The following is a 115,343-nucleotide window of genomic DNA, read 5'->3' on the forward strand; positions in this document are numbered from 1 at the left end:
TGCAAATGAGCTCCTGGACAGAACCCCGCGGGGTTGGCGAGGTCCCGGGACTCGTCGATGCCCTAACCGCGCTCTTTTTGCCAGCAAGCTTCGACGGTGTGACGGCAGCGACGCCGCTGGACCTGTTCCGACAAAACGCGGGCATGCTCTTTGATGATCTAATGATGTCAAAAACGGAGCTTGCAGGTCCCCTCGCGGGAGTTGGGTGGGATATCGTCAATCTCGCCTTCCTCGCCGGCGGTATCTGGCTGCTTCGCCAGCGTATTTTTACCTGGCATGCACCTGTGGGCATGCTGAGTGCACTCACTATTTGCGCCCTGTTGGGCTTTGATGAGGGTAGCTCTACCGGTGGGGGCTCTGTCCTATTCCATCTGTTCAGTGGCGCTACAATGTTCGGCGCGTTCTTCATTATCACGGATCCTGTCAGTTCAGCCGTCTCGAATCGAGGTCGACTCATATTTGGCGCAGGTGTGGGTGTATTGGTCTATCTCATACGCGTAAATGGCAATTACCCCGATGCTGTCGCATTTGGCGTGCTGTTGCTGAACTTTGCCGCACCGTTTATCGATCAATACACACAGCCCCGGGTATATGGCACCAAAAAAATTGAGGTCGACGAGTGAGAACGGTTATTTCGAGCCTGATTGGTGCCGCGCTTCTCGCTGCTTTTGCCGCAGTCGGGTCGGGATTAATCAGCGGCGTCTACGAGCAGACCAAAGCACCCATTGCCGCGGCAGAGCGCGCCGCAGAAGCGCGACAATTGCTGGAGATTTTTCCCGCCCTTACTCACGATAATCAATTGATCGACGATACTTTTAATCTCGACGCCGATGGACCTTTGCTAGCGCTGCGCGAGCAAACATCAGGGTATCGAGCTCGCAAGAACGGTGAGGTCGCAGGTGTGATTCTTCCTGTCACCGCACGCGACGGTTACAGTGGTGACATACGGTTACTGGTCGGTGTCTACCGGTCAGGGATGGTTGCTGGCGTTCGTGTACTGAGCCACCGGGAAACGCCAGGACTTGGTGATAAAGTTGAGCTTAAAAAGTCACCTTGGATTTTGTCCTTCGACAGCAAAACCTTGGTAAAGCCCTCGCTAGAGCGATGGGCTGTCGTAAAGGATGGCGGTGAGTTCGACGCGTTTACAGGAGCGACCGTCACGCCTCGCGCTGTCGTCTCCGCCGTCAAAAGTGCCTTGGAATATGCGCAAACGCATAAACAAGACCTATTCGAGCTCGTCGAAGAGGATGCATCATGAGCACCCAAAGCTATCGCCAGATCACCCACAATGGACTGTGGAAAAACAATCCAGCGTTGGTGCAGTTATTAGGACTCTGCCCTCTACTTGCCGTCACTGCGAGTGTGGTCAACGCATTGGGGCTTGCAGCGGCGACGCTGTTCGTCTTGGTCACTTCCAACTTGTGCGTATCACTCATTAGAAACGTCGTCACAGAGTCGATTCGTCTTCCGGCTTTTGTGCTTATTATCGCTGCCGCGGTGACCGGCACAGAATTGCTGATGCAAGCCTACGCGTATGAGCTTTATCAAATTTTGGGTATTTTCTTGCCGCTTATTACAACCAACTGCGTCATCCTGGGTCGCGCGGATGCCTTTGCCGCTAAAAACCCTGTCGCACCGGCTGTCGCTGACGGATTCATGATGGGCATGGGTTTCGGCTTGGTACTGGTAGTACTGGGGGCGATTCGAGAATTACTTGGCACGGGCGCCGTATTTGCCAATATGGATTTACTTCTCGGGTCTATGGCCGCCGACTGGACCTTGGTTGTAGCGGAGGACTACACAGGTCTTTTATTAGCGATTTTGCCACCAGGGGCCTTTATTATTACAGGCCTCTTGATCGCCGCGAAAAATGTTATCGATACACGAATAGAGAACATGCGGCGCTCTGAGACCACTGTCGAAGTAGGCAGTAAGCGGGTCCGTGTTACGGGAGAGATCGCCTAGTTCTGTTGGGAATCTCCAACGACCAAGGTCCCTAGAAGCTCATCGACCGATGCATCATCAAGCCCTGCGTCGTCTTTATGGCAAACGTAGGTCACGAAGAGCAGTAAGCTCTCTGAACCCAAATACCATTCTCGAACGGCTGCGCCATCCTCAGTGTAGTGCCCATTTACACCCGAAAAAGCGCCGATATTAACCGCTGTCCAATGAGGAACCTCGGGCGATTCAATGCTTGCCATGTCCTGAATCTCTTCAGGCATTACCTTTCCCGATTGCTTGTGCAACGTGGTTATCTCAATTTCACCGACCTCGTCCTGATCCGTAATTCGTACGATGTCGTCTTCAGTCTCAGCCTGCCACTCAGCTGGCAACATCAAACACCAATGGTCCGTCTCTAAAATATTCACTGATTCTTTACCTCTTAATCGAATCGTGACGCATCACAAGCGCGTCCTCTCGCCCCTGTGATGTCGCGTAGTAACCTTCTCGGCGGCCAATGGTGGCAAATCCAGCATGCTCATACAAAGTAATTGCTGCCACATTTGAGTCTCGCACCTCCAAGAAAACCGATTTGACGCCAGACACATTCAGGGTCCTCAATGTCTCCCCCAATAAAAAACGGCCAACGCCTTGCTGTCTTACAGATGTGTCTACGCGAAAGTCGATGATTTCGGCTTCATCCCCAAGAACATTAAGCCAAATAACCGCAATTAGCCGGTTAGATGAGACGACACACCACGCCGCACCCGAAGGCTTGCGCGTCAGTTCCTGCAGGAACGTGAGCGATGGTCCGTCGGTCTGCTGATAGATAAGCGAGAGTTGCGCTGAATCAGATGGCGCTAGGCGTCGGCAAGTAAGATCTGTAAACGTCGAGACCAATACTAATCGAGCTCAATGACCCTGAGGGGTTTTAGCGCCTGCCAGGCCTCGCGCTTTAATGAGGCGTTGCTCAGCATCGCTAGGGTGGAGGGAATGACCACCGCCGACTGAGCAATACGGTCTGACAAAAATGGACACGTCCCCATAACCACTACGCGTTTTGCATTTACCTCGCGGGCCATACGTTGAATAAGTCCCTGGAGCGCTTGCTTGGCTGACTCCGCATCGGACGCCACAGCCGATCCCCCACGCATGGGCCAATCAAACTGTTGCTGCCTAATGGACGCTTGAGGGCTGATAGCCCGCGCCATCGCGTTAATCAACGCCAACTGATCTTGGCGAATAAGGCCATCCGACAATTGCTCAATCCATAAAAAAGGACCTGCCGATGCCAAGAGCATGGAAAACCTCACCGCCTCGGAACGTTCACGCACGGCGGCTGACGTAACCGGGGTTGGCGCTGCTGTCTTGCTGCGTCGAGAAGCCGTCTCAGCCGCGACTGCACCCGTTTCACTCGAATGATCCGACACTAATGAGGGGCTGCTAGACTCGACCTTTTGGCGCACTGCGGGCGCCGCACCGGGTAAATCGAACCGCGAGACATACACGTCGATCCCCATTGCCTCTAGGGCTTTTCGACGCGCCATCTCGGCGGCAACAACCGATGGGGCAGCGGGCACGATGTCGGACACTTCACTCATCAGTAGAGTGTCTCACGAGCCGATGTTGAGTTGTATCGATTTTGGGGACTTCACGACCATGGAGCGATTAACTAAACCCATTTTCAACGCGGACTGCACTATCCAGACAGCCCCTTAGCGCGCTGCTTTTCACACGACATCGTCGGATAAGGGAAAGATGGCCAGAGACGAGACCACTACCGAGACGCACTTTTAGCAGACTCGGTTTTTACCTTGCGCTATCCTTGCGACTCTGGGTTTAGAAAAATAACAGGTAATAAACATGTCGCTTATTCCGGCGGAGCAGCACTTCGCTGTATTCACGGCTATTTTGGTGCTGTCAGCCATGGCCTTTGCCTCTGAACGCACTGTCATTGGACAGAAAATCACAGGCACTGTGGTTGTTATTCTGTTGGCGATCACGGCCGCTAATCTTGGAGTCATCCCTCACGCTGCGCCCGCATACAGCTTCATCTTTAGCTACATTGTACCCATGCTTATTCCACTGTTCCTGTTTCAGGCAGATGTGCGCAGATTAGCAAGAGAGGCCTCTCGAACGACTGCAGCCTTTCTCGTCGCAACGCTCGGCACGGTAGCCGGTGTTGTGGTTGCCGCCCTGGTGCTTGATCTTGGGCAATTGGGTAGCGCATCCGATTTGGCGGCCGAGCGACGGGAAGCAGGCGTGGTCGGACTCTTCGCATCCACGTACATCGGGGGCTCCGTCAACTACGCGGCGCTGGGTGAAATTACGGGCTTGAGTAAAGACGCGTCATTCTTCTCAGCCGCCACAGCGGCCGACAATCTTTTCTCGGCTGTTTTTCTGAGCATTATCGCGCTGATCCCCGGAGCACTTTGGGTGACTCGCCATTTTGTGCCACACACCCCGAGCACTGACATTGCTATTGAAAAGACTGAGGTCACACCTGCAAGTATCGTGTACTCGCTTGCCGCAGCCGGCAGCATTGTCGCCCTCACTGATTTTCTATGTTGGTGGTTGGATCTGCCAAGTTGGCGATACGCCATCATGACCGTTATTACCGTCGGTATTGCGACGGGCTTCCCACAGATAAGGCTCTGGTTTGCGGGTGCGTTTGAGATCGGCGTAGCGTTGTCATTTACCTTTTTTGCTGCGATTGCGGCTGGCGCCAATATTCAAGCCATGATTAGCGTTGCCCCATTGCTCATTGTGCTGGTGATGATTCTGCTGAGCGTACACCTCCTTGTGCTACTTACACTGGGTCGCAAATTAGGCCTCACTATTCCTGAATTACTAACCGCCAGTAACGCAGCCATACTCGGTGCAACCACAGCACCGGCTATGGCGGCGGCAAAAGGGTGGCACGATCAGGTAACGCCGGGCGTATTAGTCGGGGTGATCGGTTACGCGCTTGGTACATTTATTGGCACCGCGCTATTCCAGCTCTGGTAGGGATAAGGGCAGACGATACAGACGGACCCAATTTGACGAAAAAGACGGGTCATCGAAGTTTCATAAATCAAACGTAAGATTTTATTAATCTTTGAGACAGCACAAGACGTAACACTAAGGATAAAAACTGGGTAAGCACACATGGCTATCACCAATACCACCGCCATAAACGATCCTCGATTCTTGCCAGAAGTGGATCCAATGTTCGAGTACTACATCGTGGAAAAGCCACGACTGACGTACGAGTCGCCAGAGGATGGCCCATTGACCCGTGCCCTCGTACGGGTGCTTGAAGGCTTTTTAGGGCGTCACGAAATGGAGGCACATTATCAGCGCCTCAAAGCCATGGATATTGATTCAAAAACGTTTTTTCGCGAGGCCTTTAAACTCACCAACATCACGCTTGATGGTGACACAAGCGCGCTGGGCAACATCCCAAAAGACCGTCCCGTTTTATTCATTGCCAATCATCCGTTTGGTGTTATCGACGGTCTTATCATGTGCAATATGGCACTCGACTTGGCCGACGATTTTCAGGTCGTAATCAACTCACTGCTCTGTCAGGATAGGGACTTAGTACCGCATTTTCTCCCCATTGACTTCACGGAAACCAAAGACGCGACGAAGCGCAATGTGCGGTCCAAGCAATTAGCAGGGAAAGCGCTGTCAAACGGTACTCCCTTGATATTATTTCCTTCAGGCCATGTCTCAACCGCTGACGCACCGGGTTTCGGCGATGTCATTGATGCCCCCTGGACCACCTTCATCGCCAAGCTCGTCATGCAATATCAACCCACAGTCGTTCCTGTGTTCTTCCATGGACAAAACACCCGACTGTTCCATGTTGCTTCGAATATCGCAGAGCCGTTTCGCATGGCGATGCACATGCGCGAAGCACTCAAACGTTTTGGGACCACGGTCTCGCTAGATGTTGGTGTACACCACTCGCCCGAGGACTATGCGCATATTCGTAGCCGGCAAGAGATGACACAACATTTCTATGACATTGTTCAGGGGACTCGACGCCCCCGCTGAGCACTTTCTTGCACGCTTCGCTATGTGCCTACCCAAGTCCCGTGGTACTCAGACAAGGACAAAGAGTGCGAAAATACCTAGCCAAAGTAGGAAGCTACGATCAAGCAGTCTGAAAAGACCGCTTAGTCGCTCATAGACCGCTAACTCGTTCTTATCACCCTCTAACGCCGCGTCAACGGCATCCTCGAAAAACTCAGCGGTGCTTGGTTGAAGCGAGGGCCCCTTCTGAATGACATGGCCCAAGGTCTTATCAAAGTCGCCAAAGACGGCAAAACTCAGCGCCATAAGTCGCGAGGGCAGCCACTCGATAACACGCATAACAGACTCGCTGACAGGGAATGCTGTTCCTTGCGTTTCATGCGCCAATCGATAAGCGACAGCACCGGCTGGCCCCATCAAAAAGAAGTAAATAACGGGGCCGAACCATCGCTGCATCGCCATTTTGCTAAAAAATATGGATGCCTCACCACAGAACTCAGCGTCGTCATGAGCTTCGCCATCACTCTCAATCGCGTCAATCACACTCGCCGCACCGGCGCTATCGCCCGCTCTCGCCCGCGCTAAAACGCGTTGCGTGAGTGTTGGATAATCCTCTCGTCCAAACGAGTAAAAAAGTGCGGCGGTACCAAACAGCAGCATCGCAGCACCGCCAAACAGACCCTCGAAAATCATGAAGAGAACCGCAAATGCCGCCGTGGGGGCACCCACGAGCCAAAGCAATACACTATTTGCACGACTGGCGTCGTCTATCTGCGCTCTAAATGGACTCTGGACGTCGATGGCATGCAGCGGACCACCGGGGCCCATGAACCAATACAGCCCAGTTGCCACCATGAACGACAAAAACGCGAGGTAATCCAAGTTCACTCTCCCCTAAAACTTATTGGTACTAGATGCCTGGCAGTTCTCCGACGCCGAGGTCCTCACTCAAACGATGCCAATCAAACCCTGGCCCGGGATCGGTTTTTCGGCCCGGGGCAACATCACTGTGCCCGACAATCGCTGTGGGCTCAACGTCAGGGTGAGCCTGTCGGCAAGCTTTCACGAGCGCCTCGAGCGCCACGTACTGCGCGTCGCTGTAAACATGGGTATCGGTCCCCTCAAGTTCAATGCCAATACTGAAATCATTGCACTGAGAAAAACCGCGCCAACTCGATACGCCTGCGTGCCAGGCGTTCTCAGTCGTGGCCACAAATTGCACGACCTCACCATCGCGTCGAATGAGGAAGTGCGCCGATACATTTAGGTGGGCTATTTCTGCAAAGTACTCGTGTGCCTGAGAATCAAGCGTATTGGTAAACAAGGCTTCAATATGAGGGCCGCCAAACTCACCGGGCGGCAACGAAATATTGTGTACGACCAGGAGCCTTACTGACACCTCCGGCGGCCTTGGCGCGCAGTTGGGCGAAGGCACGTGTTTACACCCCTGAAGCCATCCACTCACAATTTGCCCGTATTTATTGCCGGTCACGTAAAAATCTTCGCCTGCCTTGTGTTTCAATACCACATGATATCAGGGCTCGCCAAAAGGACACTCCCGCGTGCTGACTCAAACCGACATTAACCCTATCGTAAAACTCGCACTCGACGAGGATATCGGCAGCGGTGACATCACTGCCGCCCTAGTTTCACGTGGAGATGCCGCTCATGCGACGGTGATTACACGCGAGGCTGGGGTCTTGTGCGGGACACAGTTTGTGGACGCGGTTTTTAACGCGGTAGACCCGGGCGTTAGTGTGAAATGGAACAAAGCCGACGGAGACAGGCTCACGCCGAACGACGTGCTGTTCACTTTGGCGGGCAATGCACGAAGCATTCTGACTGGTGAGCGTGCCGCGCTGAACTTTCTGCAGATGCTCTCGGGCACCGCAAGTTACAGTGCGTCGCTAGCGAGCATCGTTCAGGGAACCAAGGCTAAGTTACTGGATACGCGAAAGACTATTCCGGGATTTCGAAATGCCCAGAAATACGCGGTGACCTGTGGTGGCTGTTTCAATCACCGTATCGGCTTATTTGATGCCTTCCTCATCAAAGAAAATCACATCGCAGCCTGCGGCGGTATTCGGCAAGCAATCGAACAAGCGCGCCAGAGTGCGCCTGGAAAACCCATAGAAATCGAGGTTGAGAACCTTCAAGAACTCGAGCAAGCACTCACCGCCAAGGCGGATCGTGTGATGCTAGACAACTTCACGCTTGACGATATGCGTCGAGCCGTAGCGATGACGAAGGGAGAAGCCGAGCTTGAGGCGTCGGGTAATGTCACTGAGGCGACCTTAAGAGGTATTGCCGAGACAGGTGTAGATTTCATCTCCATAGGCGCCTTGACCAAAGTGGTGATGCCACTCGATCTATCGTTACGTCTCAGCTCCTCCTAAATGAGTCGACTCAGGTACCACCGGAAAACCAAGGCTCAGTCGCAGCACTTAGTGACTTGCCATTGAGAGGGCACAATTCAGCGCCTTTTTGCTACGTCTCAGTGAAGGGTCCATCGAGTACAAGGACGCCATTTTCGTCCGCCGCTAGATAATCGCCGTCTCTCACATCAACCCCCTCAAACGTAAGCGTGACGCCGCGCTCACCCACCCCGAGTTTTTCGGTCTTAATAGGCGAGACACCCAGGGCCTTTACACCAAAGTCAAAGGTATTGATGACTTCAACATCACGGGCGGAACCAATAATCACCATACCCACCCAACCATTATCCATGGCCTGCTTGGCAACCAAATCACCGGTCAACGCTTTGGCAAGCGAGCCACCGCCGTCAATTAATAAAACCCGTCCACAACCGGGCTCGCTCACGGCCTCTTTGACCTTCGAGTTATCCTCAAAACAACGGATGGTCGCAATTTGACCGCAGAACACCGAAGCACGACCGAAGGAACGAAACTGAAAGGGCAGCATTTGTGCGCGCGGATTGAGATCTGAAAGATCAGGCGTGCTTAACATGCGACACCCCCACTACGCGCGCCGGCAGAAGCCCGCGGGTCGAATGGCGTTAGGATCGTCCCGTAAACAGTTAGCACACGCCACGCAGTGAACTGCGCAAACGATCCAAGCAGCCTTTCAGTCATATCTCACAACCACTCAGTCGCGTAAGTGTCTAACTGGCTAAGCGGTGACAAGATAGCGTCTGCGTGCGCGCTTCCCCGCGGCAAGATTCGGTGTAGATAGAACTCAGTGGTGGCAATTTTGCGTTGGCAGAACAATGTTTTTTCATCGCGCGCTAACAGCTCGATCGCAACGAGCGAGCTCGCGGCAAGATGCCAACCCCCGAACAAATAGCCCGTCTGCATCATATAATCAAAAGACGCGGCCAACGCTGCATTTTTATCCGCTTTAAACATCTCCAAAATAGTTTGACTAGACATCACATGCGCCGCGAGTGCATCAGATAGGGCCGTGCCCATTGCAGCAAGCCGGTCATCACTTGAGCCCGCTAAAGCCTCAGCGACTGATCTAATTTGCTCTTGCATGGCCTCCATAGTCGCTCCGCCATCACGCGCTAACTTACGATTTACGAGGTCTGCAGCTTGTATACCGTTTGTCCCCTCATAAATCGGTGTGATGCGCACATCACGAAGGTATTGCGCGGCCCCTGTCTCTTCGACGTAGCCCATACCACCGTGAATTTGGACGCCGAGCGAGGTCACTTCCATGCCAATCTCAGTCATCCAGCCCTTTATCACCGGAATCATCAGATCGAGGCGCGCCTTCCACTGCCCACGATCTTCGGTAGGCGCTCCGTGGGATAGATCCATCGTGAGGGACTCAATGTAGGCGAGCGCTCGCATAGCCTCGTTCAGTGCACGCATTGTCATGAGCATTCGCTTAACATCCGCGTGCTCGATAATCGGCACACCACCCTGTACACGCTCCCGCGCGTAGGCCACGGCTTTTTGATAGGCCCCCTCAGACGCACCCAACCCTTGCAGACCCACTTTTAGTCGCGCCTCGTTCATCATGGTGAACATGCACGCAAGCCCGTTATTTTCCTCGCCCACGAGGTAACCAATGGCACCACCGTTATCACCGTAAGCCATCACACAGGTCGGACTTCCGTGAATGCCGAGTTTATGCTCAACGGAGACGGGGTAGGCATCATTACGCTCGCCCAAACTCCCATCATCATTGACCAAGAACTTCGGTACGACAAAAAGCGAAATGCCTCGACTGCCGGCCGGAGCATCGGGTAACCGAGCGAGTACCAGGTGAATGATATTTTCAGTAGCGTCGTGATCGCCCCATGTAATGTAAATTTTTTGACCAAAGATCTTGTAGTGGTCACCGTGACGTTCTGCACGTGTCTTCATGGGCCCGAGATCAGAACCGGCCCCTGACTCCGTGAGGTTCATGGTGCCTGACCAGATACCGGCATTGATGTTGGGCAGGTACTTATCTTTTAAATCTGGGCTCGCATGTGCCGAGATGGCAAGGGCTGCGCCCGAACTCAAAAAGGGCTCAAGTGCAAAGGCCATATCAGCAGAGTTCCACATCTCGCAGGCAGCAGTCCCATATAGCTCCGGCAGCCCTTGACCGCCGTGTGACGCCTCGGCCGCGATACCTACCCAACCGCCATCACCCAGTGCTCGAATCGCCTCACCGTAGCCAGGCGGGATAGTCACTGCACCGTTCGCACACCGAGAGGGCTGCATGTCACCCACGCGACGCAGCGGCGAGACAACGTCCGCCGCGAGCTTTCCGGCCTCCTCAAGCAGTGCCGTCGTAAGATCGGCGCCGACATCGAGCCCTTCAAAACGCGGCAAGCTGCCAAGACGGTCACCTGCCTTGCAAACGTCGTCGATCAAAAACTGCATGTCATCTAACGGTGCGGTGTACATAAAGCCTCCTAAGTTTGTCGCTATTGTAGCTGTTCACCCGTTCAGACCAAGAATTTCTACTTAGACGCGTAGAAGATGTATTATTCATAATATGAATAGTAGTTTACGCCGGAGAGTACACGCATGAGCCGACTAGGTCGCGTCGATTTGAACCTTCTTGTTTACCTTGATGCGCTGCTGCGTGAGCGAAACGTTACCCAGGCGGCGCACAGTCTAGGACTGTCCCAGCCTGCGATGAGTAATGGCTTAAAGCGACTTCGCGAGGTCTTCAACGACCCGTTGCTGATTCGCACATCCGACGGCATGACTCCCACGGCCAAAGCTGAGGAACTAGAGCCTCAGCTAAGAGAGATCCTCACCAATGTTGATCGAGCTCTGCAACCCACTGAGGAATTCATACCAGAGACAGAAAACCGCGTAGTGCGACTCATGGCCAGTGACTATGCCGAGTCGACGTTGCTTCCTGCCGTACTCAAAGAGCTTCGTGAAAAAGCGCCGGGCATCACGCTCGACATCATGAACCCTTCTGATGTGAGCTTTCTCGACGTAGAACGGGGGAAAGTCGACCTCGTAATCAACCGGTTTGTTCAGATGCCCCAGTCATTCCACCAGATTACGCTGTGGCAAGACACGTTTTCGTGTCTATTAAGCCCTGACAATCAAATTCTTGAAGACTTCAACCTCGACGCGTATCTCGCTGCGGACCACATCTGGGTGAGTAAAACGGGTATGGGTGTCGGAGTTGGCGTAAACCCAGACGATGTCCAACGCCTAGGATGGGTAGATGCGGCGCTTGATGGATTGGGTAAGAAACGCCGTATCAGGGTGTTTACCCGCCACTATCAAGCGGCGATGACGCTGGCAGAACAAAACGATTTGATCGTAACGCTGCCCACGCGCGCCACCGAATTGAAACGTGACAACCCTCGCGTGGTAGCGAGGCCCGTACCTTTCGAGATTCCGCCTCTGGAGCTTAAGATGGCGTGGAGTCCGTTATTACAACACAACCCGGGTCATCGCTGGATTCGTCAACTTATCACCCAGATTGCGCGGTCCATTTGACGGCCCTTTAAAGACATCGGCTAACCGTTATGAGTGAAACGATCCATCTTAAAGGCAGTTATGAGGCCACCGAAGCCTACTCGCTAGACCCACTCGTAGGGGTTCGGAATAACGTACTCTCCCCTATTGAATGCGCCTACTTGATCGAGCTCGCCAAACCGCATGTTAAACGTGCGGGCGTTGTATTGGATGAAGGCTACAAGGCAAGTGAGGGTCGGACAGGTTCCAACCACTGGCTGAAATACGACGAAGACGATGTCGTGCAATCGATCGGTAAGCGCATCGCGGACATCGTGGGCTTACCTTTGGCCAACGCAGAGTCAATGCAAATCATTCATTACGGACCCGAGCAGGAGTACCGTCCGCACTTCGATGCCTTTAACTTGTCACTTCCCCGGGGACAGCGTGCTGCAAAATGGGGGGGGCAACGCTTGGTAACTGCACTCGTCTATCTCAACAACGTTCAAGCCGGCGGTGCGACACAGTTTCCCAAGCTCGGTATTACCGTACCCGCGACACCGGGTCGTATGGTGATCTTCCACAATACAACACACGATATCAGTGGTCCTCACCCATTGAGCCTTCACGCTGGCATGCCGGTCGAGGCGGGGGAGAAATGGGCGTTTAACATGTGGTTCCGTTTGCAGGACACCACTGACGAATTTGTGCCAGGAGAGGTACTACCGACCGTCGCTATTGGTCAATCTGTCGATATACCTCATGGACCGCAGGTTTCCGACAATCCGTCTGCACCGGTGAAACCTGAGCGTCTTAATACCTCGAACACATCAAGCACATCGGGTGCGGCAGATACGGCCTCCGCCACGGGGGGCCTGACGGTTCGAGCGAATCGCGCCGATGCACTTTGGCAACGGGCGGTCTCGCGCACCCAAAACTCAGCACAAGACCTACCCGATCTCCACGTCAGCTACTGGGATACCTACGGCAATAAAACACAACCAGAGCCGCCCGAGAACTGGCCAGGTGCCACATTCCGAACAGCAAGTCGCGAGGTGCTAAACCCCCTTTCAGACATCGCCTTTGTTGCATCTTCTTTGGCATCAAGCGGTCATTCGCAACTCATCCCAACCACCTTTACAACTTCGGCTGCGGCGATAGCTGTCGGACCGAAAGCCGACGATCTCTGGTTTATCCGCAGTAAGCTGAGAACAGCAAGAAATAAAACGCTCTGTTTGCCTACTCCGGTCATGATGGCAGCCACCGTACCCTCGGACAGGGTCATCCAGAAGGCCGTAGATCGATTAGCACTGATCGATCAGCACAAATTTACGGCGCGCCTTTATCTCGCCATTATCGGTAATCAACTCTTTTGTGCCGACGAAAGTGTTTTGTTCGTGCACGGCGCGAGCTATGCGCCTAACGATCCCAATTTTGCCTCGCAAGTAGACAACTTGAGCTACCGCGAGACGGGGTCGTCTATTCGTGTGATAGCGGGCGGCCAGTCACCCTTTGCCAAGACGTTGATAACAGCTGGAAGAACGCTAGCGGCAGAGCTTGAAGGGTTGTTGGCCGATGTCATTACCGACTGCGCGGACGGGGCCTTTGCATTACTGGCACTCGACACCCTGCTTACGCAGGCCAACGAGCTAAAACTGCTCCGTATCCATACCTTCCCAAACTTCATGATCAACGCCGACATTGACGCGGCTGTTCATGTACCCCTCTTTGAGGACGTATTGAGGGTAATGGCAGGGAGCGCACCGAGCCAGCTGAGCCTTATCACAAATTAAAATCCAACCCTGTCCTTCCATAATAAATATAAATTATGGTCATTAATCAGTTCGCTTGGGTTCCCCGTAACAACCAAACGACAATAGCGTACTCGCTAAGTACATCATTGCATGTAACAACTCTTGGGAACTCACCATGTCAGAACGTATCGATTGCGCCGGCCTTCAAGTCGCTCCAGAAATTCACAGCCTGCTTGAAAATGAGATTTTACCGGGCACGGGCTTGGAGCCCACTGCATTTTGGACCGCCTTAGCCGACATTGTTGCGCGTTTTTCACCGCGTAACCGTGAATTGCTCGCTGTCCGCGATGATATGCAGGCTCAAATCAGCGCCTGGCACGTAGCCAATCCCGGACGTGACTACGACCGAGCAGCCTATAAAGAGATGCTGGAAGACATTGGGTACCTCCTCCCGCAACCTGCGCCCTTTAAGATTGCGACGCAACATGTTGACCCGGAGATTGCAGAGGTTGCAGGGCCGCAGCTCGTGGTGCCCGTGATGAACGCACGATATGCGCTCAATGCCGCCAACGCACGTTGGGGTTCACTCTACGATGCGCTTTATGGAACGGACGTGATTTCAGAAGAGGATGGTGCGGTTCGCGCTGGGGCTTACAACCCCGTTCGTGGACACAAAGTCATCGAGTGGGCGCGTGATTTTCTCGATTCACACTTCCCATTGAATCAAGGCACGCACAAAAATGCGGCACATTATGCAGTGGTTGATGGCGGCCTCATTATTAATCAAATCGACGGTAGCTTAAGTGTGCTCTCGTCTCCCGATCAGTTCATCGGCTTCACTGGCGATGCTGACGACCCTGTAGGCGTGCTGCTAAAGCACAACGGCCTCCACGCCGAAATCCAAATCGATCGCGATCACTCGGTAGGAAGTACCGATGCGGCGGGCGTTAAAGACGTTTGCCTAGAGTCAGCGCTTACCACCATTCAGGACTGTGAAGACTCAGTAGCGGCAGTGGATGCCGAGGACAAAGCCATCGTTTATCGGAACTGGCTAGGACTCATGCGCGGCGATCTCAACGAGAGCTTTACCAAGGGTGGCCAGACACTCACTCGAAGCTTAAATAAAGACCGCGAGTTCACATCCCCCGGTGGCGATACCGTTACCCTGCCCGGTCGCAGCCTCATGTTCGTTCGCAACGTCGGTCACCTGATGACCAACCCCGCCATTCTCGACGCTGAGGGCAACGAAATTTTTGAGGGCATCATGGATGCGCTTTTCACCACAGCTTGCTCGTTGCACGACCTGCGCGGTGCCAACAAAGGTGGTAACTCTCGAACAGGCTCCATGTACATCGTAAAACCCAAGATGCATGGCCCCGACGAAGTCAGCATGACCGTTGATCTTTTCGGTGCAGTCGAGGATGCCTTCCACCTGCCACGTAATACTATCAAGATGGGCATTATGGATGAGGAGCGGCGTACCACGGTCAACTTGGCCGAGTGCATCCGCCGCGCTTCAGAGCGTGTGGTGTTCATTAACACGGGCTTCTTAGATCGTACCGGCGATGAAATTCATACCAGCATGGAAGCCGGACCCATGGTCGCTAAGACCGCTATGAAAGGCGAGCTTTGGATTAATGCTTACGAGGATTGGAACGTAGACACCGGTCTCAACTGTGGTCTGCGTGGCAAGGCTCAAATTGGTAAAGGTATGTGGGCTATGCCCGACCTCATGGCCGCCATGATCGACACCAAGCTAGGACACCCTAAAGCCGGAGCGAACTGCGCATGGGTACCCTCACCCACGGCAGCGACATTGCATGCCACGCACTACCACGACGTCTGTGTTGCGGGCATCCAGGCAGAGCTTGAAGGCAGTGATAGGCGCAGCGTCGATGACATCCTGACGATTCCACTGAGTGACTGCAGTCAGCTAAGCGAGGAAGAAATTCAACGCGAGCTCGATAACAACGTGCAAGGCATGCTGGGCTATGTGGTGCGCTGGGTAGATCACGGTGTGGGCTGCTCAAAAGTACCCGACATCAATAACGTGGGGCTCATGGAAGACCGAGCAACACTCCGAATTTCCAGCCAGCACATTGCTAACTGGCTGCATCACGGTGTGATTACAGAACTTCAGTTCCAGGAATCAATGGTAAGGATGGCCAGTGTGGTCGATGGTCAGAATGCATCTGACCCGAGTTATCTACCGATGATTATTGATGATCGGCCTTCTGGGTACGCCTTCCAAACTGCTCGGAATCTAGTGTTCAGCGGTGTGCAGGAGCCAAGTGGGTACACGGAACCCGCCTTGCACACATCCCGGCGAGAGCAGAAACAATTACGGTAAAAAAATAAGGGCGCCATAACGACGCCCTGCAGAAGGTTACTTACATTGAGACGGTAAAAAGTCTGTGTCTATGTCGGTTGCGTTGGTCGGCCCGTAGCTTGAAGCCGTGAGTGCAGCAGTGCATGACCAAACTACACCGCCGTCACTGACAGTTGGGTCATATGTGAGATAAGAGCCCGCAGTGATGCCGTTTATACCATTCATGCTCACTTCAACCGTGCCCTCCCCGTTTGTAGTTGCCACTGATGCAACAGCTGTCGTTGCAATAGTTGCCATATTTGCAGCTGCCAGAGTTGCGGGCCAACTACCGTAGGTTGCATAGTACTCGGCGAAGGCTGTCTTATACCCTTGCGCCACACTTGCCGCCTCGGCTACGCGAGCTCGAGCCGTGTAATCGTTATATGCTGGAAGCGCAACGGCAGCCAGAATTCCAATAATTGCCACGACGATCATTAATTCAATGAGCGTAAATCCTTTCTGTGCAGTTTCCTTCATCTTGAATCTCCAAGTTACAAAAAAATGATGTATCTACCGGAAGGTAACGCAAGACTGATGCCAAAATGGCGCACGAAATTTTGTTTCTACAAAAAAACATTGTGCTCGGGACTGTAAAAATGCCTCCGCACCTCAGTTATCACTGGACACAGTCTTTTAGTGTCGTATTTGTCTCTATCAAGATCTCGGATTAATAAAAGATCGGAGAGCTCGCTTCAGCCTGACAAATTTTGTCAGTTACCTACAATACTCGGCTTATTTTGCGACTAAACCTCACTAACATACCCTCAAAATATCGCTTACCTAAGCCATTTTTATCATTGACTTATGAGTATATTCTGCTCATGGTAGTGGTGGTAATCTGATAGGTATGACTTACTATGAACACCACCGCGTCCGGCGAAATACGGCCAGTGCTTTACAGTGGTCTTACTGAGCGCCTTATTGCCGAACAACTTATGAGCTCAGCAGGTGCGGCAGAAATTGTTGAACAGTCCCGTTCCGCCGGCACAACCCTGATACAAGAATTACTCGATGGAAAAAGTATCGACAGCGATTTGCTAGCGCGTGTGGTATCAGAAGAGTACGGAGTGCCGCTCTTTGATCTAAACAACATGGCGCAAGAGCACTTCCCTGTTGAGTTAGTGCCTCAGTCCCTCATCAGAAAACACAAAGCGCTGCCTCTGTACCGCCGAGGCAATCGATTATTTATCGCAGTCTCAGATCCAACAAACACAAGCGCACTAGCCGAGTTCAAATTTGCGACCGGTATTGCCACAGATTCAATTGTTGTGGAGCACAAGCAATTACTGGAAACCATCGACGAGGTCATTGCCAAGCAAGACGAGATTTTCGACGGCGATATCAGTGACTTCACTTCCGCTGAGGATTATATCCCGGACTTAGAAGTCGAAGAGGAGCTGGAAGAAACCGACTTCACAAAATTAGCCGACGATGCGCCGGTTGTGAAATTTGTTAACAAAGTACTGTTTGACGCTATTAAACAAGGCGCATCAGATATCCATTTTGAGCCCTACGAACGCGAATACCGGGTTCGAGTTAGAGCGGATGGCGTGCTTCAAGAAGTTGTCAGGCCTCCAAAGGGGTTAGCACCGCGCTTGGCTGCTCGACTAAAAGTCATGGCTCGCCTCGATATTTCAGAAAGACGTGCACCGCAAGATGGGCGAATTCAACTCAAATTATCGAAAAACCGTTCCATCGACTTTCGAGTCAGTACGCTGCCAACCCTATTTGGTGAAAAAATTGTTTTGCGAATTCTGGACCCTGGCTCAGCTCGCATGGGTGTGGACGCATTAGGATATGAACCGGAGCAAAAAGAGCTTTATTTAGAGGCCCTTAGTAGACCTCAGGGTATGATTTTGGTAACCGGACCCACTGGATCGGGAAAAACCGTCTCGCTCTATACGGGCCTCGATGTGCTCAACGAGCCTGAGCGCAACATTTCAACTGCTGAAGACCCCGTTGAAATCAATATGGAAGGCATCAACCAGGTCCATGTAAACCCAAAAGTCGGACTCAACTTCGCAGGTGTCCTTAGATCATTCCTTCGTCAAGACCCCGATGTGCTCATGGTCGGCGAGATCCGCGACTTAGAAACCGCCGAGATCGCAATTAAAGCAGCGCAGACAGGACACCTGGTTCTTTCCACAGTTCACACGAATAGCGCACCTGAAACAATCAATCGTCTGCTTAACATGGGCATCCCCGCCTATAACATAGCGTCTTCACTGAGCTTGATTATTGCGCAGCGTTTGGCTCGTCGCCTCTGTAAGTACTGCTCAGAGCCCGAGACTAACGTCCCTGATACCGCACTTAAGGAGCTTGGCTTTACGGATGAAATGCTCAAGTCCGCTACCATCATGAAGCCTGTTGGGTGCAAGCAATGTCGCAAAGGTCACAGTGGTCGAGTGGGAGTTTATGAAGTGGTCAAAGTCACAAAGTCGTTATCCAATGCAATTTTGAACGGCGCAAATGTTCACGAACTTGAGCAAGCTGCCCGCGAAGCCGGCTTTTACGACTTGCGTCGCGCAGCCCTTAAGAAATGTGCTGAGGGTATAATAAGCCTCGAAGAGGTAAACCGCGTAACCGTTGATTGAGATGCTATCTCGTAATTTTAGCCACGGCTGCTCAATCGCAGTTCATTGCAACGTTAGAAGCTAAGTAACTATGGCCAGAAGCGAGATAACATTTATTTGGTCTGGAGTCGATCGAACAGGCCGCACCTCAAACGGGGAAGTCAACGCACCCAGTGTGGCAATCGCGAAGGCGCAGCTGCGCCGCCAAGGGATCAACGCTAAACGGCTTCGAAAGAAAACCCAACCTCTTTTATCAATGGGCAAGGCTATTGATACGAGAGATATCGCCGTGTTCACACGCCAGCTTGCAACCATGACGCGCGCGGGCGTTCCCATGGTTCAGGCCATAGATATCGTAATGGATGGGACCGATAAAGCCTTGATGAAGGACTTGATCCGTCAGATACGTAACGACGTGTCAGGCGGCGCACCGGTCGCCACCTCGTTTGGAAAACACCGTAAGCATTTCGATGAACTGTATTGCAGCTTGGTGGCTGCGGGCGAAAATTCGGGTACGCTCGAGGTGATGCTGGATCGCATAGCGATTTACAAGGAAAAAACCGAGGCGTTAAAGGCGACCATAAAAAAGGCACTAACCTACCCTATAGCCACCGTTCTTGTGGCCATCGTGGTGACGGGCATACTGCTAATCAACGTCGTTCCACAATTTGCCAGCACCTTCGAAAGCTTTGGCTCTGAGCTACCCGCCTTCACGCAATTTGTGGTTGGGGTCTCTAACCTTTTACAAGCGTGGTGGATGTCCATCGGTGGCGCTTTTGCCTTATTCATTATTAGCTTTAACCGACTTCGTTTGGGTAACCGGAAATTTGCTAATGCGATCGATGCAGGCCTTCTCAAGGCGCCGATCTTTGGAAAGATTGTTCACGATGCTGTTATCGCAAGATATTCTAGGACGCTATCAACCACCTTTGCCGCAGGCGTGCCGCTCGTAGAGGCCTTAGACGCGACAGCGACCGCATCGGGGAATGCATTGTACGAGCGCGCCATCAAACAGATGCGCAACGATGTTACTTCAGGCCTATCGTTACTGCAGGCAACACGCGCCACGGGGATCTTCCCAATGTTTCTTTTGCAAATGACTTCGATTGGCGAAGAGTCGGGCACACTGGACGAGATGCTAGGTAAAGTCGCAGATCAGTACGAGATGCAAGTTGATAACGCCGTTGAATCGATTAGCTCACTAATCGAACCCATGATTATGTCAGTCTTAGGTATTATCATTGGTGGTCTAATGATCGCGATGTACCTACCGATCTTCATGCTTGGTTCGGTGATATAGAAGACTTATGGACCCCTTAGAAGAAATTATCCGTGCTCAGCCCGGACTATCCATAGCGCTCGCCATTTTGGGGCTCACAGTGGGCAGTTTCCTAAACGTGGTCATACACCGGCTACCTAAAATGATGGAGCGGCAGTGGGAGCGTGAGTGCGCAGAGTTGCGCGGCGAGAATACCCCAGAGGCGACGCCCTATTCGCTTGCTTTTCCGGGTTCGCACTGCCCAAGCTGTAACGCGGAGATTACAGCGCTTCAAAATATTCCCGTTTTAAGCTATCTGCTCTTGCGCGGGCACTGTGCTAATTGTGGGGTATCGATACCCATCCGCTATCCGCTTATCGAACTCACAACGGCTCTGGTTTGGGTTCTATGTGGTCTCACGTTTGGTGTTAGTAATGCGCTCGCCGCTGCAATGCTTCTTACCGCTGTTTTATTATCACTGACGGCCATCGATCTTGATCATCAGCTCTTGCCTGACAGTCTCACCTTGCCCCTCTTGTGGATCGGTCTGCTCATCAACATGAACGCTACTTTTGTAACGCTAGAGAGCGCTGTACTCGGCGCTGTCTTTGGCTACCTGAGTCTATGGTCGGTGTATTGGCTGTTTAAGGTCATCACAGGTAAAGAAGGAATGGGCTACGGTGACTTCAAGTTACTGGCAGCGCTCGGTGCCTGGTTTGGTGTGAGCGCCCTACCCACGATCGTACTACTCTCATCACTCGTAGGCGCCGTCGTCGGCCTAGGACTCATTGCCACCGGACGACAAGATCGCGAAACACCGATGCCGTTCGGCCCATTTCTCGCCGGTGCGGGGCTTATTCACCTCTTCTATCCTGATAGTTTAATGGGCTGGATCGCGGGGACACTTTGATATGAGCGCTCAGCAATTTGTAGTAGGTGTAACCGGCGGTATCGGGAGCGGTAAATCGGCTGTCACCGATTATCTCGAGACTAAAGGCATTACCGTTGTCGACGCAGACAAAGTTGCTCGGGTCGTGGTTGAACCTGGCACTTCTGGACTTGCCGCTATTGCTGAGCACTTTGGACGCGATATTCTTCTTCCCAACGGGGCGCTTGATCGCGCGGCACTGAGGAAAATCGTTTTCGATGAACCGGATGAGCGCAAGGTGCTAGAAGGCATAACCCACCCCCGTATCCGTGAAGAGATTGCACGTCAGCTGAGCGATGCAAGCTCGCCCTACGTCGTACTGGCCTCTCCGCTCTTACTCGAGTCAGGACAAAGTAGCTTTGCGGACTATGTTGTTGTTGTCGACGTACCCGAATCAGTCCAACTCAGTCGCACCATGACACGCGATGACAACAGTGAGCAGCTCGTCAAGTCCATCATGGCCGTGCAGCTTCAACGAGAAACCCGGCTCGCTAGATCAGACACGTCGATCAGTAATGAGGGAACACTTGAGGAGCTTTACACTCGAGTCGACGCCTTGCATGCAGATTTACTGCGTCGCGCCCAAGCTTAAAAAGAAGCCAGCACTAACTTAACCTGCTTCATGATTTCGGCATTAGCCTCAGGAACGCGGTAGTCGTCCAGCACCGATTCCGAGACCCATGCGATTGGCTGACCTTCGGCGCCATGTGGCTCACCGGTCCAGGACAACACACGATGAACATCGAGAAGCACCTGCTTCTCGCCATAGTCGTGATTCACCGTCATGAGAGGCAAGGTTTGGTCGATCGACACGCCTAACTCCTCGGATAACTCTCGAGCCAAGGCGCTCGCAACGCTTTCGCCTGCCTCCACCTTACCCCCAGGAAACTCCCAGTAACCCTCAAGATGTGTGCCTTTTTGGCGTCTTGCGAGTAATACGCAGCCCGTGTCGTCAATGAGCACGCCCACCGCCACGTGAATACCCTCGCTCACAATGCCCTGGCTCGCAATGCCCTGGCTCATTAAGTGCGGTACTCGGCGTTTATTTTGACGTAATCATACGAAAAGTCGGTGGTCCAAAGCGTTGCAGATTTCTCGCCGCGACCCAGGTCAATCGAAAGGATTAAATCCTCAGGCGCCATAGCCGCAACGCCGGCTTCTTCGGTATAACTTGCAGCACGCGCGCCATTTTCGGCGATGAGTACGCCATTTAGTGAGAGTGACACCGCGTCCACATTTAGATCGCTCACACCTGCCCGGCCCACAGCGGCGAGTATACGTCCCCAGTTTGGATCCGACGCGAATAGGGCCGTTTTAACCAAGGGGGAATGCGCGACCGTGCGCGCCACTTGGTCAGCTTCGGCCTCGCTGCCGGCATTGGAGACAGTGATTTCAACAAATTTTGTTGCACCCTCGCCGTCACGAATAATATCTTGCGCAAGCTCAGTGGCCAGCTCAGTCAGCGCTGCTTGGAAGGCAAGCGCGGCTTCTCTGTCTGCCGGTGTGATAACAAAGGCTGACTGCCCTGTGGCGGTCAGCGTCACGGCATCGTTGGTGCTAGTGTCACCGTCCACCGTGATCCGATTAAAGCTCACATTAACGGCAGCGCGCAGCATACCGTCGAGCATCTCGCGGGAAATAACGGCATCCGTGGCAATAAAACCGAGCATTGTCGCCATATTTGGCTGAATCATGCCTGAGCCTTTACTCATCCCCACCAACTGGCAGGCGGTGCCATTGTTGATCGTTACGACCTTGCTACGAAGCTTGGGGACCGTGTCGGTGGTCATAATCGCCTGTGCGGCACGCTTCCAATTACTCGAACCTAAATCGCTGATTGCCGCTGGCAAGGCCGCGTTGAGTGCATCGACAGGCAGGACCTCACCAATAACACCCGTAGAAAAGGGCAAGACCTCTGTTGGCGATATATGTGTCAGCTCAGACAGCGCAGAGCAGCTTTGTTCACAGGCAACCATACCCGGCTCGCCCGTCCCAGCGTTCGCGTTGCCGGAATTAATGAGGATGTACCGAGCACTAATCGCCCTGTTATTGCGCTCGGCTACCAGTACAGGCGCGGCTCTAAACGCATTTTGGGTAAAAACTGCCGCAGTAACGCTGCCCTCACTCATCTCGATAAGCGTAAGATCGTCTCGATTAGGGTACTTGATACCCGCCTGCGCAACCCCAAGCCGAATACCTGGGACAGATAGCTCGCTCATACTTAGCTGAGTGCTCCGCAACACTGTTTGTACTTTTTACCACTGCCACAAGGACATGGATCGTTTCGGCCTACCTTAGGTTCATCACGAACTACCTGCGCCACTTGCGCTTGGGGCGCGCGTGCCAAAGGTTGTTGTCCCTGAGGCGCTTCGGACTCCCCCTCAGGCAAAGCCGAGGCTTGGGCATGCTGGAAAGCTAATTGCTGGCGCGCGGCTTCCTCGCGACGCCGACGCTCGATTTCCTCAGCCTCGTCCTTACGTTGAATTTGAAGATGGCTCAAAATTCGAATGACATCGCCTTTGAGGCGTTCAAGTAACGATTGGAATAGCTCAAACGCCTCGCGCTTGTATTCCTGCTTGGGGTTTTTATTCGCGTAGGCACGCAAGTGGATGCCTTGACGCAATTGATCCATGGTTTGGAGGTGTTCTTTCCAAAGTCCGTCCAACACCTGCAGCATGACTTGCTTCTCGATCTGGCGCATCGCATCACCCACCATGGCACCCTTCTCGTCATACGCGGCCTGCACAGAATCGATAATTCGTGCACGGAGCGGCTCCTCGTGAAGGTTGGTGTCTTCTTTTAGCCAGGTCGCTACCGGCAACTCAATAGCAAAATCCGCTTTCAGATGACGCTCCAAGCCTTCGATGTCCCATTGCTCTTCGACGCTCATGGGAGGAACGAATCGATCGATACCCTCATGAACAACGTCGGCACGGATATGGGTAATCATCTCCGCCACGTCCTCACCGTCGAGCAACTGGTCGCGCTGCTTATAAATAATCTGCCGCTGGTCATTGGCGACATCGTCGTACTCAAGTAGCTGCTTACGGATATCGAAGTTACGCCCTTCAACCTTTCGCTGCGCGCGCTCGATCGACTTGGTGACCATACCGCTTTCGATCGCTTCACCACGCTCCATGCCCACCTTCTGCATGATGCCCGCCATGTTGCCCATGAAAATGCGCATGAGGTTATCTTCAAGCGAAATGTAGAAACGCGATGCCCCCGGATCACCTTGACGCCCCGCACGCCCCCGTAACTGGTTGTCAATGCGACGAGACTCGTGACGCTCGGTACCTAAGATATGGAGACCACCTGCGTCGAGCACCGTTTGATGACGCTCTCCCCATGCGGTTCGCGCCGCGTCCCGCTCTACCTCGTTGTCGAGCGTGGCTATCTCCGCCTCCAAGTTGCCACCGAGTACGATGTCAGTACCTCGACCAGCCATGTTGGTAGCAATAGTCACGATGCCCGGACGACCAGCCTGGGCAATAATTTCAGCTTCTTGCTCGTGGTACTTTGCGTTGAGCACTTTGTGGTCGATGCCTGCTTTCTTGAAGTAAGCCGAGAGCTCTTCGGAGGTCTCTACTGACGCCGTACCAACGAGAACCGGCGCTTGCTTTTCGATGATCCGCTTAGTCTCATCAACAATCGCTTCCAATTTCTCTTCTTGAGACATGAATACCAGATCATTCATGTCGAGGCGCTTCATCGGAATATTGGTGGGGATGACCACACACTCAAGACCATAGATCTGACGAAACTCAAAAGCCTCTGTATCGGCCGTTCCCGTCATGCCACTTAACTTCTCATAAAGCCGGAAGTAATTTTGAAAAGTGGTCGAGGCCATGGTCTGGCTCTCGGCCTGAATATTCACGTTCTCTTTGGCTTCAATGGCCTGATGCAGGCCCTCAGACAATCGCCGGCCCGCCATCGTGCGACCCGTATGCTCATCGATCAGGACAACCTGACCGTCTTGAACAATGTATTCAACGTTTCGCTGGAACAAGTTGTGCGCGCGCAATGCCGAATTTACGTGGTGTAACAAGTTAAGGTTGCTCGAGGCGTACAGCGAATCGTCCGCCGCCAGCAGATTCTCATCGATCAACATCGTTTCGATGAGCTCATGCCCTTCCTCCGTGAGCTCCACGGTGCGCTGTTTTTCGTCGATGACAAAGTGCCCATCTTCCGCCTCTTCATCGGTGCGAACCGACAGCTTAGGAATGAGCTTGTTGATTTTGCGATAGAGCTCTGAGCTGTCCTCAGCGGCTCCCGAGATAATGAGCGGGGTTCGTGCTTCATCAATCAGAATCGAATCCACCTCATCGACAATGGCAAATGCAAGCGAGCCCTGCATCTTGTCGTTCAGACTGAACGCCATATTGTCGCGCAAGTAATCAAAACCAAACTCGTTATTGGTGCCGTAGACAATATCGGCCGAGTACGCCTCGCGCTTCTCTTCTTGCGTTTGACCCGCGCGGATCACACCCACCTGCAGGCCAAGAAAGTTATAGAGCTTACCCATCCAGGCGGCATCGCGAGACGCGAGGTAGTCGTTCACTGTGATGAGGTGAACACTGTTACCCGACAGGGCGTTCAGGTAAGCCGGGAGGGTGGCGACCAAGGTCTTACCCTCACCTGTGCGCATCTCCGCAACGTTGCCCTCGTGTAAGACCACACCGCCAATGAGCTGCACATCGAAATGCCGCATCCCCATAGCGCGGACACCCCCCTCACGAACCACCGCGAAGGCCTCAGGAAGCAGCGCATCCAACGATTCGCCCTGCTGAAAGCGCTCTCTAAATTCTTGGGTCTTAGCCCGTAACGCATCATCGTCAAGGCCTTTGAGGCTCTCTTCAAGGGCGTTAATTTTCTTAACCGTTTTCTTAATTCGTCGCAGCACTCTGTCGTTGCGCGAGCCGAATATCATCTTCAGCGGATTAGCCATGGTGTTTCCAAATATAGTTTTAAGGTCGATAGTGTGGACTGCGGAGACTGCCAGTGAACATCACCAGCAAGCAGACATAACCTTAGTTAGGCGTTCGACGGAGGTAGCTTGCAGGATCGACCGGTCGGCCGTTTTTATGCACCTCGAAGTGCACGTGGGGGCCCGTGGAACGGCCGCTATTGCCCATAAGCGCAACGACGTCACCGCGACGAACCATATCGCCAACTTTGACGAGATTTTTCTGATTGTGCGCGTAGCGCGTTATGACACCATCACCGTGCGCAACTTCGACCATATTGCCGTAGCCCGACCGTTCTCCGCTCCAGCTAACCACGCCGCTCGCCACAGCAATAATATCGGAGCCCTCTCGGCCAGCGAAGTCGATGCCCTCATGCCAGGCTTTTTTGCCACTGAAGGGGTCGATCCGAGAACCAAAATGCGACGATAGCCAACCCGACAAAATAGGCTTGCCAGCGGGTGTCGCATCATCGCGAACCTGCTCACCTTGAATCAGCTCTGAAAGAATATCGAGTTGCACCTCACGATCATCGAGTGCGTTGCTCAGGGCAAACAGCTCTCCCTCGAGTGCGGGGATAAGTTCGCGCGCGTCCTCTTGCGACGCCATCAGCGGACCACCGAGGGCCGGCGCCATATTGAAGTCGAATTCGCCTGGTTCTAGTCCGGCGCTTTGCGTGAGGTTCATACCAACCGCGTCAAGCCTTGTTACCCGACTTTGTAGCTCTGCGAGTAACAGCGTCATCGACTCTAGCCGGCGCTCCGCTTCCACCGCCATATTGGCTAGCGCCTCTGCGCGTTCACGCGCCTCCTCAGCAGCGAGCGTCTCTTCCGCGGCTTCAGCCTCTGCAACACCCTTCTTGACGCCGAATTCATAGCTTAGACCTGCCAAAGAAACAGGTAGCCCGATCAAAAACGCCGAAACGACCACACGCGTCCACCGGCCTATCTCGACGGTTTTCGAAGGTCCTTCGTTGTTGATCAGGATGAATTTCACGTGGCGTTCGCTACAAATTTTCGAGGCGTCACTATGCCAGACTTGCCGTTACGGTGAAAGTGATCTTGCGACGGCCGGGCAACCGCCTACGTTTAGGCCGGTGCGTAAGTAAGAAATGGTTGCTGATATGAGATTGGCGCGTCATCGAGGTCTTCAAAGGTCACCATTTCCCAAGCATCTTTCTGGGAAATCAGTGTACGCAATGCCTGATTGTTCAGTGCGTGGCCTGACTTAAACGCCTGATACTCGCCAATGAGGCTGTAACCCAGTAAATAAAGATCACCAATCGCATCAAGCACCTTGTGTTTAACAAACTCGTCTTCGTACCGCAGCCCGTCGTTGTTCAACACCTTGTAGTCATCAATGACAATGGCATTGTCCATGCTGCCACCTCGGGCGAGCCCCTTCGATCGGAGGTATTCAATCTCCTCCACAAAACCAAACGTGCGGGCACGACTAATCTCTCTGACGAAGGACGTTGTCGAAAAATCAATCTCGGTAGTCGCGGCACGGTGTTTAAACACCGGATGATCGAAGTCGATACCAAACGATATCTTAAATCCTTCCAGTGGCAGGAACGTGGCGCTTTTATCACCATCAGTCACCGTGACCTCGCGCTTAACACGGATAAACTTTTTGGGCGCATGCTGTTCGACGAGGCCGGCCGACTGAAGCAAAAATACGAACGGCGCTGCACTACCATCCATGATGGGAATTTCGGGGGCAGTAACGTCAACGTACGCATTATCAACACCGAGACCCGCCATTGCTGATAACAAGTGTTCAATCGTCGATACGCGCGCGTCATTGTGAATAAGGCAAGTCGACAGCGTCGTCTCACCAACCAGATCGGCTCGAGCGGGGATCTCGGCCACGGGGTTCAGGTCGGTTCGACGAAAAACAATACCCGTATCCACAGGTGCCGGGGAAAGTGTCAGTAACACCTTTTCACCTGTGTGCAAGCCGACGCCAGTCGCCTTGATCGAGTTTCGTAATGTTCGCTGTCGTATCATTCCATCGCCTTTTTCAGAGGGCAAAGACTCGGAGAGTGTTTCACTCCCTGAGCATCATCTTTGAGTCGTGAACCTAATCGGCTTGGCGACGCAAAAACGCGGGGATATCGAAATATCCTTCCTCGCTGTTTTCCTCTACCGCAACCGCTTGACCGCCAGCCGCTACACGCTGACGTTTCGCAGGTGGCAGATCATACCCTTCATAAGCGGGCGAAGTCGACGTTGCGTTGCGCATGGGTGCTACAGGTTCGACCTTTTTAAGGACAGGACGGCTCTGCTCAACGCCAAGCCCCGTTGCCACAACCGTTACCTTCAGCTCATCGCTCATTGTCGGGTCGATAACCGTCCCAACAACCACCGTCGCGTCGTCGCAAGCAATCTCCTCAATCGCCTCACCGACTTCCGAGAACTCACCCAGTGACAAGTCGAGTCCCGCTGTAATATTGACCAGCAAGCCTTTCGCACCGCTCAAATCAATATCATCGAGTAAGGGACTGTTGATCGCACGCTCAGCTGCCTCGCGCGCGCGGTCCTCGCCTGTTGCGGTACCGGTGCCCATCATGGCCGAACCCATCTCTGACATGACCGTTTTCACGTCGGCAAAGTCAACGTTGATCATACCGGGCCGGATGATGAGATCTGCAATACCCTGTACGGCGCCAAACAGCACATCGTTTGCCTCTTTAAAGGCATCAAGTAGGCTCGTGCTCTTTCCCATGACCTCAAGCAGTTTCTCGTTAGGCACTGTGATTAAAGAGTCAACGTGCTGCTCGAGCTCTTTGAGTCCTTGATCAGCAATGGCAAGACGCTTTCGGCCTTCGAAACTGAACGGCCGCGTCACCACAGCAACGGTCAAGATGCCCATATCGCGCGCCACCTCAGCAACAATGGGCGCACCGCCAGTACCGGTACCGCCGCCCATGCCAGCCGTAACAAATACCATATCGGCACCTTGCAGCGACTCGGCAATACGATCGCGGTCCTCAAGGGCAGCCGCTCGACCAATCTCGGGATTCGCACCCGCTCCGAGACCCTTCGTGATCGCATTACCCAGCTGTAGCACGGTTCTGGAATCGATATCTGCGAGAGCCTGCGAGTCCGTGTTCGCGCAAATAAAATCCACACCCTCGATATCGTGCTCGATCATGTGACGAACGGCGTTACCGCCACCACCACCTACGCCTATGACTTTAATGACCGCGTTTTGCGGTGCGTTATCTACTAGTTCAAACATAATCTTTCTCCCCGTTTGAAATTATCCGGTTACCCGGTTTTCCCCTTTTATTTCAGAAGTTGCGACCAAACCAATTGCGCAACCCACCCAGCAGACTGCTGGTCTTCTGACGGTCCGCAGATAACTGCGCGCCCTCATGAAGCTCTTTTGCACCCGACAGCAACAGCCCAACAGCTGTGGCATAGATCGGATTTCGAATAATGTCGTGCATGCCACGTGTGTACTGCGGTGCACCCACGCGTACAGGCATGTGAAAAATTTCTTCGGCGAGCTCGACCACACCCTCCATCTTGGAGGTGCCACCCGTTAGCACAACGCCGGCGGGAATGAGCTCCTCAAACCCCGATCGGCGAATTTCGCCCTGAATGAGCGTAAATAGCTCGTCGTACCTGGGCTCAACTACCTCCGCGAGTGATTGCCGCGATAAGTCTCTCGGCGGACGATCGCCGACGCTCGGTACTTTGATGGTCTCTTCAGGTCCGGTCAGCTGTGCGAGCGCGCAGGCGTATCTGATCTTGATTTCTTCGGCGTGCTGCGTGGGCGTTCGCAGCGCCATCGCAATGTCACTGGTAACCTGATCACCCGCCACTGGAATCACGCCGGTATGGCGAATTGATCCTTCCGTGAATACCGCGATATCCGAGGTTCCACCGCCGATATCCACCATGCAAACACCGAGATCACGCTCATCATCGGTAATGACTGAATAACTCGATGCCAGCTGTTCGAGAACAATGGCATCTACCTCAAGACCACAGCGTTGCACACATTTTTCAATGTTCTGTGCAGCCGTCTCAGCGCAGGTCACCAAATGTACTTTGGCCTCAAGACGCACTCCCGACATACCAAGCGGCTCTTTGATTCCCCCTTGGTTGTCGATCACAAACTCTTGCGGGAGGACATGGAGAATTTTTTGATCCGCAGGAATCGCGACGGCCTGGGCAGCGTCGATGACCCGGTCGATGTCTGCTCGCTCTACTTCACGATCCTTGATCGCGACGATTCCATGCGAATTCATGGATCGAATATGGCTACCCGCAATGCCGACGTAAACCGAGTGAATTTGGCAGCCGGCCATTAGCTCTGCTTCCTCAACCGCTCGCTGAATGGCGTTTACAGTCGATTCGATATTCACCACAACGCCCTTTTTGAGACCCTTTGATGGATGCGAACCAATACCAACGATATCTATGGTGCCATCGCTATCAATCTCACCGACCACCGCTACAACCTTGGATGTACCTATATCCAAGCCAACGATCATGCGCTTCTCTTCAGTCGCTGCCATTACTGGCCTCCTTGCTGTTGTGACACGGCTGTCACCGCAAATTTCTGATTCTTGCGAAGCACTGCAGCCCCGCTCTCATATCTAAAGTCGATTCTCTCAATCGCGTGATTCGCACCCGACTGCTCGCTCTCAAGCAGCGCGACAAAACGACGAACACGCTTAGCAAAATCCTTGTCACCGAATTGGACCTCGGTTCCATCCGTTAACTGTGCCGATATCTGCTTGAGGCGATCCTCATTAAGCGCCGCGACAGAAAGGCGATGGCGGGTCAGCAGCATTTGAAAAAGTTTGAAGTGCTCGATAAGCAGCTCTGGCTCGCTGTGTTCGCTCCACAACAAAGGGAGATCGTCGTATCGCTCAAAGGTGTCTCCGTCAAACACATCGCCATGCTGGTTGATGTAAGACATGACCCCCCAACGAGCGATGGGCGTTTGCTCTGTTACGTGGACATGAATCGTGCCTGGCCACTCGCGTCGTACATTTGCATCGAGCACCCAGGGCAATGTTTCGAGTTCGTCGGCGATAGCCGCAAGGTCGGTGAGTAAGAAGCCCTCTGCCACGCGCGGGGTGAGGACTTGTTCAACACGATCTCTTGCTACGTGGCGCATATCACCGCTAATAGCAATGTGCTGCACCGGCATATCAGTCGCGCGCTGTGTCATCAAACCCAGAAGCCCTGCGACGACAATGAGCGAGACCGCCAAGCTGATGCGTTTGACGCTTTGCACGAACCGCGCCCGGCGGGAGCGTGTTTTTTGTGGCTCATTACGTTTCACATTACGGGCCATCTCGATCCTCCTCAGGCCCACACACGGGGGAACCGTCGACGACAGACGCAAGATAGATTTCGGCGAGGAGGTCCGTAAAACTCAGCCCCGCTGCAGCCGCCGCCTTCGGTACGAGGCTATGCTCGGTCATTCCAGGGATAGTATTCACCTCAAGGAGCTGCCAACCCTCAGCATCGCGCATGACATCAACCCGTCCCCACGCTTTGGCGCCCGATGCCTCAAACGCTTTCAGCGCCAGCGTTTGCAAAGCCTCAGACTCGGACGACGACAGTGGTGCTGGGCACTCAAACCGTGTTTCGCCCGAGACATACTTGGCATCAAAGTCATAAAACGTAGACGCAGGCGTTATCTTTATTGGCGGCAAGGCCTTACCGGACACAATGGCTACGGTAAACTCATCACCGTTAATGTGCGCCTCAGCCATAATCGCAACCCGTGATTGCGAGGCGAGCAATAAAGCCTGCTTAAGACTATCTGCGTCGCTGGCCATCGACATGCCGACCGAGGACCCCTCGGAAACGGGTTTTACAAATACGGGGCCTAGGCGATCGATCACGGATGACAGATCGCTGTCTGAATCAATCATTTCAAACGCAGGTGTTGGCAAGCCTGCACTTCGCCAGACTAACTTTGTCTTGGCTTTATCCATGCAAAGCGCACTTCCCAGGACGCCCGAGCCTGAATAAGGTACGCCCAAACAATCGAGCAAGCCCTGCACGCTGCCATCCTCTCCCCCGACGCCGTGAAGAAGATTGAACACAAACGTTTCCAGCGGAAGGTTGTGATGCCACCCCGTAGTCGCCGTATCGAGACGCGTGACGATGGCGCCCGCCTCTGTCAGCGCGTTTGCCACCGCAGTGCCACTTTTTAGCGAAATCGTGCGCTCTGCAGAATTTCCACCCATGAGTACGGTCACACTCATGTCTTTGAAGACCTCACTCATATCAAGGCCTCCAAGGAAGGTGTCTCTGACAGCATTTTTGACAGGCGCCCGATATTGCCGGCTCCCTGCATGATTAAAACGTCTCCATCGATAAGGAACTTAGAGAGACGCACAGCTAGCTGTCCGTTGTCAGAGAGTAAGACCGGGTCCACAAAACCGGCTTGGCGTATACTGCGGGCGAGAGATCGACTATCCGCGCCGACGATTTCCTCTTCGCCGGCGGCGTAGACATCGAGCAGAACCAGTCCGTCCACAGAAGAGAGCACGTCGACAAACTCGTCGTAACAGTCGCGTGTCCGGCTATATCGATGCGGCTGAAAAACCATAACCAAGCGCTGATCCGGGTAAGCGTCCCGAGCGGCGTTAATTGTTGCGCGAAGCTCAGTGGGGTGATGCCCATAGTCGTCAACCAAAAGCGCAGCACCAGCTTCCCATGTCACATTACCCAAAACAGAGAAGCGACGACCGACACCCTCAAACGAGGCTAGACCGCGGGTAATCGCCTCAACGCTCACGCCTAGTTCGCTACAGACCGCGACAGCGGCAGAGGCATTTAGCGCGTTGTGAACACCGGGCATAGGTAGCCGAAGTTCAAGGCTGTCCTCTGTTGCTTTTCTGTGCAGCGTGAAACGACTTTCCAACCCAGAGTAAGTCAGTGCTTCAAGCCTAAAATCAGCATCATCCGCAAATCCGTAGGTGACCACCTGGCGCGTTACCGACGGCAATAACTCACGGACCCCCGGGTCGTCTAAACACACCAACGCCACACCGTAAAACGGCAAGTTCTGCAGGAACTCGGTGAACGCTTGGTAGTACGCCTTTACGTCACCTTGGTAATGCTCCATGTGATCGGGTTCGACGTTGGTAATCACCGTCATCATGGGCAACAGGTGGAGAAAGGAGGCGTCGCTCTCGTCCGCTTCCACAACTAAATAATCACTGGCACCCAGCTGAGCATTGGACCCGGTGTTATTGAGGACACCGCCAATCACAAACGTGGGGTCCAAGCCCGCCTCTGCCATGAGCGATGCAATGAGACTTGTCGTCGTTGTTTTACCGTGAGTCCCAGCGACTGCGATGCTAAAGCGATAGCGCATGAGCTCAGCCAGCATTTCAGCTCGAGGGACGATCGGTATACGCTGCTCTCTGGCCGCTTTAATTTCAGGGTTAGCCTCGTTGATGGCAGATGACACCACGAGTACGTCTGACCCATCGACATTCGCCGCTCTGTGACCAATTGAAACTTTGACTCCCAGACCCTTTAGCCGCGTTACAGAGGAGCTTTCAGCGATGTCGGATCCGGAGACGGTGTAGTTAAGGCCCACGAGCACCTCGGCAATACCACTCATACCTGAGCCACCGATCCCAACAAAGTGGATACGCTGAATGCGTCGCATCATGGGTTCGCGTGTGAGGACGGTTTCAGCCACGGGCCACCTCCTCTGCAATCGCTACAACATCGTCGGTCGCATGTGGCTTTGACCAGTCGCGGGCACTCTGCGACATCCGAAGCAACGACGGCGCGTCGGCAAGTACCCGGGATAGGAATGCGGGCACGACGTCACTGCCCAAATCTTTTTGCGCAACAATAGTGGCCCCACCGGCTGATTGCAGAGCCTCGGCATTTTTCATCTGGTGGTTATCGATCGCCTGTGGAAGCGGCACTAATAAACTGGGGGTCCCCGTTACAGCCAACTCACTCACCGTCAACGCACCGGCCCGGCAGATAGCAATATCGGCCCAACCATAAAGTGCCGCCATATCCTCTACAAAGGGTAAAACGTCATACTGATGAACGCCTATGCGCGCCCATGCTTGTTGAGTGACCTCCACATGCGCACTCCCACACTGATGCCTTACCTCAATAGACGCTAATTCCTCGCTCGATAATTGCGCAAACGCCTCTGGGCAGCCTGTATTCAACGCGAGGGCGCCCTGGCTACCGCCAAGTATGGCGATACGAAGAGGGCGCAACGCGTCGAACGAGTCCGCTGGATAATCTTTGTGTGCTACTTTGCAAAATCCATCGCGCAACGGATTACCGGTCACGTTGACATCGATACCTGTCTTAAAAGCCCCCTCAAAACCCGCCATAACGCGAGCGGCTCGGCGAGCAAGGACGCGGTTCGTAGTCCCCGCGATGGCGTTTTGTTCGTGAATCAATAGCGGGATACCCAGCAAACGGGCTACAGCACCCGCAGGTCCTGCGGCGTACCCACCAAAACCGATTACTATGCTTGGGCGGCGACGGAGTAACAGGACAAGCGCTTGCCCGCAGGCCCATAGCAACGAGGCAACGCCTTTTACCCTCGAGATCGCACCCTTACCGCGCAATCCAAGCGTTTTGAGCGTATGAAGGGAAATCTTATTCGCCGGTACAACGGTTGCTTCTAAGCCGCGCGCAGTACCTATCCACGAAACATCCCAGCCTTTCGCACGCAGACATTGCGCTACGGCAAGACCTGGATAGACATGACCGCCGGTGCCACCCGCCATGATCATCACACTGTGCGCAGAGGCAGTCATGCGGACTTCCTCCTAGCTTGCGCATGTTGAGGCCGATGGGGGCGACTGCGCTCGAGCTTGAGTAATACACCTACCATCATGCAGCTGACGAATAAGCTGTTACCGCCGTAACTAATGAACGGAAGCGTAAGGCCTTTGGTCGGAAGCAAGCCGGAACTGACGCCCATATTGACGAAGGCCTGCCCTGCAAAGATGAGTGCAAAACCAAAGCAGACATAGGATTCGAACTCGCGTTTCTCCTCGAGAAAGCGGTAGCCGATGTATACAATTCGACCCACAAATGCGGCGAAGAGCACAACGACCGCAACAGCACCGACTAATCCCGTCTCTTCCGCCCAGATTGAAAAGACAAAGTCGGTGTGGGCCTCGGGAAGGTAAAACAACTTCTGAATACTGTTACCCAAGCCCACGCCAAACCACTCGCCACGCCCATAGGCGATCAACGACTGAATGAGTTGGAAACCGCTACCGAAGGGATCACTCCAAGGGTCCTGATACGCCATCAAACGCTTCATTCGGTAGGGTGCCATCAAAATCATTCCCACCAGGATAGCGAGGGCCGCAGAGACCAGCCCTAAGACGTTGATTAATCGAGCGCCTGCCATAAATAGCATGCCAAAAGCGGTTCCTAGCAGGATCACCGTGGCACCGAAATCAGGCTCCATCAGGAGTAAGCCGGCAAAAATCACTAGCACCGCTATCGGCTTTAAGAGGCCCCGAAGGACCGTGCGAAGCTCATTGCCATGGCGCACCATATAGCCCGAAAGCCACAGGACTACCGCGAATTTTGCGAACTCCGAGGGCTGGAACGTCAGTGGCCCAAGAGGAATCCAGCGCTGACTACCGTTTACAATACGCCCGACGCCCGGCACCAAAACAACCACGAGTAAGGCCAATGCCAGCATTAAGAACCAGGGCGAGGTTTGATGCCAAATGGAAACAGGAATGAAGTACGCGACAACGCCCAGGGTGAGGCCGATACCCAAGTACATAAGATGTCGCGTCGCGTGATGCCACTCGTCACCGAACTTTGCTTCCGACAGACTGATGGACGCAGAGGAGATGGCAATAAGTCCGATGGAAATTAGGGTCAACGTCAATACGAAGAGGGTGGCTCCAGCGTAGTTTTCACGAGGCAAGGTCGCCATTAGGACACCTCCTCGACAGCCTGCACAGCGACCGTAAAGGCCTCACCGCGCTCTCGATAATCTCGGTACATATCCAGGCTCGCACACGCGGGTGACAGCAACACAGTGTCACCGGGCTGTGCCAACTGGGTTGCGGCCCGAACGGCGGCCTCCATGCTGTCAGAAAACGAGCGGGACGCCGCTTGCTCAAGCACATCGTCGATCGCCGCTGCATCGCGCCCAATCAACACCGTGTGTTTTACAAAGCGCGATATCGCCTTCGTTAGGGGGGCAAAGGCCTGACCTTTACCCTCACCGCCCGCGATTAGAATAATGTTCTGACCGGCCGACAGTCCTTCTAGCGCCGCAACGGTGGCGCCAACGTTAGTCCCTTTACTGTCGTTGACGAATCGAACACCGCCTTTGGCGGCGATCAACTCACAGCGGTGTGGTAGGCCTTTGAGCCTTTTCACGCCCTCAATCAACTTTTCATACGACAAGCCCATTGCATGGCAAATCGCCAGGGCCGCCAAGACGTTGTTTACATTGTGATGACCAACCAGGGGGATATCCGACAATGGGCAAAGGGGCTGAAAACCGAAACAGATCCAAGGCGCACCCTCGTGGTCGCGCAACCCTAACTGCTGCATATCGGGCTCGTTGTCCCGCCAAAGGGTCCAAGGCACATCGCCCTTACCGACAGGCTGTGTCAGGGCATCTCGATAATTCGCTACCACGTGCTGAGCGCCCGCAAAGATTCGGTGCTTTGCGAGGTGATACAAGGGCATCGTGTGATGGCGGTCCAGATGATCTGGCGAAAGATTGAGCACAGCAGCTACAGCGAGATTTAAGTCACCCGCCCGCTCAAGCTGGAAAGACGATAACTCGAGGACGAAGACGTCGACCTCATCGTTAAGCAGGTCGAGAGCCGGAGTTCCCAAGTTCCCACCCACCGAAACAGTCAGACCACTCGCGGTCAGCAACTGGCCAACAAAGGTTGTCACCGAGGACTTCCCATTGGAGCCCGTAATGCCAATTACGGGGGCCTGCGCTTCGCTTACAAACAAATCGATGTCGCCGCGCACCTCAATATTAAGCGACTGGGCCAAACCAATCACCTCTGAATCCATCGCAATACCCGGTGAGACCACGAGGAGGTCCACCTGCCGGAGCACGGCCTCGCTGATCTCGCCAAAATGCGATTCGATACCCACAAGCTCACGACGTAATGTGAGATCGTCACCGACGTCAGCGCGCGTATCCATGGCGATAAACGGTATGCCCTGTGCCGCCCAGAAACGCGCAACGGAACGCCCGGTATGTCCCATACCGAGAATGCCACGTCGAATCGAACTGGAGATAAGCTCAGGCATCATTCATTCCTACCTCAACTTCAACGTCGCCAATCCGAACAGGACGAGCATCGCAGTAATGATCCAAAAACGGACAATGACACGAGGCTCAGGCCAACCGGAGAGTTCAAAGTGATGATGAATGGGCGCCATCTTAAAGACACGCTTGCCGCGTAGCTTAAAGGAGGCGACCTGAATAATGACCGACAGCGTTTCAATGACAAACACACCGCCCATGATAAAGAGCACCAATTCCTGGCGGATAATGACCGCGACAATGCCAAGTGCCGCACCGAGTGCGAGCGCACCTACATCGCCCATGAAGACCATCGCTGGATAGGTGTTAAACCACAAAAAGCCCAGCCCCGCCCCTGCGATGGCACCACAGAAAACGACCATCTCACCTGCACCTGCGATATAGGCAATATTGAGGTAGGCGGCAAAGTCCACACGACCGGTGACATACGCAATCATGCCTAAACCAACCGAAACCATAACGGTGGGCAAAATAGCGAGTCCGTCGAGTCCATCGGTCAAATTGACCGCATTACTCGCGCCCACAACCACTAAATAGGCCCAGGGAATAAAAAGGATCCCCATCAACAAAGCGAAGTCCTTTAAAAAGGGGAGATACAGGGTCAATTCAGGGACTTGGGTTGACGTTGCAAACAGGTAGCTAACCGCACCGAGCCCGACCACTGACTGCCAAAAATATTTCCAGCGTGCGGGTAAACCGCGGGAGTCTTTTTCAACGACCTTACGGTAGTCGTCAACCCATCCGATCGCGCCAAACAAGACCGTAGTCAACAAAGCGACCCAGAGATACTTGCTGGATAAGTCGCCCCATAGCAACGTACCAGAGGCAATGGCTACAATGATGAGCGCGCCACCCATCGTAGGCGTTCCGGCTTTACTCAAATGGGATTGGGGACCGTCAACACGAACAGCTTGACCAATCTGCATCTCCTGAAGCCATCGAATCATTCGAGGACCCACCACAGTGGAGATCACCAAGGCCGTCATAGCCGACAAGATACCGCGCAACGTGATGTATTGAAAAACAGAGAACGCAGATTCCCACGTCGCCAACTGTTGTGCGAGCCAAGTTAACACTTCGCATCTCCCAAAGATGATGTCATTGAAGTCACAAACCGATCTAGCTGCATCCCGCGAGACCCTTTGACCAGAATCGTCTCGTCTTGAAGGAAGTCAGGGCAGTCAGCTAATAATTCATTGGTGTCGGAAAAATGCAGGGCTTGAACGCTACAGCTGTCTTTAATATGAGCTGACAGCTCACCTACGGCGATAACGCGCTCGATACCCAAATTCGAGAGATGCTTGCCCACCTCGCGGTGGTAGCGAGGTCCGTCATCGCCAAGCTCCAGCATGTCGGCTAACACGGCTGTGCGCGGTGGGCGAGCCTTATTGAGTGTATCGAGTGCTGCCATTACGCTTGACGGACTTGCGTTGTAACAGTCGTTAATAAGGCGGATGCCCCTATCGAGCTGAATGGTATTCCCTCTCCCCTCTACCGGCGATAAGGCCTCGATACCCTGAGCAATGACGTCTGGGTCGATGTCTAGCGCGGCAGCGGCTGCCATAGCAGCAAGTGCATTAGTCACACCCGCCTTTCCCGGAATCGAGAGGCGCAAAGCAACGCGGGTACCCAACATATCGACCGTGATATCCGATCCATCCAGCCCGTGATCTACCGTGTCTAGAAGTCGAACATCCGCCGAGCTGTCTTCACCAAACGCGATAATCTTTGCCGGCGCAGCGCGCTTTCGCCAAGAAGCGTAGTGCAACTGATCTGCATTCAGTACCGCGGTATCAGCCTCAGTGAGATTGTCTAGAATCTCGCCTTTCGTCTCGACAATCGTATCCAAACTGCCGAAACGACCCACATGAGCCTCAAGTGCATTGAGAAGCACCGCGATCTGCGGCGCGGCCATCGACTTTAAGTAAGCAATGTCACCTTTTCGCGATGCACCCATTTCAACGACTGCAAACTCGGGATTCTCTGAAAGCCTTGCCAGGGTCAAAGGAACACCAAGCTCGTTATTCTGGTTGCCCGAGGTCGCAACCGTTGAGCCCGCACCAGAGCAAATAGACTCAAGGAACGACTTTGCGGTGGTCTTGCCGGCGCTGCCGGTGATCCCAATCACTACGCCACCAAAGTCCGCTCTCATCAGACGGCCAAAGCTCGCGCACACCTGATTTGAATCGGCTATTTGAATAGAGGGCACAGGGGTGTCGATCGGTCGCGCGCAGGCAACAGCGACCGCGCCATTTGCTAACGCACTTTCAATGAAGTCATGCCCATCGACTCGGTCTCCAACAATCGCAACGAAAAGGTCTCCCGGCTTCACTGCACGGCTGTCGATCGCAAGGCCTCTTAAGACTGCATCCCCATTTTGGCAGTCAACACCGAGACTCTTGGCTAAATGAGAGAGATGAAGGTCACGCATAGGCCACCTCACGTTCTCGCAGAGCCTGCGCCGCGCAGTCGACATCAGAAAAATCGAGCTTCTTGTCCCCAACCAACTGATAGCTCTCATGTCCTTTACCAGCGACGAGCACCGTGTCTCCCGGTTGCGCGTTGAGGACCGCATACCGAATGGCCTCACTTCGATCGAGCTCAACACGACATGCGGACGTGCCGACACCCCGCAGTATGTCGTTGGCTATGGCATCGGGCGCCTCAGATCTGGGGTTGTCATTGGTGACGATGAGCTGATCCGCCAATGACGTTGCGATTTTCCCCATCTCAGAGCGCTTACCTACATCACGATCACCACCACAACCAAATACGACCCAAAGCATGCCTGCGCACGATGGCTTTAGCGCCCCGAGCGCACTGGCGAGCGCATCAGGGGTGTGGGCGTAGTCAACGACGACCCGAAGATCACCACCACCTTTGACCTCTTGCATCCGACCATCAACAGGTAGCAGATGCTCCGCTGCATTCGCCACTTGCGTGAAAGCGAATCCAAGACCGGTAACAGCAATGACAGCGACCGCAACATTGAATGCATTAAACCGACCATGGAGCGCCGAATCGATCTGTGCGGTGCCGTAGGGAGAATGAATCTGAAACCGCAAACCTGTCGGTGTCTCGTCGAGCACTTTGACATAAACGTCGCCGCTGGCATTCACCAGCGACACCCCAAGCGCCGGATTTGCAGAAGCCTCTCGTGCGCCCTGGGTTGAAGGATCATCCGCGTTGTAAATCACACGATCTGGAGTGAAATCAGTAAAGAGGCGGAGCTTTGCCTGTCGATAACTGTCGAGATTACCGTGATAATCGAGGTGGTCTCGGGTCAAATTACTAAAGACCGCTGTATGAACAGTCAGGCCATCCATTCGGCTTTGCTCTAGCGCATGACTCGACGCCTCTAGCGCTACGAACCGGACACCCTGATCCACCCAATCAGCGAGCTGTCTATTGAGTGAGATTACATCTGGCGTTGTATTCTGACTCTCTACAGCCTCGCCCGAGCGAAGGCGCGCACCCAGCGTCCCAATCGTGCCAGCCGACTCCCCAAGAAGGCGAAGTAACTGTCCTATGTAGTCGCTGATACTGGTTTTTCCATTCGTACCTGTTACGGCCAGTAGCGCCAACTGGGCTGAAGGATTGGCGTAAAAGCGCTTTGCTAACTCACCAAGATGCGATTTTAGATCGGGCACCGTCACCACACGGGGTCCGAGGTCAACTGCCTCAAACGGCTCTGCGAGGACCACGGCAGCGCCTCTCTCGAGTGCATCGGGAATAAATCGCCGCCCGTCAGTTTGAGCGCCCTGGATGGCAATAAAACCCGCACCATTAGTAACTTGACGACTATCCAGTGTGATATCGCATATAGGCGCTGCCGCCAACGAGGACGGGATATCCGCCAATCCACAAGCCAGCTCAGATAGTGACATGCTAGGCACCCGCACCACCTCCTGTACTCGCGAATAACGGCAAATTAGCGTCGTCCTGCGTTGTATCCGGGACCGCATTTCGGATACGGAGAACTTCCTGTGTTATGCGAGAGTAAACGGGCGCCGCGGCCGCGCCACCGCCATAGACATCACCTTCAGGTTCATCAATGACAACAACGGTTACGTAACGAGGCGACTCAATCGGCGATACGCCGGCGAATAAAGCGACGTAGCGATCATCAAGATACCCAGCACTTCCCACCTTGTGAACGGTTCCGGTCTTACCGCCTACATTGAAGCCGGGGACACTGGCCCGCTTGGCCGTACCCTCTTCACCCGTTACCCGATGAAGCACAGTGATGACCTTGCTCGCAATGTCGGGCGAGATCACCTGCTGCCCGGAAGAATGGGTGTCGTCAGTTGCGAGTAACGTGAGCGGAACAAGCCGACCTTCGTTTGCAAAGACGCTGTAAGCGTGTGCAAGCTGGAGCGGCGTTACCAATAAACCGTAGCCAAATGCAGGCGTCACCTGGTCAATTTCGCTCCAAAAGTCGTGATCAGGTAAGCGGCCCGATCGCTCACCGGGAAATTCTGCGCCGGTGACCTGCCCCAGACCCAATCGCTGAAACACATCAATGATGCTCTCGTGACCGATAGTCTGCGCCATCTTTGTCACACCCACCTGACTCGATTTTTCGATAACGCGGGATACCGTAATAGCACCATAATTGCGGGGATCTGGAAGCACTTTACCGCCCACCTTGATACGGCCGGGCGACGTATCGATAACCGTATCGATATCAAATTCACCGCTTTCCAGCGCCGCAACCAGCGTCAGCGGCTTCACAGTTGAGCCCGGCTCATAAACGTCGGTAACAACGCGATTTCGCATTGCTGCGAGGTTCAACTGACCTCGTTTATTCGGATTGAATGAAGGTAAGTTGGTCATCGCCAGAATTTCGCCCGTGCGAGCGTCGAGCGTGACCGCTGAGGCGGCTGCCGCTCCTGTTTCCTTCATTGCACGATGCAGCTCTCGATGCTGAGCGTGTTGCAATCGCAGATCTATACTGAGTTGTAGACTTTCTCCGTCAGCCGCCTCCCTTACAACGCCGATGTCTCGGATAGCATCGCCATGCAGATCTTTTATGAAACGCTTCTTACCCGGGGCCCCCTGGAGGCTCTCGTCAAACCGCATCTCCAACCCAGATGCGCCCTCGCCGTCGATATTTGTCGTACCCACTAACTGAGAGACAACCTCTCCTGCGGGGTAAAACCGTCGATATTCGCGCTGTCCGTAAATTCCAGGGATACCCGATGACAGTACGGTGCGCGCAACGGTCGGCGTTTGGTGCCGAGACAGATACATGAACTGCTTCTTTCGGTAGCGCTCGAGTTTTGCCAAAAAACTATCGACCGGAAGGTTTAGCAACTGAGCGAGCTGGGATTCCTTTCCGCTACCGATGAGCTGTTGCGGGTTCGCCCATAGGGTTACAACAGGGGTGGAAACGGCAAGTGGTGCGCCTCGGCGATCAGTAATGAGTCCGCGATAGGCGGGAATCTCAGCCGATCGGACGGCGCGCAAATCACCCTGGCGCTTTAAAAAATCATTACCGTACTGGCTCGCCCCAACCTGAAGCTGAACAAGTCGAAAAATCAACATGCCAAAAAGGCCTGTGAGCAGTGCTGTGACGAAGAGGATTCGCCACCGATAGCTAAATGGCGTGGCTGGCGCGGCGCTCACTCTGCAACCACCTTTATCGCACCCGTATCGGGCGGTGTCATCGAGAGCTCAGTCTCTGAGAGTTCACTGATTCGGTGCGGCGCGCTGAGCGTTGAATACTCAAGAACCAGCCGACTGTAGTTTTCTTGCAGCAGCCATCGCTCACTCTCAAGCCCTTGAAGCTCGGCGAAGAGCAAACGCGTTTGGTGTGTTTCACTTACCACCATCAAGGCGCTACCAAGGCAGAGCCCGAACACCACGGGCAAGGCGAAACGAGAAGCAAGGAGACCGGCAATCACTATCGTCGCTCCGCAATGCGCATGACAGCTGATCGAGATCGAGGGTTTCTAGCGATCTCTTCATTGCTGGGCTTCATCGCCTTACCGACCAAATTCAGCGTTTTTCCTGCATCGCTGTCAACCACAGGTACGTGACGAGGCAGCTGAATGCCTCTCGCCTGATCCCGCATAAATCGTTTCACAATGCGATCCTCAAGCGAGTGAAAACTAATCACTACTAGCCGACCGCCAACGACCAGCTTATCGACCATGCACTCAAGCGCGAGCTCCAGGTCCTCGAGCTCTCGATTAATGAAAATGCGAATCGCCTGAAAGGCGCGCGTTGCAGGATGCTTATGTGGCTCCCATTTAGGGTTCGCCTCAGCAATGATATTGGCGAGCTGACGTGTGCCCGTAATCGGGGTCTCTGCCCTTGCCTTCACGATGGCCGCCGCCATGCGCTTTCCAAAGCGCTCCTCACCGTAGGTTTTAATAACGTCTGCAATGTCCTGCTCAGGGGCAGACGCCAGCCATTGTGCAGCAGTCATTCCTGTGCGCGTATCCATTCGCATATCAAGCGGCCCATCACCACTAAAGCCAAAGCCCCGTTGTGCGTCATCCAATTGCGGTGAAGAGACACCCAGATCAAGCAAAATTCCGTCTAGCGAGTTATCCGTCACGATACGAGAGATATCAGCGAAGCTGCCTGGCTCGAACTGAAACCTCGGATCGTTAGCCAGCGACAGTGCGGACGCCTCAGCAGCCGGATCCTTATCCACTGCAATAAGCTTTCCGCTGGGCGATAGGCGAGACAATATTTCCCTCGAGTGACCACCTCGTCCAAACGTACCATCGAGGTAAGAGCCGTCGGCCCGCACCGACAAAGCGGAGACAGACTCCGCTAAAAGTACCGACACATGCTCTGCCTGCGTCAAAGCTTCAGCCCCATTAATTCATCGGGCAAGTCGCCGCCATCAGCAGCCAGTGCGGCCTCGCACTCCGCATCCCAAAGCGTCTCAGACCACAACTCCAGCTTGTTACCCTGCCCCACCAAGACAACACGTTTTTCTAGTTGCGCATATTCTCGCAGCGCACCGGGAAGCAACACGCGGCCATTGGAATCAAGGTCGAGGTCGCTTGCATAGCCCAAAACCAATCGCTGAAACCGACGGACCGCCGGATTTAATGTAGGAAGATCCTGAACGTCACGCTCTATGCGCTCCCATTCTTTGAGTGGATACATCACTAGACAGGAAGACTGGGTATCAATCGTAACAACCAAAGAGCCCGCACTGATATCGAGGAGCGACTCGCGCTGACGGGCAGGGACAGATAGCCGCCCTTTCGCATCCAGATTGATGTGCTGTACTCCCCTGAACACCACAAACTCCCCATGTCGCCTCTAAAAAAGCAGGTGAATTCCCCAATTACCCACTTTTTCCCACTAATCACCACTGTAGCAACGCAATCTGGATGGGTCAATGCGACGAGATAAAAAAATCCCGTAAATTCAGGGCCTTATAGACGCACGGCGGGTGATTAATCCAGGGAGAAATGGCGGTTTAGGGCGCCGCTAAATTAAGAAATAACTCAGCTCGTTAGAAAGGCTACCAAGAGACAGTCTCTAAATGGGGTCAATAGCGAGATAAAAATTCAATTTTATATGCGAATTTATTATAAAGGAGCACCCCCCAGCTTCCTAGAAAGCTAGAGGGTGCATAGCGAGTCAGTCGATAAGCCGGGTTCTGTCGAGAACGGTCATTCATCTGCGACGCCTGTCACCAGACGCCTGTAGCAACCTACCCGGATCCGCCGAGGGTCACGGCATACGGATCCCTATTTGGTCTTGCTCCGAGCGGGGTTTACCATCGCCACGCCTGTTACCAGCCGCGCGGTGCGCTCTTACCGCACCTTTTCACCCTTACCACCGCTTGCGCAGTGGCGGTTTCCTTTCTGCTGCACTTTCCGTGAGCTCACACTCCCCAGGCGTTACCTGGCGCTCTGACCCATTGGAGCCCGGACTTTCCTCTGCACGTTACGTACAGCGACCGCCTAACTGACTCGAGGCGACGATAGCACCGACCGGTTTATCGCTCAATAATTACCCGCTCAGTCAGCAATAAGCTGCTGATAAAGGTCTCTCGATTTCAACCCATAGTGGTCTGCGACGATTTGCGCCGCCTTACGTGGTGGCAACTCTGAGGCTAAACGCGCCAACAGCAGCCGCCCATCGGCACCGAGCGTCGTCGTTTGAACGACCAGTCCCGAGATAACCACAAACTCGCCCTTTTGCTGATTGGCGTCGTTCAACACCCACTCACGAATATCCCCTAATGGCGCTCGACGGATGGTTTCGAAGGTTTTTGTGAGCTCTCTCGCCAAACAAATTTCGTGATCAACACCGAATACGGCGAGCATGTCGGTTATGAGATCAACAATCCTGTGAGGGGCTTCATAAAAAATAACAGTGGTATTTAGGCTCTTGATCGCTTCGAGTCGCTTTACTCTCGCCACCTGCTTAGCCGGAAGAAAACCCTCAAAATGGAAGTGATGGGTCGGAAGCCCTGCCGCACTCAGCGCAGTAATGGCCGCACAGGCGCCAGGCAGTGGAATCACGGTGAGCCCTCTGGCCTGCACTCCTCTGACAAGGGCATAACCAGGGTCCGATACAAGAGGCGTGCCCGCATCACTGATGAGCGCAATCGACTCACCACCGGCCACCCTGTCGGCTAGTTGCTCTACAACACGGTTTTCGCTGTGCTCGTGAAAACTCACAAGCGGCGTGGAAATGTCGTAGTGCGTCAAGAGCGTGCGCGAGTGACGAGTGTCCTCCGCCGCAATCAGATCGACCGCCTTGAGTATTTCCAGCGCTCGGAGTGTTATGTCGCCAATATTCCCAATCGGTGTCGGCACAATGTATAACGCAGCTTTCAATTCTTCATTCTCTCCGTACAATCGGGGACCATGGCTATACCTTCTCTCACTACCGCTAAGTCCATCGCCCATGATGTCAGTTTATTGCCTGAACTGCACAAATGGGTTTTGGCCGGCTTTGTGGCTCTTGGCATCAGCGCTTGTACGACCCCCACGCCATCCAACGCCCCAAGTGGCGTAACCAATATATACGAGTACCCCATATCCGCCGTGGCGCAGCGAGAATCTATCGATACGGACGACACCACTCTCAATCGAGATGCCGTCCTATGGTCACAAAAAATCGCCGCGGAAAAAGGTTGGTTGTTCGCCCTGGCTGAACTGGAATCACTCGAGGCAGGCCTACTCTCCCCTAATACCGAGCGATTTATTCGCTCACAGCTGTTTTGGCTCGAGGGTGACACGATCGCTGCGGATAACGAACTGGGTAAGATATTTGTTAACAGCGATGATGGGCTCGATCTACTGCTTGCGGAACGGCAGCGGCGCGCGCTGGAAACAGGTAACGCCGTCGCGGCGGCTCAGGTCGCGCTGGAGCGGCTAAAGCTCGGATATCAAGGTCAAGACTCGGCCACATATTCAGATGTTTTTAATTTTCTATCCACCGCATCGGAGCAGAAGATTGCTGCCGAACTTCGCAAAGCCGAGCCTCGGAGCGATTGGGCAGCCTGGCTCAGTCTAAATCGCGCGTACCGACAAGGCCGACAGGAAGTGATGGAATGGCGTCAACAACATCCTCGACTACCGAACGGCTTGCTCGACTTGCCCTCAGGTCTGCCTACCTGGCTAAACAACGACTTACCCGTCCGCGTGGCAGTCCTTTTGCCGTTGAGCGGACGCCTAAAGGATGCGGGAGAGCGTGTTTTACAGGGCGTCACAGAGGGCTTCTTTGACAGCTACAGAGACGCTGCACTGCGTCCACAGCTCATTACCGTTGACACCGAGCTCGCATCGAGTGGTCGCGCCGCCTATTTGACCGCTCTTGAACGTGGCGCTGATTTCGTTATCGGTCCATTGACCAAGGAACGCGTGGCCGAACTCCAGGCCCTTGATAGCCTGCCGATTCCTGTACTGGCACTCAATCGCGGCGCAACCGGCGTGAGCATGTCCTTTTCCGCAGAGAAGCCGCTTTTGAGCCTGAGCCTTGCACCAGAAGACGAGGCAATTCAGTTAGCGGCGCTCATTTGGCAAGCGGGTCTGCGCCAACCAATGGTTATTGCGCCAGACTCCGCGTGGGGGCAACGTATGCACTCTGCCTTTAACACACAGTGGAGTGCCTTAGGTGGCGACATTACAGCAATAACCACGCTGACGAGTGAGTTAAGCGACAACGAAACGATTGCAAACAGTTTGGCTACACTGCAAAGCGAATCACGCATCAAAGAGATCGAAAAAGCCTTTGAAGCACCTGTGGACTCGCAGGCAAGACGGCGCACAGACCTCGACTCCGTCGTCTTACTCTCACCAACACCACAAATGGCGCGCGAAATTCGCCCGCTACTTCGTTTTCATTACGCAGGTAAGCTACCGGTTTATGCGCCTTCTACGATTTACCAAGGCGGATCGGGTATTGCCAATCGGGACTTAAACGGCATTAAGTTTGTGTTACCCGCCAGCGCACTTGCTACGGCTTCGCCACGGTCTCAACCGCTTCATGCCCTCGGACTTGACGCAGCCGCGCTCATTGACCATTTCGATCAGGCTAGGGAAACCGGGGGCACACTCCTCTTTGGTGAAACCGGAGACCTGAGTGTCGATACGATGGGTAATGTTCACCGACGATTAAAACCGGCCGTTATTGCTAGAGGCAAAGCCCGACCGGTCTTGTAGTGTAAAGACCTTAGACAGTGCGGGGGCTTTAGACATTCGAGAAACGGGCCAATATTGGGAGACATGTGCGGCTCGGTTTCTTTGGACAAGAAATATCCCTACCGTCGCAACCAATATAAGAAGCCGATTTGGCGAGCTCGACCTTGTGGCTATCGAGGGCCCGACGCTGATCTTCGTCGAAGTGAAGTACAGAGCGCCGAGCAAATTCGGCCCCTCAGCATTCGCCGTCACTGGACGGCAACAAAAACGAATCGCGCAAACAGCGGCCCTATTTAGATCCCAGCGCAGCGAGTATTGCCATTTACACTGCCGTTTTGACATCATCGGGTTTGATCAGCTAGGTGGTCACGTTCAAATGACGTGGTTAAAAGCCGCGTTTAGCGCTATTGAGTAGTCAAATTATGAATAGTTTCGACATAACCGCCGAGTTTTTTCATCAACAGATCGAGCACATTAGCTTGGCTGCCGATGCTGTCGCAGGTATGGCTGAGGCGGCAGCACCGGCTGTTGCGGGTGCGATGATGGCCGAGAGAAAGGTTTACTCTATTGGGTCAAGTATCGATGCCAATCTTGCGAACACTTTCTGCCATCTTATTCGGGATGGACTCGGTAGCGAGCGACCTAATCTTCCCATCATTCCCTTAACCTCAAGCGCTGCCGAGCCTATCGACGCTGGCGCTCAGTGGCTTGCGAGAGAAATTCGAACACTCGGTCATCCTGGCGATGTCGCGGTTGTGTGGGGCTCACAGCTAACCCCTGCTGGCGTCGATTCACTTCATTCAGCCTTAGCACAGCGAGAAATGGCATCCTTCTGGATTGGCACCAGCAGTCCTAATCCATCATTGCCATTCCCAGAAGCCAATGCAGCAGTACGACTCGCACTTTGCTCCATGACCGCGATCGCCATGACTCGGATCATTGAGAGTGTATTATTTGACCACTGATCGGCAGTTACTTAACGAGCTTTAACGAAGGCTTATTGCCGGGAGCCGGTGAGATCGGATCGGGCTCCGGCGGCGTCCTGTCATCGGCCTCATTGTCGTCGTCGAAGATCATACCTTGTCCGTTCTCCCGCGCATAAATGCCAAGAACACTCGCAAGCGGCAGAAAAACCTCCATGGGAACACCACCAAAGCGGCCACTGAAGGCAATGACATCGTTACCTAAATGCAAACTTACCACCGCCGTGGGTGATATGTTCAGGACGATTTGCCCCTCATTGACGTAGTCGACCGGGACCACAACGCCCTCTACGTCCGCGTCAACGAGCACATGCGGCGTACAGTTGTTATCTACAATCCAATCGTAAATAGCACGGACAACGTAAGGCTTGCTGGGCGTCAATCGAGTCCCCTTGTCCTATTAGATGCGCATTTCTCGTTCTTGAATGGACAAGCTCTCCTGGAAGGCCTCTCGTCCAAATAAGCTGTCCATATAGTTGAACAGGGGCTTGGTTTGCTTCGTGGCACGAAGGTCAACTCCCAGCGCAGGAAGGCGCCATAAAATAGGCGCTATGCAGCAGTCTACCAGCGTGAATTCCTCACTCATGAAGTAGGGCTTCTCAGCAAAGATAGGCGAAAGCGCCGCCATGCTATCGCCTAAGTCTCTTCGTGCAACCGCTACGGCACCCGCGTCCGAGGAATGAAGAATCGTGTCCACTAAAGAACACCAGTCACGTTCGACTCGGTACATAAACAGACGGCTTTCCGCACGCGCCACAGGATAAACAGGCAATAAGGGTGGGTGCGGGAAGCGCTCGTCAAGATACTCCATCATGACCTTTGACTCGTACAAGATGAGATCTCGGTCAATCAGTGTTGGCATCGTGTTGTAAGGATTCAGATCGCCCAATTCTGGTACAGGCACTCCGTCCACACCCTCAACCAGATCCACTGAAACGCCTTTTTCAGCCAAAACAATCCGCACGCGGTGGCTGTAGTGGCTCGTGCTATCTGAGAACAGGGTCATAGCAGAGCGTTTTGAAACCGCTGCTGCCGCGTCGTCGGTTACCTTCATGGAGAACTCCGGGCGGGATTAGAATGTAATAAAGGCGGAGCAATGCCCCGCCTTCATGAATTATGCCCTTGCAGGCTACTTAGTGCACGTCTTTCCAATACTCGCGGTTAAGTGCCCACGCAATAATGAAGAAGATGGCCAAGAAAAGCATGACCTTCTTACCGATCTCAACTCGCGTCTGCTTGTAGGGCTCTGCCGTGTAAGCGAGGAAATTGACAAGGTCGTACATCGCGCCATCGAACTCAGTCGTTGACATAACACCCGCAGCTGCGACTTCCAGTGAGTCGCAATGACCGGCGTCAGAATGATCGCTGTCTGCATTTACACACTGCGGTAATCCCTGCAGTTCGAGTAATACGTGAGGCATGCCGACATTTGGATAAACCAGGTTGTTCACACCGTACGGGCGAGAGTCATCCTGATAGAAGGTGCGAAGGTAGGTATAGAGATACTCAGGCTTTTTCGCGCGCGAGATAAGTGTCAGGTCGGGTGGGGCCGCGCCAAACCAGCCTTTTGCAACGTCTTTATCCATGCTGATATCCATCAGCGAACCAATTTTTTGGTCTGGATCAAGTAAGAGGTGCTCTCGGTAAAGATCTTCTGGAATACCTAAGTCTTTTGCCACGCGATTGTGTCGAGAGTACTGCAGCGAGTGGCATCCAGCGCAGTAGTTTGCATAGAGTGCAGCACCGTGCTGCAAGGACGCCGTGTCACTGGCGTCCGCAACAAACTCATCGCAAGGAATGCTTCCGCAGTCATAGGCTGACTCCGCACCGACGGCCTTTAGCGGCAACCAGGTGAGGACGGCAACGACCGCCAGGGTAGCCATATTTTTACCAAAGCCCATACCGCCATCCATTGTGATGCGGTCTGGAACCTCTTTCGTCTTGTCCCAAGTCGACCACCAGTACATGCCGAGGAAGAAGGCAAAGTAATAAATGGTGCAAATTTGGGCGAGCAATGTTCGGCTTTCTGTCGGCGCCTTAACACCCAAGACACCGAGAATAATGAAGCAAATGACAAAGCCGAGAAGCATTACACGATTGAGCATGCCTCGATAACGCCACGAGCGGACAGGATTCCGATCAATCCAGGGCAACGCGAAAGGAATCGCTACGGACGCCGCAAACGCGATGAAACCCCAAAACTTATCGGGTACTGCTCTCAGCACCGAGTAGTAAGGCGTGTAGTACCACACAGGGGCAATGTGAGCTGGGGTCTTTAGCGCATTCGCTTCTTCGAAATTCGCAAGCTCTAGGAAATACCCGCCCATTTCTGGTGCGAAGAAGATAATGCCGCAGAAGAAGAACAAGAAGACAGCAATACCTTGAATATCGTGCACCGAGTAGTACGGGTGGAATCTGATGCCATCCAGCGGAATGCCGTTTTCGTCTTTGTGCTTTTTGATCTCAACGCCATCAGGGTTGTTGGAACCCACCTCGTGGAGCGCAAGAATGTGCAATACAACTAACGCGAGCAACACGATGGGCAACGCCACCACGTGCAAGGCAAAGAATCGGTTAAGTGTGATACCCGAGAGCAGGTAGTCACCGCGGATCCAGGTCGTGATGTCTTCACCGACAACAGGGATCGCCCCGAATAGAGAAATAATGACCTGTGCACCCCAGTAGGACATCTGGCCCCACGGCAGTACATAACCCACAAATGCCTCAGCCATCAGTACGACAAAAATCAGCATGCCGAAGATCCAAATAAGCTCTCTGGGTTTCTGGTAGGAGCCGTACATCATGGCGCGGAACATATGCAAATAAACCACAATGAAAAACGCAGACGCTCCCGTTGAGTGCATGTACCGCAACAGCCACCCATACTCCACGTCACGCATGATGTATTCGACCGACGCAAAAGCTTCTTCAGCGCTCGGTGTGTAGCTCATTGTGAGCCAAATACCCGTGAGCAGCTGATTCACCAAAACGAGCAATGAGAAGACGCCGAAGAAATACCAGAGGTTGAAGTTCTTAGGCGCATAGTATTTACCCATGTGCGTATCCCACGCACGCGTTACGGGTAATCGCGCATCAAGCCACGAGACCAATCCTGTCAATGCCTTTTCCATTTACGCAACCTCCGCGTCAACGCCGATAACGAGCACGTTATCGCCTTCGAATGAGTAAGGTGGAACCATCAGATTATCGGCAGCCGGGACGCCTTTGTAGACACGTCCTGCCAAATCGAACTTTGAACCGTGGCAGGGGCAAAAGAAGCCACCTTGCCAGCTATCACCGCCCAAATCAGCCGCACCCACCTCAGGTCGAAACTTCGGTGCGCACCCTAAGTGTGTACAAAGCCCAACGACAACGAGGTACTCTTCATTGAGCGATCGCGGCGCACCGTTGATGTAGGCTGGCTGGTCTGACGTATCGGAGTTTGGATCTTTCAGGTTGCCGTCGAGGCTGGGAAGGCTGGCAAGTTGCTCTGGTGTGCGGCGAAGCACGTAAACGGGCTTTCCGCGCCATTCCACCACAACCATCTGACCCGGCTCGATCTTGCTGATGTCTGCCTTGACAGGCGCACCGGCGGCCTTTGCTTTCTCTGAGGGATTCCATGACGCCATGAAGGGCACTGCGACACCCACGACACCCGCAGCGCTGACTGCAGAGGTCGCCGCTGTTAGAAATCGGCGTCGTGTTTGGTCTGATGCGCTGCCAGCGTCGGCCGTCTGACCTGCCTCAACTTCACTCATTCGGTTATCTCCGATCTTGGTTATATTGTTGGCAGCGCTGTTTCACTGCCGTATGTACATTTTAAGCCGCGAAAGTTTAATCGTCGGCATGACGCACAGCAAGGTGAGGCAGGCCATAAATGGCCTGCTTATAGTCAAAATTTGTTCAGTAACGTGACAGCGACCGCCGCCACCAAGAAATTTATCGCTTTGAGAACTGCGGACGACGACGTGCTTTGCGAAGACCTACTTTCTTTCGCTCGACTTCACGCGCATCGCGCGTCACAAACCCTGCAGCACGGAGCGTAGCGCGAAGTGACTCATCGTACTCGAGCAACGCACGTGTCAATCCGTGACGAATCGCACCTGCCTGGCCAAAACTACCGCCACCGGCAACCGTGATGTTCGCGTCGAATTTTTCCACTGTTTCAGTCAGTTCGAGCGGCTGTCGCACGATCATTCGCGCAACTTCGCGACCGAAGTATTCATCAATACCGCGACCATTGATTGTGATGCTTCCGTTACCACCCTTTAGGAAGACACGAGCTGTTGATGTCTTGCGTCGACCGGTGCCGTAATACTGTGCAACTGCCATTATGTAATCCTTAAACTGTCAGCGTCTGAGGCTGCTGAGCCGTGTGTGGGTGCGAAGGCCCTGAGTAAACTTTCAACTTTTTGAACATGGCACGACCCAAGGGGTTGCGTGGCAACATGCCTTTTACCGCTCGCTGAAGAACTCGCTCAGGCGCGCGATCAATGAGCTTCTCAAAACTAAATGACTTTAAACCACCGGGGTAACCGGTGTGATGGTGATACATCTTGTCTGTCGACTTAGCGCCGGTAACGCGAATTTTCTCGCAATTTACAACCACGATATAGTCGCCCATATCCATGTGCGGCGTGTACTCAGGCTTATGCTTACCACGCAGACGATGCGCTATCTCAACCGCCAAACGCCCAAGAGTCTTGTTTTCTGCGTCTACAACGTACCAATCGTGATGTACGTCGCTTGCTTTCGCACTGTAAGTTTTCATGCAATCGCCCACTAGGCCTGATTTAAAGGAGCGCGGAGATTACAGTAGCGGGCTCCGGCTTTCAATAGAAAAGCAACGTTAAGGTAGATGTTCTCGGCCCAAATATTCCACAGATTGCATCTCAATCAGTCGAGACAGTGTGCGCTGGAACTCAAAACCCAGCTTCTTCCCCGAATACAGGCTTGCCATAGGTCGCTCAGCCACCAGAGCAACTTTAATATTTCGATCATAAAACTCATCGATGAGCGTTATAAATCGACGAGCGCCATCCTCAATCTCCGGAGTAAGCTCCGGCACGTTATCGATCAGAACGGAATGAAACTCCTTTGCCAGCTGAGTGTAGTCAGCGGCTGCGCGCGGCTCGAGACAAAGCGTTTTAAAATCTGCGAGCAAGACCCCTTCCGACACCCCCAGCGTTTGTAACGTGCGATGATTAACAACAAGCGCGCTGGGTACTGGGTGCTTACCGCCGCTTAAATCCGAAAAAAGCGTCTGAAGTATCTCTGACGCTTCTTGTGACATAGACTCATGAGTCCCGACAAAATAAAGCTCTGACTGGCTCAATACTCTCAGCCGGTAATCGATACCACTGTCGACATTGAGAACGCGCGTGTTGGCCTCTACCGCCTTAATCGCGGGAATAAAGCGCGCTCTCTGCAATCCATTTTCATACAACCCTTTGGGCGCGATGTTAGACGTTGCGACCAAGCAAATACCGCGATCAAAAAGCTTTTGCATTAGGCCTCCGAGTAACATGGCATCACCAATATCACTGACATAAAACTCATCGAAGCACAGAACAAGGGTCTCACTGGCAATTCGATCAGCCACAATATCCAATGGATTTTTCTCGCCGGACAAATCGGTGAGATCAGCGTGAACACGCTGCATAAACCGATTGAAGTGCATTCGTGACTTCTGCTTGAAATCAAGCGCGTCATAGAATGAGTCCATCAGATACGTTTTGCCACGTCCGACGCCACCCCACATGTAGAGACCCTGAACGGACGGCGTTGCCTTACTGTTAAACAGCTTAGCGATGAATGTTTTTTTCTCTGCTCGTCTCTGATTTAAGCGGTCAAAGACATCTTGTAACGCATCGACCGCTTGCGCTTGGGCCTCGTCCGACACGATGACGCCAGCAGCGAGATCTGATCGGTAGCGTTCTTGGGGCGTAGGCGTCATGAAAGCATTTTCTTTGTTGGCACGAGGATAAAAGGCGCGACTCTATCGCCTGCTGATATATACGACAAGAATCGGTTTAGGATGACGACTATTTTCACTGGCTAAGCGCGCAACAACCATGCACCATTGAGGTAAAGTAAAAGTCACTTCAGATGGGGGATAGTGATGGAAACGACGGCGACTACCTTGGGCTACTTTCTGTTGGTCGGATTTGCCGTGGGTTTAGCTGCGGGCTGGTGGGCGGCGACGCAACGAAAAGACAACAATGATGACGTGATCAATGAACTCCGTGATGAAGTTGAGGCCGCTAAAGCGGCGCACCGCAGTTATGAGCAATCGGTAACAAGTCATTTTGCTAACACTGCGCAATTACTTCATCGCATGCAGGACGACTATCGGTCTATTTACACGCACATTGCCTCAGGTGCACAGGAATTGTGCGATGCCGACGTTGCGAGCCAACTTGATGATACGAAGCTGGTAGGCAGCGCCTTCGATTTGGCTGACCATCTGGTTGATCCGGCCCAACCACTGGATTACGCGCCAAAGAAAAACCCCGACGAGGCAGGCCAACTTTCGGAAGAATTTGGCCTAGAAAGAGCGTTCAAACCGAACGTCGGGTAAGCCACTCCGAGTAGGCGCGTTTGAGCGGCCAGTGCAGCGAGTATTGCTTCCCGCAAAACCTCAAGCTGGGCTGTAAATGTCGACAAACTCGTGATCGATGCCAAACATCTCAGCGAGCCAATTGCCGACCGACTGCACGCCGAATCGCTCCGTAGCGTGGTGACCGGCCGCGATGAAGGCAATGTCGCGCTCACGGGCCACATGAATAGTTTGCTCAGACATTTCGCCTGTGATGAACAAGTCAACGCCCGCGTCGGCCGCGTCATCAATATAGCCTTGCCCGCCACCCGTACACCAAGCTACCGAGGTGATCGACTTGCGGTCATCCCCAACTGTCACAACGGATCGATCGAGGCAACGTGACAGCTGAGCTGTAATGTCAGAAAGCGACTGGCTCTTTTCGTACTGGCCTGTGAAAACCGGGTAGCTCACGTCAGTCGCCTTTAAGCTACGCCACGAGGGCATCGCCAATGCGCGTCCCAAACCCGCATTGTTACCGAGCGTAGCGTGATTATCCAAGGGCAAATGATAGGCAAAAAGATTGACCTCCGCCTGAATCAATGCCCGTATTCGACGCCCTTTCATCCCTACCAAACAGGGATCTTCACCACGCCAAAAATACCCATGATGCACAAGCACGGCGTCGGCGTTTAGCTCGATCGCCCTATCGATGAGTGCCTGTGATGCGGTGACACCCGAGACGAGACGCGAGATAGTAGCACTGCCCTCAACTTGCAAGCCGTTTGGACAATAGTCGACAAACGCGGCGCTGTTCAGCTCGGCATCCAAAGCCTGTTTCACTTGATCTCTGTCAGCTGACACACTCAAACCCTCAATCCACTGGCGTGATTCAACATTATACGCTGACTTTCATTTACACTAGTGAGGAAAATAAAAGGAGCTTAAGCGTGCGGGAGTGGTTTGCACAGTTGGTATGGCCTGCGCTCGTGGGCGTATTAGCCGCTGTCATTTTGCTTAACTTAGAGTGGCTGGAGCTTCCAGGCGATAGGCAGGGACCCGCGTCCTACAGTGATGCCGTTGCCGTTGCGACGCCATCCGTCGTGAACATTTACACCGCAAAACTGGTTGCCGAAAAGACTCCGGTATTCAATGCCCCACTGCTTCGTCGCTACACCAACCGCGGCGAGCGTCAGCCCCGTGTCGAGCGCTCCCTAGGGTCCGGTGTGATCATGAGCCAGGACGGTCACATCATTACAAACCAACACGTAATCGACGGTGCTCAGTCGATACAAATACTTCTATCTGACGGTCGACGAGCCAGTGCTTCGGTAGTCGGCATTGACCCAGACACTGATCTCGCACTTCTCAAAACGGAGCTAACAGGACTCTCGGCTATTAAAACAGCCGACTCTGACGCGATTAAAGTCGGCGATGTCGTTATGGCAATTGGCAACCCTTTTGGTTTTGGTCACTCCGTCACGCTGGGCATCATCTCCGGACTCGAGCGTTATGGCCTCCAACTGTCTGCCTATGAAAGCTACATTCAGACCGATGCTGCCATTCACTTGGGAAACTCAGGAGGCGCCCTGATTGACTCAGAGGGACGCCTCGTGGGGATTAACACCCTCATTTACACCGCTGCACCTGATCAGAGTAATGATTCGAGCGGAATCGGCATCAACCTGGCAACGCCAAGCAATCTCGTCAATACGGTTATTTCAGATCTTATCGAGTACGGCGCGGTCATCCGAGGCTGGCTCGGCGTGGAAGTCGATCTGCTCCTCGGCCTCGATGATCAGGGTCGTACTACACAATCGTTGCTCGTTACTGAAACCGCGGCAGGCGGCCCAGCAGAGCGCGCGGGCATTCAAGTTGGCGACTTAATCGTAGCGCTTGATGGGGCAGACGTGAGCGATGCGCGAGAGGCCATGCAAATGATCGCCCGCCTTCGACCCGGAGATCGTGTGTTAGTTGGACTGCAGCGTCAGGATCAACGGCTTGACGTTGACGCGATCGTCGCCACGCGCCCTACTAATTAATTTAGTTTGGGTCCTCTACCCGTATCCGCGCGGCCATCGCATGGGCTGCAAGCGACTCCCCATCAGCAATGGTGCCCGCCACTTCAGCCAGCGCTTTTGCCCCTTGAGAATTCACATCGATAATCGATGTCCGAGTTTGGAAGTCATAAACACCCAGTGGTGATGAGAAGCGTGCTGCACCTGACGTAGGGAGTACGTGATTGGTACCCACGCAGTAATCACCCAATGACTCAGAGCTGTAGGCCCCCAAGAAGATGGCACCGGCATGAGTAATATGTGGAAGCAATTGATCCGCATCCCGCACAGCCAACTCCAAATGCTCAGGAGCAAATAGGTTCGATAACCGCGCCGCACGCTCAAGATCCTCGACAACGATGAGCGCGCCACGATTCTTCAACGACGCTTCAATGACTGAGCGTCTGGGCATAGTGGGTAAAAGAGCGTCAATGGCCTCCGCTACGGCATCCAGGTAGGCGTCATTCGGTGAAATACAGACTGCCTGAGCCACTTCATCGTGTTCCGCTTGCGACATGAGATCAAGAGCAATCCACTTAGGATCAACCGAACCATCGGCGATCACGAAAATCTCCGAGGGCCCCGCAATCATGTCGATGCCCACTTTGCCAAATACCTGTCGCTTTGCTTCCGCCACAAATCGATTGCCTGGCCCCACGATTTTATCAACGGCCTTGATGCTCTCCGTGCCATACGCGAGTGCTGCCACAGCCTGAGCGCCGCCAATGGTGACCACCCTATCGACCCCAGCCATGGAGGCGGCAGCCATCACGAGCGGATTTAACTTACCGCCCGGGGTTGGTGCCACCATCGTGACATCAGGCACACCAGCCACCTTTGCCGGGATAGCATTCATGAGAACCGACGAGGGGTAACTGGCTTTGCCGCCGGGCACATAGAGACCCGCGCTGGACATCGCGAGTATCCGCTGCCCTAGACGGCTTCCATACTCGTCCTCGATCGACCAATCTTGAATAAGCTGCTGCTGATGGTAACGCTCAATGCGCGCAGCGGCGGTCTTGAGCGCAGATCGCTCAGCGTCACTGATTCGCTGTTCAAATTCGGATAGTCGCTGTTTATCGAAGATCAAGTCAGACATATCCGTGACGGCATGATCGTCGAGAGACTGCGTCAGCTCAATAATCGCGGCATCGCCTCGCTCTCTAATACGCCCAATAATCTCACTAACCGTGGTCACAAGCCCGGGATCAATCACCTCCATGGGCGCTTGAAGCGCTGCTATCTGCGCGTCGAAGTCGGGTGCATCGCTGCTTAGTCGGCGAATGTCAGACTTCATTTCTCAGTCCTTCGGAGCGCAACAGCATCCGAAATAGACTCAAGCAAAGTCGAAATAATCGGGTTCCGGGTACGCATTGACGCTTTGTTCACGATGAGCCGTGACGATATATCAGCGATGTGCTCACGTGGCACCATGCCATTGGCTTTTAAGGTATTGCCCGTGTCGACGATGTCAACGATTTCATCAGCTAGCCGCATAATGGGCGCCAACTCCATGGCGCCGTAAAGCTTGATGATGTTGGGCTGCAGACCACGCAGGGAATAGTGCTCTCGAGCGACGTTGACAAACTTGGTAGCCACCCGGATTTTTGCCGCTGTTTTTTGCTGCGCGCCATCAATACCAGCGGTCATCAATCGGCAACGCGCAATCTCGAGATCCAGTATCTCGTAAAGCCCCTCGTCACCAAACTCCATCAAAATGTCTTTTCCAACAACGCCCATGTCCGCCGCACCGTGCCGAACGTAAGTCGGCACATCTGACCCACGCAACAACACGAATTTCACAGACTCGTGCGTCGTTGGGAAAATGAGCTTCCGACTGGTTGCAATGTCATCGAGAGGCACGATTCCTGCCCCCTCAAACAAGGGCAGAGTTTCTTTGAGTATTCGGCCTTTTGTCAGGGCAATTGTGAGCGTATCCGCTTCGCTAGGCATCAATCACCTCATTTTCCGGACGATGTCAGCGCCCACTGATTGAAGTTTCTCTTCGATACGCTCGTAACCACGGTCTATGTGATAAATGCGATCTACCCGCGTCTCCCCTTGTGCAGCAAGACCTGCGATCACCAAACTGGCTGATGCTCGAAGGTCTGACGCCATAACAGGCGCTCCGCGAACCTCTTCCTGCCCCTGAATGATAACGGAATGTCCATCGATGGCGATGTTGGCGCCCATACGCGACATTTCCTGAGCATGGATTAAACGATTCTCAAAAATTGTTTCTGTAATGCGGGCAACCCCGTCAGCAAAGAGATTAAGTGCTGTAAATTGCGCCTGCATGTCCGTTGGAAACCCCGGATAAGGCGCCGTTGTAATGTTCACGGCACGAGGCCGCTTACCGCGCATGTCAGCTTTAATACAGGTGCCTTCCACCTGCACATCAACGCCGGCCTCACGCAGCTTATCCAGCACAAGCCCCAAGTGCTCAGCGTCTGCACCGTCAACAGTAATACAACCCCTCGTTGCAGCGGCCGCAACGAGATAGGTCCCTGCCTCAATGCGATCTGGCATAACGGTGTACTGACACGAATGCAGGGTCGAGACGCCTTGTATTGTGAGCGTATCGCTGTCGTCACCGGAAATCACAGCACCCATAGAACGCAAAAACTTAACAAGATCGGTTATCTCTGGCTCTCGCGCTACGTTACGCAGAATCGTCTCGCCATCCGCAAGCGCAGCAGCCATCAATAGGTTCTCAGTTCCCCCAACGGTCACCGTCTCAAAGGTGAAATCACATCCGCGCAATCCGTCTTCTGTGGTAGCAACGATATACCCGTCGCGCACGTCAATCTGCGCACCCATTGCCTCAAAGCCCTTCAAATGGAGATCGACGGGACGACTTCCAATGGCGCAACCACCGGGGAAAGAGACTTCCGCACGCCCAAACCTTGCGAGCAAAGGACCCATCACCAAAATCGAGGCGCGCATCGTCTTCACCAATTCATAGGGCGCTCTGCGACTGTTCAAGTGTTCAGCCGATATGCAAAGAACGCCCGACTCATCAACAGCGGCCTCAACACCCAAGGCGCCAAGCAGCTCGATCATCGTGGTGACATCGTTAAGATGAGGAACGTTAGACACTCTCAACGTTTCAGAGGTCAGCAAGCTCGCCGCAAGAATAGGCAGTGCCGCGTTTTTTGCGCCAGAGATAGCCACCCGACCCTGCAGTGGCTTACCACCGCGAATGACAAAATAATCCACGTTAGAAATTCCGCGTCAGGGTGTTTTCGCAATGATATTGACAGCGTGAAGCTCACCGGATCGAATGAACTCATTCAAAGGGGCGTAAACTTTTTGCTGGCGTGCCACTGGCCTAAGCCCCTCAAAGATCTCACTGACAACCGTTATCTGGCAATGTGAACCATCAAGCTGAATATCAATACTCGCCCCGGGGAATGCGCTCTCGAGCGCATGGGTAATCGTTGTCTCATTCATCATCGAGGTCCTCTGGTAAATTCGCCGCAACGTCCCACTCGGCTACAACGGTGCCGACATTACCCTGCGCCGCCTTCGCGGCCGACGCGAATTGATTCTGGTAAATCTGGCCCAAGTTAATGTCTTCGACAATTAAGTTACGAAGACGCCATGTGCCGTCACGCCGCTTGCCCATTTGATAGCGCACCGTGTAGGTTCGATCGCCCGAGCCGTACACCAGCTGTGTAACCGAAGCCGAGCGAGCGCTCGGGTCAATATCATCTCCATCAACGATTTCGAACTTTGACCCACTAAAGGCCAATAAGCCCTTCGCGTAAGTCCTGATCAATCCCGATTTAATGATGCCTGTAAAGGTTTCAAGCTGCTCACGGAGTGCCTTCTTACCCTCTGCGTCTAGGCGCTTGTATCGCGCATTCGACGCGTATTCACCCATCACGCCTTTGGCAAAACCCCGCCAGTCGATGGTGGCATCGAGCACCTCGCCTATTTCCCTGTAGAAACGGTCGGGATCTTCATCGAAGTACTCGGGCGCACCATCAATAATGGTCATGATCTGGCTCGTGGTAAATTCGATGATCGGCTTAGGTGCCTTATCATTGACTTCAGCTGTGCTCGATAACGCGAGCCCCATGAGGATAAATGCGGTGAACCCTTTACCGAATAACGCCGAGATTTTCATAATGTTCCTTTCTAACCCGCCTTTACCGGGATGATCGCGCCTGTCTCAGCGTTAAGTGTCGTTCTAACGCCGACGAGATCGAGTATGATAACCGATCGCTTGGATTCCGCAGCGAGTTTTAACGATCAAGGTGTACCATTACCCAAATGTTAGACATGTTTTTTATAGTTGCTGGGCTAATCGGGCTCGTTTGGAGTTCGGATAAGTTTGTTGATGGCGCCGCAGCAATCGCTAGATGGGCGGGGCTGTCGCCCTTACTCATCGGCTTGACCATCGTCTCACTCGGCACTTCGGCGCCTGAGATCGTCATCTCAATCATAGCGTCGCTCTCAGGCTCAGGTGAATTGGCCGTGGGTAATGCGCTTGGATCGAATATTGCCAATACCGGATTGGTTCTGGGCGTCACGCTGATCATTAAGTCGATGGCTGTTGAGGCCTCAGCAATCCGAAGAGAACTCCCTCAAATGATGGGCGCCACGCTACTCGCAGGTGCACTGCTCGCTGATGGCGAGCTCTCACTTTTGGACGGCACCGTATTGCTAAGCGCGCTCACTCTATTTCTGTTTCTATTGTCTAAACGTGGACCCGGCAAGGAGACCACGGCCGTCGAGGCAGGAGCAGCATCGGCTGGGCTGGCATGGCTCAAATTTTTGGGCGGGCTCGTGCTGCTCGTCATCTCATCGCGAGTTTTGGTCATAGGCGCGGTGAATGTTGCCACCGCTTTGGGCGTATCTGAGCTCATTGTCGGGCTGACGATTGTGGCCATCGGGACCAGCCTACCTGAGCTTGCAGCTTCCGTAGTGAGTGCCGTAAAAGGACACGCTGATATGGCGATCGGCGCCATACTGGGCAGTAATATTTTTAACCTCCTCATCGTACTCCCTATTCCAGGGCTTTTAGGTCCGCTAGCGCTAGACGCCAGCGTGTATTACCGAGACTGGCTTTACACCGCTTTTACGGCCTCACTGCTCGCGCTTTTTATGTGGCAGGCTCAACGTAGCGCTAGCCGGCATCAAGAAGCCAGCGGTGAACTCAGTCGTTTCGCTGGTGTCGTATTACTGGGTACGTATATAACCTATCTTGGCATTTTGATAACGGCTCCGGACCTCGCAGGGTAACTATGACTCATCAACCCATACGTTCGTCAATCGACTCGGCACTGAGAACCATCGATATTGAGATGAGGGCGGTGGACGCTCTCAAATCCCGCATCGACGAGGACTTTGCCGAGGCTGTTAGCATTCTCGCCGCAGCTAATGGCAGAGTCATCGTGAGCGGTATGGGTAAAAGTGGACATATCGGTAGCAAAATCGCGGCGACCTTGGCCAGCACCGGCACCCCAGCTCAGTTTGTTCACCCAGCCGAGGCCTGCCACGGTGACATGGGAATGATTACACAGAGCGATGCTGCTTTGCTCATGTCTAACAGCGGAACAACCAGTGAAGTGACGGCCCTGCTTCCGATGCTTAAGCGCCTAGGGATACCCATTATTGCCATGACCGGAAACCCCGACTCACTCCTGGCAACCGCTGCAGACATTCACTTGAATATAAGTGTCGATGAAGAAGCGTGCCCGCATGATCTTGCACCCACCGCAAGTACCACAGCCAATCTCGTCATGGGCGACGCTTTGGCTGTCGCGCTACTTGAGCACAAGGGTTTCACAGCAGAAGATTTTGCCTTTACTCACCCGGGTGGGGCGCTAGGGCGTCGGCTTTTAACTCGCGTCTCAGACCTTCAAGTTACCGGGGCTGACATTCCTCAGGTTGCTCCGTCAACATCCTTAGCGGATGCGCTGATGGTTATCTCGGCTAAGGGGTTAGGAATGTCCACCGTGACCGATGATAACAATGCGCTACTCGGTATCTTCACGGATGGCGACTTGAGACGGGTACTTGAGCAAGGTCACGACTTAAATAAGACCGAGGTCGGTAGTGTCATGTCACACGGTGCAAAGACAATCGACTCAGATGCACTTGCGGCTGAGGCGGTTAAACGCATGGAATCAGACGGAATCAGCGCACTCGTGGTCACGGATAAAACGGGCGCCGTGACGGGCGTGATCCATCTCCTCGCGCTGTTAAGGGCCGGTATCGTATGAGCGAAAGTAGCCCGATAAAACTTTTGGTTCTGGATGTTGACGGCGTGATGACCGACGGCAAAGTCACCTACACGAGTGATGGCCAGGAACTCAAGTCGTTTAATATTAAAGATGGTGTAGGAATAAAACGCGTGCAACAAGCGGGCATTCAAACCGCCATTATTACCGGTCGGGTATCGCCCATGGTGGCGCGAAGAGCCACAGAGCTTGGTATTCATCATGTGATTCAGGGCCGTGAAGACAAGCTGACCGCGCTCAAAGAACTCCTTCGGTCAGTGGCAATTGAGCTTCACGAAGTGGCCTACATGGGCGACGACTTACCGGACATTGATGCTATTGCCAGCACAGGAATGGGTGCTTGCCCCAAAAACGCCGTCCCGGCAGTTGTCTCCAAAGCAGATTGGGTCGCATCACTTAATGGGGGCGAAGGCTGCGTTCGCGAATTCTGTGATTATCTACTCGGTGATGTCACCCCGTGAAATGGAGTATTAGCGGCGCTCTGCTTGGCGTCATGGCCGTCTTGCTGATTTTTGCGCGTCTCGAAAACGAAGCCCCAACGAGTTTGGAGGCGCGAAAGTTGATCTCCACGGAGCTGAATAATTTAGAACTTATTCGCTACGATACTTCGGGCCGCAAACTAGAGACAAGCCATGCCGACCACGCAGTCCAACTTGAAGGGGATTCACAGATGTTGATGGGCGGTCTTCACGTTGAACGCGAGGACGAGCAAGGGGTGCGCTGGCAACTAGAGGCACCGCGCGGACTTTCGAGATTAAGCGATGACACCCTTACGCTTACAGGCGGCGTAATTGTAACCCGGGGAGCCGACGTCACGCTTGAGACCGACGAGCTCACCATTGATGCAAACACCCATCTCGCGTCATCATCGTCTCAAGCGAGCATAATTAGCGCGAGAGGTATAACAACCGGCTCTCAACTGCAGATTGATTTTCGCGGCGGAACCGCAAAGTTGCGGGGGGATGTCGCGTCCAGCTTTAGTAAAGGAACCAGCGAAAAGTGAATTGTGAGTATCCCCTAGGGACCAGATTAATCAGCGTCTTGCTGGCGATACTGCTGGCCACCAGCGCAATCGGCTCCTTCGCAAACGATGCCGATCAACCGATTGAAATATCGGCAGATCAGGTGACACGCGAGGAGCCATCAGGCCTGACAACATACCGCGGTTCCGTAGAGCTTCGCCAAGGCTCGCTTGAGATCAAGTCAGAGCGGTTGGTCTTTTCATTTGATGACAAAGGCGCGTCGATCATTACCGCCACGGGCACGCCTGCAACGCTGAAGCAAACCCCGAGTGACCGTGAGACGCCGATCAACGCGCAAGCCAATGCCATCGAATATCAAGAGACAAAAGACCGCATTCGCCTAATTGGTGAGGCGCGAATACTTCAAGACGGTGCGGTGATAGAGGGCAGCACAATAGAGTACATTGTTAGTTCGCAGCGTGTCATCGCCGCGGGATCGCCCAGTGGAAAAAAGCCTCAACGCGTGAAAGTAACCATCCCACCGAACTCGCTTAGGGAGAATCCAGGTCGTGACTGAGGTTCTCACTGCAAAGGGTCTGGCCAAGTCATATCGTGGCCGCCGTGTCGTTAACGGTATGTCAATGTCGGTAAACGCCGGCGAGATTATTGGACTCCTAGGACCCAATGGCGCAGGAAAAACCACTTGCTTCTACCTCATGGTCGGCTTGGTTGCGACCGATGAGGGGCGCATCACACTCTGTGGTGAAGATGTCACTGCGCTGCCCATTCATCTAAGAGCAAGACAGGGTTTGGGCTACCTCCCTCAAGAGGCCTCAATTTTCCGTCGACTTTCCGTCGAAGACAACCTGATGGCCATTATCGAAACCCGAGATGACTTAACGGTGACCGAACAACAAAACCTTTGTGACGAGCTTCTTCACGAGTTTCACATCACGCATCTTCGATCATCACTTGGTCAAAGTTTGTCGGGAGGTGAGCGGCGTCGAGTGGAGATCGCCCGCGCACTCGCAACGGACCCAAAGGTCATATTATTAGATGAGCCATTCGCCGGTGTAGACCCCATATCCATATCGGACATAAAAGCAATTATCACCCACCTTCGAGACCGGGGGATCGGGGTATTAATCACAGACCACAACGTCCGCGAAACACTCGACATCTGCGAGCGGGCCTACATAGTTAGTGAGGGAAGTGTGATTGCTGAGGGCGACGCACAAAGCATTCTCGACAATGCGAACGTCCGTAAAGTATACCTCGGCCAGGACTTTCGGCTGTAAGTTCTCGCTGCGTACAACGAACATAGCAATGTAAGCAAAAGGTAGGCCAAGCGGTTTGCCTTTGTTGAAATGAAAGCGCTAAACTGTCTATCCAATGGCTTCTCAAAGAGATTCATGAAGCAAGCTCTGCAGTTAAAGCTCGGTCAACAACTAACGCTGACACCTCAGCTGCAGCAAGCTATTAAGCTCCTTCAACTCAGCACACTCGATCTTCAGCAAGCCATCACCGAAACGCTTGAGAGCAATCCACTTCTCGACGAAGAGGAGGGTTCCAATGAAGCGCCGCTTGAGACGGATGTTAAAGAGCAAGTCGACTTTTCCGACACCACTTCCGAGGATCTCCCTTCAACCGAGCTTCAAGTAGACGCGGCCTGGGAAGATGTCATGCCCTCTTCCGCACCTGCGGCCACGCAGGGCGCCGGCGGCGAGGATCTGAACTTTGGTGAGCGTGACTCGTCACCCGAAACATTGCAGTCGCACCTACTTTGGCAACTCAATCTCACACGCTTTTCCGAAACAGACCGCGCCATCGCGCTCGCCTTCATCGATGCGGTTGATGATGACGGAAGGCTGACACAAACAGCTGAGCAAATTTTTGAAGGGCTGAACATCGATGAACTAGAGTTTGAAGAGGTAATGGCTGTACTGCACCGTCTTCAACACTTTGAGCCAACCGGTGTTTTCGCGACGGACTTACAAGAGTGTCTCCTCATTCAGCTAAGGCAGATGAGTGAAGAGACGCCGCATCGCGATACTGCCGGTATGATGGTTAGGCGGCACATCGAGCAAATTCCTGTGGCTGAGCCGAAACACTTAGCACGGAGGATGCGGACCACGCCTGAGGACATTATCGGCGCGCTAAATCTAATACGCTCATTGAATCCAACCCCCGGCGCGTCGCTTCAAGCCTCTGCAACTGAATACATTGTTCCCGACGTGTTTGTTAAGCGTGTTGAAGGAAAATGGCGAGTCGAATTAAACCCCGACATAGCGCCAAAACTACGAATCAATCATCACTACGCGGAATTGCTAAACGCGGGAACGAGCTCCGACCGAGATTACGCAAGAAACAACGTTCAAGAAGCAAAATGGTTTATCAAGAGCCTATTGAGCCGAAATGAGACGTTGCTAAAAGTGGCCTCTTCGATTGTGCAGCATCAGCGTGCTTTCCTCGATCACGGGGAAGAAGCAATGCGCCCCTTAATATTGGCGGACATTGCCGGAGAGGTGGACTTACATGAGTCCACTGTCTCTCGGGCAACGACACGCAAGTACATGCATACGCCCCGGGGTATTTATGAGTTGAAATACTTCTTTTCAAGTCATGTTGCCACCACCGAGGGTGGCGAGTGCTCGTCAACTGCAATCAAAGCATTGATCAAACGAATCATTGGCGCAGAGAACTCGCAGAAGCCATTGAGCGATGCAAAGCTGTGCACACTTCTCGCTGATGAAGGCGTAGTGGTGGCACGGCGCACGGTCGCAAAGTACCGAGAACAAATGAATATAGGCCCCTCAAACGAAAGGAAGCGTTATATCTAATTGTTGAACCATTACAGGAGAATCATCATGAGAGTGACTATTAGCGGACACCACGTCGACGTAACAGATGGCTTACGAGAGCATATTTCGAGGAAATTACGACGGGTACAGCGGCACTGTGACAGCATTGACCATATAGAGTTCGTTCTTGTTGTGGAACGCGCTGAACATAAAGCTGAAGCTAATTTACACCTTGCTGGGGCTGACTTTTTTGCTTCGCAGACACTCTCTGATATGTATCCCGCGATAGACTCTGTTATCGAAAAATTAGATCGTCAGGTAACCGATCACAAGAGAAAGCATCGGACCCACTAGCACTAGAAGGTGAGTGTCATCGCGCAAGTTTGGCGCTTAAGCGACCGCTGCGGCGACGGACCGTAGCAGCGAGTTATCAAGGTTTACCGAGTAACGAGGGAAAAACGGCAAACTCGTCATGCACATTATTATCGTAAGTGGCAGCTCCGGATCAGGCAAAAGCTCAGCGTTAAATCAGCTGGAGGACATGGGTTTCTACTGTGTGGATAACCTACCTGTCACGCTCGTTGAATCCCTCATAAAACACTTCGAGGAAGCGCCCTCGTCGGCCTACACAGGCCTTGCCATCTGTATCGATATTCGCACAGAGGATGCGGGCGTTAACGACTTACGCGACTTTTTAAAAGGGCTCAGAGAAAAAAACACTTTCGAGCTCATCTTTTTCGACGCGACCGCGCAAGCTCTGAGTAAACGCTTTAACGAAACCCGGCGCAAACACCCCCTAAGTGAAGACGGCTTACCGCTGACGGATGCCCTCGCTATCGAACGGATCATTCTAGAGCCGCTAATCTCTGCCGCTGATTTGATTATCGACACCTCGGAAATGTCACCCTACAACCAACGCGAAGTGATGCAGCAGCGGTTTGGGAAAGCCCGCTCGGGTATGGCTATCAGCATCGAATCTTTTGGATTCAAAAAAGGCGCGCCGTTAAACGCCGATATTGTGCTCGATATGCGCATGCTAGCCAATCCACATTGGGAGCCCGAGCTCAGAGCGTTTACGGGTCAGGCGCTGCAAGTAAAGCAATTTATTGAGGCGCATCCGGAAACGGATACCGTGGCAAATGATTGTATTAGCATGCTACTCAAGTGGGTTCCGCTTTACCAAAAAAGCCAGCGCGCTTATCTGACGATTGCTGTTGGTTGCACGGGTGGGAAGCACCGGTCGGTGTACATGACAGAGCGAATTGGCGAAGCTCTCTCGCGGCAATTTGAAGGTGTCTCGGTCACTCACAGAGATATGCCTAAAAGCTAGCAAACTCCGGGACTGGTATTTGTTCGCACCACACGCTGCGAAAGCCTCAAGCGATGTTACTCTTGCGCGCAGTCGGGAGGATCTCACATGGTAGATATCAGTGCACAGGCGAGTCCAGCAGTGACGCGTGTCGCTGATGCCCTGCGCTCGGGTGCCCTGCCCGACGTCGCTGCCTACCTTCCCGATATGTCGCCGGGAGATATCGCCTACCTTATTAGCGCCTCACCGCCTGCGACGCGGCATGAGCTATGGTCACTGCTGGACCATGAGCAAGAAGCCGATGTCCTCAACGAACTACCCGATGACATCAGGAACCATTTCCTCGCAGATCTGCAACCGGAAGCCGTCGCGGAAATTATTGTCCAGCTAGACGACGATGACGTTGCGGACATTCTTCATGAGCTGCCGCAAGCGGAAACCGACCTCATTTTAGACTCATTGACGACGGATGATCGTGAGCGATTTGAGACGGCGCTGAGCTACCCCGACGATGTCGCCGGGGGTCTTATGAGTACGGATACGCTTACCATCCGACCCGATCTCACCATGGATGTTGTTCTTCGCTACCTGAGACGGCACACGCGATTACCGGAAAACACGGACAGCCTTATTGTGGTGAGTCGTGAAGACAAATATGTGGGCCTTTTACCGGTTCGCACACTGCTTGTATCGGATCCGTCGGCGTCAGTTCGCGAGATGATGAAGACGGAGCGCGAACCGCTCGACGCAATGACCTCAGCCGATGAGGTGGCACGTCGATTTGAGCGCAATGACTGGATTTCGGCACCGGTAGTTGACCCACAAGGAAAGTTAATCGGTCGTATTACGATCGATGACGTGGTCGACGTGATCCGCGAGCAGGCCGATCACAGTCTGGCTGTAATGGCCGGCTTAGGAGACGGAGACGCCTTCACTCCCGTCCTCCAAACGGCACCTCAGCGCGCTGTTTGGCTGGCGGTCAATTTATTGACCGCTATTTTGGCGGCCTCGGTCATAAGTTTGTTCCAAGCAACCATCGAAAAAGTCGTGGCCCTGGCTGTGTTGATGCCTATCGTCGCGTCCATGGGCGGAATTGCTGGCACCCAAAGTCTTACAGTTCTCATTCGGGCAATGGCGATGGGCCAAATTAATGATCGCACTGAAATTTGGCTGGTTCGCAGAGAAATACTCGTCTCAGCGCTCAATGGTCTTATTTGGGCATTTGTCATGGCACTCGTCACCACCTATTGGTTCGATGACAGCACTCTAGGCCTCATTATCGCCTTTGCAATTATCGTTAATTTACTCACCGCGGGTATTGCTGGAGCCTCGCTACCACTGCTCTTGGAGCGACTCAAGATTGATCCCGCGCTCGCCGGTGGTGTCATCCTCACCACCGTAACCGATGTGGTTGGCTTCTGGGCATTCTTGGGTCTGGCCGCGTATTTTTACGGCTAAGCAAGGGTTAACCAATATGAACGATGATGATTTATGGGACGGGGACGATGCGTTGGCACCCGAGAGTAAGAGTTCTCGGAAGCGCCAAATGCATGCTCTTCAAAATCTCGGTGAGGCGTTGGTCGGTCTGACCAGCACGCAACTCGCAAAGCTCGATTTGGACAACGAGCCCCTATTAGAGGCCATCGAACTCGCGCAACGTATCAACCACCACAGTGGCAAGCGACGACAAATGCAATACATTGGCAAGCTCATGCGCTCTGCCGACTCCGAGCGCATTGCCCAATCCCTCGACGCGCTTCATGAAGGTAGTCGCAAAGAAAAAGCCCGTGAGCATATGATTGAAGCGGCACGAAGCGCACTCATCTCACGCGGCGATGACGCGCTGCAGGAGGTGCTTGCGATATGGCCGAACGCTGACCGCCAAATGCTGAGGCAGCTCAGTCGAAGCGCCATCGATGAGCAGAAGAAAGCATTACCACCCACTTCCGCGAGGAAGTTATTTCGCTACTTGCGATCGCTTCCCGAGTCAGACTCAGAAGACTGATCCCGCTCGAGCGAGCCCAACTTCTCGGCAGATCGCCGCGCATCAAACACGCGCAAAAATTTCACCTCAGGCGTATCCAAAGGCCCCGTGACGGAGTAAACACCACTGGAGAGTCGCGTCACCTGGTCTTCAAAAACTCGACTCGCGAGATAAGCACCCGCTGCAATAGGTAATCCGCCTGCGAGCGCCGCCACCCAAGGGATGTTCTCCACCAGCGGCAAGGTAACGGTTAGCTCAGCATCAATCACCTCGCTGGCAATATCGAAGTTACCACCCAAATCTAACCGACCACCGCCGTTTCTAATGGAAAACTCATTGATCATCACGCGCTCACCATCGAGCGCCAAATCCCCTTTTGCTTTGTCAAAGGTCAATCCGGGATCGAAGAGCTGATTAACATTGGCGCGCTGCACTAAGCCCGCAAGATTAAAAACACTGATAAAGCGGAGAGGTCCGGTTGCCTGGGAAGAGACGGGCAAAAAAGAGCCCTTATTTAATTCCAGCTTCACGTCACCATAGAGGCGGCCCAGCGCAACATCTAAAGGCGAACCTGCCCAAGAAAGACTGCCCGTCACCGACCCTGAAGCAAAATCAACGACCGAATCAGTATTGACGACAGACAGTGTCGACGCGGCAGGGCCAAGCTGGAAATCAATCGAAGCTGAGGTTGCGGCGCCCTCTCCCAGAGTCCAGTCAACCTGATTTTTCTCACCGAGCGTCACACCGTCGATGATACCGTTGATGGAGGTTAAACTAATAGACTCAGGCGCAGCGTCCACCTCAAAACCGAGCGACCCCAAGTCTTTACCGTCGCGCAAAATCGTATCAACAGCCACTGACAGGTGCGGCAGGTCAGGCCCGATAGTTAACCCGTCGCGTTGACGAGTAAGTGTTTGATCTGTGAACTGAGGGAGTCGATCCAAATCAAGTTCCGTAATCTTCGTACTGAGCAGATTATCGGCAGGGTCGTAGTTGAGACGCCCGGATACAAAGTCGCTCACCAACTCCACGTCAAACCCGCGGCTGTTGGAGCGTCCGCTTGTTTTGACGCCGAGCAAGTCGCCGGCGCCCAACTGCACTCGATCAATCTCTAACGCCTGCCATTGAGCGTTGAAGCCACTCTCGGTGCCAGACAACTCAAACTGAGTGATCACATCGCTCCACGCCAGCAAGTCCAGTTCGGAAAGTCGCCCCCCCACTTCAAGAGTGTTTGACGCAAGTGCTTTAGCACGTACTGACGCATTGTCTAGCGCGCCGCCACCAATACGGGCAATTCCAGACCAGCCTTCGACCTTGCGCGCTGCGTAACCGGTCAGTACGTCACCATAAGTAAAGGCAAGGTCAGATGCGTCAGACAGATCAAGATCCACACGCAATGGGAGAGGTGCCTCGCGCTTCTTATCAAAAGGCGCAGGCAACGTACTCTCAAAACCTGTCAGCTCCGATACTGCCTGAAGACGTACGCCGTCTCCCGCCTGCATGGCAATCGAGAATTCCGACCTCCCCGATAGCCACGTATCGGGTATCTTGAGGCTCGCCAAGGAGGAAAGATTTGAGACGGATAAGTTGGCGCGCGTAGATAATGAGAAGCCGACTTTGCTCAAGCCCAGATCCACCGCCTGAGGATTTAGATCGAGGATGATTTCATCACCGAAAACCGTTCCCGACAGCGTTCCACCGGAGATCCCCTGGGGGTATTGATAGACGATATCCCCGTCGAGCTGAGTGACCGTTAGGGGCAGACCTGTGTACGAGAACCTCGCATCTGTGACCTCCCCGCGCGTTGTAATGCGTGGGATTCGAGGCGCACCCTTCATCGGTAAAGAGAGCTCAAATTGCGCCGTCATAGCACCTTGGGTTTCAAGACGACGCAATGCATCACCGACGCTATCGGGAACATAGGGTATCGATGCTATTTCTCGAATAGCGTTGGGCACTGAGCCTGCAACGTCCGCATGTGTTGTAAGCAATTGAATGCCGCCTACCCGCCCTACTTGTACGAGCGCTGAGGGCACCTCGAGCGTACCGACATCAGCTGAATCGAGATCAAAGGTCACCAGCGCATTGTCTACGGCAACGTGGCCTTTTAAATTTCTCGCCGGCGGTAAGCCCGGCATCAGCTGCACGGTATCGAGGTCTGCGAGAGCAGAAAGTTGAACGGACCTAAAAGGGTAATCCTCCTTGCGTAAGCCCCCTCGCAGGACAAAACCCACGCTCTTGGCAGCACCGGCGCCAATCGACGTTTGCATCCATCGATACGCCTCTGGGTCAATTTTATAGGGCGTGAACTTGAGCACCCTATCCGATGGCGCGCTTTCAGCGCCGAGTACAACATTTAACTCAGGAACAATTGAGCTATTCGCCCTAAGGGGCAAACTGGCAGAGATCAAACCCTGGGCAACAAAATCTCCAGCATCGCTGAGCACTCGACCGTCTCTGATCACGATGCGATCTCCGCTGATCAAGAAGTCGGCCAACGCTGAAACACTCCCAAGCGCCAATGGCTCCTTGAATTGAGTGGGTATCGAAAAAGAGAAGTCCTCGCTTTGTACTTGGATGGAGCCCGCGCCATTCTCATAGCCCACTGACGCAGATAAATTAGTGATCCCGGGCAACGGCGTATTTTCAATGATCCCAAAATTGCGAATGTCGATACCGGCTCGCTTAACAGCAAGTTGCCGATAATCTCCAGCCAGAGTTAACGCCGCGATCTGTCCTGAGGGTCGCATCACTTGGATTTTTTCAACTACATCCTCGGGTAGTAAGCCGGTGCCGAGAAGGGTCGCGGCCGCCGCGGCTACGTCAACGTCATTCATCACCAGCGCCCACTCGTCATCGAAAAGGCCCAGATGAAGGTTATCAAGCGATAACTGCGTTTCATCCAATGCAAGCGAGAGCGCATCGAAATTGAGCCAGGCACCTGAGCCCTCAGACTCGGCAACGCCAAGTACCGACAACGCAATCTCATTTGACGAATTGGCTCCGGTCTCTACAGAGACGTTACCGTCAGCCTGAAACGTAGAGGTAAATACACCGTTGGCGGCATCAGTCCAAAAGAGAATATCGCCGCGGCCGGATATTGGCATATCAAAAAACGAAGCCATCGCAGCGATATTAGCTGCCGTGATTCGACCGTTTATGCCACCCACGAAGCCTCTTAGATCAAACGGATCACCCACACCCGATCCGCTGGCATTGATTCTTAGATCACCATCCCCTCTCGCGCTGAGCTGCAATTCGCGCGAGCTTCCGTCTCGCCTTAGGTCCAGATCCACCTCGAGTAAGAGCCTGTCCTCCTCCTCACCTTGATCCCGCAGCAGGAGGACTTTTGTGTTTTGTAAGGTAAGCCTCTCGATTTCACTGGCGAAAACACCCGGATCGATAGGGATCACAATACTCCCCGCCGAGTTTTCTAACCTTGCAGGAATATCAACGTCTCGCGCTTTCCACTCGGACAAAATCAACTGACGCTGCAGTAGGCTTCGCCATGGGTTTACCGTGATCTGAAGCTCATCAGCCTGAAAGACGGGCGCGTTTTGCGTGGCGTCTTGGTAAATAACCACATCAGTGACTTTCAGCTTGGGCCGAAAGCCTGACATCTCGCCTTCCAAAGACCCAATATCAGCGCGAAAGCCCGTTCGGGCTTCTATCGCCTCGGTCACGGCATCGTTTACCGAGGGCAGCATCGATAGGAGAACTGTTGTCGAACTGACTGCAATCGCGAGCCCCACCAGAAGCGTCAGCAGCGTGCGCCAAAGAAGCCCACTGATAAAATGATAGATCCGCTCAATCATCCCAAATACTCAGACGTGTCTGAACACCTGCGACATCCAAAAGCTCTTTTGTTTCGGATAGCGGTAAACCCACTACGGCGCTGTAGCTCCCCTCGAGACGCCGAACAAAAGCACCGGCGAGTCCTTGAATAGCGTAGGCGCCGGCTTTGTCCCAGGGCTCATCAGTCGCAAGGTAGGCCTCAATAAGGGAATGCTCGAGCTCGGTAAAGGTTACTCGCGTATTGGACAGTCTCGTTTCCAGATTCCCATCAACCATGATCGCTACCGCTGTCATCACATTATGAGTTTGACCGCTCAACGCTCGTAACATTCCCCGTGCATCGTCAATGGATACCGGTTTTTGCAAAATTTTGTCCGACGAAACCACAATCGTGTCAGATCCAATTACTGCGCTCTCATGCGCGGTTACTGCGCGCGCTTTTTCTATCGCCATCCGTAAAACATAGTCTTCAGGCCCTTCACCTGAAAAAGGGGTTTCATCAATATTGGCGGCAAGACAATCAAAATCTTGGACAAGCACCGAGAGTAGCTCCTGTCGCCTTGGACTCGCGCTTGCAAGTATGAGTCTCATAAAAGACGCCCAAGTCTAAATCTAATGAGATCTAGACCATTGCAAAACGGCCTCCAAAGCAGTGCCGAGACACCCGCTGAAATCAGATAAGACAGCCCACTGGACGACACCCCTATAAGCGATAAGGTCAACCGGTGAAGCGCCAAATAAATCCCCATGAGAAGGAAAATCAGTAGTGACTGGGATATCCCATCGAGCTGTCTAATCGTATGGATATTTCCCAACAACACGTATGCAACAAGTGACATGCCGATCGATGCACTTCCAATAAAACTGCCCTCTACCAAGCTCACAAGCGCACCGACGAAGAAAGCAAACACCATCCCAAATCTTGCGGGTGAGGCCACAATCCAATAACAGGCACAAAGCTCAATAATGCGGGGGAGCCATGCGCCAACTGCTGGATAATAAAACGCTTGTAACAGCACAACGACAACAACGAGGGAGCAAACCATCGAGCCATAGACGTTCCGCTGGTCCATCATGCTAACGCTCCCTTACTCTGACTCGAGATCCGTAAGAATAAGGACATGACTTTCAACATCCAACTTGGCTAGCGGCTCTATCGACACAGTAAGGTAAGCCGCGTCCGCTGAGGTCGTTGTCTCTGCGGTTAAACCCACGGGATAGCCGGCGGGGAACCGCCCACCCAAACCCGAGGTTACCCACAAGTCGCCCTCGCTGACCTCAGACGTGCTGGCCAAATTTCTCACCAATAAGCGATTGAACAGACCTACACCCTCAGCTATTCCGCGCTGACCTGTACGATTGTTAAGAACCGGCAAACCGTGTTGACTATCGGTGACGAGAAGCGCTCGACTCGCAGACACACCAACCTGCACTAGCTGGCCCATGACGCCCTCCGCATTCAACAAAGGTGCCCCTTCCGAAATACCGTGCCGCTCACCCCGATCAATGGTCAATAAATGACGGTTGGGATCAGGAGACACAGCAATAACTCGCGCTACCGTCATCGTTGCATCGTCAGCCACCGGCGAGTTAAGCAGCGCACGATAACGCATGTTCTCGGCTGCCAACGCCTCCATGCGCTGTGCCCTCGCACTTAGGATGAGGTTGCGGTCCTCGAGCTCTTGAATGCGTGCGCGCATCTGGGCACGCGATTCGGTGTAATTACTCACGGACTGAACAAGACTTTTAGGGACTTCAACAACGGAAAGAGAGAGCGCGTTCACGTCAGCGCCCCAGCCGTTCACGCGTTTCATAACGCCTGTATCGCGAAACAACGCGACGAGGCACCAGCCTATCAAGACCAGTGTGAGCAATCTCAGCGTCAGGTATTTAGGGCGTGAAAAAAGAGTGGCGATGGCAAGCTCCTAAGGTGGCGTCGACCTCGGAGTTCTACTCGGTCGACATGAGGTCCAATGAGTAGTTGTCCATCAACTCGAGCGCCATACCACCGCCCCTTACCACGCAGGTAAGAGGATCTTCGGCGATGAGTACGGGCAACCCCGTTTCCTCTGCGATCCGCGCATCGAGATCTCGCAGCAGTGCACCACCGCCCGTCAATACGATCCCTTGCTCGGCGATATCAGCCGCTAGCTCCGGTGGCGATTGCTCAAGAGCCATTCTCACGGCGCGGATGATCGCGTCAACGGGTTCTTCGAGCGCCGTCATGACATCTGTACTGTTGAGGGTAAACGTGCGTGGAACGCCCTCAGCAAGATGGCGACCTCTTACGTCGATCTCGCGCTGCTCGCTGTTCACCCACACGCAACCCACTTCCTGCTTTATGCGCTCGGCAGTCGCATCACCAATGAGGCAGCCGAATCGACGACGTACATGCGCAACAATCGCTTCATCAAAGCGATCACCACCCACCCGGATCGAGTCTCTGTAAACCACACCACTAAGCGAAATCAGGGCTATTTCTGTCGTGCCACCACCTATATCAACAACCATGCACCCGATGGCTTCTTCCACCTTAAGGCCTGCGCCAATCGCGGCCGCCATAGGCTCTTCAATTAATCTAACGTCTCGCGCTCCTGCACCCTCCGCGGAACGACGAATCGCCTCCCGCTCAACCTGGGTGGAGAGGCAAGGGACACAAATGAGCACTCGAGGGCTGGGTCTCAACCACGAAGAGTGCGTGTCATGCACCTTGAGAATAAAGTGTTGAAGCATCTTTTCAGTGACCTGAAAATCAGCGATAACCCCGTCTTTAAGAGGGCGAATCGCCGTAATATTGCCGGGTGTTCGTCCCAGCATACGTTTCGCTTCGGTACCCACTGCCTCAATCGACTTTTGGCCGTTGTGCACGCGAATCGCAACAACAGAAGGCTCATCTAAAATGATACCTCTGTCCTTGACGTAAATAAGTGTGTTAGCCGTACCGAGGTCGATCGATAGATCGGTTGAGAACATCCCTCGTAAGCGCTTTAGCATTGTTTTTTGCCCATGGATTGGTGCGTTATATACATCGTAGTCAATGAGCCCCCTCATCGACTACCCGGGTGTGACTTCTCCCGAAAACTGACCTTCGCCAGCGTAATGCGATCTCCTTATGAAATGTAACAATCGGACAGTTTTTGAGCAAGCTGGATTGTGGTAGTTTCTACGTTTAACCCACATCAAGTAAGGTATTACCGTGACTCAGACAACGACAGTCAGAGACGTGGCCGAATTAGCACGTCTCACTATCGCTGACGACGACGTAGACAAGGTCACTCAGGAATTCAATCAGACGTTAGCATTATTTGACGCCCTCACCACCGTAGACACAGACGGGATCGCTCCCATGGTGAATCCCTGTGCTGAATCGCAACCCCTGCGGTCCGATGAGGTGAAGACCCTCGTGAATCGAGAGGCGCTCATGCAAAATGCGCCGGCCTCAGAGCAACATTACTTTCTTGTTCCGAGGGTAATCGACTGATGACATTTTGCTACGAAACAATTGAGGGCATGCGCGGAAAACTCGCCTCGGGAGCCATCTCCAGTGTCGAACTGACCCGGGAGTCGATAAACCGCATCACCGACCTCAACCCCTCTCTCAATGCCGTGATCACTGTGAATGAGGAGCGCGCCCTGGACGCGGCGGCCAAGGCAGACGCGGCACGACGTGAGGGTAATAGCAGCCCCCTTTTGGGCATCCCTATGCTGCACAAAGACATCTTTTGTACTCAGAACATGCCGACAACTTGCGCTTCAAAGATGCTTGAGGGCTTCGTCGCGCCTTACGATGCAACCGTTGTTAAACACCTTAACGCTGCAGGCATGGTCACGTTGGGCAAATGCAATATGGATGAATTTGCCATGGGCTCTTCCAACGAAACCAGCCATTTTGGCGCCTGTAAAAATCCGTGGGATACCGCCAAGGTGCCCGGCGGCTCCTCCGGTGGATCGGCATCAGCCGTAGCGGCCGGGCTAGTGCCACTTGCGACAGGCACCGATACGGGAGGCTCGATAAGGCAACCTGCAGCCTTGTGCGGCATCACGGGCTTAAAACCGACCTATGGACGGGTTTCACGATACGGGATGATCGCTTTCGCGTCGTCGATGGACCAAGCGGGCCCCATGGCCAGAACCGCCGAGGATTGCGCATTGGTGCTAGAGGCCATGGCTGGTGCAGACCCACTTGACTCGACGTGTTCTGACCAAGTGGTGCCCGCCTATTCAGCGCACCTAGAAGATTGCGTCCAAGGAATGCGGGTGGGTGTACCAAAAGAATTTTTCGCCAACGACTTGAACAGCGCCGTTGCTGAAACGATTGAAGCAAGCTTGAAGGAACTTGAAAAACTGGGCGCCAAATTGGTTGATGTGTCCTTGCCCTCGACGTCTCTGGGCGTCTCTACTTATTACGTTATTGCACCTGCCGAAGCTTCAGCCAATCTATCGCGCTACGACGGTGTCCGGTACGGATACCGCTGCGACAACCCCACCGATCTTCAAGACTTATACCTTAGGTCGCGAACAGAAGGGTTTGGTGAGGAGGTAAAGCGGCGCATTCTAATAGGCGCTTTCACCCTGTCGGCCGCATCCTACGACCAATATTTTATGAAAGCCCAACAAGTCCGACGGTTAATTTCTCAGGAGTACGAGGACGTACTCTCAAAGGTAGATGTGATTGCAGGTCCGTCCGCACCCAACACAGCGTTTGCGCTCAATGACTCGTCAAAGTCGATTACGGATATGTACATGGAGGACGTCTTTACCATCGGCGCCAATCTAGCAGGCTTACCCGCGATGAGTGTTCCTGCGGGTATCGTAGAGGGCCTCCCCGTAGGTATGCAGCTCATTGGACGGCGATTCGGCGAAGTTGATCTTTTGCGGCTTGCACACCAATTTCAGCAACGGACAACGTGGCATACCCTGACGCCAAAGATGGAGGAGCGTCACTGATGCGCTGGGAAAAAGTGATGGGTCTGGAGGTTCACCTTCAGCTTGCGACACAGTCGAAAATCTTCTCGTCATCATCCACTGTGTTTGGCGCAGAGCCCAACAGCCACACTAATCCGCTGGATATGGCCTTACCCGGGACGCTCCCGGTTCTCAATCATGAGGCGGTGACCAAGGCTATTGTCTTTGGTTTAGGCGTTGGCGCTGAGATTGGCAAGGTCTCGCGTTTCGACCGAAAAAACTATTTCTACCCTGACCTTCCCAAGGGGTATCAAATTTCGCAGTTTTTCGAGCCCATCGTAAAAGAAGGCGTGTTTGACGTACCCATGCCCGATGGTTCCATCTTCCCTGTTCGAATACTGCGAGCACATCTTGAGGAGGATGCGGGAAAATCAGTCCACGACGCGATTCCCGGCCAAACCGCTATCGACCTCAATCGCGCGGGGACACCGCTACTAGAGGTCGTTACCGAACCCGACTTTCGAACGGCGGACCAAGTCGTTGCCTACTTAAAAGCCCTGCACGCCCTAGTCACCTATCTCGGTATATCAGACGGCAACATGGCCGAAGGTTCCATGCGGTGCGACGTTAATTTATCGCTTCGACTGGAGGGGGAGCAGGAATACGGGACCCGCACCGAGCTCAAAAACATCAATTCATTTCGTTTCATAGAACGCGCCATTTATGTCGAAGCAGAGCGTCAGCAAGATATTCTAGAAAGCGGGCGAGCCGTTACTCAAGAAACACGGTTGTTTGACCCCGATGCTGATGAGACTCGCTCGATGCGTTCGAAAGAAGTGGCTAATGACTATCGCTATTTCCCTGACCCTGACCTCCTGCCAGTCGTTATCGACGATGAAACTATCGAGAGGATCCGGGCTGAGCTACCAGAACTTCCCACCACAAAGCGAGCCCGTTTCGCAGAGCAGCTGGGGTTGAGCCAATATGACGCATCACTGCTCACCCAAGATCGCCCTACGGCCGAGTTTTTTGAAGCGGTGGCAACGAAATGCAATAACCCTAAGTCTGCGGCAAACTGGCTACTTGGCGATGTAAGCGCCAGCCTTAACAAGGCGGGTATTCAGCTTACGGAAAGTAAATTAGTCGCGGTCGAACTGGCTGACCTCATTCTGCGGATCGATGACGGTACCCTCTCAAGCAAAATGGCTAAAACCGTCTTTGATGCTTTGTGGGATGGTGAAACCAATGTAGACCAGATCATCGAGAAAAACGGTCTTAAGCAAGTGAGTGATACCGGCGCTCTGGAATCTATTGTGAGTGATCTCATTGCGGCAAACCCGGCACAAGTTGAGCAATATCGCGCTGCCGATGAGGGAAAACAAAAAAAACTGATCGGTTTCTTCGTGGGCCAGGCCATGAAAGCCTCAAAAGGTCAGGCCAACCCGCAAATGCTCAATCAACTGTTGAAGGAAAAGCTCGGCTAGACGTCCTGGACCCGACCCTTAAGAAACCGCTCTCGATTTTCGCGCTTTTTCTCCTCGCTTTTACGTAGCAGCACGTACACCGCTCCGGTGCCTCCGTGCTGTGGGAGCGCCGAATGAAAAGCTTGGACGTCGTCGATGTCCTTTAACCAATGGTTGACGTAGCCCTTTAGAACGCCCGAACCGGACTTTTCTTTATTGCCCAAGCCCTTGCCATGCGTAATCAAAAGCGTCCTCAAACCCAGACGTCGCGCCTCTTTAAAGAAAGACCATACTTCGATTCTCGCCTGGGCCACGGTCATTCTATGCAGGTCGAGGCGCGCATCTATGTCATAGTGTCCGAGCCGCAATTTCCGGTATACGCCATTCTGAATGCCGGGTCGCTTGAATTCGAGTGCATACCAAGCATCTAGCGGTGCGATGCCATCGTCTGTCAGACGATTGTCGGAACGAGCATGCGCAGTCACAGCGGCCTGTCGTCTGACAGCGCTGTCAGTTCGGTCAGCTTTTACCAGGCGCTCCCTCGGATCACGCTTAAGTGGCTCAACGCCACTCATTTCACTGGTAAATAAATCATCGTCCTGCACGTTTGAGATTCCTTTCAGCACGGCCAACCTTATGCCGCATTAATATCCAAAGCCATTCCACTCAACCTCCTTCGTAGTATAGTCACACCTCTGACAAGCGGCGCGTTCTCGCGCCCAAAAAATGTGGTCGAGACTAAAACTAATGGCGAATACACTTTCAGGATTCGGGTACTTTTTCCGGGGGATGGGCCTTCTAACGCGCCCCGGACTCCGCCGCTTCGTGGTCATTCCACTACTGGCAAACATAGCGGTGTTCGCGCTAATGGCAGGCGCCATTTACCAGGCCCTGTCCGGTCTTTATATCGACTACACCAGCAATTTCATCGGGGACTGGGAGTTTCTCGCGTGGATAGTCACTCCGCTTATCTGGCTATTTGGAACCTTGCTATCGGGCTATATCTCGATATTCATCGTCCTTTTTCTCACCTCGCCTTTTCACGGCTTACTGGCCGAGCGAGTGGAGGAATATGTGACCGGAGAGGCTATCGTCAATGAGGGCTCAGCGCTTCAAATGGTGCTCGCCATACCCAGAGGCTTTCTGAGGGAAATCCAAAAGATAGTGCACTACGTGCCAATGGCGTTATTAGTGCTCATCATCACCCTGATTCCAGGCATAAATGTCGTAGCACCGCTTTTATGGATTTTACTCGGCGCATGGATGATGTCATTGCAGTTCGTTGACTACCCGATGGACAACCACCGGCTGTCATTTGGCGAGGTCCGTGCCGCCTGTAGTGCACGCCGGTCAACGTCCATAACCTTTGGGGCCGTGGTGGCCTTTGTTTCAGGCCTGCCCATTCTCAATCTAATCTTGATTCCAGCTGCCGTCGCAGGTGCGACGCTGTTGTGGTGTGAAGAGCTGAGACATCTCCGCTAGTCGTAGCGACTAGAGCACACTCATTTAGTCTGCGAGTAATTCCTCAGGGACTTGCGAGCATTTTAGCGGCTCACCCAGAAGCGCCTCAATTTCAGGCAGTAAGAACGCGTCGTCCTCGCTCGCAAAACTAATAGAAATGCCCTTTTCACCCGCGCGGCCAGTTCGGCCTATGCGGTGCACGTAGTCCTCAGGGTCCTCGGGCAGATCGTAGTTGATGACGTGACTGACTCCATCCACGTGAATCCCTCGGCCGGCCACATCTGTCGCAATCAACACACGAATACGGCCTGATTTAAAACGCTCCAGGGTCTTCGTACGTTTCACCTGAGCAACCTCGCCCGATAAAATGCCGCACTCTAGGCCCTGTTTATTCAGCCGTTCGTAAACACGGCGCACTTGATCTCGCCGATTTGCAAAAACAATAACCGATGTTGCATCAGGCTCGGCAAGAATACGCTTCAAAACATTGAGTCGGTCTCGACTCTCCAGAAGGTAAACGCGCTGCTCAACATTTTCTGTAGCCACGCGCTCGGGCTCAATTTCCACTGTAATTGGATCAAACGTCCACTGGCGCGCAAGATTCATAATATCTGGGCTGAAGGTCGCCGAGAACAACAATGTCTGTCGGTCTTCCTTTCTCGGCGTTGACCTCACGATACGCTTTACTTGAGGGATGAACCCCATATCCAGCATGCGATCCGCCTCGTCCAAAACCAGAGACTCAACACGGTCAAGGAACATATCACCACGCTGTATAAAGTCGATCAGACGACCCGGCGTCGCGACAACAATATCGGTCACGCGATCATTCACCTTGGCCAGTTGCTTTGCATAATCTGCGCCACCAATCAGGGTCACAGTACTGAGTCCGGTGAACTTACCCAGCTCCCGAGCATCATCGCCTATCTGCATCACCAACTCGCGAGTGGGTGCCAGTACGACGGCCCGTGGCTCTGCAAGGTAACGCTCCCCCTCAATAGGATTATTCAGCAGGTCATTGAATAACGTAATCAGAAACGCCGCTGTTTTGCCCGTGCCCGTCTGAGCCTTGCCGATGGCATCATGTCCCTCGAGGGTATAGGGCAGGATCTTTGCCTGAATTGGCGAGCATTTCTCGAATCCCAGTGCGTCGATGCCACGCATGAGCGAGCCATCAAGATCTAGCGATTCGAATAAAATGTCCTCGGCGGTAGATGCCGCATTCTCGGGCGTTTGTGCAGTGTTTTCAGACAATTGCAATCGGGTCCTGTCAAAAGAGGCCGGAGCATAGCACACTGACTACTCAACACTGTCCTTATTTACGGGCCTCGGCTTTTTCAACCCCCGTCGTGTTAGAAACGCCCATCGCGGTAAAAACATCTGTCGTGGTAAAATAGGCCATAAGGCAAGAGAACCCCCATGGTAAATACATCCACTTCAGTTACGTCCGAGCTTAAGCATCTCTGGCGCATAGGCTGGCCGTTGCTCCTCGCTCAAGCCGCCCAGATGGGGACTGGGGTTGTCGATACGATCATGGCTGCACGGTTTGGCGATAAAGATCTCGCTGCGATCGCCATTGGTTTTCATATATGGCTACCGCTATACCTCATCGTCTTAGGGGTCATGTTCGCGTCGTCGTCCATTGTTGCGCAGGACTTCGGTGCGGGTCGTCTTCAACGAATCAAAGATCAATTACCCCAATCGTTGTGGGTAGCGGTGCTTCTGAGTTTATTGGTAGCGCCCTTGTGCTACCTCAGCCCCGGCGGCCTTCCCTGGCTGGGAATCGATGCATTAACGGTCCAGAAATCGGGCGACTACATTCGTATGGTGGCCTTTGGCCTGCCCGCTATCGGCATCTTCATGGCGCTTCGATACCACACACAGGGTCTTGGAATAACCTCGCCATTTGCCGTCGCCGCGGTCATTGGGTTCTTTGCGAACATACCGTTGAATTACGTGCTCATATTTGGCTTTGGAGACATTCCAGCGATGGGCGCCAAAGGCTGTGGCATTGCAACAGCCATTTCGATGTGGCTTTCCGCACTGATCATCACCGTATATGTTTTGAATAAAGACTCCTTGAAACCCTTCATGCCGCCGTGGATGCCGGTCGCACCCGATTTACCTGCGATAAAAAATATACTCGTATTGGGATTTCCCGTTGGCGCCACGATGTTCCTTGAAACTGCCGTTTTCACAGGCATCGCGCTACTCATATCATCGCTTGGCGACGTAGCTATTGGTGCACATCAGATAGCTTTTAATGTGTGGGATATGTTCTATATCCCGATGCTCGCCATCGGCGGTGCAATGGCTACCCGAATGGGCCATGCTATCGGCGCTCAAGACAAGGCCGGAGTCTTTCGGGCCCTGAAAGCGGGCATGATTTACTCGGGTGCGGTCAGCGCAGTGACAATGATAGTTCTACTCTCACTACCTCATGTCATTGTATCTGTGTACACACAATCGTCTGATATGTCATTGCTCGCGGTCCGCTTACTGAGCTTCGCGGCTCTCTTTGTGATGATCGATGCCGTCCAGATCGTGGGCTCTTTCTCGATGCGAGCCTACAAGAAAACAACGTTCCCTTTTATCGCATCGATGGTCGCCTACTGGCTGATAGCCCTCCCCCTTGGCTATTACCTTGGCATCATGACAGCCAACAACGCCTCAGATGGTGCAGCCGGGTTTTGGGTGGGCATAATCGTGGGGGTAGGCGTTGCGTCTGGGATGATTGCCATCAAGCTCGTGGCGCTTCTCAAGCAGCCCATTCCCAGTGATTTGGTAACAGAGTAATCATACCTACGGTCCGGGAAAGCTCGGGCCCTAGCGGTGGCCACACCCCGTCACTGGTGTAAGGGTTAGCTTGTCTATGCGCTGCTCACTGGCATCGTAAACGCGCAATACCCCCCATTGAGGTGAGCTACGCCCGATAAGTATCGTTAGTGCATCTTGCGCCTGCCAGGCGGCTATCACGCCAACCACCGTCCCTAGTACACCTTCATTACGACAATCCGCGCTTCGCTCAGCGTCTTGAGCCGGTGCAATACACTGATAGCACCCCTCTGCTCGTGTGCGACTAAAGGCAGCAACTTGACCGTGAAACCTTGTGGCTGCACCCATAATCCAAGGCAAGTTCAATCGTCGAGTGACCGATTCTAATGTGTGTCTTGCCGCGAGATTGTCGGTTGCATCGAGCACCAAATCGACTCCCGTTAAGTAGGTCTCATCAAGCGCACTGTCTTGCCCGAGACGATAGTTATCCGCCGAAATGGCAATGTCGCTGTTAAGAAGCGCTAGTTGGTTACGTAAGGCCTCTGATTTTGACTTCCCTAGGTCGCTTTCACGAAAAGCCAATTGCCGATGCAAATTACTGATTTCAACTACATCGTCATCGATTAAGGTAATGCCCCCCACGCCCGCACCTGCAAGATAGAGCCCGATCAAGGACCCTAGCCCGCCGCAGCCAATAATGGCTACCGAAGATGTCGCAAGCGCTTCTTGCCCCGAAAAATCCACTTCGGGTAGCAGTATTTGGCGCGAGTAGCGCTCCAGCCATTCGTCATTCATGAGGTCCAACATCCACCTGTTGCCCGTGGTCGTCCTGCCAGGTCGTGTCTTAGGGTAATGCAATTGAAACCACGCAGTGCCATTAACTTGGCGACGTCTGCCGCCTGATCGTAGCCGTGCTCCAAAAGCAACCAACCACCGGGTTCGAGGTGAGCTGGGGACTCATCGACTATCGTACGGATCGCTCCGAGACCGTCGTCTCCGTCGGTCAGCGCACTTATCGGCTCAAAGCGGAGGTCACCCGCTGCAAGGTGAGGATCATTTGCCGCAACATAAGGTGGATTGGATACGATCAGTGGCCATTTTCGGCCGACCAGACCCGAGAGCCAATTGGACTCAATCAACTCGACAGGCAAGTCTAGTGTCGCCGCATTTTCGGCCGCAATGGCTAAGGCACGAGCGCTTGCATCGCTCGCCGTAACGCTGAGCTCTGGGCACGCCGATTTTACTGCCATGGCGATGGCACCGCTGCCCGTTCCCAAATCGAGAAAGCGACTAAGCCCGTACTCGCCCACCAACTCGACCGCCCATTCTACCAGGCACTCGGTCTCTGGACGCGGGATCAGAACATCTTGAGTAACACGCAATCTGAGCGACCAAAACTCGCGATAACCCAATAGATAAGCAAGAGGGATTCCCGTTTGCCGCTGCTGACAAAGTTCTTCAAAGACCGAGAGCACCTTGTTTGGCAGCTCGTCTGTGTCATGCGCTATCAGCCAAGCGCGGTCCTCATGAGCTAAGTCTAAACAATGCAAAAGCAACCTCTCTGCGTCACGCCTAAAGGCCGCATGCGCCGCAAGTGCATCTTTAACAATCATTCATCGCCCAAGGCCGCAAGGAGGTCGGCTTGATGCTCCTGTCGAAGGGGCTGAACGACTGCATCTAAGTCGCCTTGTACGACCTCATCGAGCTTATAAAGCGTCAAATTAATACGATGATCCGTTACGCGCCCTTGAGGGTAATTGTAGGTTCGAATCCGGTCAGATCGATCACCCGTGCCAACAAGGTTTCGTCGCTCCTCTGCCTGCTCTGCTGCCAGCTGTTGCTCTGAGGCCGAAGCAAGCTTTGCTTGGAGTAGAGACATCGCTCTCGCACGATTCTTATGTTGCGAGCGCTCATCCTGACACTCAACCACAATCCCTGTCGGTATATGAGTCAACCGCACGGCAGAGTCAGTTGTATTGACATGCTGACCACCGGCACCAGACGAACGGTAGGTGTCAACGCGCAGATCTTCTTTACGAATTTCGATTTCCTCGACTTCGTCAGGCTCGGCCATGACCGCCACCGTACAAGCTGAGGTATGAATTCGACCCTGAGACTCGGTCTCAGGCACACGCTGCACTCGATGAGCACCCGACTCGAATTTCAGGTGCGCATATACCGCCTCACCGGCGACACGCGTAATAATTTCTTTATAGCCACCGTGATCGCCAGCGCGCTCAGAGATAATTTCGATTGCCCAGCGCTTACTCTCCGCATACCGAGAATACATCCGAAACAAATCGCCAGAGAAAATCGCGGCTTCATCGCCACCCGTCCCTGCCCGGATCTCCAAGAACACATTGCTTTTGTCCTTGGGATCTTTGGGTAACATCAAAAGCTGCAGTTCACCCTCAGCAGTTGCCATAAAGGTTTCAGCTGTTGCCACTTCTTCTTGCGCCATTTCCCTGACGTCCGCATCCGGGTCATTCAACATCACCTTTGCTTCAGCGAGATCCTCCTGTGCACGCCGATAACCGTCGTACACCTTCACCACTTCATCAAGCTGTGCGTATTCCTGGGAAAGTAATCTGAACTTATTGGGGTCAGACGCCGTTTCTGCATCTGACAAAAGCGCCGAGACTTCTTCATGACGATCAGAAAGGGACTCAAGCTTGGTAACAAGCGATGATTTCACAATTAACGGCCTTTATCGAAATACGCTAGGGGGGTGTCGAATTATTGGAGTGTCGACGAACCGTCTGAGGGTACCGATGAGGACACACCAAGCAACTCTGCTGCACGCGAGACATTAACACGATCACCCTCTTTTGCGATCTGTTTTAGCCCTGCTGTCGGCGCGTGAATAAGTTTATTCGTCAGATCACGGGACAATCGCGTGATCACCTCCTCTGCAGGCCTACCGCTCTCAAGAGCTTTCAACGCACGCTCTAACTCAGCTTGCTGAATCGCCATGGCGGATTCGCGATAATTGCGAACGACATCAGAAGACGCCCGAAGGTGCCAAGAGGCCTCAACCTCAACAACACCCTCCTCAACAATTTTGTCCGCCTTACTCGCCTCATGACTCCGTATACGAACATTTTCTTCAACGACGCCGCGTAAATCATCCACGGTGTAGAGATAGACGTCCGAGAGTGAGGCCACCTGTGGCTCAATATCTCGCGGAACAGCGAGATCAATAAGTAAAGCAGGTCTGAAACGACGTGCTTTTATCGCCTCTTCAACTGCGCCTTTACCTAAAATGGGCAATTGGCTTGCGGTAGAACTAATAACGATGTCTGCACTGGGCAGCCGCTCGGTGACATCTGCAAGCAGTATCGCCTCAGCACTAAATTGCTCGGCCAGTGTTTCAGCTCGCTTTAACGTTCGATTAGCAACGATAAGCTTGCCGAGACCGGCTTCGTTGAGATGTCGAGCGACAAGCTCTATCGTTTCACCCGCACCCAAAAGCAACGCGGTTCGGTTACCCAGATCTGAAAAGATTCTTCCCGCCAAATCGACTGCGGCATACGCAACCGACACCGGATTTTCACCAATCGCCGTATCAGTACGCACACGCTTTGCTAATCGGAAGGCTTCAGGAAATAGCTTGCTTAGCGAGTCACCAATGCCGCCACTTTCCTGCGCCACGGCGAACGCAGACTTAATTTGACCGAAAATCTGAGGCTCACCTAGAACCATTGAGTTAAGACCTGCCGCCACTCTTACCAAGTGTGTTAAGCCCGCGAGACCATAGTTCCGGTAGGTGCAGGTTGCGAGGTCGTCGGAGGATAGACCGTGAAACTTCGCCAACCAAGTAACGATATCATCACCGGCAGCAACACCTTGCTCGTCTTGCGAGTACCAGCCGTAAATTTCTGTGCGGTTACAGGTGCTAAGGATGACACCCTCTTCAAGCTGCGTGGACGAGATCAAGTCCGAAATTGCCTCTGGGACCACCTCGGGCGCGAACGCCACGCGCTCACGCACGGCGACGGGTGCCGAGTCGTGATTAACACCAATGACAATTACCTTAGACGTCATACCTGTAAAGTATTAAGTACATTTGAGCAAACTATACCAGACAATTTACCCTACATGCGGGCATGTGCCGAATTCGTCGGGTATGTCATTATTACACTCATGCGAGCGATTAAACTTTTTTTCATCACGACTCTCTTAACCTTGGCTGGATGTGCGACCGGGCCAGAGGCGTCCACAACCGTTGCGAGTAGCCCTACAGCGCCCGCTTCGGCAGCACCGGTACTCGATATCGACGATAGCGCCCCGCCTTATGCTGATATACCGCACGAGCAGCTCCACCAGCTACTCGAAGCCGAATTTGCCATCCGAGCGAGAGATTTGGAGTTGGGATTAGAAAAGCTGCTCGCGGCAAGTCTTGCGCTGCCGGACCCTGCCGTTGCTCGGCGCGCACTCCAACTAGCTCAATTTCTCCGCGATCGCGACGCGATACTCAGCATGGCTCAGCGCGTATCTGATCTCGCTCCCGAGGACGCAGAAGCCGCCACATTCGCGGCGGCTTTGTTGATCGAGCGTGGCGACATAGTAACAGCTCTCCCATACTCCAAAAGAGCGTTTGCCTCGTCATCGGATATTAATCCAGCTGCCCTATTAAATGGCTTTAAAGCTCAGCCAGCCCAAACGCAACGGCTCATCAAAGACCTGATAATCGAGCTGAGTGACGCCTACCCTAACGAGCCGCGGACCTTATTCGCCAAGGCACTGCTGGCTTGGCGAGAGGGCGAGGCGACGGCGTCTGAAGGTATTTTAATGACGCTGCTCTCCATTGAGCCTTATCACGAGCGCGGCACACTACTGCTCACCGAAATTCGATCACGCACTGACGAAGAAACGGCATTTGACTACCTGCTTGAGGCGATAGAGGCCACTAATAGTCCACTTCTTCGTTATCAGTACGCGCGGTTTCTGACAGGAAAACAGCGATTAACCGAGGCAAAACAGCAATTTGATGTATTGGTTGAGATTGCACCTGAGAACATCGATTACGCTATGGGCGCCGCCTTGCTGGATTTAGAACTCGATCAGCCTGCCGCTGCGCTCGTTATTCTAGATCGGGTCATTTCGCTCCAGCAGCGCCTCGATGACGCTTATCTGTATCGTGGAATTGCTTTGGCTCGACTGGGTGACAGCACCGGTGCACTGGATGCCTTAGCAAAGGTTGGCGACTCCCAAAATCTGACCGCTGCGCTGCGAGAAGCGACGAAGCTCCTGCTAGATGACGGCCGAGAAGCCGCCATCAATACGTTTTTCGAAGCCCATCGGACAGCACATCCAAACGGCCGGGAGGTCAACTTTATCTTCCACGCTGACGCTCTCAATGCAGTGGGCTCAACGCGAGCGGTCGACATTCTCTCTGAGGGCGTTGCATCGCTCTCGAACTCAACTCGATTGCTGTTTGCTCGAGCCAGTTTACTGGAGCGTGCAGGACGTTTTGAGGCGGCCGAGAGTGACTATCGGAGTGTGCTCGCATTAAGACCTGGTGATGCCGGCGCGCTGAATGCGCTCGGGTACGCACTTACCAATAATACTGAGCGATTTTCTGAAGCGGCCACCCTGTTAGAGGAGGCCATTTCAAAAGACCCGCGCAACCCTGCCATTATCGACAGCCTCGGCTGGGTCTATTTTAAGTTAGGTAAGAATCGGCAAGCCGAAGCCTTGCTCAAAGAGGCCTACCAGCAATACCCGGACCCAGAGGTCGCGGCTCACTTAATTGAACTACTTTGGTCCGTTGGTCGCGAAATCGAAGCGCGCGATTTGATGGTGGCACACTTAAAATCGTCACCCAATAATCCAATGCTTATCAACACGGCCATTCGATTGGCGATACCACTCCCTAAATGATGTCATCCCGATCCATCATCATCGTGTTGACACTGGCGTTACTCACAAACGGGTGCGCTCACAAAGTCGACACCCCAGTCCCCTATGATGAGATGAGGGAAACGCAAATATCGGTAACACAGCCTTGGACGGCCAAGGGTAAACTGCTGGTGACCGCCGAGGACACACGCCAATCGCTGCGCTTTACATGGAGACATCAAGTGGAAGGCGAGGATGTCATCACCCTAAGCGATACGTTGGGCATAAAGGCGCTCGTCTTACATCAGCGCGACGGCGTACTCTATGAGCGACAGCCCGATCAATCGCTCTCAAAACTGCAAACTCATCAACTTAACAAAGACCTCAGAGCCTTCGCATCGATGGCGTCTCAGGACTTTGCGCGCACATTGACCGGTGAAGTGTTACCGGCATCGGACATTTCCTCCGAAGTCAGGAGTTGGCAGTCTGTTGGAGGACTCGATGCACCGAAAACGATCCTTCTTCGCGGCGCTGATATCGCGGTAAAGGTCGTGGTCAGTCACTGGGAACTCGAAAACGATGCTAAATAACGTGCTCGAAGTACTGAGCCCCGCCAAGCTCAATCTTTTTTTACATGTCACTGGGCAGCGGTCCAATGGCTATCACGAGCTGCAAACTGTTTTCCAGCTTCTCAATTGGGGCGATACGCTAAGGTTTGAGTTGAGCAAGACGCCAGGCATTCGGTTAGCAGGCAACCTTAAAGGGATAGATCAGTCAGAGAATCTTATTATTCGGGCTGCCAATCTATTGGCCTTACCCGATCACATTGGCGTCTCAATAACCGTTAATAAAATCATCCCAATGGGAGGTGGTTTAGGCGGAGGCAGTTCGAATGCAGCCGTCACCATGCTTGCGCTGAACAAACTGCTCACACTGGGTTACAGCATTGACGAAATGGCGTTGATGGGTGCGTCACTCGGCGCTGATGTGCCCGTTTTTGTTCGCGGGCACTCAGCATGGGGAGAGGGTATTGGTGAGGAACTCTGTCCTATTGACCTGCCAAATCGCTGGTTTGTGATTATTTACCCCAATTGTCACGTCTCAACACAGGAAATCTTCACCGCTGCAGAATTGACACGCAATACTCCGCCAATTACAGTGTCGGCCTTTTTCGACGGGGCAGTTCATAACGACCTCCAAGCTGTGGTGGAGGCGCGGTATGAACCCGTGAGAGCGGCCATAGAGTGGTTGTCAGCACGAGGCTCCGCCATGATGACCGGAAGCGGCGCCTGTGTATTTGCCGCTTATGACGAGCGCGAATCGGCCGAGCGCGTTGCCGATGAGGCTGAGGGCTGTTTTCAAGCCTTCGTCGCAGAGGGAATTAACCGCTACTCCATTGAGTAGCATGAACATTTTATTGGGGCGTCGCCAAGCGGCAAGGCAGCGGGTTTTGATCCCGCCATTCGGAGGTTCGAATCCTCCCGCCCCAGCCATTTTCTAGTCGCAGGATGCCCCGCATGTCTTCGAAAATGATGGTCTTTACGGGCAACTCAAACCCCGACCTAGCCAAAAAGGTGGCAAGCCGCCTTTATCTTGAGTTGGGTGGCGCTAAAGTTGATAAATTCTCCGATGGCGAAGTCACCGTAGAACTGAACGAGAACGTTCGCGGTAAAGACGTTTTCGTCCTTCAGAGCACCTGTGAACCAACGAACGACAATTTGATGGAGCTCTTGCTCACTATTGACGCGCTACGCCGGGCGTCGGCGAGCCGGATCACGGCCGTCGTACCGTACTTTGGCTACGCACGCCAGGATCGACGTGTCAGATCGTCGCGAGTACCGATCTCGGCCAAGGTCGTTGCCGATATGATGGTTAGTGTCGGCGTGGATCGCGTGCTGACGGTCGACTTGCACGCGGAACAGATTCAGGGCTTTTTTACCTGCCCGGTGGACAACGTCTACGCATCACCCGTACTCAATGATGACATCACCGCGAGCAAATTTAAGGACGTGGTTGTCGTCTCGCCCGATATTGGCGGCGTTGTCAGAGCACGAGCCATTGCTAAGCAGCTCGATGACGCTGATCTGGCGATTATTGATAAACGCCGGCCTCGTGCTAACGAGTCCGAGGTGATGAATTTGATTGGAGATGTTGAAGGCCGCACTGCCATCATGGTTGATGACATGGTCGACACTGCTGGCACGCTCTGTTCAGCCGCGAACGCCCTCAAAGAGCGTGGCGCGAAGAAAGTTGTGGCCTACTGTACGCACGCAGTCTTGTCAGGTAAGGCGCTTGAGAACGTTCGCAACTCCCAGCTCGATGAGCTTGTGGTGACGGACACCATTCCACTGAGCGCTGAAGCTAAAAGCATTTCGAAGATCCGCCAATTAACCATCGCTGACCTGTTGGCTGAATCAATACGACGAGTCAGTAACGAAGAATCCATTAGCGCGCTGTTTGACGCATAAAACAGCGTAAACCCACCCACCTCCCAACTGGTCGCAGGTTCGGAGGTGAATTGTCAAAGGAGACAGACCATGTCTGACACTTTTGTAGTAGAAGCCGAGCTTCGCAGTGATGAAGGGAAAGGTGCGAGCCGCCGCCTTCGCCGACTCGAAGCAAAAGTACCCGCCATCATATACGGGGGCGATAGTGCGCCCGTGAGTTTATCGCTGATCCGAAAAGACTTCGAAAAGCACCTCGAAAAGGAAGCGTTTTACTCTGCCATTATTGAAGTGGCTTACGACGGTAAGAAAGAAAAAGCGATTCTGAAAGCGCTACAGCGTCACCCTGCAAAGGATTTTCCAATGCACGCTGACTTCTTCCGAATCGAAGCGAACAAGGCGGTCAAAGTTTCTATCCCGCTACACTTCATCAACGAAGACACATGTGTGGGCGTCAAGTTAGGTGGCGGTCGTATCCAGCACACAGTGAACGAAGTTGAAGTACTCGCTTTACCAGGTGACCTCCCTGAATTTATCGAAGTCGATATGTTGGATGTCCAGGTCGGTGACATTATTCACCTCTCTGACCTCAAACTGCCCGCTGGCGTTACGTCAACAGCACTTGCACTCGGTGATGACAGAGATATGGGTGTAGCCAGCGTGCTCGCGCCACGGGGCGCCAAAGCAGCTTCAGGCGACGATGACGATTCAGCTGAAGAGGCTGATGAGTCCGAAGGCGGCGAAGAGAGCTAGTCGTGAAGCCCAGCATTCGACTCATTGTCGGTCTGGGTAACCCTGGCGAAAAATACATCGGCACTCGCCATAACGCGGGTGCCGATTTCGTTTCGGCGTTAGCAAAACGTAATGCTATCGAACTCAAAACTGACAAAAAGCTAGCGGGTCGCATCGGACGCGGAATGGTCAACGGCCAAGACGTGCGCCTCCTGATTCCCGACACCTTTATGAACCACAGCGGAAAAGCTGTGGGGCTCGCAGCAAAGTATTTTCAAATTGCACCTGAGCACATTTTGATTGCACACGATGAGCTGGATATGCCCCCCGGCGCGAGTCGTTTTAAGTTTGACGGCGGACACGGCGGGCACAATGGTCTTCGCGATATCATTCCAGCACTGGGCGGCAGTCGTGCCTTCTGGCGCTTACGCGTGGGTATTGGGCACCCGGGCAGTGCCAATAAAGTCTCGGGGTGGGTGCTCAATAAGGCCTCTAAAATCGAGCAGGGGCTGATTGATCAATCCCAAGAAGAGGCCGTGAGTGCACTTGCACTGCTAATGGCCGGGGATGAGGTGAAAGCCATGACACAACTGCACAGCAGCGATAAAACGAAAGACGATCTCTAAGGAATTTTTTATGGGTATTAAGTGCGGCATTGTAGGCCTACCAAATGTTGGCAAGTCGACGCTATTTAATGCACTCACAAAAGCCGGAATTGATGCAGAAAACTTCCCTTTTTGCACCATAGAACCAAATGCTGGCGTCGTATCCGTACCCGATCCTCGTCAAGATGCAATACAGGCTCTGGTCAACCCGGAACGGTGCATTCCTGCGACTATGGAGTTCGTTGACATTGCGGGGCTGGTAGCCGGCGCGTCAAAGGGAGAGGGTCTGGGTAATCAGTTCTTAGCCAATATCAGAGAGACCGATGCGATTGCGCACGTGGTGCGTTGTTTCGAGGACCCGAACGTCATTCACGTGGCGAATCAAATCGATCCGTTGGCGGACATTGAGACCATCAATACCGAATTGGCACTGGCTGATCTGGAGAGCTGCGAGAAACAATTGCAGCGAGTCATTCGCACCGCAAAAGGTGGTGACAAAGTCGCGATTGCCACGAAGGCACTGCTTGAAGAAAAGTTACTCCCGCACTTAAATGAGGCGCTTCCTGTGCGCGCGCTGGACCTCGATGAGAACGAGCAGGCTCTCGTGAAGATGATGCATCTTCTGACGACAAAGCCAACCATGTACATCGCAAATGTGGCTGAAGACGGTTTTGAGAACAACCCGCACCTCGATGCGGTGACGCAATTTGCCCAGTCTGAAAATGCGGGCGTTGTCGCCATATGCAACAAAATGGAATCTGAAATTTCCGAACTTGAAGATGATGAGAAACTCGAGTTTCTCGCCGACATGGGAATGGAAGAGTCAGGGCTCGACCGAACCATTCGTGCTGGCTACGCGCTTCTTAATTTACAAACATACTTTACGGCTGGCCCCAAAGAGGTACGAGCTTGGACCGTCAAAGTGGGGGCCACGGCGCCTGAGGCAGCTGGCGTCATCCATACGGATTTCCAGAAAGGTTTCATTAGAGCTGAGGTTGTTGCCTACGATGACTTCGTCAGCTTAAAGGGTGAGGCGGGCGCGAAGGAAGCCGGCAAATGGCGACTTGAGGGCAAGGACTATAACGTTGCGGATGGCGATGTCATCCACTTCCGCTTTAACGTCTAACCGGGGGCTAAATTGCCAGAGCGGCCCTCACCTGCTCTACGTCTTGGCGTGCGCCGCTGAGCAAGGCAAATCCCCGTCCAGACTCATCTAAATCCAGTCCAAGGTTTTTCACCACGGACAGTTGGGTAATGTTGGGGACTTCGGTCTGAGGGGCATTAGACAGCAGATGTAGCTGTGCCACCTGAACCAAGTCAACCAGTCGAACAACTGACTCTGAGGCCCGATCGAAGGCGTCAGCATGCAACGCTGCAAACACCAACTCATCATCGAGCTTCCACTGACGCAGCATGACTGCGCCTAACTTCGCTCCCAGGAGCTTAATCGTCCTTGCCAAGGATTCGTCAGAGAGCTCGCTTGGCGAGAATGCGTCGGCATACTTAATAATCGCCAACTCTCCTATATCGTGAACGAGTCCTGCGAGTAGTGCTTGCTCCGGATCAAAGCCGCCTTGATGGCGCGCAAGCACTGAACAATTCGCAGCCACTCTCGCACTGTGCTCCCACAAATCACGCATTCTTCGCCGGAGCCTTGGCTGCTCTGTAACGAACATCTGCTTGATGGCTAGGCCCGTCACAATATCCCGAACCGCAATCATCCCAATTCGTGCAATGGCCTCATTGAGCGACTGAATAGGTTCATAGCCCCGATATAACGGGGAATTTGCGACTTGGATAAGCTTAGTCGTGATGGCGATATCGGTCTGGATAATTAATGTGAGATCGGCTGCTGACGACCCCGGATCGAGTGACTTGCGCCGAACCATCAAGGCGAGCTCAGGCATAATCGGCAGCTCCAGTTGATCCGCCATCGCATCTCTAACAATTTGGCGAGCAAACGTACCGGCGACTGCAGGTAGATCTGTTAGATCTAATTCGGATTCAGCAATTGAGATAGCCGGCTCGATCCAATCATTTGGACTGGAGTCCCAAGCCTCCAGGTTTGAATCGGGTTCCACCGTTTTTGTCGCCCTGTCAGTGCGGCTCCTAAGCCCAAACACTCGGCGGAAGAATTTCAACATGGAATTCTCTGTCCAGCACTTTTCCAGCGCTCAGTAAGGCGCGAAAAAATAACAAATTCAACCTGCAGGACATTGACCTGTGATCCATTTCTCGACAAACTACGCGCCCTTCGTGGCTACGTAGCTCAGCTGGTTAGAGCACAGCATTCATAATGCTGGGGTCGGTGGTTCAAGTCCACCCGTAGCTACCATTTTCTTACAAAGAATCAGTGACTTAGGTTGCTGATTTTTTCGTTTCTGGGAACGCAAAAAATATCTGGGAACAATCTGGGAAGATTTCAGGGAAACTTCTCTGCGTTTCTCACACTCTCTCACCCTTTTTTCGGTATAACCGAATTTACCTGTATTACTAAAGAATCCCGCAGGGCAGTGTGTTGGCACGATTGGTCTTCAGCGGACAAGCGTCGAGAACTGCTTACAGTGTATTCTGTTTGCGGTACTGAAGTGGGGAAACTCCCACCTTCTTTTTGAACATTCTGTCAAAGGCGCTGGTTTCAGAATAACTGAGTTTCATTGCGATTTCGGTGATGCTCAATTCTGAGCTGGCGAGCGCGTCCTTGGCGATTCTAACAAGGGTCTCGTCCTTGATCTGGCGAAACGAGGTGTGCCTCGCTTCAAGCTGCCGTTGCAGTTGCCTAACAGACATATTCAAGCGCCTGGCAGTGGTCTCCGAAGTTACTGGCCGGTACCCAATAGAGGTGGTCACCTGAAGGCGCACTTGCTTAACAATATCGGTCTTGATCTGCTGTTCATCGAGAAGTTTATTTGCCTGCGCTAACAGGATAGGCAGCAGGTTGGCATCAGCATTGGTGCTGGGTATATCGACGACCTCGTCTTCATACTCGAGCAGGTTAATGGCCTGGTCAAAGCAAATCATGTCACCAAAGTGCTTGCTATGTCTGCTGGCGTCATCGGGTTGAGGGTAGGTGAAACACACTCGTATTGGTTTCCAGGACTGACCGGCGCGTTCGCGGATGGCCCTTGTGATCAGGGAAAGACCGAAATTAATATCCTGGGTGGAGTCTGCCCCAGGAATGTCCGCCTCAGCGTAGTGGCACTGGGCCCTTCCTCCCTCGTACGTAAATTTATACTCAAAATCGGGGGAAAAGATACAGTGGTATCGCTCGAGAAATTTAAAACTCTCCCGCAGTGAGGAGCCATTCAGGACAAGGTGGCCAAGTATCCCGAATTCACGCTCATTTATGGACTCTGCAATATCGACTCCCAGCACGGCATTCTCCAGGCGTTTGGAGGCCCAATTAAACACTTGGAGATACAGCGGGGTGCGCATAATTCCCGAGTTGGAAATTAGTGATGTCTCATCGACATCGACCGCACGGCATATTTCGGCCCGGTCAATGCCGTGGTCCCGGAGGTAACTGATCAACCAACTGGCTGGCATGCCCCGTTGGGTAGCGGAGAGGGGGTTCAGTTGCATAACTGCCGCTGCGAGTTCTTATCGTTGTCGCAAAGTGTCAATTATTGGTCCGATTGGGTCAATATCCCGAGACCCTGAATGACTATCTTAGCCTCACACCGACAATAAGGAATTGGGACATGTCGATCATTCAAGCTGAACACATCATGGAGACCCACCCGGAGCACGCCAGGGCTCCTCATGATTCGAAGTATGCCAACGGCAGTGCCTTTATTCAGGATCACTACTGCAGCGTGGATGAAGCGGGTATCCCCATCACCGATATGGGGTTCCTTCATGCCGATGCGGCCTACGATGTCGTGAGTGTCTCCAGGGGCCATTTTTTTCGTCTGGACGATCACATTGAGCGCTTTGAGCTGTCCTGTGAAAAATTTGTCTTAACTAACCCTTATTCAAGGGCAGAAACGGCAGAAATTCTCACCAACATGGTAAAGCTAGTTGGCGTCAAGGACGCTTATGTCTGGTGGTGTGTCACGCGCGGTACCAATTCAAACGGTGACCGCTCTGATCTCGCTGGTTTCCAGAACAAGTTCTATGGATTTGTTATTCCCTATATGTATATCGCACATGATGCGGAACGTAGCCGAGGATTCGACGTCATTGTCAGTAAGGAATTTATCCGAATTCCGGCCCGCTCGGTGGACCCTACCGCCAAGAACCTCCACTGGATGGATATGAAGCTTTCACTGGGCGAGGCACTACTTAGTGAAAAAGACTGGTCCGTTCTGACCGACGAGGAGGGCAATCTCGCCGAGGCCCCGGGTGCCAATATCTTCTTTATCAAAAACGGCGAGGTCTATACCCCCGACAGTGGCTGCCTTGAAGGGATCACCCGCAAAACCACCTTGGAGCTGTGCGCTGAACTGGGCCTTCCGACCCATGTGGAGAAGGTGACCGCAGACCAGCTGCGCGATGCAGATGAGGCCTTCATAACTTCAACTGCTGGCGGAATTATGCCGATCAACAGCGTGGACGACATCGTGTTCGGCGGCACCGGGGGCCCAGGCCCCCTCACTGCCACCCTACACAATTTGTACTGGGAGAAGCGTTGGGATGGTTGGCTGGCGACGCCGGTTGATTACGACACTCCAGTTAACACCGAATCAAAGTGAAGGATTAAGCCTGCAAAGCCATGGAACAAAAGTAGAAATGTCTAACCACAACGGTTCCCGGAAAACTGCAAACGATCAGGGCCAGTAACTTACCCCTGTTACCACGCCCCAAGCTATTGATCAGCGGCGTCGGATCAAGCGTAATCCCCGCAAGGTCTACATACCAACTAATCAATATTCGTTTTCACGAAAAATTTTCAACAATTCAGTCAAAGGAGAATACAAATCGCGACTTTTGTTCACATGAACATAAGTCGCACCTGCGCATCAAACTGATTTAAGGCACGAAAATCAGGAAACCGGGGAACGAATGGGGAACGATATTTTGAAAGGTATTCTGAGGTTATATCACACTAAACCATTGATATTATTACTAAAATATATCACTCAGGTCACGGAGAAGTGTATTCATAATGCTGGGGTCGGTGGTTCAAGTCCACCCGTAGCTACCACGCTCTTCAAGAAAACCAGCAGCTTTGTCTGCTGGTTTTTTCATTTCCACGAAGCGGAAAATCGAGAGATGGCCGATAATCAACTCAGCCAACAGCGACCCTAGTCCTAATTAAAAGCCTTGAAGATCTCGGCGTACATTGCCGTATCGAACGGCACTCTCGCACTGAGCACATGCAGCGTTGCAAAATGAATAAACGGGTTAGCAGTAACCACGGTGAATGTGGCCTTGCCCATACCAACGAGCACTTGTGTCATAACGATATAGCTCACACTTAGAATCGTCATGTTCAAGCTGCTGTAATCAACACCCGGATCAAACAGGCTAAAGACAGCATAAAATAACCCTGCCATCGCAATGACTGAGAGTTTACTGTCACAGATCAGCATCAATCTTGGTATGAGCACGACGTGCATCAAGATAACAACCGGCAAGCCAGCACCGAATGTGTTAACAAGGATGCTCAGCGGTACACCCACCACATATTGCTCGGTGGTTAATGAGAAAAAATCGACGCCCCCAATAATGGGCCCAAAGAAATCGAGCGCCCAAAATGCAAACAAAATCCAAATGTTTCTTCGCCACTGGAGGGCTCGCACAAATTCAGACAGATCAAGGCCCGACCTGCAAAGCCAAACCAAAGGAATAACGACATACACCACGCTATTGACCAACGTCCATAGCAGCACGTTTTGCAGATCAAAACGTCCCGCCTCATAAACATGAGGTCCGGGAAAATGAAGCCCCACTTCGAAATACAGGCCAAGAATCCACTGCGTTAGTAACAAATAAGCGAATGCCAATACCACCTCTTGGCCTGCTCGGTCTCGATCTACCCTATAAAGCGACTCCCAGTCGAATGCATCTCTGTTACGCGTCAAAAAGAGAAGGAGGAATACGCACAACGCTAAAACAGGAAAGTAGGCCAAAAAGAGACTTGAAAGTGCGTCAATAGCAATATGCGGTACCGTGGGTGAACTCACTTGTGTAGCAAAGAACACACACGCCGAGACAAACCACGCGAGACCCACAAGTCGCGCGCCGTTAAGGGGCTTTACCATATAGCCTCCAGTGGTTTGGTCTTGGGCAATAACCCCTTTAGCAGACGGTGTATGTCAAAAAACATTATCAGTCGCTCAATAATCATGAACTTTCCCGCGGGCCTTTTTCAAAGATCCTTGTCTCTTTTTACTATCGAGTCGCTTACGCACCGATGACCTTGAGGGGCGAGTTTTCATTCTAGGCGCTTCCACATGTTGAGATTCTCTAAGCATCTCGTCGAGTCGCGCTAGGCTTTCTAGTCTATTTTTTTCCTGACTCCTGAACTTTTGAGCCTTGATAACGATGACGCCATCGCTACTGATTCTTGCATCGCGCATAGCGAGAATTTTGGACTTAACAGCTGCCGGCAATGTCGAAGACATAACGTCGAATCTCAAATGAATAGCTGAGGAGACCTTGTTGACGTTCTGCCCACCGGGACCACTGGCTCGGATCGCAGAAAACTCGATCTGACTCTCGGGAATATCGGATACACGAATCATAGGGCGCACCAAAGAATGCTTATCTTACTTATCGTGTGCTTGACGCCGTCGCCTTGGCACCTGCCGTCAGTGACGTAGTCCACGAGACCTATTGAAAGCACGATTAAAAGTACCATTAAGTACCATTAAACGCAGTGCTATTTGTGCCGCGAAAGATCACGACTTGCATCAGTGAGCATCCTTGAGCTTGGCGAAAACCTGACGCTAAGTTGGCTATCGGTGGGCGGGGTGCATGATGCGGGTGACGGCCAACCCAGTCCACACAGAACGCAGGTAGTCCCTAGCGAGTGACTGACATTTTTTTACGCTCTGATAATCGCGCCCAAACGATCTTTTCATCACCTGTAATATTGCTCGAAACAGTAAAGCGCCATCATGAGATCGAGGTGTGCACCTCCTCCGTTTTTAAAAACCGTTGTCTCACAGCGATGTTTCTCCCCCTCCCCTTCAACGAGATCGTAAAGGTCACCTTTGACGTCTTTTGTCGATATCACCCCCTGAGAAATGGGAATACATAACTCCCCAATATGCTCAAGCACCGTTTCTCGCGAGTCCACGAACAACGACGCACGCGCAATAAGCTCGTCATCACCCTCGCGCATCTCAGGCCCGTGCGCGCCAATAAGATCGACGTGGGCGCCATCCTTTACCCAGTTACCACTGATTACCGGCGACCTCGAGCCAACAGCACTGGTGACAATATCGACCCCTCGAACCGCGGTCTCTGGACTGTCACACACTGTAACTTCAAACGTCATAGCGTCTGCAATCGCCTGAGCGCGTACTCTTGTTCTTCCCCAAATGCGGATATCGGTCAACTGTGGATAAAGCGAGGTGTAACCCTCAAGTAATCCTCTCGCAATCGGCCCTGTTCCGATAACGGCCATCGACGAGGGCTTAGGCATAGCTAAATAGCTCGCACCCAACAGCGAATCTGCCACCGTTTTCCAAAGTGTCAGTACAGCACCTTCTACCAAACCAACAGGATGACCTCGCTCCTTATCAAAAAGAGTAAAAAGCCCCTGCACGCTTGGTGCCGGTGGTGAAAGGGCCCGATTATCGGGACGAATCGTCACTGATTTGGTGCCAGCACCCAACCCCGGGATGGCGGCTGAGCGAGTTAGTAATTCACCATCAGACATGGGTATCAGCATGTCGCTAATGGTCGCTCTGGGGAATGTATGCCCCTTTCGAAGCGCTTCAACAGCGTCAGCCCAGTTCAACTTATGAGATAACTCCGGGCCTAGAATCACGAGATCATTAGCGTTCATATCACTCAAATCGTTTATTAACTCCCCTATTCTGCGCCGGGCCAGGTGTCGGCGACCCGATAACCTTGTGGCCACGGATCGTCTGGCGCTAGAAGAAGCTCCGATCTGCCGTAAATCCAAGCGCGACCGGTCAAAGAGGGAACAATAGCGTCGAGCTCGCCTATCTCAGTCAACGCTTCAATGCGACCTGAGAACTCTGAGTCGATAATCGAACGTGCGGTCAGCGTCGTTCCAATACCCGCCTCTCCACGCGCCTGCAGCAACGCTAGATGGGCCGACACCCCTGTGCCGGTTGGCGAGCGATCGATCTTCCCCGGCCGAATCGCAACCGCGTGCCGTGTCACGCCTGAGATAACGGGCGTGCGAAACAAACAAAAAGAAATGTGTTGCCAGTCCGGGTTTGTCGGGTGGTAAAAGCCCAGCTGTTCTGTCACCGCATCGGAGATTTTTACCCCAAGATTAGCGAGATCCTGGGCCTCATCAGGCGAGAGGCGAAAGCCCAATGAAGGTGCATCTACCACGGCAAAGCTGTCGCCACCGTAGGCCGTATCAACTGCGATGCTGCCAATGCCTGCAACCTCGACGACGGCATCGAGATGACCTGCAAAACTCGGGTGATTGGTGACGGTGACCGACTCAACCCGACCTGATCGGCACTCAGCGGTCACCAGGGCAAGCCCGCCTGGCGCCTCCAAGACGAGTTTATTGCTGCCCTCCTGCATAGGAATTTGCCCTGTCTCTAGGAGCACCGTCGCCACACACATTGAGTTGGACCCCGACATCGGCGGTGTGTCAGCAGGTTCCATAATGATAAAGCCCGCATCAGCGTCAGGGTGTTTTGGCGGCACCAGCAAATTCACGTGCTTGTGTACGCCCCCACGCGGCTCGTTGAGTACGAAATTACGTAAGGTCCCATCGCGCGCTATCCAGCGCGATTGCTCCCAGAGTGTTTCTCCGGGGGGCGGCGCAACACCCTTCACAATGACATCCCCCACCTCACCGCAGGCGTGACATTGAACGATATGAATAGGGTCAGTCTGGTGCATTAAATGACTCCGAGCGACCCGCTTCCAAGGAGACCAGACCACAACAATGATAAACGTGCATCATTGACCTCGCTCACTCATCCGACAAAGGCTCCGTTGCCGCCTCAAGCCAGGCAATCAATTCTTCGTCGCCCAAAACAGGACCTACTTTCTCGCGAACCCTTTGGTGGTATTCATCCACCCAACCGCGCTCAACTGGGGTCAGCATGCCCGCATCGATCAATAGACGGTTGAAAGGAACAAACGCCATGCTCTCCAACCCCAGCCAACCCTCAGCGTGCGATACCACCTCGCACAGATTTTCGTGCCGAATACCAAACTCATCAGCTCGGTAAAAGCCTGGCTCGACCGTAAGCGTCATGCCCGCCTGAAGTCCCACTGCTGTTCCCGCCTTTTGCATACGCTGGGGAAATTCGTGGACGCTCAGGTAGTGCCCCACGCCGTGCCCGGTACCGTGATCATAATCCAACTGTGCCTGCCACATAGGGAGCCTGGCGGCGCTGTCCAGCGCATGCCCCAAAGTACCCACTGGGAAGACTTGTTGAGCCACCGCAATGTGCGCTTTCAACACACTGGTCGCTAAACGCCGACGCTCTGACGTCGGTTTCTGAAAGCACCAAGTGCGGGTCGTATCCGTTGTACCACCGCGACTGAACTGACCACCTGAATCGAGTAAAAATAGCGTTGAGGGCTTTAGGGTTGCACCGCCATCGGCAGGCGCCGAATAGTGCGCAAGCGACGCATTCCCATCAGCCGCGGAAATCGTTCTAAAACTAGGCGCTGTATAGTCTTCAACGTCCGTACGAAATTGATGAATGCGCTTCTCTACCCCGAGTTCGGTAACCGATTCGTGGTGAACCGCTGACTCCAACCAATGAAGCAACCGCACCCAGACCGCGCTGTCAGATAAGCAAGCACTTCGTAATGCATTGAGTTCGGTCTCGTTTTTACGTGCCTTCAAATCGGTAATCGGGCTACGCAGCATAAGTGCCTCACCGCCTGCAGCTTCCGCCATTTGACGTCCGCACTGTGGCCCTTGTGTTGCATCAACCCAGAGGCGGTCTGCGGGCTGAATTGTGCGCTCCAGCGTTTTCAAAAATTCATTGCGTGCATGGCAGCGAACGGCGGTATCTGAACTCGCAAGTCTCTCGCTGTCGGTGTCTGTCACATCCCCAAATAAATGAATTTCGCCCTCTAATCCGATAAGCAAGCGTGCTCGCACGACCGGGCAATACGGTAGGTCTTGCCCACGAATATTTAGCAGCCAGTTGACGTTGTCGGGCTGTGTCTCAACGAGCCACGCCACGTCGGATACGCGCATTTGATCGCGAACCCGCGCCAGCTTCTCCGCGACTGATTCACCGGCCCACTCAGCAGACAGCTGTCTAACGGCCGACGAAGGCGTATCGGGTCGATCTGACCAACACTGGTCAAAGGGGTCTGCGTCGGTTGGCCGCATGACTGCGGCGTTCTGCTCACACACTTTTCGCAGGCGATCGTATAAGTCGGGCGTCACAACCTCGCTGTCAAAACCCACATGCCACCCCGCCTGTACGTTCTGCGCTAGCCAATGCTCAGGGGGCTCCTGGTATAAATGCTGAAGCGTCACCCAATCGCCATCGGTCTCGCGCGCGGCCTGCTCAGGGTATCGTCCATCAATAAAGAGCACGACGTCATCATGAGTGACTACCGACAGCCCCCAGCTACCGGTAAACCCCGTTGTCCACGCGAGGCGCTCATTCGCAAGCGATACGTATTCAAACTGTTGCTCGTCCCAGCGGGGAATCACCAAGACATCGATTTTTGATGTCTCCATCACATCGCGCAGCGCCGATATCCGGCTGGGTTCCCAGCCCGCGGCAATGGTCTTCACATCAGTCATAGTGAGCCTCGCTTAGATTTTTCTCGGCACCCATATACGGAGCTAGATAGCGATTAAATAACGCCAAAGCAAACATAGCGATAACCGCTAAACCCGCAAAGAGACCCCACATAACAAACGGTTGATTCGCCTTTACCGCAATTTCGCTATAGGCCCATCCGGACATAATGCCTGCCAGCAGGTAGCCAATTGCAATGGAGACAAAATAGTAACCCTGAAAAAGCGCCGCCTGCTCCGGCGAAGATGTTGAGGCTACGTACTCTTGACTCTTAGGTGACGCGAGCATCTCGCCAAAAGCAAAAACGATGACGCTTGCGATGGTTAAGACGCCACCGAAAGCCACCATGTGTGACATACCCCCGATCACAAAGGCTGCGCCAATCATACCGGTGCCAAGAATCAGCATGCCAAACGGCGCGCGATTCTCCCCCCATCGACTAATGAAGTATTGGAACACTACGATCGACAGAAAATCGAAGGCAATAATGTATTCGGGGCTTATCTGCCGAAACTTAGTCGCCCACTCGCTAGCGAGCGAATCCACGCTAGCACTTCCCGAACTCAGCGCATTCAGGCCAGAGACTAGCTCTGCTTCGGGCACACGCACTTGGTATTGCACGAGTGTTCTGAACGCCTCGACCGGCTCGGGCTGAGTGACCGAGAGTGTCCCCAGCGCCTCTCCCAGCCGCGCTTCGTCAACAGGCGCAATGAATTGCGCGAAGGCATCGGAAAACGACTGAGCAATCGCGACGGCGTCTGATGTATTCACAAAATCCTGAATGTACAGCGGGAAGGTAAGGAAAATTTGGTTATAGACCGCCCAGAACAGGGAGAGCACGAGCAAATAAACAAGAAAGGGGGCGTTACCCACTCTTAATTTTTGACCATACCAGGAGGTTTTTGAGGCAGCGTCCGGTACAAGTCGGTCCCAAATGACCTGAGCGCCACACCAGAAGAGCAGAAACAAACCATAGTCACGCCAAGCAATCCAACCACCCCCAGCTATCATTAGCCCCAAAATTAAGGGAATGAGCATTAGGGCAAAGCGGCCATTGCCCAGCACCTCGATAGCGTCTGCCATTGCGGCAGATGCGGCGCTTTGCCCAGCGTCATTTTCATCAACGCTGGAAGTGCCATGTGTCGCCTTAGCTGTCTGCTCAAGACTCGCCGTTTGCAATAACGGATCAGCATTAGGCTGATCCTTCTCTTGGTCCACAGCAGTTTGAACTCGCTCGGGCGAGTCATCCTCGAGAAAGAAGAGCGCGATCAGAAGGTTAATGCCAATCGCAATCGAAGAAAGCCAGAAGACATGGTCCCAACTTATGGCCCTGACATAACCCGCAATCACAGGTCCCAAGAACCCACCGACGTTGACCATCATGTAGAAAATGCCAAACGCTCGCCCACGGTTATCATCGTTTGCACTGCGTACGACCGTGCCCACGACGAGGGGTTTAAAAATAGCGGCCCCTAGGGCCACCAGCATATAGACACAGAAAAAAGGCCAGAACTCGTGCACCTGACCCAGCAACAAGTAGCTAGGGGTTAAGAGCGCGAAAGCGATCAAAAACATTTTGCGATAGCCGACTCGGTCTCCCATTGCTCCCGTCATCACGGGCAAGACATACACAAAGAACGGGATAATGCCCTGTAAGATGCCGCGTTCGGTGTCACTAAACCCGAGCCCTCCTGCGCTTGGAGAGGTACTCATATAGAGCGAGGAAACCGTGAAGAAGCCATACCAAGCAATGCGCTCGAAAATTTCAAGCGTATTGGCAATATAAAAGGTTCGCGTAAACGTGTTCGCTGTTTTTTTGTTATTCAAGCCAAGCGTCTCCAACTAAAGTCGAATATAGCATGTGACCTATCGAGAAGTTATTGCACTTCTCATCGAGAAACTCCGACAATGACCAAACGAGAACTTATGGACAATGAGCACTATGTCAGCAAGAGACACCGTTACTCCTATCACCCACGACGAGCGTCAGAAACGGCTTAAAGCTTTACAACATAGCTTACCGGCGTTTGCGCTTGACGCAGTTATGATCACACCTGGGGCCAGTATGCGGTACTTGTTTGGCTTGACCTGGCGAGAGACAGAGCGCCTCGTCTGTGCCGTTGTGTCAACAAAACGCGTGGTGTTTGTCTGCCCAAAATTTGAAGACACAGCGCTTCTCGCCGCCCTACCTACACCCCATGACTTCGCCTGGTGGGAGGAGCACGAGGATCCTCGTAGTGTTGTCACAAGTGTTCTTTCAGAAAATAACTGCCAAAGAGTGGGCGTTGATCCTAGCTGTTCCTATGGTCAGGTGTTTGCCTTAGGCAATTTGACAGCGGCAACGCTGACCTCCGCTGGACCTGTTCTTCAGTCATTACGCTCCCAAAAGTCAGCGAGCGAAATTGCGTTGATGCAGGCCGCCAAAACACTCACGTTAGATGTGCATGTTGCAATTTTCGAGTGGATTAAACCAGGCATGCGCATGAGCGAGGTCATTGCTGAGATCGACCGCCTCCATCGCGCAGGCGGTGCTGATAACGGCAGTTTTTTCTGCGCGGTGCAATTTGGTGAGGGAACCTCGCACCCCCACGGTGTACCGGGCGATCCAACCCTCGCCAAGCATGAACTCATTCTCATCGACACGGGGTGCACCATCGATGGGTATCACTCAGATATCACCCGAACCTATGCGCTAGACAAGCAAAGCGAGGACGTAGAAACGCTCTGGCAGCTGGAGAAAGAGGCACAAGCAGCGGCCTTTGACGCAGCGCAAATTGGTCGGCCCTGCGGCGATGTCGATGCGGCGGCAAGATCGGTACTTGAGGCGCATGGATTGGGTCCTGATTATCAACTTCCCGGCCTCCCTCATCGCACAGGTCATGGCATCGGGCTCGAGATCCACGAGGGGCCCTACCTAGTTCGAGGTGATGACACGCCACTTGCTGCGGGCATGTGCTTCTCCAATGAGCCAATGATCGTGGTTCCCCACCATTTTGGTATTCGGCTAGAGGATCACTTCTACATGACCGATACAGGGGCAAAATGGTTTACCGAGCCACAAAAAAGTCTCTATCAGCCGCTATGACCTGACTAAGACAGGTCACTTACATGAGCATATGAGGATTTAATGAAACGCCGAGAGTTTTGCAAAGGCGCGACACTCGCTAGCGCCACACTTCTTGCCCCCACTGCTGCGTCGGCAGTGCTTAACAAGAGCACCTCAGGGATACAGTCTATGAACGATCACATCACCGCCCTCAGTGCATCGAGGTTATCTTCGATGATCCGTGCCCGAGAAGTATCCTGTGTGGAAGTCATGTCGGCTTACCTCGAGCGTATTCACACGTACAACCCAGTCTATAACGCGATCATCAGCTTGGCAGATGAAGGTGGGCTGTTGGCGCAAGCCAATGATGCGGATAAAGCACTGAGCAAAGGGGAATACTGGGGCTGGATGCACGGCATGCCACACGCGGTCAAAGATCTTGCCGATGTCCGTGGCTTCCTTTCAACGTCAGGCTCCCCCCTCCTTGCCAAGAACATAGCGACGAAAGACAGTCTGGCCATTGAACGGATTAGGCAGGCGGGGGCCATCTTTATTGGCAAAACAAATACGCCTGAATTTGGCCTTGGCTCACAGACCTACAACACCGTATTTGGAACCACTCGAAATGCCTACAATCCCTCGCTTTGTGCTGGCGGTAGCAGCGGTGGTGCAGCTGTCGGTCTTGCCGCGCAATTACTCCCCGTCGCCGACGGCAGCGATATGATGGGCTCGTTGCGTAACCCAGCTGCATTCAACAACGTGATTGGCTTTCGACCCACCAAAGGTCGGGTGCCCGGCGCGGACGAAAATTCAAAGCTGTTCTTCGATCAACTCGCAACCGACGGACCTATGGGCCGAGACGTTACTGACACCATCAAGCTACTGACCACCATGGCAGGCTTTGATGCTCGAGAGCCCCTCTCCTTGCAGGACACGCTACCCCGTGCTGAGTCATTTGTACCGACCGCCTTGGAGGACGGTGTCCGCATCGGTTGGATGGGTGACTACGGGGGCTATCTTGCGACGGAGCCGGGTCTACTCGATATCTGCAGAGGTGCACTGCAAGGCGTCGAAACAAAGGGAGCGGTGGTTGAAGACTGCGCCCCCGACTTTGAACTTGAGCGCCTCTGGGATACGTGGCTCACACTGCGACACTTTGCATTTATTGACTCACAATCGCTGCTCAAGGACCCCACCTTAAAATCTCAGCTGAAACCAGAGTTTCAGTGGGAGATTGAGGGCAGTCTGGGAATGAGCGCGGCACAGGTCGTAAAGGCTGATACAGCACGATCCGATTGGTACAGAGCACTCATGGCGCTCTTTGGCGAATATGATTTTTTAGCCCTACCCACTGCGCAGGTATTTCCCTTTGATGCCCAGATGCATTGGCCCTCCAAGATCAATGGGAAGCCCATGGATACCTATCATCGCTGGATGGAGGTCGTAATAGGCGGAACGCTCGCCGGCCTGCCGGTCGTCAACCTACCCGCAGGCTTCGATCAACAGGGGCGACCCATTGGCATTCAAATTTTGGGGCCGACGGGTCGTGATAAAGCGGTGCTCGAATTTGCCCTGGCTTATGAAGCTGTAACGTCATACCTCGAGCAGCATCCTGCCCTTGTCACATCGTTGTAGACCGAATTAAAGCGTTATATCCACACTTTTAGACACGGCACATGCTTTAGCACGTGCCTCATTCACCGTTGCACCGCGCGCAAGTCCTACACCCATACGACGTTTGCCAGCGACCTCAGGCTTACCGAATAGCTTTACCGAGGTATCGGGAGCTGCAAGCGCCGAGGCAAGATTACCGAAGCGCGTTTCTTTTGATTCCCCTTCGACCAAGATCACGCTCGAAGCAGACGGTCCGTGAAAAGCTATATTGGGGATGGGTAGACCCAAAATCGCTCGGGCGTGCAGCGCAAATTCCGATAAATCCTGCGACATTAACGTCACCATACCCGTGTCATGAGGACGCGGTGATACCTCGCTGAAGTAAACCTCATCGCCTTTGATGAAGAGCTCTACGCCAAATAACCCATAACCACCAAGCGCCTCGGTGACCTGCTCAGCGATGTCCCGTGAACGGGATAACGCGAGACCAGACATGGGCTGAGGCTGCCAACTTTCCTGGTAGTCCCCATCCTCCTGACGGTGACCAATCGGTTCACAGAAGCTCACACCGCCTGCGTGTTGAATCGTGAGCAGCGTAATTTCGTAGTCAAAATCCACGAAGCCTTCAACGATCACCTTGCCTGCACCGGCCCTGCCACCGGCCTGTGCGTAGTCCCAAGCGTGATTGATATCAGCCTCAGATCGAACAAGACTTTGCCCCTTACCCGAAGAGCTCATAATCGGTTTAACCACACAAGGAATACCAATTTCAGCAATCGCTGCGTTAAAAGCAGCTCTATCAGCAGCGAACGCATAGGGGGAGGTCGCCAGACCGAGCTCTTCTGCTGCCAATCGACGTATGCCCTCTCGATTCATGGTGAGCTGTGCGGCACGCGCACTCGGTATTACCCGGAAACCCTCCGACTCAAGCTCGACCAAAGTATCTGTGGCGATAGCCTCGATTTCAGGAACGATTAAGTCGGGCTTCTCAGCCTCAACCACTCGCCGCAATTCATCACCATCGAGCATGGAAAACGTATGTGAGCGATCCGCCACCTGCATCGCCGGCGCGTTTTCGTAGCGATCGCAGGCGATCACCTCAACACCCAGTCGCTGCAGCTCGATGACAACTTCCTTGCCCAGCTCTCCCGACCCACAGAAAAGTACCCGCGTGGCGGCTGATGAGAAAGGCGTTCCAATGCTGACCATTTCAATGTCCTTAAGTAACTATGACGAGTAACTCAAGGTTTAACGCAGAATTGAGGTCATCGGTTTGGTCCGAGAGCCTATTTTATGGCTCCGTCCAGCGCCGCAAACAACCAAGCGGCTTAAGTGCAAGCTCACCCAAGGTGTTGATCACACATGGAAAAGCAGAGATCAGCCCCCTTTCAGACCCAACTGATACACTTTTTCAATCCAACGATCTCGAGTCTCTGCTTTTGAGCCCTTAACGGGCGCAAACTGGGTCACCCTGACGGGCTTCACACCACAAAACTCGAGCGTTGTCTTTTTTAACTGGTTAACACTTGGGGCGTTGTACAACCAACGATATAAAATGGCGGGCGTATCCATCGTGGTGACGATACGCGCGGTTTTACCCTCTAAATAGCCGTCCCAGCCCATCCCACCGAGCTTTTCCGCGTTGTAGTCAAACATGATAGAGGGCAAAAATATCCTGTCGATGAAACCCTTTACGAGTGCGGGCAGCCCACCCCACCAAACAGGGTGGAACCAGACCATATGGTTGCAGCCCTTGAGAGCCGCGATCGCATCTACCAAATCGGGTTCAAGATCAATACGTCTTTCATAACCAAACTTGAGATTCGGCTCGAAGCTCAAATTGCGGATCGTAAGTGTGGTCAGATCGAAGCCTGAGGCTTCCGCTCCCTTTTTGTAAGCCGAAAGCAGCGAGGAAGCCAAACGTGCTTCATCGGGGTGAGCGTCGATGAGGAGAATTTTTTTCATTTGAATTCAGGCCCCTTAATTCAATGATACAACTCGACAAGTCATCGCCTGTTGGCGTGAGCAAGCACTTAGATCCGGTCATAGCACACGCTTTGAGCATAGAAAAAAACGATGGCAGGCAACACGAACACACGCATCGCAGAGATCAAAGCCGCGCACTCCAAGGTTCACATCATAGCATCGACCAAATTAGCGTATTGAAATCGTTAACTGCGGAGCGTTTCCAACACCTCTACGGGTAACGCGCTCACCCCATTACGGCTCAAAGTCATGTAGTCTTGAGCACTTAAAATAATAAGTGCTCGCCTACTACGGTAGTTGAGCCGCAACGGTGAGGCTGAGAAAACGTGACGATTGCATCGACTAAAACGCACCATCGAGTGTGCCACCTATGCGAGGCCATGTGTGGTCTTGTAATCAAGACACAAGGCGAAAAAGTAGTTGATATTCGAGGCGACAAAGCGGATCCACTGAGCCGTGGTCACGTCTGCCCAAAGGCTGTGGCCTTACAGGATATTCATGAAGACCCGGACAGACTGAGAAAACCGCTCAAACGCGTTCGATCTGTTGCTGGGGTTTATGAGCATGTGGAAATCGAATGGGACGAGGCACTTGACCTTGTTGCTAGCGCACTCTCGGATACGATCGAGCGACACGGTGTTGATGCGATAGGCGCCTACTTCGGCAATCCGTCTGTGCACAACTATGGCATGCTCACGCACCAACGTAATCTCTTTCGACACATCCGCACTCGCAACCGGTTCTCGGCCACGTCCGTTGACCAATTACCGCATCATCTGGTGTCCATGTGGCTGTACGGTCACATGCTGCTAAGTCCTATCCCTGATATTGATAGGACCCATTATTTTCTGATGCTCGGGGCCAATCCGCTCGCTTCAAATGGCAGCATTTGGACCGTCCCGGACGTTAGAAAACGGATCAAGGATTTAACGGCGCGAGGCGGAAAGCTGGTTGTTATCGACCCCCGTAAAACCGAGACCGCAGAGCTCGCGACCGAACATCACTTCATTCGCCCCGGTACGGACGCGGCGTTTTTACTCGGACTTATTCATGTGCTGTTTAGAGATAACCTCACCGACTTGGGCAAGCTTGCCGGAGTAGTGGATGGCATCGCCGAGATTCGTGACGCCGTGTCGGCCTTGAACCCTGAGTGGGCGGCTGCCGCCACAGGAATCGAGGCGCACGATATCACTCGCATTGCACACGATCTTGCAACAGCTGAGGCAGGCATTTGCTACGGTCGTATGGGAGTGAGTACACAAGCGTATGGGACGCTTTGCCAATGGGCTATCCAGGTCATTAATGTGATTACGGGTAACCTCGATAAACCAGGGGGTAGTTTGTTCACCGCGCCCGCGATGGATCAAGTCATGAACTCCAGTCCCGGTGGGTTTGGGCGCTTTAGGAGCCGCGGTCGAGACCTTCCCGAGTTCAACTATGAACTCCCCTCCGCAGCGCTTGCCGATGAGATTCGAACCCCAGGCAACGGGCAGATAAAATTGATGTTCACAGGGGCTGGTAATCCCGTGTTATCGACACCCAATGGACGTGCCGTAGATGAGGCGCTCGAGCAAGTTGAATTTATGGTTTCTTTGGATCCAGCGCTCAACGAGACTACGCGCCACGCCGATGTCATCTTGCCGCCAACCTCGCCTTTGGAACATGATCATTACGACATTGCCTTTCATAATTTGGCCGTTCGAAATACAGCACGCTACAGCCAGGCTGTTTTCGATAAACCCGAGGGTGCGCTGCACGACTGGGAAATATTTGCTGAGCTCGGTGATCGGCTAGCTGATCGACTGGGTGTCGAATCGACGCCTCGGGTACCCCCGCATAAAATTGTCGATGCGGCGCTAAAAGCTGGGCCCTATGGTAAGGACTCAAGATGGGATCTGAGCATCGATAAGTTGTTAGATAACCCATCAGGCATCGATTTAGGTGAACTGCAGCCATCTTGCCCTGATCGGCTTCAAACAGCTGACAAGCGGATCCCCCTCGCCATTCCCGAGGCCCTTTCTGATATCCGTCGCCTAATCTCAGGCATGGAGATACAGGCGGAGGGATACCGTCTCATTGGTCGTCGCCATGTCAGAGACAATAACTCTTGGATGCACAACCACCGACGCCTGGTTAAAGGACCGGGTCGGTGCAATCTACTAATGCACCCGGAAGATGTAGCAAAAGAGGGCTGGAAAGCTGGCATGACGGTGACGATCAAGAGTCGTGTCGGATCGATTAGCGCAGAACTCATGCCATCAACAGAGGTGATGCCTGGCGTCATCAGTTTACCTCACGGCTACGGCCACGGCTTGAACGGCACGCGGTCCGAGATTGCGAATACCCATGCAGGCGTTAGTTGTAATGACATCACTGACGAGCAATTTTTGGATGAGTTATCAGGGAATGCAGCCGTGAATGGCGTTCCGGTGGAACTTCATGCATGAGGTGCTGGGCAGCGAGTTTCCACGCTAGCCACTGAATTAACTGCAACGAAGGTATCCTCGCGCTGCGCCACATGAAAATCACGGGTGTCGCTCGACAAAAGCGAGCCACCTTGAGTAGCCTTGCCATATCACTCACACATAAAAAAGGAAGTACATTTCATGTTTAGTCACATCATGCTTGGAGCCTCGGATATTGAGGCTTCAAAACAATTTTACGATGCCGCTCTCGGTGCACTGGGTTACGGTCCTGGCGTTATGGATCCAAAGGGTCGCGTTTTTTACATGACGGAGACAGGCATTTTTGCCCTCTCGACGCCGATTGATGGCGACCCTGCAACTGCAGGTAACGGAAGCACAATTGGGTTTGCATCCCCCAGCGTCGAGGCATCTGAAGCCTGGCATGAGGCAGGGCTCGCAAACGGCGGCACGGCGTGTGAGGATCCACCCGGTGTGCGCGACGGTGATATGGGGCCAATTCACCTCGCTTACCTCAGGGATCCTTCGGGCAACAAGATTTGCACGCTGCTAAGAGTTTAACCGGTCACCTCATAGCGTTGTCCGCCCTATTAATGGGCGGACATAGTTTAGCGGAAACAAGCCAACTCCCGATTAACTATGACGTGGTCAAAGACGTAAGTCAGACATGCTCTGCTTGTCATGGCTTACGATATCTCGATCGCGCTCAAGGGTATGACACCAGCGAGGAGTGGTCACATCTGATCACCAGTATGGTATCGCTGCCCCGTCCCCGCCTCTTAGCCATAAGCGAGTACCTTGCCACCCAATATCCGCATAAGCCCAACAAGGCACCACGGCTGATAACGGGCGACACCGATAT

Annotated in this window: 110 protein-coding genes, 2 tRNA genes and 1 other RNA gene (2 of these 113 only partly in view); 49 read left to right on the top strand and 64 right to left on the bottom strand. The window is 53.3% G+C overall.

Features of this window, described 5'->3' with window-relative positions:
* The 3 genes in view from E0F26_RS11870 to E0F26_RS11880 are tightly spaced (each overlapping or abutting the next) and all read left to right on the top strand, a layout consistent with a single transcriptional unit that may run on beyond the window.
* Window positions 1–623, top strand: partial view of an RnfABCDGE type electron transport complex subunit D gene (locus E0F26_RS11870; protein ID WP_279241876.1) — the 3' portion only. 412 nt of this gene lie to the left of the window's left edge; the window shows 623 of its 1,035 coding nt (coding positions 413–1,035); its start codon lies beyond the left edge, outside the window; the stop codon is at window positions 621–623.
* A complete protein-coding gene (gene rsxG, locus E0F26_RS11875; RefSeq protein ID WP_279241877.1) occupies window positions 620–1,258 on the top strand; it encodes an electron transport complex subunit RsxG in 639 nt (212 codons plus the stop codon). The genes E0F26_RS11870 and rsxG overlap by 4 nt, the downstream gene beginning before the upstream one ends.
* Window positions 1,255–1,965, top strand: coding sequence for an electron transport complex subunit E (locus tag E0F26_RS11880; protein ID WP_279241878.1), 711 nt, complete (start codon window positions 1,255–1,257; stop codon window positions 1,963–1,965). The genes rsxG and E0F26_RS11880 overlap by 4 nt, the downstream gene beginning before the upstream one ends.
* Here E0F26_RS11880 and E0F26_RS11885 read toward each other — a convergent pair.
* From E0F26_RS11885 to E0F26_RS11895, 3 genes are read right to left on the bottom strand one after another with little or no spacing between them, the layout of a single operon-like run.
* Window positions 1,962–2,369 (bottom strand): hypothetical protein, encoded by a 408-nt coding sequence (locus tag E0F26_RS11885; RefSeq protein ID WP_279241879.1) that lies wholly within the window; start codon window positions 2,367–2,369, stop codon window positions 1,962–1,964. The genes E0F26_RS11880 and E0F26_RS11885 overlap by 4 nt on opposite strands.
* Before the next feature lie 7 nt (window positions 2,370–2,376).
* Window positions 2,377–2,841, bottom strand: a complete 465-nt coding sequence (gene rimI / locus E0F26_RS11890; RefSeq protein WP_279241880.1) for a ribosomal protein S18-alanine N-acetyltransferase — start codon at window positions 2,839–2,841, stop codon at window positions 2,377–2,379.
* Window positions 2,842–2,843: 2 nt separating this feature from the next.
* Window positions 2,844–3,542 (bottom strand): hypothetical protein, encoded by a 699-nt coding sequence (locus E0F26_RS11895; protein ID WP_279241881.1) that lies wholly within the window; start codon window positions 3,540–3,542, stop codon window positions 2,844–2,846.
* A 262-nt stretch (window positions 3,543–3,804) separates the two neighbouring features.
* Between E0F26_RS11895 and E0F26_RS11900 the strand changes: the two genes are divergently transcribed.
* Window positions 3,805–4,950, top strand: a complete 1,146-nt coding sequence (locus tag E0F26_RS11900) for a DUF819 family protein (protein WP_279241882.1) — start codon at window positions 3,805–3,807, stop codon at window positions 4,948–4,950.
* A 141-nt stretch (window positions 4,951–5,091) separates the two neighbouring features.
* A complete protein-coding gene (locus E0F26_RS11905; RefSeq protein WP_279241883.1) occupies window positions 5,092–5,985 on the top strand; it encodes a lysophospholipid acyltransferase family protein in 894 nt (297 codons plus the stop codon).
* Window positions 5,986–6,033: 48 nt separating this feature from the next.
* Here E0F26_RS11905 and E0F26_RS11910 read toward each other — a convergent pair whose 3' ends face one another.
* Together E0F26_RS11910 and ampD are read right to left on the bottom strand one after the other, a co-directional pair.
* Window positions 6,034–6,846: a hypothetical protein gene (locus E0F26_RS11910; RefSeq protein ID WP_279241884.1), complete on the bottom strand. Its 813-nt coding sequence runs from the start codon at window positions 6,844–6,846 to the stop codon at window positions 6,034–6,036.
* Window positions 6,847–6,874: 28 nt separating this feature from the next.
* A complete protein-coding gene (gene ampD / locus E0F26_RS11915; protein WP_279241885.1) occupies window positions 6,875–7,456 on the bottom strand; it encodes a 1,6-anhydro-N-acetylmuramyl-L-alanine amidase AmpD in 582 nt (193 codons plus the stop codon).
* Window positions 7,457–7,526: 70 nt separating this feature from the next.
* Between ampD and nadC the strand changes: the two genes are divergently transcribed.
* The gene (gene nadC, locus E0F26_RS11920) at window positions 7,527–8,360 is read left to right on the top strand and encodes a carboxylating nicotinate-nucleotide diphosphorylase (protein WP_279241886.1); all 834 of its coding nucleotides are present in this window, start codon (window positions 7,527–7,529) and stop codon (window positions 8,358–8,360) included.
* Window positions 8,361–8,451: 91 nt separating this feature from the next.
* On the opposite strand, the gene rraA is transcribed toward nadC, so the two are convergent.
* Together rraA and E0F26_RS11930 are read right to left on the bottom strand one after the other, a co-directional pair.
* Entirely contained in the window at window positions 8,452–8,931 is a 480-nt protein-coding gene (gene rraA / locus E0F26_RS11925; protein WP_279241887.1) for a ribonuclease E activity regulator RraA, read from the bottom strand.
* Between the two features lie 128 nt (window positions 8,932–9,059).
* Window positions 9,060–10,823, bottom strand: a complete 1,764-nt coding sequence (locus E0F26_RS11930) for an acyl-CoA dehydrogenase (RefSeq protein WP_279241888.1) — start codon at window positions 10,821–10,823, stop codon at window positions 9,060–9,062.
* Window positions 10,824–10,946: 123 nt separating this feature from the next.
* Between E0F26_RS11930 and E0F26_RS11935 the strand changes: the two genes are divergently transcribed.
* From E0F26_RS11935 to E0F26_RS11945, 3 genes are all read left to right on the top strand, one after another.
* On the top strand, window positions 10,947–11,885 hold the full coding sequence (locus E0F26_RS11935; protein ID WP_279241889.1) for a LysR family transcriptional regulator: 939 nt from the start codon (window positions 10,947–10,949) through the stop codon (window positions 11,883–11,885).
* A 29-nt stretch (window positions 11,886–11,914) separates the two neighbouring features.
* Entirely contained in the window at window positions 11,915–13,636 is a 1,722-nt protein-coding gene (locus E0F26_RS11940) for a prolyl hydroxylase family protein (RefSeq protein ID WP_279241890.1), read from the top strand.
* 136 nt (window positions 13,637–13,772) lie between these two features.
* The gene (locus tag E0F26_RS11945) at window positions 13,773–15,947 is read left to right on the top strand and encodes a malate synthase G (protein WP_279241891.1); all 2,175 of its coding nucleotides are present in this window, start codon (window positions 13,773–13,775) and stop codon (window positions 15,945–15,947) included.
* Between the two features lie 36 nt (window positions 15,948–15,983).
* On the opposite strand, the gene E0F26_RS11950 is transcribed toward E0F26_RS11945, so the two are convergent.
* Complete coding sequence (locus E0F26_RS11950; RefSeq protein ID WP_279241892.1) at window positions 15,984–16,442, bottom strand: pilin; 459 nt, start codon at window positions 16,440–16,442, stop codon at window positions 15,984–15,986.
* A gap of 380 nt (window positions 16,443–16,822) precedes the next feature.
* Between E0F26_RS11950 and pilB the strand changes: the two genes are divergently transcribed.
* From pilB to coaE, 4 genes are all read left to right on the top strand, one after another.
* The gene (gene pilB, locus E0F26_RS11955; RefSeq protein WP_279241893.1) at window positions 16,823–18,559 is read left to right on the top strand and encodes a type IV-A pilus assembly ATPase PilB; all 1,737 of its coding nucleotides are present in this window, start codon (window positions 16,823–16,825) and stop codon (window positions 18,557–18,559) included.
* A gap of 70 nt (window positions 18,560–18,629) precedes the next feature.
* Window positions 18,630–19,838: a type II secretion system F family protein gene (locus E0F26_RS11960; RefSeq protein WP_279241894.1), complete on the top strand. Its 1,209-nt coding sequence runs from the start codon at window positions 18,630–18,632 to the stop codon at window positions 19,836–19,838.
* A 7-nt stretch (window positions 19,839–19,845) separates the two neighbouring features.
* On the top strand, window positions 19,846–20,706 hold the full coding sequence (locus tag E0F26_RS11965; RefSeq protein WP_279241895.1) for a prepilin peptidase: 861 nt from the start codon (window positions 19,846–19,848) through the stop codon (window positions 20,704–20,706).
* A gap of 1 nt (window position 20,707) precedes the next feature.
* Entirely contained in the window at window positions 20,708–21,316 is a 609-nt protein-coding gene (gene coaE / locus E0F26_RS11970; RefSeq protein ID WP_279241896.1) for a dephospho-CoA kinase, read from the top strand.
* On the opposite strand, the gene mutT is transcribed toward coaE, so the two are convergent.
* From mutT to rsmI, 22 genes are all read right to left on the bottom strand, one after another.
* Window positions 21,313–21,747: an 8-oxo-dGTP diphosphatase MutT gene (mutT, locus tag E0F26_RS11975; RefSeq protein WP_279241897.1), complete on the bottom strand. Its 435-nt coding sequence runs from the start codon at window positions 21,745–21,747 to the stop codon at window positions 21,313–21,315. The two genes, coaE and mutT, sit on opposite strands and share 4 nt — an antisense overlap.
* The gene (argJ, locus tag E0F26_RS11980) at window positions 21,747–22,943 is read right to left on the bottom strand and encodes a bifunctional glutamate N-acetyltransferase/amino-acid acetyltransferase ArgJ (protein WP_279241898.1); all 1,197 of its coding nucleotides are present in this window, start codon (window positions 22,941–22,943) and stop codon (window positions 21,747–21,749) included. Before argJ ends, mutT begins: the two co-directional genes overlap by 1 nt.
* A 2-nt stretch (window positions 22,944–22,945) precedes the next feature.
* Complete coding sequence (secA, locus tag E0F26_RS11985) at window positions 22,946–25,672, bottom strand: preprotein translocase subunit SecA (RefSeq protein ID WP_279241899.1); 2,727 nt, start codon at window positions 25,670–25,672, stop codon at window positions 22,946–22,948.
* An 82-nt stretch (window positions 25,673–25,754) separates the two neighbouring features.
* A complete protein-coding gene (locus tag E0F26_RS11990; RefSeq protein ID WP_279241900.1) occupies window positions 25,755–26,684 on the bottom strand; it encodes a M23 family metallopeptidase in 930 nt (309 codons plus the stop codon).
* 92 nt (window positions 26,685–26,776) lie between these two features.
* Window positions 26,777–27,697, bottom strand: coding sequence for a UDP-3-O-acyl-N-acetylglucosamine deacetylase (gene lpxC, locus E0F26_RS11995; protein WP_279241901.1), 921 nt, complete (start codon window positions 27,695–27,697; stop codon window positions 26,777–26,779).
* A gap of 73 nt (window positions 27,698–27,770) precedes the next feature.
* Window positions 27,771–28,931 carry a cell division protein FtsZ gene (ftsZ, locus tag E0F26_RS12000; protein ID WP_279241902.1) on the bottom strand — a complete coding sequence of 387 codons (1,161 nt, stop codon included), beginning with the start codon at window positions 28,929–28,931 and terminating at the stop codon, window positions 27,771–27,773.
* 52 nt (window positions 28,932–28,983) lie between these two features.
* Window positions 28,984–30,219, bottom strand: a complete 1,236-nt coding sequence (ftsA, locus tag E0F26_RS12005; RefSeq protein WP_279241903.1) for a cell division protein FtsA — start codon at window positions 30,217–30,219, stop codon at window positions 28,984–28,986.
* Entirely contained in the window at window positions 30,219–31,007 is a 789-nt protein-coding gene (locus E0F26_RS12010) for a cell division protein FtsQ/DivIB (protein WP_279241904.1), read from the bottom strand. The genes ftsA and E0F26_RS12010 overlap by 1 nt, the downstream gene beginning before the upstream one ends.
* Window positions 30,997–31,950, bottom strand: coding sequence for a D-alanine--D-alanine ligase (locus tag E0F26_RS12015; RefSeq protein WP_279241905.1), 954 nt, complete (start codon window positions 31,948–31,950; stop codon window positions 30,997–30,999). The genes E0F26_RS12010 and E0F26_RS12015 overlap by 11 nt, the downstream gene beginning before the upstream one ends.
* Complete coding sequence (murC, locus tag E0F26_RS12020; protein WP_279243228.1) at window positions 31,947–33,347, bottom strand: UDP-N-acetylmuramate--L-alanine ligase; 1,401 nt, start codon at window positions 33,345–33,347, stop codon at window positions 31,947–31,949. Before murC ends, E0F26_RS12015 begins: the two co-directional genes overlap by 4 nt.
* A 25-nt stretch (window positions 33,348–33,372) precedes the next feature.
* Entirely contained in the window at window positions 33,373–34,476 is a 1,104-nt protein-coding gene (gene murG / locus E0F26_RS12025) for an undecaprenyldiphospho-muramoylpentapeptide beta-N-acetylglucosaminyltransferase (protein WP_279241906.1), read from the bottom strand.
* The gene (gene ftsW / locus E0F26_RS12030; RefSeq protein WP_279241907.1) at window positions 34,473–35,624 is read right to left on the bottom strand and encodes a putative lipid II flippase FtsW; all 1,152 of its coding nucleotides are present in this window, start codon (window positions 35,622–35,624) and stop codon (window positions 34,473–34,475) included. Before ftsW ends, murG begins: the two co-directional genes overlap by 4 nt.
* Window positions 35,624–36,979 (bottom strand): UDP-N-acetylmuramoyl-L-alanine--D-glutamate ligase, encoded by a 1,356-nt coding sequence (murD, locus tag E0F26_RS12035; RefSeq protein ID WP_279241908.1) that lies wholly within the window; start codon window positions 36,977–36,979, stop codon window positions 35,624–35,626. The genes ftsW and murD overlap by 1 nt, the downstream gene beginning before the upstream one ends.
* A gap of 6 nt (window positions 36,980–36,985) precedes the next feature.
* Complete coding sequence (gene mraY / locus E0F26_RS12040) at window positions 36,986–38,068, bottom strand: phospho-N-acetylmuramoyl-pentapeptide-transferase (protein WP_279241909.1); 1,083 nt, start codon at window positions 38,066–38,068, stop codon at window positions 36,986–36,988.
* Window positions 38,062–39,423, bottom strand: coding sequence for a UDP-N-acetylmuramoyl-tripeptide--D-alanyl-D-alanine ligase (locus E0F26_RS12045; RefSeq protein WP_279241910.1), 1,362 nt, complete (start codon window positions 39,421–39,423; stop codon window positions 38,062–38,064). The genes mraY and E0F26_RS12045 overlap by 7 nt, the downstream gene beginning before the upstream one ends.
* Window positions 39,416–40,879 (bottom strand): UDP-N-acetylmuramoyl-L-alanyl-D-glutamate--2,6-diaminopimelate ligase, encoded by a 1,464-nt coding sequence (locus tag E0F26_RS12050; RefSeq protein ID WP_279241911.1) that lies wholly within the window; start codon window positions 40,877–40,879, stop codon window positions 39,416–39,418. The genes E0F26_RS12045 and E0F26_RS12050 overlap by 8 nt, the downstream gene beginning before the upstream one ends.
* A gap of 1 nt (window position 40,880) precedes the next feature.
* Window positions 40,881–42,620 (bottom strand): peptidoglycan D,D-transpeptidase FtsI family protein, encoded by a 1,740-nt coding sequence (locus tag E0F26_RS12055; RefSeq protein ID WP_279241912.1) that lies wholly within the window; start codon window positions 42,618–42,620, stop codon window positions 40,881–40,883.
* Window positions 42,617–42,898, bottom strand: a complete 282-nt coding sequence (gene ftsL / locus E0F26_RS12060; protein ID WP_279241913.1) for a cell division protein FtsL — start codon at window positions 42,896–42,898, stop codon at window positions 42,617–42,619. Before ftsL ends, E0F26_RS12055 begins: the two co-directional genes overlap by 4 nt.
* Window positions 42,898–43,812: a 16S rRNA (cytosine(1402)-N(4))-methyltransferase RsmH gene (rsmH, locus tag E0F26_RS12065; protein ID WP_279241914.1), complete on the bottom strand. Its 915-nt coding sequence runs from the start codon at window positions 43,810–43,812 to the stop codon at window positions 42,898–42,900. Before rsmH ends, ftsL begins: the two co-directional genes overlap by 1 nt.
* Window positions 43,809–44,258, bottom strand: a complete 450-nt coding sequence (mraZ, locus tag E0F26_RS12070; protein WP_279241915.1) for a division/cell wall cluster transcriptional repressor MraZ — start codon at window positions 44,256–44,258, stop codon at window positions 43,809–43,811. Before mraZ ends, rsmH begins: the two co-directional genes overlap by 4 nt.
* Window positions 44,259–44,595: 337 nt before the next feature.
* Window positions 44,596–44,941: RNase P RNA component class A (gene rnpB, locus E0F26_RS12075), an RNA gene on the bottom strand.
* A 45-nt stretch (window positions 44,942–44,986) separates the two neighbouring features.
* The gene (rsmI, locus tag E0F26_RS12080) at window positions 44,987–45,811 is read right to left on the bottom strand and encodes a 16S rRNA (cytidine(1402)-2'-O)-methyltransferase (protein WP_279241916.1); all 825 of its coding nucleotides are present in this window, start codon (window positions 45,809–45,811) and stop codon (window positions 44,987–44,989) included.
* A gap of 30 nt (window positions 45,812–45,841) precedes the next feature.
* Between rsmI and E0F26_RS12085 the strand changes: the two genes are divergently transcribed.
* Genes E0F26_RS12085 through E0F26_RS12090 form a run of 3 tightly spaced genes read left to right on the top strand, consistent with a single transcriptional unit; the run spans window position 45,842 to window position 48,585 of the window.
* On the top strand, window positions 45,842–47,641 hold the full coding sequence (locus E0F26_RS12085; RefSeq protein WP_279241917.1) for a penicillin-binding protein activator: 1,800 nt from the start codon (window positions 45,842–45,844) through the stop codon (window positions 47,639–47,641).
* Window positions 47,610–48,035: a YraN family protein gene (locus E0F26_RS12530; RefSeq protein WP_420887689.1), complete on the top strand. Its 426-nt coding sequence runs from the start codon at window positions 47,610–47,612 to the stop codon at window positions 48,033–48,035. Before E0F26_RS12085 ends, E0F26_RS12530 begins: the two co-directional genes overlap by 32 nt.
* 7 nt (window positions 48,036–48,042) lie before the next feature.
* On the top strand, window positions 48,043–48,585 hold the full coding sequence (locus E0F26_RS12090) for a hypothetical protein (RefSeq protein ID WP_279241918.1): 543 nt from the start codon (window positions 48,043–48,045) through the stop codon (window positions 48,583–48,585).
* Between the two features lie 7 nt (window positions 48,586–48,592).
* Here E0F26_RS12090 and E0F26_RS12095 read toward each other — a convergent pair whose 3' ends face one another.
* The 7 genes from E0F26_RS12095 to zapE form a co-directional block, all read right to left on the bottom strand.
* Window positions 48,593–48,985 carry a ClpXP protease specificity-enhancing factor gene (locus E0F26_RS12095; RefSeq protein WP_279241919.1) on the bottom strand — a complete coding sequence of 131 codons (393 nt, stop codon included), beginning with the start codon at window positions 48,983–48,985 and terminating at the stop codon, window positions 48,593–48,595.
* Window positions 48,986–49,003: 18 nt separating this feature from the next.
* Window positions 49,004–49,657 carry a glutathione S-transferase N-terminal domain-containing protein gene (locus E0F26_RS12100; protein ID WP_279241920.1) on the bottom strand — a complete coding sequence of 218 codons (654 nt, stop codon included), beginning with the start codon at window positions 49,655–49,657 and terminating at the stop codon, window positions 49,004–49,006.
* Window positions 49,658–49,736: 79 nt separating this feature from the next.
* A complete protein-coding gene (locus tag E0F26_RS12105; RefSeq protein WP_279241921.1) occupies window positions 49,737–51,734 on the bottom strand; it encodes a ubiquinol-cytochrome c reductase in 1,998 nt (665 codons plus the stop codon).
* Window positions 51,735–52,361 carry a ubiquinol-cytochrome c reductase iron-sulfur subunit gene (petA, locus tag E0F26_RS12110; RefSeq protein ID WP_279241922.1) on the bottom strand — a complete coding sequence of 209 codons (627 nt, stop codon included), beginning with the start codon at window positions 52,359–52,361 and terminating at the stop codon, window positions 51,735–51,737.
* Between the two features lie 181 nt (window positions 52,362–52,542).
* The gene (rpsI, locus tag E0F26_RS12115) at window positions 52,543–52,935 is read right to left on the bottom strand and encodes a 30S ribosomal protein S9 (protein WP_279241923.1); all 393 of its coding nucleotides are present in this window, start codon (window positions 52,933–52,935) and stop codon (window positions 52,543–52,545) included.
* Between the two features lie 10 nt (window positions 52,936–52,945).
* Entirely contained in the window at window positions 52,946–53,374 is a 429-nt protein-coding gene (gene rplM, locus E0F26_RS12120) for a 50S ribosomal protein L13 (protein ID WP_279241924.1), read from the bottom strand.
* Between the two features lie 78 nt (window positions 53,375–53,452).
* Window positions 53,453–54,559, bottom strand: a complete 1,107-nt coding sequence (gene zapE / locus E0F26_RS12125; RefSeq protein WP_279241925.1) for a cell division protein ZapE — start codon at window positions 54,557–54,559, stop codon at window positions 53,453–53,455.
* A gap of 165 nt (window positions 54,560–54,724) precedes the next feature.
* Between zapE and E0F26_RS12130 the strand changes: the two genes are divergently transcribed.
* Window positions 54,725–55,183: a Z-ring associated ZapG family protein gene (locus E0F26_RS12130; protein ID WP_279241926.1), complete on the top strand. Its 459-nt coding sequence runs from the start codon at window positions 54,725–54,727 to the stop codon at window positions 55,181–55,183.
* A gap of 60 nt (window positions 55,184–55,243) precedes the next feature.
* Here the strand turns inward: E0F26_RS12130 and E0F26_RS12135 are convergent, their stop codons facing one another.
* On the bottom strand, window positions 55,244–56,005 hold the full coding sequence (locus E0F26_RS12135; RefSeq protein ID WP_279241927.1) for a Nif3-like dinuclear metal center hexameric protein: 762 nt from the start codon (window positions 56,003–56,005) through the stop codon (window positions 55,244–55,246).
* Between the two features lie 86 nt (window positions 56,006–56,091).
* On the opposite strand from E0F26_RS12135, the gene E0F26_RS12140 reads away from it, so the two are divergent.
* A complete protein-coding gene (locus E0F26_RS12140; protein WP_279241928.1) occupies window positions 56,092–57,183 on the top strand; it encodes a S1C family serine protease in 1,092 nt (363 codons plus the stop codon).
* A gap of 1 nt (window position 57,184) precedes the next feature.
* Here E0F26_RS12140 and hisD read toward each other — a convergent pair whose 3' ends face one another.
* The 5 genes from hisD to E0F26_RS12165 are packed head-to-tail and all read right to left on the bottom strand — an operon-like array spanning window position 57,185 to window position 61,330.
* Entirely contained in the window at window positions 57,185–58,495 is a 1,311-nt protein-coding gene (hisD, locus tag E0F26_RS12145) for a histidinol dehydrogenase (RefSeq protein WP_279241929.1), read from the bottom strand.
* Window positions 58,492–59,151, bottom strand: coding sequence for an ATP phosphoribosyltransferase (gene hisG, locus E0F26_RS12150; protein ID WP_279241930.1), 660 nt, complete (start codon window positions 59,149–59,151; stop codon window positions 58,492–58,494). The genes hisD and hisG overlap by 4 nt, the downstream gene beginning before the upstream one ends.
* Window positions 59,152–59,154: 3 nt before the next feature.
* Window positions 59,155–60,417, bottom strand: a complete 1,263-nt coding sequence (gene murA / locus E0F26_RS12155) for a UDP-N-acetylglucosamine 1-carboxyvinyltransferase (RefSeq protein WP_279241931.1) — start codon at window positions 60,415–60,417, stop codon at window positions 59,155–59,157.
* Window positions 60,418–60,432: 15 nt separating this feature from the next.
* Entirely contained in the window at window positions 60,433–60,654 is a 222-nt protein-coding gene (locus E0F26_RS12160; protein WP_320416190.1) for a BolA family protein, read from the bottom strand.
* A complete protein-coding gene (locus E0F26_RS12165) occupies window positions 60,644–61,330 on the bottom strand; it encodes an MlaC/ttg2D family ABC transporter substrate-binding protein (protein WP_279241932.1) in 687 nt (228 codons plus the stop codon). Before E0F26_RS12165 ends, E0F26_RS12160 begins: the two co-directional genes overlap by 11 nt.
* A 146-nt stretch (window positions 61,331–61,476) precedes the next feature.
* Here E0F26_RS12165 and E0F26_RS12170 point away from each other — a divergent pair, with 146 nt between their 5' ends.
* From E0F26_RS12170 to yjgA, 11 genes are all read left to right on the top strand, one after another.
* A complete protein-coding gene (locus E0F26_RS12170; RefSeq protein ID WP_279241933.1) occupies window positions 61,477–62,448 on the top strand; it encodes a calcium/sodium antiporter in 972 nt (323 codons plus the stop codon).
* A 2-nt stretch (window positions 62,449–62,450) separates the two neighbouring features.
* On the top strand, window positions 62,451–63,431 hold the full coding sequence (locus E0F26_RS12175) for a KpsF/GutQ family sugar-phosphate isomerase (protein WP_279241934.1): 981 nt from the start codon (window positions 62,451–62,453) through the stop codon (window positions 63,429–63,431).
* Window positions 63,428–63,910 (top strand): KdsC family phosphatase, encoded by a 483-nt coding sequence (locus tag E0F26_RS12180; RefSeq protein ID WP_279241935.1) that lies wholly within the window; start codon window positions 63,428–63,430, stop codon window positions 63,908–63,910. Before E0F26_RS12175 ends, E0F26_RS12180 begins: the two co-directional genes overlap by 4 nt.
* The gene (gene lptC, locus E0F26_RS12185; protein WP_279241936.1) at window positions 63,907–64,452 is read left to right on the top strand and encodes an LPS export ABC transporter periplasmic protein LptC; all 546 of its coding nucleotides are present in this window, start codon (window positions 63,907–63,909) and stop codon (window positions 64,450–64,452) included. Before E0F26_RS12180 ends, lptC begins: the two co-directional genes overlap by 4 nt.
* Window positions 64,449–64,988: a lipopolysaccharide transport periplasmic protein LptA gene (lptA, locus tag E0F26_RS12190; RefSeq protein ID WP_279241937.1), complete on the top strand. Its 540-nt coding sequence runs from the start codon at window positions 64,449–64,451 to the stop codon at window positions 64,986–64,988. The genes lptC and lptA overlap by 4 nt, the downstream gene beginning before the upstream one ends.
* Window positions 64,981–65,709, top strand: a complete 729-nt coding sequence (lptB, locus tag E0F26_RS12195) for an LPS export ABC transporter ATP-binding protein (RefSeq protein WP_279241938.1) — start codon at window positions 64,981–64,983, stop codon at window positions 65,707–65,709. The genes lptA and lptB overlap by 8 nt, the downstream gene beginning before the upstream one ends.
* Window positions 65,710–65,823: 114 nt before the next feature.
* On the top strand, window positions 65,824–67,251 hold the full coding sequence (locus tag E0F26_RS12200; protein ID WP_279241939.1) for an RNA polymerase factor sigma-54: 1,428 nt from the start codon (window positions 65,824–65,826) through the stop codon (window positions 67,249–67,251).
* Between the two features lie 27 nt (window positions 67,252–67,278).
* The gene (hpf, locus tag E0F26_RS12205; RefSeq protein WP_279241940.1) at window positions 67,279–67,566 is read left to right on the top strand and encodes a ribosome hibernation-promoting factor, HPF/YfiA family; all 288 of its coding nucleotides are present in this window, start codon (window positions 67,279–67,281) and stop codon (window positions 67,564–67,566) included.
* Window positions 67,567–67,684: 118 nt separating this feature from the next.
* Window positions 67,685–68,542, top strand: coding sequence for an RNase adapter RapZ (gene rapZ, locus E0F26_RS12210; RefSeq protein ID WP_279241941.1), 858 nt, complete (start codon window positions 67,685–67,687; stop codon window positions 68,540–68,542).
* 87 nt (window positions 68,543–68,629) lie between these two features.
* Window positions 68,630–69,979 carry a magnesium transporter gene (gene mgtE, locus E0F26_RS12215; RefSeq protein WP_279241942.1) on the top strand — a complete coding sequence of 450 codons (1,350 nt, stop codon included), beginning with the start codon at window positions 68,630–68,632 and terminating at the stop codon, window positions 69,977–69,979.
* A 16-nt stretch (window positions 69,980–69,995) separates the two neighbouring features.
* Window positions 69,996–70,526 carry a ribosome biogenesis factor YjgA gene (yjgA, locus tag E0F26_RS12220; RefSeq protein WP_279241943.1) on the top strand — a complete coding sequence of 177 codons (531 nt, stop codon included), beginning with the start codon at window positions 69,996–69,998 and terminating at the stop codon, window positions 70,524–70,526.
* On the opposite strand, the gene E0F26_RS12225 is transcribed toward yjgA, so the two are convergent.
* Genes E0F26_RS12225 through E0F26_RS12245 form a run of 5 tightly spaced genes read right to left on the bottom strand, consistent with a single transcriptional unit; the run spans window position 70,487 to window position 77,294 of the window.
* Window positions 70,487–74,320, bottom strand: coding sequence for a YhdP family phospholipid transporter (locus tag E0F26_RS12225; RefSeq protein WP_279241944.1), 3,834 nt, complete (start codon window positions 74,318–74,320; stop codon window positions 70,487–70,489). The genes yjgA and E0F26_RS12225 overlap by 40 nt on opposite strands.
* Entirely contained in the window at window positions 74,313–74,891 is a 579-nt protein-coding gene (locus E0F26_RS12230) for a Maf family protein (protein WP_279241945.1), read from the bottom strand. The genes E0F26_RS12225 and E0F26_RS12230 overlap by 8 nt, the downstream gene beginning before the upstream one ends.
* Window positions 74,888–75,376, bottom strand: a complete 489-nt coding sequence (gene mreD, locus E0F26_RS12235) for a rod shape-determining protein MreD (RefSeq protein WP_279241946.1) — start codon at window positions 75,374–75,376, stop codon at window positions 74,888–74,890. Before mreD ends, E0F26_RS12230 begins: the two co-directional genes overlap by 4 nt.
* 12 nt (window positions 75,377–75,388) lie before the next feature.
* Window positions 75,389–76,216, bottom strand: a complete 828-nt coding sequence (gene mreC, locus E0F26_RS12240; protein ID WP_320416201.1) for a rod shape-determining protein MreC — start codon at window positions 76,214–76,216, stop codon at window positions 75,389–75,391.
* A gap of 34 nt (window positions 76,217–76,250) precedes the next feature.
* Complete coding sequence (locus E0F26_RS12245; protein ID WP_279241947.1) at window positions 76,251–77,294, bottom strand: rod shape-determining protein; 1,044 nt, start codon at window positions 77,292–77,294, stop codon at window positions 76,251–76,253.
* A 202-nt stretch (window positions 77,295–77,496) separates the two neighbouring features.
* On the opposite strand from E0F26_RS12245, the gene gatC reads away from it, so the two are divergent.
* Genes gatC through gatB form a run of 3 tightly spaced genes read left to right on the top strand, consistent with a single transcriptional unit; the run spans window position 77,497 to window position 80,689 of the window.
* Window positions 77,497–77,781 carry an Asp-tRNA(Asn)/Glu-tRNA(Gln) amidotransferase subunit GatC gene (gene gatC, locus E0F26_RS12250; protein WP_279241948.1) on the top strand — a complete coding sequence of 95 codons (285 nt, stop codon included), beginning with the start codon at window positions 77,497–77,499 and terminating at the stop codon, window positions 77,779–77,781.
* Entirely contained in the window at window positions 77,781–79,247 is a 1,467-nt protein-coding gene (gatA, locus tag E0F26_RS12255) for an Asp-tRNA(Asn)/Glu-tRNA(Gln) amidotransferase subunit GatA (RefSeq protein ID WP_279241949.1), read from the top strand. Before gatC ends, gatA begins: the two co-directional genes overlap by 1 nt.
* The gene (gatB, locus tag E0F26_RS12260; RefSeq protein WP_279241950.1) at window positions 79,247–80,689 is read left to right on the top strand and encodes an Asp-tRNA(Asn)/Glu-tRNA(Gln) amidotransferase subunit GatB; all 1,443 of its coding nucleotides are present in this window, start codon (window positions 79,247–79,249) and stop codon (window positions 80,687–80,689) included. The genes gatA and gatB overlap by 1 nt, the downstream gene beginning before the upstream one ends.
* Here the strand turns inward: gatB and smrA are convergent.
* On the bottom strand, window positions 80,686–81,273 hold the full coding sequence (smrA, locus tag E0F26_RS12265) for a DNA endonuclease SmrA (protein ID WP_279241951.1): 588 nt from the start codon (window positions 81,271–81,273) through the stop codon (window positions 80,686–80,688). The genes gatB and smrA overlap by 4 nt on opposite strands.
* Window positions 81,274–81,415: 142 nt before the next feature.
* Here smrA and cysZ point away from each other — a divergent pair, with 142 nt between their 5' ends.
* Window positions 81,416–82,150: a sulfate transporter CysZ gene (cysZ, locus tag E0F26_RS12270; protein ID WP_279241952.1), complete on the top strand. Its 735-nt coding sequence runs from the start codon at window positions 81,416–81,418 to the stop codon at window positions 82,148–82,150.
* A gap of 24 nt (window positions 82,151–82,174) precedes the next feature.
* Here the strand turns inward: cysZ and rhlB are convergent, their stop codons facing one another.
* The gene (gene rhlB, locus E0F26_RS12275; protein WP_420887690.1) at window positions 82,175–83,383 is read right to left on the bottom strand and encodes an ATP-dependent RNA helicase RhlB; all 1,209 of its coding nucleotides are present in this window, start codon (window positions 83,381–83,383) and stop codon (window positions 82,175–82,177) included.
* A 165-nt stretch (window positions 83,384–83,548) separates the two neighbouring features.
* Here rhlB and E0F26_RS12280 point away from each other — a divergent pair, with 165 nt between their 5' ends.
* The gene (locus E0F26_RS12280; protein ID WP_279241953.1) at window positions 83,549–84,925 is read left to right on the top strand and encodes an MATE family efflux transporter; all 1,377 of its coding nucleotides are present in this window, start codon (window positions 83,549–83,551) and stop codon (window positions 84,923–84,925) included.
* Between the two features lie 30 nt (window positions 84,926–84,955).
* Here the strand turns inward: E0F26_RS12280 and E0F26_RS12285 are convergent, their stop codons facing one another.
* From E0F26_RS12285 to hemA, 4 genes are read right to left on the bottom strand one after another with little or no spacing between them, the layout of a single operon-like run.
* Window positions 84,956–85,699: a HesA/MoeB/ThiF family protein gene (locus E0F26_RS12285; protein ID WP_279241954.1), complete on the bottom strand. Its 744-nt coding sequence runs from the start codon at window positions 85,697–85,699 to the stop codon at window positions 84,956–84,958.
* Complete coding sequence (gene prmC / locus E0F26_RS12290; RefSeq protein ID WP_279241955.1) at window positions 85,696–86,517, bottom strand: peptide chain release factor N(5)-glutamine methyltransferase; 822 nt, start codon at window positions 86,515–86,517, stop codon at window positions 85,696–85,698. Before prmC ends, E0F26_RS12285 begins: the two co-directional genes overlap by 4 nt.
* Complete coding sequence (gene prfA, locus E0F26_RS12295) at window positions 86,514–87,599, bottom strand: peptide chain release factor 1 (RefSeq protein ID WP_279241956.1); 1,086 nt, start codon at window positions 87,597–87,599, stop codon at window positions 86,514–86,516. Before prfA ends, prmC begins: the two co-directional genes overlap by 4 nt.
* Window positions 87,600–87,640: 41 nt before the next feature.
* The gene (gene hemA / locus E0F26_RS12300; RefSeq protein WP_279241957.1) at window positions 87,641–88,948 is read right to left on the bottom strand and encodes a glutamyl-tRNA reductase; all 1,308 of its coding nucleotides are present in this window, start codon (window positions 88,946–88,948) and stop codon (window positions 87,641–87,643) included.
* Between hemA and E0F26_RS12305 the strand changes: the two genes are divergently transcribed.
* From E0F26_RS12305 to ychF, 8 genes are all read left to right on the top strand, one after another.
* A complete protein-coding gene (locus E0F26_RS12305; RefSeq protein ID WP_279241958.1) occupies window positions 88,913–90,787 on the top strand; it encodes a tetratricopeptide repeat protein in 1,875 nt (624 codons plus the stop codon). The genes hemA and E0F26_RS12305 overlap by 36 nt on opposite strands.
* Window positions 90,784–91,335: a lipoprotein insertase outer membrane protein LolB gene (locus E0F26_RS12310; RefSeq protein WP_279241959.1), complete on the top strand. Its 552-nt coding sequence runs from the start codon at window positions 90,784–90,786 to the stop codon at window positions 91,333–91,335. Before E0F26_RS12305 ends, E0F26_RS12310 begins: the two co-directional genes overlap by 4 nt.
* Complete coding sequence (ispE, locus tag E0F26_RS12315) at window positions 91,325–92,149, top strand: 4-(cytidine 5'-diphospho)-2-C-methyl-D-erythritol kinase (RefSeq protein ID WP_279241960.1); 825 nt, start codon at window positions 91,325–91,327, stop codon at window positions 92,147–92,149. The genes E0F26_RS12310 and ispE overlap by 11 nt, the downstream gene beginning before the upstream one ends.
* Window positions 92,150–92,163: 14 nt before the next feature.
* Window positions 92,164–92,238 (top strand) — tRNA-Gln (locus tag E0F26_RS12320).
* Between the two features lie 39 nt (window positions 92,239–92,277).
* Entirely contained in the window at window positions 92,278–93,213 is a 936-nt protein-coding gene (locus E0F26_RS12325; protein WP_279243232.1) for a ribose-phosphate pyrophosphokinase, read from the top strand.
* 69 nt (window positions 93,214–93,282) lie between these two features.
* Window positions 93,283–93,942, top strand: a complete 660-nt coding sequence (locus E0F26_RS12330; RefSeq protein WP_279241961.1) for a 50S ribosomal protein L25/general stress protein Ctc — start codon at window positions 93,283–93,285, stop codon at window positions 93,940–93,942.
* Between the two features lie 2 nt (window positions 93,943–93,944).
* Window positions 93,945–94,547, top strand: coding sequence for an aminoacyl-tRNA hydrolase (gene pth, locus E0F26_RS12335; protein ID WP_279241962.1), 603 nt, complete (start codon window positions 93,945–93,947; stop codon window positions 94,545–94,547).
* Between the two features lie 10 nt (window positions 94,548–94,557).
* Window positions 94,558–95,652 carry a redox-regulated ATPase YchF gene (gene ychF / locus E0F26_RS12340; RefSeq protein ID WP_279241963.1) on the top strand — a complete coding sequence of 365 codons (1,095 nt, stop codon included), beginning with the start codon at window positions 94,558–94,560 and terminating at the stop codon, window positions 95,650–95,652.
* Between the two features lie 7 nt (window positions 95,653–95,659).
* Here ychF and E0F26_RS12345 read toward each other — a convergent pair whose 3' ends face one another.
* Window positions 95,660–96,670: an HDOD domain-containing protein gene (locus tag E0F26_RS12345; RefSeq protein ID WP_279241964.1), complete on the bottom strand. Its 1,011-nt coding sequence runs from the start codon at window positions 96,668–96,670 to the stop codon at window positions 95,660–95,662.
* 114 nt (window positions 96,671–96,784) lie between these two features.
* On the opposite strand from E0F26_RS12345, the gene E0F26_RS12350 reads away from it, so the two are divergent.
* Window positions 96,785–96,861: transfer RNA gene (locus tag E0F26_RS12350), tRNA-Met, on the top strand.
* Window positions 96,862–97,085: 224 nt separating this feature from the next.
* Here the strand turns inward: E0F26_RS12350 and E0F26_RS12355 are convergent.
* On the bottom strand, window positions 97,086–98,108 hold the full coding sequence (locus E0F26_RS12355) for an AraC family transcriptional regulator (RefSeq protein WP_279241965.1): 1,023 nt from the start codon (window positions 98,106–98,108) through the stop codon (window positions 97,086–97,088).
* 119 nt (window positions 98,109–98,227) lie between these two features.
* Between E0F26_RS12355 and E0F26_RS12360 the strand changes: the two genes are divergently transcribed.
* Window positions 98,228–99,220 (top strand): aminotransferase class IV, encoded by a 993-nt coding sequence (locus E0F26_RS12360; protein ID WP_279241966.1) that lies wholly within the window; start codon window positions 98,228–98,230, stop codon window positions 99,218–99,220.
* A gap of 558 nt (window positions 99,221–99,778) precedes the next feature.
* Here E0F26_RS12360 and E0F26_RS12365 read toward each other — a convergent pair.
* The 6 genes from E0F26_RS12365 to E0F26_RS12390 all read right to left on the bottom strand — a co-directional run bounded on the left by E0F26_RS12365 (window position 99,779) and on the right by E0F26_RS12390 (window position 107,239).
* A complete protein-coding gene (locus E0F26_RS12365) occupies window positions 99,779–100,732 on the bottom strand; it encodes a hypothetical protein (protein ID WP_279241967.1) in 954 nt (317 codons plus the stop codon).
* Between the two features lie 75 nt (window positions 100,733–100,807).
* The gene (arfB, locus tag E0F26_RS12370; protein ID WP_279241968.1) at window positions 100,808–101,215 is read right to left on the bottom strand and encodes an alternative ribosome rescue aminoacyl-tRNA hydrolase ArfB; all 408 of its coding nucleotides are present in this window, start codon (window positions 101,213–101,215) and stop codon (window positions 100,808–100,810) included.
* Between the two features lie 338 nt (window positions 101,216–101,553).
* Complete coding sequence (locus tag E0F26_RS12375; RefSeq protein WP_279241969.1) at window positions 101,554–102,486, bottom strand: ornithine cyclodeaminase family protein; 933 nt, start codon at window positions 102,484–102,486, stop codon at window positions 101,554–101,556.
* Between the two features lie 26 nt (window positions 102,487–102,512).
* Complete coding sequence (locus E0F26_RS12380) at window positions 102,513–103,532, bottom strand: trans-3-hydroxy-L-proline dehydratase (protein WP_279241970.1); 1,020 nt, start codon at window positions 103,530–103,532, stop codon at window positions 102,513–102,515.
* 73 nt (window positions 103,533–103,605) lie between these two features.
* Complete coding sequence (locus tag E0F26_RS12385; protein WP_279241971.1) at window positions 103,606–105,414, bottom strand: M24 family metallopeptidase; 1,809 nt, start codon at window positions 105,412–105,414, stop codon at window positions 103,606–103,608.
* A complete protein-coding gene (locus E0F26_RS12390) occupies window positions 105,407–107,239 on the bottom strand; it encodes an MFS transporter (RefSeq protein WP_279241972.1) in 1,833 nt (610 codons plus the stop codon). Before E0F26_RS12390 ends, E0F26_RS12385 begins: the two co-directional genes overlap by 8 nt.
* Window positions 107,240–107,345: 106 nt before the next feature.
* Here E0F26_RS12390 and E0F26_RS12395 point away from each other — a divergent pair, with 106 nt between their 5' ends.
* Window positions 107,346–108,497, top strand: a complete 1,152-nt coding sequence (locus E0F26_RS12395) for a M24 family metallopeptidase (protein ID WP_279241973.1) — start codon at window positions 107,346–107,348, stop codon at window positions 108,495–108,497.
* A gap of 150 nt (window positions 108,498–108,647) precedes the next feature.
* Complete coding sequence (locus tag E0F26_RS12400) at window positions 108,648–110,093, top strand: amidase (protein ID WP_279241974.1); 1,446 nt, start codon at window positions 108,648–108,650, stop codon at window positions 110,091–110,093.
* A 6-nt stretch (window positions 110,094–110,099) separates the two neighbouring features.
* Here the strand turns inward: E0F26_RS12400 and purT are convergent, their stop codons facing one another.
* Both purT and E0F26_RS12410 read right to left on the bottom strand, forming a co-directional pair.
* Window positions 110,100–111,281 carry a formate-dependent phosphoribosylglycinamide formyltransferase gene (gene purT, locus E0F26_RS12405; RefSeq protein WP_279241975.1) on the bottom strand — a complete coding sequence of 394 codons (1,182 nt, stop codon included), beginning with the start codon at window positions 111,279–111,281 and terminating at the stop codon, window positions 110,100–110,102.
* A 168-nt stretch (window positions 111,282–111,449) separates the two neighbouring features.
* Window positions 111,450–112,037 carry an NAD(P)H-dependent oxidoreductase gene (locus E0F26_RS12410; protein WP_279241976.1) on the bottom strand — a complete coding sequence of 196 codons (588 nt, stop codon included), beginning with the start codon at window positions 112,035–112,037 and terminating at the stop codon, window positions 111,450–111,452.
* A 347-nt stretch (window positions 112,038–112,384) separates the two neighbouring features.
* Between E0F26_RS12410 and E0F26_RS12415 the strand changes: the two genes are divergently transcribed.
* The 3 genes from E0F26_RS12415 to E0F26_RS12425 form a co-directional block, all read left to right on the top strand.
* The gene (locus tag E0F26_RS12415; RefSeq protein WP_279241977.1) at window positions 112,385–114,505 is read left to right on the top strand and encodes a molybdopterin-dependent oxidoreductase; all 2,121 of its coding nucleotides are present in this window, start codon (window positions 112,385–112,387) and stop codon (window positions 114,503–114,505) included.
* 159 nt (window positions 114,506–114,664) lie between these two features.
* Window positions 114,665–115,042 (top strand): VOC family protein, encoded by a 378-nt coding sequence (locus tag E0F26_RS12420; RefSeq protein ID WP_279241978.1) that lies wholly within the window; start codon window positions 114,665–114,667, stop codon window positions 115,040–115,042.
* Window positions 115,021–115,343: the 5' portion of a Vgb family protein gene (locus E0F26_RS12425; protein ID WP_279241979.1), read on the top strand. Its footprint extends 892 nt past the window's final position; 323 of the gene's 1,215 nt are visible here — the first part of the coding sequence; the start codon lies at window positions 115,021–115,023; the stop codon falls past the right edge of the window. The genes E0F26_RS12420 and E0F26_RS12425 overlap by 22 nt, the downstream gene beginning before the upstream one ends.

This window comes from Candidatus Paraluminiphilus aquimaris, assembly GCF_026230195.1.
In the GTDB taxonomy this organism is placed as follows: domain Bacteria; phylum Pseudomonadota; class Gammaproteobacteria; order Pseudomonadales; family Halieaceae; genus Luminiphilus; species Luminiphilus aquimaris.

Excerpts from the sequence above, each read along its gene's own strand:
- E0F26_RS11880 (WP_279241878.1), top strand. The coding sequence starts at position 1,255 with ATGAGCACCCAAAGCTATCGCCAGATCACCCACAATGGACTGTGGAAA.
- E0F26_RS11895 (WP_279241881.1), bottom strand. The coding sequence starts at position 3,542 with ATGAGTGAAGTGTCCGACATCGTGCCCGCTGCCCCATCGGTTGTTGCC.
- E0F26_RS11900 (WP_279241882.1), top strand. The coding sequence starts at position 3,805 with ATGTCGCTTATTCCGGCGGAGCAGCACTTCGCTGTATTCACGGCTATT.
- E0F26_RS11905 (WP_279241883.1), top strand. The coding sequence starts at position 5,092 with ATGGCTATCACCAATACCACCGCCATAAACGATCCTCGATTCTTGCCA.
- rraA (WP_279241887.1), bottom strand. The coding sequence starts at position 8,931 with ATGTTAAGCACGCCTGATCTTTCAGATCTCAATCCGCGCGCACAAATG.
- E0F26_RS11930 (WP_279241888.1), bottom strand. The coding sequence starts at position 10,823 with ATGTACACCGCACCGTTAGATGACATGCAGTTTTTGATCGACGACGTT.
- E0F26_RS11935 (WP_279241889.1), top strand. The coding sequence starts at position 10,947 with ATGAGCCGACTAGGTCGCGTCGATTTGAACCTTCTTGTTTACCTTGAT.
- E0F26_RS11940 (WP_279241890.1), top strand. The coding sequence starts at position 11,915 with ATGAGTGAAACGATCCATCTTAAAGGCAGTTATGAGGCCACCGAAGCC.
- E0F26_RS11945 (WP_279241891.1), top strand. The coding sequence starts at position 13,773 with ATGTCAGAACGTATCGATTGCGCCGGCCTTCAAGTCGCTCCAGAAATT.
- E0F26_RS11950 (WP_279241892.1), bottom strand. The coding sequence starts at position 16,442 with ATGAAGGAAACTGCACAGAAAGGATTTACGCTCATTGAATTAATGATC.
- pilB (WP_279241893.1), top strand. The coding sequence starts at position 16,823 with ATGAACACCACCGCGTCCGGCGAAATACGGCCAGTGCTTTACAGTGGT.
- E0F26_RS11960 (WP_279241894.1), top strand. The coding sequence starts at position 18,630 with ATGGCCAGAAGCGAGATAACATTTATTTGGTCTGGAGTCGATCGAACA.
- E0F26_RS11965 (WP_279241895.1), top strand. The coding sequence starts at position 19,846 with ATGGACCCCTTAGAAGAAATTATCCGTGCTCAGCCCGGACTATCCATA.
- coaE (WP_279241896.1), top strand. The coding sequence starts at position 20,708 with ATGAGCGCTCAGCAATTTGTAGTAGGTGTAACCGGCGGTATCGGGAGC.
- mutT (WP_279241897.1), bottom strand. The coding sequence starts at position 21,747 with ATGAGCCAGGGCATTGCGAGCCAGGGCATTGTGAGCGAGGGTATTCAC.
- argJ (WP_279241898.1), bottom strand. The coding sequence starts at position 22,943 with ATGAGCGAGCTATCTGTCCCAGGTATTCGGCTTGGGGTTGCGCAGGCG.
- secA (WP_279241899.1), bottom strand. The coding sequence starts at position 25,672 with ATGGCTAATCCGCTGAAGATGATATTCGGCTCGCGCAACGACAGAGTG.
- lpxC (WP_279241901.1), bottom strand. The coding sequence starts at position 27,697 with ATGATACGACAGCGAACATTACGAAACTCGATCAAGGCGACTGGCGTC.
- ftsZ (WP_279241902.1), bottom strand. The coding sequence starts at position 28,931 with ATGTTTGAACTAGTAGATAACGCACCGCAAAACGCGGTCATTAAAGTC.
- ftsA (WP_279241903.1), bottom strand. The coding sequence starts at position 30,219 with ATGGCAGCGACTGAAGAGAAGCGCATGATCGTTGGCTTGGATATAGGT.
- E0F26_RS12010 (WP_279241904.1), bottom strand. The coding sequence starts at position 31,007 with ATGGCCCGTAATGTGAAACGTAATGAGCCACAAAAAACACGCTCCCGC.
- E0F26_RS12015 (WP_279241905.1), bottom strand. The coding sequence starts at position 31,950 with ATGAGTGAGGTCTTCAAAGACATGAGTGTGACCGTACTCATGGGTGGA.
- murC (WP_279243228.1), bottom strand. The coding sequence starts at position 33,347 with ATGCGACGCATTCAGCGTATCCACTTTGTTGGGATCGGTGGCTCAGGT.
- murG (WP_279241906.1), bottom strand. The coding sequence starts at position 34,476 with ATGACTGCCTCTGCGCACAGTGTGATGATCATGGCGGGTGGCACCGGC.
- ftsW (WP_279241907.1), bottom strand. The coding sequence starts at position 35,624 with ATGGCGACCTTGCCTCGTGAAAACTACGCTGGAGCCACCCTCTTCGTA.
- murD (WP_279241908.1), bottom strand. The coding sequence starts at position 36,979 with ATGATGCCTGAGCTTATCTCCAGTTCGATTCGACGTGGCATTCTCGGT.
- E0F26_RS12045 (WP_279241910.1), bottom strand. The coding sequence starts at position 39,423 with ATGCGTGACCTTCATCTCTCTCATTTAGCCAAGAGTCTCGGTGTTGAC.
- E0F26_RS12050 (WP_279241911.1), bottom strand. The coding sequence starts at position 40,879 with ATGTCACTATCTGAGCTGGCTTGTGGATTGGCGGATATCCCGTCCTCG.
- E0F26_RS12085 (WP_279241917.1), top strand. The coding sequence starts at position 45,842 with ATGGCTATACCTTCTCTCACTACCGCTAAGTCCATCGCCCATGATGTC.
- E0F26_RS12090 (WP_279241918.1), top strand. The coding sequence starts at position 48,043 with ATGAATAGTTTCGACATAACCGCCGAGTTTTTTCATCAACAGATCGAG.
- E0F26_RS12100 (WP_279241920.1), bottom strand. The coding sequence starts at position 49,657 with ATGAAGGTAACCGACGACGCGGCAGCAGCGGTTTCAAAACGCTCTGCT.
- E0F26_RS12105 (WP_279241921.1), bottom strand. The coding sequence starts at position 51,734 with ATGGAAAAGGCATTGACAGGATTGGTCTCGTGGCTTGATGCGCGATTA.
- petA (WP_279241922.1), bottom strand. The coding sequence starts at position 52,361 with ATGAGTGAAGTTGAGGCAGGTCAGACGGCCGACGCTGGCAGCGCATCA.
- rpsI (WP_279241923.1), bottom strand. The coding sequence starts at position 52,935 with ATGGCAGTTGCACAGTATTACGGCACCGGTCGACGCAAGACATCAACA.
- rplM (WP_279241924.1), bottom strand. The coding sequence starts at position 53,374 with ATGAAAACTTACAGTGCGAAAGCAAGCGACGTACATCACGATTGGTAC.
- zapE (WP_279241925.1), bottom strand. The coding sequence starts at position 54,559 with ATGACGCCTACGCCCCAAGAACGCTACCGATCAGATCTCGCTGCTGGC.
- E0F26_RS12130 (WP_279241926.1), top strand. The coding sequence starts at position 54,725 with ATGGAAACGACGGCGACTACCTTGGGCTACTTTCTGTTGGTCGGATTT.
- hisD (WP_279241929.1), bottom strand. The coding sequence starts at position 58,495 with ATGAAGTCTGACATTCGCCGACTAAGCAGCGATGCACCCGACTTCGAC.
- hisG (WP_279241930.1), bottom strand. The coding sequence starts at position 59,151 with ATGCCTAGCGAAGCGGATACGCTCACAATTGCCCTGACAAAAGGCCGA.
- E0F26_RS12160 (WP_320416190.1), bottom strand. The coding sequence starts at position 60,654 with ATGATGAATGAGACAACGATTACCCATGCGCTCGAGAGCGCATTCCCC.
- E0F26_RS12165 (WP_279241932.1), bottom strand. The coding sequence starts at position 61,330 with ATGAAAATCTCGGCGTTATTCGGTAAAGGGTTCACCGCATTTATCCTC.
- E0F26_RS12170 (WP_279241933.1), top strand. The coding sequence starts at position 61,477 with ATGTTAGACATGTTTTTTATAGTTGCTGGGCTAATCGGGCTCGTTTGG.
- E0F26_RS12175 (WP_279241934.1), top strand. The coding sequence starts at position 62,451 with ATGACTCATCAACCCATACGTTCGTCAATCGACTCGGCACTGAGAACC.
- E0F26_RS12180 (WP_279241935.1), top strand. The coding sequence starts at position 63,428 with ATGAGCGAAAGTAGCCCGATAAAACTTTTGGTTCTGGATGTTGACGGC.
- E0F26_RS12200 (WP_279241939.1), top strand. The coding sequence starts at position 65,824 with ATGAAGCAAGCTCTGCAGTTAAAGCTCGGTCAACAACTAACGCTGACA.
- hpf (WP_279241940.1), top strand. The coding sequence starts at position 67,279 with ATGAGAGTGACTATTAGCGGACACCACGTCGACGTAACAGATGGCTTA.
- rapZ (WP_279241941.1), top strand. The coding sequence starts at position 67,685 with ATGCACATTATTATCGTAAGTGGCAGCTCCGGATCAGGCAAAAGCTCA.
- mgtE (WP_279241942.1), top strand. The coding sequence starts at position 68,630 with ATGGTAGATATCAGTGCACAGGCGAGTCCAGCAGTGACGCGTGTCGCT.
- yjgA (WP_279241943.1), top strand. The coding sequence starts at position 69,996 with ATGAACGATGATGATTTATGGGACGGGGACGATGCGTTGGCACCCGAG.
- E0F26_RS12225 (WP_279241944.1), bottom strand. The coding sequence starts at position 74,320 with ATGATTGAGCGGATCTATCATTTTATCAGTGGGCTTCTTTGGCGCACG.
- E0F26_RS12230 (WP_279241945.1), bottom strand. The coding sequence starts at position 74,891 with ATGAGACTCATACTTGCAAGCGCGAGTCCAAGGCGACAGGAGCTACTC.
- mreD (WP_279241946.1), bottom strand. The coding sequence starts at position 75,376 with ATGATGGACCAGCGGAACGTCTATGGCTCGATGGTTTGCTCCCTCGTT.
- E0F26_RS12245 (WP_279241947.1), bottom strand. The coding sequence starts at position 77,294 with ATGCTAAAGCGCTTACGAGGGATGTTCTCAACCGATCTATCGATCGAC.
- gatA (WP_279241949.1), top strand. The coding sequence starts at position 77,781 with ATGACATTTTGCTACGAAACAATTGAGGGCATGCGCGGAAAACTCGCC.
- gatB (WP_279241950.1), top strand. The coding sequence starts at position 79,247 with ATGCGCTGGGAAAAAGTGATGGGTCTGGAGGTTCACCTTCAGCTTGCG.
- cysZ (WP_279241952.1), top strand. The coding sequence starts at position 81,416 with ATGGCGAATACACTTTCAGGATTCGGGTACTTTTTCCGGGGGATGGGC.
- E0F26_RS12280 (WP_279241953.1), top strand. The coding sequence starts at position 83,549 with ATGGTAAATACATCCACTTCAGTTACGTCCGAGCTTAAGCATCTCTGG.
- E0F26_RS12285 (WP_279241954.1), bottom strand. The coding sequence starts at position 85,699 with ATGAATGACGAATGGCTGGAGCGCTACTCGCGCCAAATACTGCTACCC.
- prmC (WP_279241955.1), bottom strand. The coding sequence starts at position 86,517 with ATGATTGTTAAAGATGCACTTGCGGCGCATGCGGCCTTTAGGCGTGAC.
- hemA (WP_279241957.1), bottom strand. The coding sequence starts at position 88,948 with ATGACGTCTAAGGTAATTGTCATTGGTGTTAATCACGACTCGGCACCC.
- E0F26_RS12310 (WP_279241959.1), top strand. The coding sequence starts at position 90,784 with ATGATGTCATCCCGATCCATCATCATCGTGTTGACACTGGCGTTACTC.
- ispE (WP_279241960.1), top strand. The coding sequence starts at position 91,325 with ATGCTAAATAACGTGCTCGAAGTACTGAGCCCCGCCAAGCTCAATCTT.
- E0F26_RS12325 (WP_279243232.1), top strand. The coding sequence starts at position 92,278 with ATGGTCTTTACGGGCAACTCAAACCCCGACCTAGCCAAAAAGGTGGCA.
- E0F26_RS12330 (WP_279241961.1), top strand. The coding sequence starts at position 93,283 with ATGTCTGACACTTTTGTAGTAGAAGCCGAGCTTCGCAGTGATGAAGGG.
- ychF (WP_279241963.1), top strand. The coding sequence starts at position 94,558 with ATGGGTATTAAGTGCGGCATTGTAGGCCTACCAAATGTTGGCAAGTCG.
- E0F26_RS12345 (WP_279241964.1), bottom strand. The coding sequence starts at position 96,670 with ATGTTGAAATTCTTCCGCCGAGTGTTTGGGCTTAGGAGCCGCACTGAC.
- E0F26_RS12355 (WP_279241965.1), bottom strand. The coding sequence starts at position 98,108 with ATGCAACTGAACCCCCTCTCCGCTACCCAACGGGGCATGCCAGCCAGT.
- E0F26_RS12360 (WP_279241966.1), top strand. The coding sequence starts at position 98,228 with ATGTCGATCATTCAAGCTGAACACATCATGGAGACCCACCCGGAGCAC.
- E0F26_RS12365 (WP_279241967.1), bottom strand. The coding sequence starts at position 100,732 with ATGGTAAAGCCCCTTAACGGCGCGCGACTTGTGGGTCTCGCGTGGTTT.
- arfB (WP_279241968.1), bottom strand. The coding sequence starts at position 101,215 with ATGATTCGTGTATCCGATATTCCCGAGAGTCAGATCGAGTTTTCTGCG.
- E0F26_RS12375 (WP_279241969.1), bottom strand. The coding sequence starts at position 102,486 with ATGAACGCTAATGATCTCGTGATTCTAGGCCCGGAGTTATCTCATAAG.
- E0F26_RS12380 (WP_279241970.1), bottom strand. The coding sequence starts at position 103,532 with ATGCACCAGACTGACCCTATTCATATCGTTCAATGTCACGCCTGCGGT.
- E0F26_RS12385 (WP_279241971.1), bottom strand. The coding sequence starts at position 105,414 with ATGACTGATGTGAAGACCATTGCCGCGGGCTGGGAACCCAGCCGGATA.
- E0F26_RS12395 (WP_279241973.1), top strand. The coding sequence starts at position 107,346 with ATGAGCACTATGTCAGCAAGAGACACCGTTACTCCTATCACCCACGAC.
- E0F26_RS12400 (WP_279241974.1), top strand. The coding sequence starts at position 108,648 with ATGAACGATCACATCACCGCCCTCAGTGCATCGAGGTTATCTTCGATG.
- purT (WP_279241975.1), bottom strand. The coding sequence starts at position 111,281 with ATGGTCAGCATTGGAACGCCTTTCTCATCAGCCGCCACGCGGGTACTT.
- E0F26_RS12410 (WP_279241976.1), bottom strand. The coding sequence starts at position 112,037 with ATGAAAAAAATTCTCCTCATCGACGCTCACCCCGATGAAGCACGTTTG.
- E0F26_RS12420 (WP_279241978.1), top strand. The coding sequence starts at position 114,665 with ATGTTTAGTCACATCATGCTTGGAGCCTCGGATATTGAGGCTTCAAAA.